Annotated in this window: 84 protein-coding genes, 2 tRNA genes and 1 rRNA gene (1 of these 87 running past the window's edge); 56 read left to right on the top strand and 31 right to left on the bottom strand. The window is 63.4% G+C overall.

The genetic code is table 11. The features are described from left to right. From CGZ88_RS04305 to CGZ88_RS04295, 3 genes are all read left to right on the top strand, one after another. On the top strand, window positions 1-742 hold the 3' portion of the coding sequence (locus CGZ88_RS04305; protein ID WP_026644322.1) for a carbohydrate ABC transporter permease. Its footprint begins 113 nt before the window's first position; 742 of the gene's 855 nt are visible here — the last part of the coding sequence; its start codon lies off the left edge, out of view; it ends in the stop codon at window positions 740-742. After that, on the top strand, window positions 739-1,578 hold the full coding sequence (locus CGZ88_RS04300) for a carbohydrate ABC transporter permease (protein WP_026644323.1): 840 nt from the start codon (window positions 739-741) through the stop codon (window positions 1,576-1,578). Before CGZ88_RS04305 ends, CGZ88_RS04300 begins: the two co-directional genes overlap by 4 nt. A gap of 359 nt (window positions 1,579-1,937) precedes the next feature. Beyond that, on the top strand, window positions 1,938-2,591 hold the full coding sequence (locus CGZ88_RS04295) for a YesL family protein (RefSeq protein ID WP_101671185.1): 654 nt from the start codon (window positions 1,938-1,940) through the stop codon (window positions 2,589-2,591). Between the two features lie 130 nt (window positions 2,592-2,721). Here CGZ88_RS04295 and malQ read toward each other — a convergent pair whose 3' ends face one another. Both malQ and CGZ88_RS04285 read right to left on the bottom strand, forming a co-directional pair. After that, window positions 2,722-4,914 carry a 4-alpha-glucanotransferase gene (gene malQ, locus CGZ88_RS04290; RefSeq protein ID WP_101671184.1) on the bottom strand — a complete coding sequence of 731 codons (2,193 nt, stop codon included), beginning with the start codon at window positions 4,912-4,914 and terminating at the stop codon, window positions 2,722-2,724. Between the two features lie 629 nt (window positions 4,915-5,543). Further along, entirely contained in the window at window positions 5,544-7,151 is a 1,608-nt protein-coding gene (locus CGZ88_RS04285) for an alpha-amylase family glycosyl hydrolase (RefSeq protein ID WP_101671183.1), read from the bottom strand. A gap of 266 nt (window positions 7,152-7,417) precedes the next feature. Here CGZ88_RS04285 and CGZ88_RS04280 point away from each other — a divergent pair, with 266 nt between their 5' ends. The 15 genes from CGZ88_RS04280 to CGZ88_RS04210 all read left to right on the top strand — a co-directional run bounded on the left by CGZ88_RS04280 (window position 7,418) and on the right by CGZ88_RS04210 (window position 25,739). Then, on the top strand, window positions 7,418-8,689 hold the full coding sequence (locus CGZ88_RS04280; protein WP_101671182.1) for an extracellular solute-binding protein: 1,272 nt from the start codon (window positions 7,418-7,420) through the stop codon (window positions 8,687-8,689). Between the two features lie 268 nt (window positions 8,690-8,957). Then, on the top strand, window positions 8,958-10,364 hold the full coding sequence (locus CGZ88_RS04275; protein ID WP_196799976.1) for a carbohydrate ABC transporter permease: 1,407 nt from the start codon (window positions 8,958-8,960) through the stop codon (window positions 10,362-10,364). Beyond that, complete coding sequence (locus tag CGZ88_RS04270; RefSeq protein ID WP_026644328.1) at window positions 10,361-11,257, top strand: sugar ABC transporter permease; 897 nt, start codon at window positions 10,361-10,363, stop codon at window positions 11,255-11,257. The genes CGZ88_RS04275 and CGZ88_RS04270 overlap by 4 nt, the downstream gene beginning before the upstream one ends. 2 nt (window positions 11,258-11,259) lie before the next feature. Beyond that, the gene (pulA, locus tag CGZ88_RS04265; protein ID WP_101671181.1) at window positions 11,260-13,308 is read left to right on the top strand and encodes a type I pullulanase; all 2,049 of its coding nucleotides are present in this window, start codon (window positions 11,260-11,262) and stop codon (window positions 13,306-13,308) included. Window positions 13,309-13,336: 28 nt separating this feature from the next. Beyond that, entirely contained in the window at window positions 13,337-14,158 is an 822-nt protein-coding gene (locus CGZ88_RS04260) for an HAD family hydrolase (protein WP_101671180.1), read from the top strand. Between the two features lie 33 nt (window positions 14,159-14,191). After that, window positions 14,192-14,956: a TraX family protein gene (locus CGZ88_RS04255; RefSeq protein ID WP_101671179.1), complete on the top strand. Its 765-nt coding sequence runs from the start codon at window positions 14,192-14,194 to the stop codon at window positions 14,954-14,956. A 91-nt stretch (window positions 14,957-15,047) separates the two neighbouring features. Next, window positions 15,048-16,088: a LacI family DNA-binding transcriptional regulator gene (locus CGZ88_RS04250; protein WP_101671178.1), complete on the top strand. Its 1,041-nt coding sequence runs from the start codon at window positions 15,048-15,050 to the stop codon at window positions 16,086-16,088. Between the two features lie 538 nt (window positions 16,089-16,626). Beyond that, entirely contained in the window at window positions 16,627-18,489 is a 1,863-nt protein-coding gene (gene dnaK, locus CGZ88_RS04245; RefSeq protein WP_101671177.1) for a molecular chaperone DnaK, read from the top strand. Further along, on the top strand, window positions 18,489-19,181 hold the full coding sequence (gene grpE, locus CGZ88_RS04240; RefSeq protein ID WP_026645517.1) for a nucleotide exchange factor GrpE: 693 nt from the start codon (window positions 18,489-18,491) through the stop codon (window positions 19,179-19,181). The genes dnaK and grpE overlap by 1 nt, the downstream gene beginning before the upstream one ends. 204 nt (window positions 19,182-19,385) lie before the next feature. Next, window positions 19,386-20,432, top strand: a complete 1,047-nt coding sequence (locus tag CGZ88_RS04235; protein ID WP_101671176.1) for a DnaJ C-terminal domain-containing protein — start codon at window positions 19,386-19,388, stop codon at window positions 20,430-20,432. 5 nt (window positions 20,433-20,437) lie between these two features. Further along, complete coding sequence (locus CGZ88_RS04230) at window positions 20,438-20,998, top strand: heat shock protein transcriptional repressor HspR (RefSeq protein WP_026645515.1); 561 nt, start codon at window positions 20,438-20,440, stop codon at window positions 20,996-20,998. Between the two features lie 220 nt (window positions 20,999-21,218). Then, the gene (locus tag CGZ88_RS04225) at window positions 21,219-21,851 is read left to right on the top strand and encodes a TetR/AcrR family transcriptional regulator (protein WP_423734408.1); all 633 of its coding nucleotides are present in this window, start codon (window positions 21,219-21,221) and stop codon (window positions 21,849-21,851) included. Between the two features lie 261 nt (window positions 21,852-22,112). Next, window positions 22,113-22,511 (top strand): hypothetical protein, encoded by a 399-nt coding sequence (locus CGZ88_RS09245; RefSeq protein WP_207761152.1) that lies wholly within the window; start codon window positions 22,113-22,115, stop codon window positions 22,509-22,511. A 72-nt stretch (window positions 22,512-22,583) separates the two neighbouring features. Beyond that, window positions 22,584-24,911, top strand: a complete 2,328-nt coding sequence (locus tag CGZ88_RS04215; protein ID WP_101671174.1) for a glycoside hydrolase family 3 N-terminal domain-containing protein — start codon at window positions 22,584-22,586, stop codon at window positions 24,909-24,911. A 93-nt stretch (window positions 24,912-25,004) separates the two neighbouring features. Beyond that, window positions 25,005-25,739: an HAD family hydrolase gene (locus CGZ88_RS04210; protein WP_101671173.1), complete on the top strand. Its 735-nt coding sequence runs from the start codon at window positions 25,005-25,007 to the stop codon at window positions 25,737-25,739. A 16-nt stretch (window positions 25,740-25,755) separates the two neighbouring features. Here CGZ88_RS04210 and CGZ88_RS04205 read toward each other — a convergent pair whose 3' ends face one another. From CGZ88_RS04205 to CGZ88_RS04180, 6 genes are all read right to left on the bottom strand, one after another. Then, the gene (locus CGZ88_RS04205) at window positions 25,756-26,547 is read right to left on the bottom strand and encodes a GntR family transcriptional regulator (RefSeq protein WP_101671172.1); all 792 of its coding nucleotides are present in this window, start codon (window positions 26,545-26,547) and stop codon (window positions 25,756-25,758) included. Between the two features lie 72 nt (window positions 26,548-26,619). Then, window positions 26,620-26,961 carry a P-II family nitrogen regulator gene (locus CGZ88_RS04200; RefSeq protein WP_026645509.1) on the bottom strand — a complete coding sequence of 114 codons (342 nt, stop codon included), beginning with the start codon at window positions 26,959-26,961 and terminating at the stop codon, window positions 26,620-26,622. Between the two features lie 142 nt (window positions 26,962-27,103). Next, complete coding sequence (locus CGZ88_RS04195; RefSeq protein ID WP_051198712.1) at window positions 27,104-28,570, bottom strand: APC family permease; 1,467 nt, start codon at window positions 28,568-28,570, stop codon at window positions 27,104-27,106. A gap of 128 nt (window positions 28,571-28,698) precedes the next feature. Further along, the gene (locus CGZ88_RS04190) at window positions 28,699-29,694 is read right to left on the bottom strand and encodes a phosphotransferase enzyme family protein (protein ID WP_101671171.1); all 996 of its coding nucleotides are present in this window, start codon (window positions 29,692-29,694) and stop codon (window positions 28,699-28,701) included. A 38-nt stretch (window positions 29,695-29,732) separates the two neighbouring features. Continuing rightward, window positions 29,733-30,524, bottom strand: coding sequence for an SDR family oxidoreductase UcpA (gene ucpA, locus CGZ88_RS04185; protein ID WP_101671170.1), 792 nt, complete (start codon window positions 30,522-30,524; stop codon window positions 29,733-29,735). 52 nt (window positions 30,525-30,576) lie between these two features. Then, window positions 30,577-31,911 (bottom strand): aspartate aminotransferase family protein, encoded by a 1,335-nt coding sequence (locus tag CGZ88_RS04180; RefSeq protein ID WP_026645505.1) that lies wholly within the window; start codon window positions 31,909-31,911, stop codon window positions 30,577-30,579. A 317-nt stretch (window positions 31,912-32,228) separates the two neighbouring features. Here CGZ88_RS04180 and CGZ88_RS04175 point away from each other — a divergent pair, with 317 nt between their 5' ends. From CGZ88_RS04175 to CGZ88_RS04135, 9 genes are all read left to right on the top strand, one after another. After that, complete coding sequence (locus CGZ88_RS04175; RefSeq protein WP_051198710.1) at window positions 32,229-33,185, top strand: FAD:protein FMN transferase; 957 nt, start codon at window positions 32,229-32,231, stop codon at window positions 33,183-33,185. 300 nt (window positions 33,186-33,485) lie between these two features. Next, on the top strand, window positions 33,486-35,354 hold the full coding sequence (locus CGZ88_RS04170) for an FTR1 family iron permease (protein WP_101671169.1): 1,869 nt from the start codon (window positions 33,486-33,488) through the stop codon (window positions 35,352-35,354). A gap of 58 nt (window positions 35,355-35,412) precedes the next feature. Continuing rightward, window positions 35,413-36,057 carry an iron transporter gene (locus CGZ88_RS04165; RefSeq protein WP_101671168.1) on the top strand — a complete coding sequence of 215 codons (645 nt, stop codon included), beginning with the start codon at window positions 35,413-35,415 and terminating at the stop codon, window positions 36,055-36,057. A gap of 110 nt (window positions 36,058-36,167) precedes the next feature. Next, on the top strand, window positions 36,168-37,448 hold the full coding sequence (locus CGZ88_RS04160) for a DUF2318 domain-containing protein (RefSeq protein ID WP_101671167.1): 1,281 nt from the start codon (window positions 36,168-36,170) through the stop codon (window positions 37,446-37,448). A 30-nt stretch (window positions 37,449-37,478) separates the two neighbouring features. Further along, window positions 37,479-38,786: an ABC transporter permease gene (locus tag CGZ88_RS04155; RefSeq protein WP_101671166.1), complete on the top strand. Its 1,308-nt coding sequence runs from the start codon at window positions 37,479-37,481 to the stop codon at window positions 38,784-38,786. Next, complete coding sequence (locus CGZ88_RS04150) at window positions 38,776-39,993, top strand: ABC transporter permease (RefSeq protein WP_101671165.1); 1,218 nt, start codon at window positions 38,776-38,778, stop codon at window positions 39,991-39,993. Before CGZ88_RS04155 ends, CGZ88_RS04150 begins: the two co-directional genes overlap by 11 nt. A gap of 42 nt (window positions 39,994-40,035) precedes the next feature. Continuing rightward, window positions 40,036-40,839, top strand: a complete 804-nt coding sequence (locus CGZ88_RS04145; RefSeq protein WP_026645499.1) for an ABC transporter ATP-binding protein — start codon at window positions 40,036-40,038, stop codon at window positions 40,837-40,839. Window positions 40,840-40,889: 50 nt separating this feature from the next. After that, window positions 40,890-41,396 carry an FMN-binding protein gene (locus CGZ88_RS04140; RefSeq protein ID WP_034524021.1) on the top strand — a complete coding sequence of 169 codons (507 nt, stop codon included), beginning with the start codon at window positions 40,890-40,892 and terminating at the stop codon, window positions 41,394-41,396. A 295-nt stretch (window positions 41,397-41,691) separates the two neighbouring features. Further along, the gene (locus CGZ88_RS04135) at window positions 41,692-41,946 is read left to right on the top strand and encodes a GlsB/YeaQ/YmgE family stress response membrane protein (protein ID WP_026645497.1); all 255 of its coding nucleotides are present in this window, start codon (window positions 41,692-41,694) and stop codon (window positions 41,944-41,946) included. A 184-nt stretch (window positions 41,947-42,130) separates the two neighbouring features. Here the strand turns inward: CGZ88_RS04135 and CGZ88_RS04130 are convergent, their stop codons facing one another. After that, window positions 42,131-42,751, bottom strand: coding sequence for a flavodoxin (locus tag CGZ88_RS04130; protein WP_101671164.1), 621 nt, complete (start codon window positions 42,749-42,751; stop codon window positions 42,131-42,133). Window positions 42,752-42,987: 236 nt separating this feature from the next. Continuing rightward, a tRNA-Ala gene (locus CGZ88_RS04125) sits at window positions 42,988-43,060 on the bottom strand. 213 nt (window positions 43,061-43,273) lie between these two features. On the opposite strand from CGZ88_RS04125, the gene CGZ88_RS04120 reads away from it, so the two are divergent. The 5 genes from CGZ88_RS04120 to yicI (CGZ88_RS04100) all read left to right on the top strand — a co-directional run bounded on the left by CGZ88_RS04120 (window position 43,274) and on the right by yicI (CGZ88_RS04100) (window position 50,142). Further along, window positions 43,274-44,278 carry a LacI family DNA-binding transcriptional regulator gene (locus CGZ88_RS04120; RefSeq protein ID WP_101671163.1) on the top strand — a complete coding sequence of 335 codons (1,005 nt, stop codon included), beginning with the start codon at window positions 43,274-43,276 and terminating at the stop codon, window positions 44,276-44,278. A 153-nt stretch (window positions 44,279-44,431) separates the two neighbouring features. Then, entirely contained in the window at window positions 44,432-45,742 is a 1,311-nt protein-coding gene (locus CGZ88_RS04115; protein WP_101671162.1) for an ABC transporter substrate-binding protein, read from the top strand. Between the two features lie 108 nt (window positions 45,743-45,850). Beyond that, window positions 45,851-46,819: a carbohydrate ABC transporter permease gene (locus CGZ88_RS04110; RefSeq protein WP_024541551.1), complete on the top strand. Its 969-nt coding sequence runs from the start codon at window positions 45,851-45,853 to the stop codon at window positions 46,817-46,819. 3 nt (window positions 46,820-46,822) lie between these two features. Beyond that, window positions 46,823-47,749 carry a carbohydrate ABC transporter permease gene (locus CGZ88_RS04105; RefSeq protein ID WP_101671161.1) on the top strand — a complete coding sequence of 309 codons (927 nt, stop codon included), beginning with the start codon at window positions 46,823-46,825 and terminating at the stop codon, window positions 47,747-47,749. Window positions 47,750-47,790: 41 nt separating this feature from the next. Beyond that, window positions 47,791-50,142, top strand: coding sequence for an alpha-xylosidase (gene yicI, locus CGZ88_RS04100; RefSeq protein ID WP_101671160.1), 2,352 nt, complete (start codon window positions 47,791-47,793; stop codon window positions 50,140-50,142). Between the two features lie 91 nt (window positions 50,143-50,233). Here the strand turns inward: yicI (CGZ88_RS04100) and CGZ88_RS04095 are convergent, their stop codons facing one another. Both CGZ88_RS04095 and CGZ88_RS04090 read right to left on the bottom strand, forming a co-directional pair. After that, a complete protein-coding gene (locus tag CGZ88_RS04095) occupies window positions 50,234-50,974 on the bottom strand; it encodes a DedA family protein (RefSeq protein WP_024541554.1) in 741 nt (246 codons plus the stop codon). 428 nt (window positions 50,975-51,402) lie between these two features. Beyond that, window positions 51,403-52,056 carry a YesL family protein gene (locus tag CGZ88_RS04090; RefSeq protein WP_024541555.1) on the bottom strand — a complete coding sequence of 218 codons (654 nt, stop codon included), beginning with the start codon at window positions 52,054-52,056 and terminating at the stop codon, window positions 51,403-51,405. 470 nt (window positions 52,057-52,526) lie between these two features. Here CGZ88_RS04090 and CGZ88_RS04085 point away from each other — a divergent pair, with 470 nt between their 5' ends. The 8 genes from CGZ88_RS04085 to CGZ88_RS04055 all read left to right on the top strand — a co-directional run bounded on the left by CGZ88_RS04085 (window position 52,527) and on the right by CGZ88_RS04055 (window position 63,121). After that, on the top strand, window positions 52,527-53,639 hold the full coding sequence (locus CGZ88_RS04085) for an ABC transporter permease (protein WP_243390065.1): 1,113 nt from the start codon (window positions 52,527-52,529) through the stop codon (window positions 53,637-53,639). Window positions 53,640-53,641: 2 nt separating this feature from the next. Continuing rightward, window positions 53,642-53,860 (top strand): hypothetical protein, encoded by a 219-nt coding sequence (locus CGZ88_RS09110; protein WP_243390064.1) that lies wholly within the window; start codon window positions 53,642-53,644, stop codon window positions 53,858-53,860. Between the two features lie 36 nt (window positions 53,861-53,896). Then, window positions 53,897-54,598, top strand: coding sequence for a carbohydrate ABC transporter permease (locus tag CGZ88_RS04080; RefSeq protein WP_243390063.1), 702 nt, complete (start codon window positions 53,897-53,899; stop codon window positions 54,596-54,598). Between the two features lie 117 nt (window positions 54,599-54,715). Beyond that, window positions 54,716-55,600, top strand: a complete 885-nt coding sequence (locus tag CGZ88_RS04075; protein ID WP_101671159.1) for a hypothetical protein — start codon at window positions 54,716-54,718, stop codon at window positions 55,598-55,600. 66 nt (window positions 55,601-55,666) lie between these two features. After that, window positions 55,667-57,796 carry a glycoside hydrolase family 3 C-terminal domain-containing protein gene (locus CGZ88_RS04070; protein WP_101671158.1) on the top strand — a complete coding sequence of 710 codons (2,130 nt, stop codon included), beginning with the start codon at window positions 55,667-55,669 and terminating at the stop codon, window positions 57,794-57,796. Between the two features lie 98 nt (window positions 57,797-57,894). Then, on the top strand, window positions 57,895-59,925 hold the full coding sequence (gene yicI / locus CGZ88_RS04065; protein ID WP_101671157.1) for an alpha-xylosidase: 2,031 nt from the start codon (window positions 57,895-57,897) through the stop codon (window positions 59,923-59,925). A 115-nt stretch (window positions 59,926-60,040) separates the two neighbouring features. Further along, window positions 60,041-62,068 carry a beta-galactosidase gene (locus tag CGZ88_RS04060; RefSeq protein ID WP_024541562.1) on the top strand — a complete coding sequence of 676 codons (2,028 nt, stop codon included), beginning with the start codon at window positions 60,041-60,043 and terminating at the stop codon, window positions 62,066-62,068. 114 nt (window positions 62,069-62,182) lie between these two features. Next, window positions 62,183-63,121, top strand: a complete 939-nt coding sequence (locus CGZ88_RS04055; protein ID WP_101671156.1) for an ROK family protein — start codon at window positions 62,183-62,185, stop codon at window positions 63,119-63,121. 12 nt (window positions 63,122-63,133) lie between these two features. Here the strand turns inward: CGZ88_RS04055 and CGZ88_RS04050 are convergent, their stop codons facing one another. The 3 genes from CGZ88_RS04050 to CGZ88_RS04040 all read right to left on the bottom strand — a co-directional run bounded on the left by CGZ88_RS04050 (window position 63,134) and on the right by CGZ88_RS04040 (window position 66,621). Continuing rightward, a complete protein-coding gene (locus CGZ88_RS04050) occupies window positions 63,134-63,940 on the bottom strand; it encodes a TetR/AcrR family transcriptional regulator (protein ID WP_243390062.1) in 807 nt (268 codons plus the stop codon). Between the two features lie 123 nt (window positions 63,941-64,063). Beyond that, window positions 64,064-64,885 carry an alpha/beta hydrolase gene (locus tag CGZ88_RS04045; protein ID WP_101671154.1) on the bottom strand — a complete coding sequence of 274 codons (822 nt, stop codon included), beginning with the start codon at window positions 64,883-64,885 and terminating at the stop codon, window positions 64,064-64,066. A 110-nt stretch (window positions 64,886-64,995) separates the two neighbouring features. Continuing rightward, complete coding sequence (locus CGZ88_RS04040; RefSeq protein ID WP_101671194.1) at window positions 64,996-66,621, bottom strand: dolichyl-phosphate-mannose--protein mannosyltransferase; 1,626 nt, start codon at window positions 66,619-66,621, stop codon at window positions 64,996-64,998. Window positions 66,622-66,816: 195 nt separating this feature from the next. Between CGZ88_RS04040 and rsmI the strand changes: the two genes are divergently transcribed. Next, the gene (gene rsmI, locus CGZ88_RS04035; RefSeq protein ID WP_101671153.1) at window positions 66,817-67,797 is read left to right on the top strand and encodes a 16S rRNA (cytidine(1402)-2'-O)-methyltransferase; all 981 of its coding nucleotides are present in this window, start codon (window positions 66,817-66,819) and stop codon (window positions 67,795-67,797) included. A gap of 105 nt (window positions 67,798-67,902) precedes the next feature. Here the strand turns inward: rsmI and CGZ88_RS04030 are convergent, their stop codons facing one another. Next, complete coding sequence (locus tag CGZ88_RS04030; RefSeq protein WP_026645486.1) at window positions 67,903-68,160, bottom strand: variant leucine-rich repeat-containing protein; 258 nt, start codon at window positions 68,158-68,160, stop codon at window positions 67,903-67,905. A 231-nt stretch (window positions 68,161-68,391) separates the two neighbouring features. Then, window positions 68,392-69,246, bottom strand: coding sequence for a hypothetical protein (locus tag CGZ88_RS04025; protein ID WP_051198702.1), 855 nt, complete (start codon window positions 69,244-69,246; stop codon window positions 68,392-68,394). 482 nt (window positions 69,247-69,728) lie between these two features. Here CGZ88_RS04025 and metG point away from each other — a divergent pair, with 482 nt between their 5' ends. Further along, complete coding sequence (gene metG / locus CGZ88_RS04020) at window positions 69,729-71,591, top strand: methionine--tRNA ligase (protein WP_101671193.1); 1,863 nt, start codon at window positions 69,729-69,731, stop codon at window positions 71,589-71,591. Window positions 71,592-72,242: 651 nt separating this feature from the next. Here the strand turns inward: metG and CGZ88_RS04015 are convergent. Further along, complete coding sequence (locus CGZ88_RS04015; RefSeq protein ID WP_026645484.1) at window positions 72,243-74,039, bottom strand: ABC transporter ATP-binding protein; 1,797 nt, start codon at window positions 74,037-74,039, stop codon at window positions 72,243-72,245. Window positions 74,040-74,070: 31 nt separating this feature from the next. Beyond that, window positions 74,071-75,978, bottom strand: a complete 1,908-nt coding sequence (locus CGZ88_RS04010) for an ABC transporter ATP-binding protein (RefSeq protein WP_026645483.1) — start codon at window positions 75,976-75,978, stop codon at window positions 74,071-74,073. 346 nt (window positions 75,979-76,324) lie between these two features. On the opposite strand from CGZ88_RS04010, the gene CGZ88_RS04005 reads away from it, so the two are divergent. The 5 genes from CGZ88_RS04005 to CGZ88_RS03985 all read left to right on the top strand — a co-directional run bounded on the left by CGZ88_RS04005 (window position 76,325) and on the right by CGZ88_RS03985 (window position 84,038). After that, on the top strand, window positions 76,325-78,697 hold the full coding sequence (locus CGZ88_RS04005; RefSeq protein WP_101671152.1) for a beta-L-arabinopyranosidase: 2,373 nt from the start codon (window positions 76,325-76,327) through the stop codon (window positions 78,695-78,697). After that, complete coding sequence (locus CGZ88_RS04000) at window positions 78,694-79,650, top strand: TatD family hydrolase (RefSeq protein WP_101671151.1); 957 nt, start codon at window positions 78,694-78,696, stop codon at window positions 79,648-79,650. The genes CGZ88_RS04005 and CGZ88_RS04000 overlap by 4 nt, the downstream gene beginning before the upstream one ends. 351 nt (window positions 79,651-80,001) lie before the next feature. Continuing rightward, the gene (locus CGZ88_RS03995; RefSeq protein WP_101671150.1) at window positions 80,002-82,188 is read left to right on the top strand and encodes a KUP/HAK/KT family potassium transporter; all 2,187 of its coding nucleotides are present in this window, start codon (window positions 80,002-80,004) and stop codon (window positions 82,186-82,188) included. A gap of 128 nt (window positions 82,189-82,316) precedes the next feature. Then, on the top strand, window positions 82,317-83,192 hold the full coding sequence (locus CGZ88_RS03990) for a class II glutamine amidotransferase (protein ID WP_026645480.1): 876 nt from the start codon (window positions 82,317-82,319) through the stop codon (window positions 83,190-83,192). A 132-nt stretch (window positions 83,193-83,324) separates the two neighbouring features. Continuing rightward, complete coding sequence (locus tag CGZ88_RS03985; protein WP_026645479.1) at window positions 83,325-84,038, top strand: HD domain-containing protein; 714 nt, start codon at window positions 83,325-83,327, stop codon at window positions 84,036-84,038. Window positions 84,039-84,149: 111 nt separating this feature from the next. Here the strand turns inward: CGZ88_RS03985 and CGZ88_RS03980 are convergent, their stop codons facing one another. Beyond that, window positions 84,150-85,220 carry an ATP-binding cassette domain-containing protein gene (locus tag CGZ88_RS03980; RefSeq protein ID WP_101671149.1) on the bottom strand — a complete coding sequence of 357 codons (1,071 nt, stop codon included), beginning with the start codon at window positions 85,218-85,220 and terminating at the stop codon, window positions 84,150-84,152. Next, window positions 85,217-86,617, bottom strand: coding sequence for an ABC transporter permease (locus CGZ88_RS03975; RefSeq protein WP_026645477.1), 1,401 nt, complete (start codon window positions 86,615-86,617; stop codon window positions 85,217-85,219). The genes CGZ88_RS03980 and CGZ88_RS03975 overlap by 4 nt, the downstream gene beginning before the upstream one ends. A gap of 312 nt (window positions 86,618-86,929) precedes the next feature. On the opposite strand from CGZ88_RS03975, the gene CGZ88_RS03970 reads away from it, so the two are divergent. After that, the gene (locus CGZ88_RS03970; protein ID WP_101671148.1) at window positions 86,930-88,639 is read left to right on the top strand and encodes a hypothetical protein; all 1,710 of its coding nucleotides are present in this window, start codon (window positions 86,930-86,932) and stop codon (window positions 88,637-88,639) included. 92 nt (window positions 88,640-88,731) lie between these two features. Here CGZ88_RS03970 and CGZ88_RS03965 read toward each other — a convergent pair whose 3' ends face one another. Beyond that, window positions 88,732-89,817 carry a GmrSD restriction endonuclease domain-containing protein gene (locus CGZ88_RS03965; RefSeq protein ID WP_243390059.1) on the bottom strand — a complete coding sequence of 362 codons (1,086 nt, stop codon included), beginning with the start codon at window positions 89,815-89,817 and terminating at the stop codon, window positions 88,732-88,734. 219 nt (window positions 89,818-90,036) lie between these two features. Between CGZ88_RS03965 and CGZ88_RS03960 the strand changes: the two genes are divergently transcribed. Beyond that, complete coding sequence (locus CGZ88_RS03960; protein WP_101671191.1) at window positions 90,037-90,855, top strand: ADP-ribosylglycohydrolase family protein; 819 nt, start codon at window positions 90,037-90,039, stop codon at window positions 90,853-90,855. Window positions 90,856-91,221: 366 nt separating this feature from the next. Here CGZ88_RS03960 and CGZ88_RS08865 read toward each other — a convergent pair whose 3' ends face one another. Continuing rightward, window positions 91,222-92,979, bottom strand: a complete 1,758-nt coding sequence (locus tag CGZ88_RS08865; RefSeq protein WP_165778706.1) for an S-layer homology domain-containing protein — start codon at window positions 92,977-92,979, stop codon at window positions 91,222-91,224. Between the two features lie 275 nt (window positions 92,980-93,254). Here CGZ88_RS08865 and CGZ88_RS09105 point away from each other — a divergent pair, with 275 nt between their 5' ends. Then, window positions 93,255-95,561, top strand: coding sequence for a leucine-rich repeat domain-containing protein (locus tag CGZ88_RS09105; protein WP_243390058.1), 2,307 nt, complete (start codon window positions 93,255-93,257; stop codon window positions 95,559-95,561). A 146-nt stretch (window positions 95,562-95,707) separates the two neighbouring features. On the opposite strand, the gene CGZ88_RS03935 is transcribed toward CGZ88_RS09105, so the two are convergent. From CGZ88_RS03935 to CGZ88_RS03920, 4 genes are read right to left on the bottom strand one after another with little or no spacing between them, the layout of a single operon-like run. Beyond that, window positions 95,708-96,409 (bottom strand): DUF4199 domain-containing protein, encoded by a 702-nt coding sequence (locus CGZ88_RS03935; RefSeq protein ID WP_101671145.1) that lies wholly within the window; start codon window positions 96,407-96,409, stop codon window positions 95,708-95,710. Between the two features lie 19 nt (window positions 96,410-96,428). Beyond that, window positions 96,429-97,754 carry a polysaccharide pyruvyl transferase family protein gene (locus CGZ88_RS03930; protein ID WP_101671144.1) on the bottom strand — a complete coding sequence of 442 codons (1,326 nt, stop codon included), beginning with the start codon at window positions 97,752-97,754 and terminating at the stop codon, window positions 96,429-96,431. A gap of 29 nt (window positions 97,755-97,783) precedes the next feature. Beyond that, complete coding sequence (locus CGZ88_RS03925; RefSeq protein WP_101671143.1) at window positions 97,784-99,160, bottom strand: ABC transporter ATP-binding protein; 1,377 nt, start codon at window positions 99,158-99,160, stop codon at window positions 97,784-97,786. Beyond that, entirely contained in the window at window positions 99,160-99,996 is an 837-nt protein-coding gene (locus CGZ88_RS03920; protein ID WP_026645470.1) for an ABC transporter permease, read from the bottom strand. The genes CGZ88_RS03925 and CGZ88_RS03920 overlap by 1 nt, the downstream gene beginning before the upstream one ends. A gap of 197 nt (window positions 99,997-100,193) precedes the next feature. On the opposite strand from CGZ88_RS03920, the gene CGZ88_RS03915 reads away from it, so the two are divergent. From CGZ88_RS03915 to CGZ88_RS03905, 3 genes are all read left to right on the top strand, one after another. Beyond that, window positions 100,194-102,113 (top strand): glycosyltransferase, encoded by a 1,920-nt coding sequence (locus tag CGZ88_RS03915; RefSeq protein WP_101671142.1) that lies wholly within the window; start codon window positions 100,194-100,196, stop codon window positions 102,111-102,113. A 210-nt stretch (window positions 102,114-102,323) separates the two neighbouring features. Beyond that, window positions 102,324-103,892 carry a GH25 family lysozyme gene (locus CGZ88_RS09030; RefSeq protein WP_207761151.1) on the top strand — a complete coding sequence of 523 codons (1,569 nt, stop codon included), beginning with the start codon at window positions 102,324-102,326 and terminating at the stop codon, window positions 103,890-103,892. A 101-nt stretch (window positions 103,893-103,993) separates the two neighbouring features. Continuing rightward, a tRNA-Ser gene (locus CGZ88_RS03905) sits at window positions 103,994-104,078 on the top strand. Between the two features lie 119 nt (window positions 104,079-104,197). Here the strand turns inward: CGZ88_RS03905 and CGZ88_RS03900 are convergent. Together CGZ88_RS03900 and CGZ88_RS03895 are read right to left on the bottom strand one after the other, a co-directional pair. Then, the gene (locus CGZ88_RS03900; protein ID WP_423734407.1) at window positions 104,198-106,243 is read right to left on the bottom strand and encodes a glycosyltransferase; all 2,046 of its coding nucleotides are present in this window, start codon (window positions 106,241-106,243) and stop codon (window positions 104,198-104,200) included. 34 nt (window positions 106,244-106,277) lie between these two features. Next, the gene (locus tag CGZ88_RS03895; protein WP_207761150.1) at window positions 106,278-108,764 is read right to left on the bottom strand and encodes a sulfatase-like hydrolase/transferase; all 2,487 of its coding nucleotides are present in this window, start codon (window positions 108,762-108,764) and stop codon (window positions 106,278-106,280) included. Window positions 108,765-108,999: 235 nt separating this feature from the next. Between CGZ88_RS03895 and CGZ88_RS03890 the strand changes: the two genes are divergently transcribed. Further along, window positions 109,000-109,998, top strand: a complete 999-nt coding sequence (locus CGZ88_RS03890; protein ID WP_026645467.1) for a glycosyltransferase — start codon at window positions 109,000-109,002, stop codon at window positions 109,996-109,998. A 9-nt stretch (window positions 109,999-110,007) separates the two neighbouring features. Here the strand turns inward: CGZ88_RS03890 and CGZ88_RS03885 are convergent, their stop codons facing one another. Next, window positions 110,008-111,084, bottom strand: coding sequence for a glycosyltransferase (locus CGZ88_RS03885; RefSeq protein WP_165778705.1), 1,077 nt, complete (start codon window positions 111,082-111,084; stop codon window positions 110,008-110,010). A 246-nt stretch (window positions 111,085-111,330) separates the two neighbouring features. On the opposite strand from CGZ88_RS03885, the gene glf reads away from it, so the two are divergent. Next, entirely contained in the window at window positions 111,331-112,518 is a 1,188-nt protein-coding gene (gene glf / locus CGZ88_RS03880) for a UDP-galactopyranose mutase (protein ID WP_101671140.1), read from the top strand. Between the two features lie 104 nt (window positions 112,519-112,622). Here glf and CGZ88_RS03875 read toward each other — a convergent pair whose 3' ends face one another. Then, window positions 112,623-114,395: a sialate O-acetylesterase gene (locus tag CGZ88_RS03875; protein WP_165778704.1), complete on the bottom strand. Its 1,773-nt coding sequence runs from the start codon at window positions 114,393-114,395 to the stop codon at window positions 112,623-112,625. A gap of 603 nt (window positions 114,396-114,998) precedes the next feature. Between CGZ88_RS03875 and CGZ88_RS03870 the strand changes: the two genes are divergently transcribed. Next, window positions 114,999-115,343 (top strand): 16S ribosomal RNA (locus CGZ88_RS03870); the annotation flags it as partial.

The following is a 115,343-nucleotide window of genomic DNA, read 5'->3' as shown; positions in this document are numbered from 1 at the left end:
GAGCTTCTGTGAGTTCACGACGGTCACCGATGCGCAGTTCGTCGGCTTCAAGAACTATGCGAAGGCGCTGCAGGACAAGACCTTCCTGCATTCGCTGCTGTTCTCCACACTGCTCACGATCGTCACGACGATTGTCATCAACGTCGTCGCCTTCGCGATCGCGTACATGCTGACGAAGTCGATCCGCGGCGCCAACCTGTTCCGTTCGGTCTTCTTCATGCCGAACCTCATCGGCGGCATCATCCTCGGCTACATCTGGATGCTGCTGCTCAACGGCGTGCTCGCGCATTGGTCGAAATCGTTGACTTTCGATCAGAAATACGGCTTCTGGGGCCTCGTCATCCTCGTGTGCTGGCAGCAGATCGGCTACATGATGATCATCTACATCGCCGGCATGCAGTCGCTGCCGACCGACGTGCTCGAAGCGGCATCAGTGGACGGCGCGAACGGCCGCCAGACGATGTTCAAGATCATCATCCCGCTGATGATGCCGTCGATTACCGTCTGCTCGTTCCTGACCGTCACCAACGGCTTCAAGCTCTTCGACCAGAACCTCGCGCTGACGAACGGCGCTCCGAGCCGCATGTCGGAAGGTCTGGCGCTCAACATCACGAACACGTTCTACGGACGTGTCGGCTTCGAAGGCGTCGGCCAGGCCAAGGCCGTGCTCTTCTTCATCCTCGTGGCGGTCGTCTCGCTGCTGCAGAACAAGCTCACCACGTCCAAGGAGGTCGAGGCATGAACGGCGAAAAGGCTAAGCACAGTGGTCTGTGGACCCTGTTCTTCTCGATGATCTCGATTGCGTGGGTCTTCCCGATCTTCTTGGTCATCATCAATTCCTTCAAGCAGAAGGCGTACATCAGCGACAACGCGTTCTCGTTCCCGGCGGGCGATACCTTCGCCGGATGGGACAACTACGTGCGTGGCATCGAACAGACGAACTTCTTCGCGAGCTTCGGCTGGACGGTCCTCGTGACCGTCGGCTCAGTGCTGCTGATCCTGCTGTGCACGTCGATGTGCGCGTGGTGGATCGTCCGCGTCAACAACTGGGTGGCGAAGACGCTATACATCCTGTTCCTGTTCAACATGATCGTGCCGTTCCAGATGCTGATGTTCACGCTGTCGTGGCTCGCCGACCGCCTCGGCCTGAACACGCCGTGGGGCCTGTGCATCATCTATCTCGGCTTCGGTGCCGGTCTCGCCGTGTTCATCTTCACCGGCGTCGTCAAGGGCATTCCGCAGTCGCTTGAGGAATCGGCGATGATCGACGGCGCTTCGGTGCCGCGCATCTTCTTCCAGGTCGTCGTGCCGATCATGAAGCCGTCGATCATCTCGGTGGCGATCCTCGAGGCGATGTGGGTGTGGAACGACTACCTGCTGCCGTACCTGACGCTCGACCTGAACAAGTACAAGACGATCTCCGTGTCGATCCAGTACCTCAAGGGCGGCTATGGCTCGGTGGACATGGGTGCGATGATGGCGTGCCTCGTGCTCGCGATCATCCCGATCATCCTCTTCTACATCCTGTGCCAGAAGTACATCGTTAAGGGTGTTATGGCTGGCGCCGTCAAGGGCTGACGTCAAGTCAGCCCTTGGGAAACAGCGCGGTGCGCTGTTTTCAGGCGTCAGCCCGAGCGGCTGTGCCGTGAGGGCAACGTTGGGTCCGGCCGTAGGCCGGTCGTTACGTGCAGGGCCGGAGGAGGCGCCGTCAAGGGCTGACGTCAAGGGCTGATCTTTCCGTCATCAATTAACAAGGAAGGCCGGGTGCCGCGGTTCCCCATGGGGACGCCGCGACGCCCGGCCTTTGCCATCCGCCGCGATGCTCGCGAGATCCACAATGTTCGACGACGCCGGCGAAATCAACTATCCGCGTGAGCTCGACTACACTTATGCTCGGCTACGCGCGGACGGAGCACTCGAGACAGGCAGGAGCGTACATGGGCTGGCTTTCCCCGGATTCGAAATTCATGCAGGCGTGGAACAACTTCACCGACGCAATCATCATCAATCTGCTGATGCTCGTCACGAGCATTCCGATCGTGACGATTGGCGCCGCATTGTCCGCGGGACAGACGGCGTCACGCAAGATGCTCATCGGGCAGGGGCACGTCGTGAAGAACTATTTCGCTGCGTTCAAGGAGAACCTCGCGCGCGCGACGATCCTGTGGATCGTCTATCTGCTCTTCGGCGCCGCGCTCGCGTACAGCTGGATCGTGCTGCAGATTACGCCGCTGCTCATTCCGAAGATCGCGTTGACGATTCTGTGGGTCATCGGTTTCGAATGGGTGTTCGCGCTGCAGGCGCGCTTCGAGAACCCGCCGACGCGCACGATGGCGAACGCCTACGTCTTCGGCGTCACCTATTTCCCGGCGACGCTTGCGCTCCTCGCGATCGACGCCGTCTACTTCGGCCTGTTCATCTATCTGTGGTTCAAGCTGCCGCAGATGCTGTTCCTCCTCGCTGTGCTCGGCTACGGCTCGCTGCTGTCATTGCATGTGCCGATTCAGGAGTATGTGCTGCGCAAATACACTGGACAGTCGTTCTCGACGCATGTGCCGGAGGACACGTGGAGCGTCAAGAAGCACCAGTGAACGGTAGTTCGTGGCGTGGGCAGTAGACGCGTGCAATGGCACAACGTGCGCAATGTGTGCAAAGCAATGAAGGGCCTCCCGTAATCGGGAGGCCCTTCATGTCTGAACCGTCAGAGAGAGGTCGAAAAAACTAACGGTTCATGATTTTGGACAGCGACATCACGCGCGGCGAGTCGAAGACCTTGCCCGTCGGAACGACGTGGCCTTCGGCATCAGCGAGCGGGATGCGCCAGTTGGGATACTCGGTCGACGTGCCCGGCTGGTTCTGCGTGCGCATCTCGCCGATGCCGTCGACGAGCGCGGCCTGCAGCAGCAGCGCCGGCGAATCCTTGAGCATCGCGTGCATCGCCTCGACGATCTGCTGGAGATGGCCCGGGACGTCGTCGGCGGCTTCCTGCGGCAGCCAGCCGCCCGAAACGAGCAGCTTGAGCATCGCCCGCTGCTCGGCTTCGGCGGCCTTCATGAACTCCTCGACCGGTTCGCTGAGCAGATGCAGCTGTTCGCGCAGCTTGACGTGCTCGTACATCAGATAGCCGGCGGTCGGCGGTAGATCATGCGTCGTGACCGAGGCGAGCGAATATTCACGGTAGGTGTCCGGCATCGCGTACGGGTCGCCGGCGTTCGGCGAGTTGTCGACGCGCGCGAACCATTCGACGGTTGTGCCGAGGACGCCGTGCTCGGCGAGGATGCGCGAGACGTAATCGGGGACGGTGCCGAGATCCTCGCCGATGACCATGCCGTCGACGCGCGACGCTTCGATCGTCAGGATCGCGAGCATCGCCTCGTAGTTGTAACGCACATAGGCGCCGCCGCGCGGGCCCTTGCCCTGCGGGATCCACCACAGGCGGAACATGCCGAGGACATGGTCGATGCGGATCGCGCCGGCGTGCGCGAACATGTTGTGCACCATGTCGCGGTAGACGTTGTAGCCGTCCGCCTCCATGAAGTTCGGGTCGAAAGGCGGCTGGCCCCAGTCCTGGCCCTGCTGGTTGTAGAAGTCCGGCGGGCAGCCGACCGTCACGGTGCCGACGGCGAAACGTTCGGGGCTCCACCACACGTCCGAGCCGTAGGTGTGCACGCCGACGGCCATGTCCTGCATCAGTCCGAGCGCCATGCCGGCGTCCTTCGCCGCGCGTTGCGCCGCCTCGACCTGCTCCGCCGCAATCCACTGCAGCCAGCACGCGAAGTCGTAGAGGTCGCCGTAGTCGTTCTCGAGCTGCGCGATCTGCGGGCTGTGACGGTCGTATTTCGCGAACCAGTCGTTCTCGGCGTCCCACGGCGCGCCCCACACCTGGAACGCGACCGACCACAGCGCGAAGGCGCGCAGATCCTCGCCGGCGTGCTGACGGAACTCATCGAAGGCGGCCTGACGCTCGGTCGAACGCTCCTGTTCGAAGACGATGTGCAGCGCCTCGCGCTTCGCATCCCACGCCGCGTTGATGTCGATAGGCGAGGGATCGGTGTTCGCGGCCGCGACGCGCGCGTGCAGCGTCTCGACCTTGTCGAAGTCCTCGCCTTCGAGGTGCTTGTATTCGGGGATGTCCTGCGGACGGATGTAGGTGACGTTGAGGAAGCGGCGCGACTCGGGCAGGTACGGCGACGGCTCGAGCGGCGTGACCGGCGCCGTCGCGTGGATCGGGTTGATGAGCATGAAATCGGCGTGCGACTTCTTGGCCGCGTCGGTGACGAGCTCCTTGAGATCGCCGTAGTCGCCGATACCCCACGATTCGGCCGAACGCACCGAGTACATCTGCGTCATCCAACCCCAGCGATGGCGGTCCTGTACGGCCTGCGGCACCGGGATGCGCGCCGGCGCGCAGATCACGTGGGCCGTCGCGCGGCGCTCGCCGTCCTCGACGGTGAGCGTGTGGTAGCCGACCGGCAGCGCATCGATCAGCGTCAGTTCGTAGACGGTCACGTCGGTGTCCGGCGCCGCTTCGGTCTCCTTGCGCGCGATAGCGAAGAAGTCACCGTCGGCGTGCACACCCTCCTCGAGCATCAACGTGACGGTCGGCTCGCCGTGCAGCGTACGCAGCTCGACCGGCGTGTCGGTGCCGATGAACTTGACGACGGTCGGCGGCACGAGTCGCTTGGCGTCCTCGCTCAGGCGCAGCTTGAGCGCTTCGTTGACTCGTTCTTCGGTCGATGCGTCGACGCCGAGCGCCTTGAGCACGGTGACAAGGACGTCGTCTTCGATTTCGACGTAGGTACCAAGCTGGTCGATGTATGACGTGGAGATGCCCCACATGTTCGCCAACCGGATGAGTGGACGTGCGAGGCGTTCAGCGCTTTCCTTGGGCTGCTGTGCGGACTGCTGCGGCATCGTTGCTCCTTAATTCTCTTCGTGGGCGCGCGGGCGGCGCTGCATGCGCCGGCCCCGTGTTCCCTTGTGCTTTCCTCGATTGCTGATGGTGGTTGCGGAACGTCATGCTTCGTTGGTGACGAACCATCGCCTGATGTCAAGTATAGCGCATGTTGAAAGCGTTTGCAAACACGGCGGTTTTGGCTGAATCAAGCCAAAAACGGCCAATGTGAGCGGAGTGAAGCAGCAGCGGTTTTGCGCCGCATACGCCTACGTTTGCAAACTGGAGGGTGGGGTTCCGGGCGGCCGGCGTGGCCGACGGAACGGGATTGGGCTAGATGGAGCGGGGACAAAGCGGGGTGAACCGCCGTCGATGTCGACGGTTCACCCCGCTACGAGCCCCATTTGCGTTCCACTTCGTCGAACCCGTCGACAGTTCGACCCGCTGGGAGGGCTGGTTGCGGGTCGAATCATTGAGTGGAGCGATGGATCGGGACGGAGCGGTCTGGTTCGTCGCCGGCGTCGAGGGGTCGGTCCGCTAGAGGGGCTGGTTGTGGGGCGGGCCGTCGAAGTGGGTGACGACTCGACCCGCAACCAGCCCCTCTAGCGGTCTGCAGAGGGGCTGGGGGACCTCTGGGACGGCTGACCGGCTACTGGAGGACGGCGAAGGACTGGGCTGGGAGCGTCAGCGTCGTGTAGTCGAGCGTCGGGGAGCCGTAGGACAGCGTCACGGTGCGCGCCTCGCTGCCTTCGCCGGCCGGCAGCTCGATCGTTTCGCTCTCGTGTCCCGGGTTGACGGCGACGACGGCGCTGATGCCATCCTTCGTGCGCTTGAAGACGAAGGAACGGCGCTCGTCGGACGAGAACAGCACGTCGAAATCGGCGTCGGCGCGGAAGGCCGGCGAATCGGCGCGCAGCGCGAGTGTGTCGTGGACAGCCGTCCACAGCGAGTCGTCGGCGTCGATCTGGTCGGCGACCGTCGGCGCGCCCTCGGATTCGTCGATCGGCAGGTAGAGTGCGTCGGCGCTCGCGCCGGAGAAGCCGTCGTTGGCCGAACGGTCCCACTGCATCGGCGTGCGACTGCCGGTGCGCGTGTAGCCGCCCTCCTTCGTCGGAAGATCGCGGTAGCGCATGCCAATCTCGTCACCGTAATAGATGAACGGGGTGCCCGGCATCAGCAGCATCGTCGCATAGGCGAGACGGATCTCCTGCGGGCTCAGTCGTGGCGCGACGCGCGCCGTGTCGTGGTTGCAGGTGATCAGGTCGAAGTAGCCGCCGCGCTTGCGTGCCTGCTTGAGTCGCGGCTCATATTCGTCGAGGAAGGCGCGGATGCCGACGCCACTGTCCGCGTTGAAGTAGCTCTTGTCGCCGTCGTGCAGCATCGGCGTATCGGTGTTGCGCAGCAGCATGTTGTAGCCGTTCGGCGCGCCGTCCCAACGCCAGTCGAGATAGAAGTCCATGTCGAAGCCGGCTTCGATTGCCTCATCCGGACGTCCCCATTCGGAGACGAAGGCCGCGTCCGGGAACTCCTCGCGGATCTGCTTGAACATGTACTGCCACGTCGCGATCGTGGCCGGCTTGCCGTCGTCGTCGCGCTTGACGAGGCTGTCGGCCATGTCGACGCGGAAGCCGTCGGCGCCGCGCGACAGCCAGAAGCGCATGACGTCGAGCGTCGCGCCGCAGGTGTCGAGCGCCGTGTCGCCGAGCGCCGGCTGCTGCCAGGACTTCGTCGGATGCGCGAAACCGTAGTTGAGCGCCGGCTGGAACGCGAAGAAGTTTGTGATCGCGGCGCCGTTGCGCGGGTAGACGCCGCCGATGAACGGCAGGCCGTCGCCGCCGGTGATCCACGAGTCGGTCCAGATATAGCGGTCAGTGTAAAAGCTTTGCCGTTCTTCGCTGCTGGCAATAAACCAAGGATGTTCGTCGCTCGTGTGCCCCGGCACCAGATCAAGCAGGACGTGCATGCCGCGGGCGTGCGCCGCGGCGAACAGATTGACGAGGTCGTCGTTGGTGCCGTAGCGCTCGGCGACCTTCGTGTAATCGCTTACATCGTATCCAGCATCGCGGAACGGCGAGTCGAAGCAGGGGTTGATCCACAAGGCGTTGCAGCCCAGCGTCCGGATGTAGTCGAGGCGCTCGGTGATGCCGGGGATGTCGCCGATGCCGTCGTTGTTGGAATCGTTGAAACTCTGCGGATACACCTCGTAGAAGACGGCCTGTTGCAGCCATGAAACAGGTGTGTTCATTGAGTTGGTCATATCGCTCCTTGCTTGTGGGGTAACGCTTACGGCGTTTCTGTGAAAACGACACTCACGATGCGGACAGTTTTGACAACGTTTGCAGATGTGGTATACAGTATAGACCACTGAAGCGTTACGCAGCGCTCCGCTGAAAACATAAGGTGGAGGCAGCTACGACGTGAGGGCCGGGCGGAGTCGATCCGTGAGGCTCGCGCGTGCGTGATGTTGAGGAAAACTGATGCAACTGCATTGATTTTGCATTGATTGATGGAAAGGAAAGGTCAATGATGATCAATTGGAAGAAGGCAATCGGTCTGACCGCGGCTGTTGCGATGCTCGTCCCGATGGCGGCTTGCGGCGGCAACGATTCGAACGCGAACGGCAACGCCAGCGCTTCGAACTCGAACGAGAAGCAGACCGCGACGCTCACCGTGTGGGCGCCGTCGGAGGACGCCGACTGGATGAAGGCCATGCAGGAGGCGTTCGAGAAGGCCCACACCAACTATGACATCACTTGGAAGAACGCGACCGTCTCCGAGGGCGACGCCGCCAAGACCGTGCAGACGGATCCGTCCGCCGCGGCCGACGTCTACATGTTCGCGAATGATCAGCTCGGCACGCTCATCAAGCTCAACGCCATCGGCGAAGTGAGCGATGAGGTCGCCAAGCAGGTCCAGGACCAGAACTCCGAGACGATGGTCCAGTCGGTCACCGGCGCCGACGGCAAGATCTACGGCGTTCCGTACACCTCGAACACGTACTTCATGTACTACAACAAGGACAAGTTCTCGGCCGATGACGTCAAGAACCTGAACACGATGCTCGAGAAGGGCAAGGTCTCCTACCCGCTGACGAACTCCTGGTACATCCCGGCGTTCTACCTCGGCGCCGGCATGCAGATGTTCGGCGACAACGGTCAGGACGGCGCTGCGGGCATCGACTTCGGTTCCAACGCCGATGCCGTGACCAAGTACCTCGTCGATATGGTCGCTAACCCGAACTTCGTCCTCGATGACGGCACCAACGGCGTCTCGAACCTCGTCGACGGCACGACCGACGCGATGTTCTCCGGCTCCTGGTCGGCAGCCGACGTCAAGAAGGGCCTCGGCGACAAGTACGGCGCCGTCGCGATGCCGTCCTTCACCGCTGATGGCAAGGACTATCAGATGAAGTCCTTCGCTGGCTCGAAGGCCGTCGCGTTCAACCCGAACACGAAGGCTCCGCAGGTCGCTTCTGAGTTCGCCGCCTATCTCGGCTCCGCCGACGCTCAGAAGAAGCACTGGGAGATGCGCGAGATCGTTCCGTCCGACAAGTCGCTGACCGACCTCGAAGGAATGAAGGACGCTCCGTACGTCCAGGCCCAGGTCGACACGATTGACAAGACCTCCGTGCTGCAGCCGACGATCGCCGCGATGAACGGCTGGTGGACCCCGGCAGAGAACTTCGGCAAGGCCATCTACAACAAGGACGTCACTGCTGACAACTACAAGGAGCAGACGCAGACCTGGATGGACACCGAGAACAAGGAAGTCAAGGCTCAGGCGACTGAGGAGTGATTTCGTGGGGCCACAACGCCCCGTCCCGCTGGCGCTGGCCGGCGGATATCGGTAGATAATCGAAAACAGTGTGCGGAAGGCCTCGGATCCTGAGCTTTCCGCACACCTCATGTTCAGGGTCAACCAGGCGGCGTCGCCTGAGGGTGCGTGGGGTCATTCTCGGACCATGCGCGCACCCGTTCCACGATCCATCGCGAGGTAGCGCGGTCGTGGGGACGGTCGCACGCCCCACACATCACACTTTTCAAAGAGAGGCGGTAGAGGGTTCATGAGTACGGTAACCCTTTCACAACGAGAACTGCGGCGCCGCCGGAAACTGGGCGCGGACTATGTGGCACCATCGCCATACACGCTGAAGAACGCCTTGGAGAAGGGCGACGTCTTCACCAAGCTGTCCATCCTGATTTTCGGCCTCGGCAACGTGGTGCGCAAGCAATACGTCAAGGGTCTCATTTATTTCGCCGGTGAGGTCCTGTTTATCGTTTACATGATCATGACCGGCGGCACGTGCGTCAAGAACCTGATCACGCTCGGCGGCAACAAGCCCAGCAGCGGCTGGGTCAACGGCCAGTATGTGAACATCCCGGGCGACAACACGGTCCTGCGCCTGCTCTACGGCGTGGCCACCGTCGTCTTCTGCGTCGTCTTCGTGCTGTGGTGGATCCTTGAGATCCGCTCCGCGTACAAGGCGCAGTGCCTGGCCGGCAAGAACGGCCACGCACCGTCCCTGATGGACGACATCCACACGCTCCTCGACGCCAAGGCGAACCAGCTGCTGCTGTTCCTGCCGATCGCCGGCATCCTGATCTTCACGGTTCTGCCGCTGATCTTCATGATCTCGATGGCGTTCACGAGCTATGACCACAACCATCTGACGCTGTTCAACTGGGTCGGACTTGAGAACTTCAAGACGGTGTTCTCGAACTCCGGCAGCAGCGCGGTCTCGGGCAGCATGTTCCTGTCCGTCCTCGGCTGGACGCTGATCTGGGCGTTCTTCGCGACGTTCCTGAACTTCTTCTTCGGCCTGTTCCTCGCGATGATCATCAACCGCAAGACGACCTACGGCAAGAACGTCTGGCGCGCGATCTTCTCGATGTCGATCGCCGTCCCGCAGTTCGTTTCGCTGCTCGTTATGCATCAGATGCTGCAGCCGACCGGCGCGGTCAACCGCCTGCTGCAGAACTGGGGTTGGATCAACGGCCCGCTGCCGTTCTTCACCGACGCCACATGGGCGCGTGTGACGGTCATCATCGTCAACCTGTGGATCGGCATTCCGTACACGATCATGCAGGTGACCGGCATCCTCCAGAACATCCCTGCCGACCTCTACGAGGCCGCGAAGATCGACGGCGCAAACTGGTGGCAGACCTTCACGAAGATCACGATGCCGTACATCATCTTCGTGCTCACGCCGTACCTGATCACGACGTTCACCGGCAACGTCAACAACTTCAACGTCATCTACCTGCTTACGCGTGGCGACCCGGCCGTCAACGGCGCATCCGCCGGCAAGACCGACCTGCTCATCACCTGGCTGTACAAGCTCACGGTGGATCGCAACGATTACAACCTCGGCGCGGTCATCGGCATCATGACGTTCATCGTCCTTGCCGCGGTCTCGCTGATCACCTACCGCAACAGCGGTTCCTATAAGAATGAGGAGGGCTTCCGGTGAGTAAGCATACTGAAGTCAAAGCACAGAGCCAAGGATTCCTGCACGATCAGAGGAAGCGCCGCATTGCGGCCGATGTGGGCACCTACATCCTCCTCGGCGTGCTCTCGGTCATCTGGCTCGTGCCGATCGTCTGGATCTTCCTCGAGAGCTTCAACAAGAACACCGCTCCGTACCAGAACACGTTCTTCCCAACCGAGTATTCGTTCGACAGCTACATCGGCCTGTTCACCGACCGCAGGGTCCTAGACTTCCCACGCATGTTCATGAACACGTTCATCATCTCGATCTTCACGTGCCTCATCTCCGTGTGGTTCGTGCTCTCGGTCGCATACTGCATGAGCCGCATGCGCTTCCGCGGACGCCGCTCGTTCATGAACCTCGTGCTGATCCTCGGCATGTTCCCGTCCATCATGTCCGTCGTCGCGATCTACTTCATCCTCAAGGCGATGGGTCTGACGAGCGATGGCATGACGATCCTCGCGCTCATCCTCGTCTACTCGGCGGGCACCGGCGCCGGCTTCTACGTCATGAAAGGCTTCATGGACACGATCCCGACCTCGCTCGACGAGGCCGCGATGCTCGACGGCTGCACGCGTTGGCAGGTCTTCGTCAAGATCATCATCCCGATGTCGAAGCCGATGATCGTCTATCAGGCCATCGTGGGCTTCCTGATTCCGTGGCTCGACTTCGTCATGGCGAAGGTCATCGCTCGCACGCAGGAGAACTACACGGCCTCGCTGGGTCTGTGGCTCATGCTTGAGAAGGAGTACATCAACACTTGGTTCGGTCGTTTCGCGGCGGCCGCTGTGATCATCTCCGTCCCGATTGCGATCCTGTTCATCGTGATGCAGCGCTTCTATCAGGAATCCATGTCGGGCGCAGTGAAAGGCTGATCATGATTCAGGCATTCGAGCCCCTTTCCGAAGGGTTGGAGCCGGGTGTCGCAGAACCGTTCCCGCTTTGCCTGGAACGCGCACTGGGTGCCGAGGTTTGCGAATCCGGCACCCAGTTCGCTCTCTGGGCACCATCGGCGCGTACTGTGACGCTGCGTTTGTTCACCTGCGGTTCCTCCGAGCAGTCTGATGACATGCTCATCGAAACCGTGACGATGACGAAGCAGTCCGATGGCGCATGGACCGCGAACTTCCCGCGGAACCTCGATGGCGTCTACTACGACTATCTGCTCGAATTCGACGACGGCGTCACGCGCCGTTCGGCCGACCCCTGGGCGCGTGCGGCTGGTGTCAACGGCCGGCGCAGCATGGTCATCGACCTTGCGCGCACCGATCCCGAGGGATGGAATGAAGACGAGCGGCCGAGCACGCCGACCTCGGAGACGATGGTCTGGGAGGCGCACGTTGGCAGCTTCAGCAACAACCCGCACAGCGGTGTTCCCAAGGAGCACCGGGGCAAGTATCTCGCGTTCACCGACGACGACACGACGCTCGACGGCGACGGCGAACACCCGACCTGCGTGAGCTATCTGCGCGACCTTGGCGTGACCGCCGTGCAGCTGCTGCCGTTCTACGACTACGGTTCCGTCGACGAGCGCGACGCGTCCCAGTTCAATTGGGGATACGATCCGCTCAACTACAACGTGCCGGAAGGATCGTTCTCGACCGACCCCTACGACGGCGCGAACCGCATCACCGAATGCAAGCGGATGATCCAGTCGCTGCACGCCAACGGCATCAAGGTCATCATGGACGTCGTCTACAACCACATGTACTCGGCCGACAACTGGTTCGAGCGCACGGTGCCGGGATACTACCTGCGCCGCAACGGCGACGGCACGTTGGCGAACGGCTCTGGATGCGGCGACGACATGCAGACCGAACGCGCGATGTTCCGCAGATTCATCGTCGAATCGGTCACGTACTGGGCACGCGAATACCATCTCGACGGCTTCCGCTTCGATCTGATGGGCCTCATTGACGTGCAGACGATGAACACGGTGCGCGCATCGCTCGACCGTCTGCCCGGAGGTGAATCGATCCTGATGTACGGCGAACCATGGGCGGCCGGCCCGACGAATACGCTGCCGGGCACTGAACTCGCCGACAAGGAGGGTCTGCGCTTCCTCAATACGCGCATCGGCCACTTCTGCGACCGCACGCGCGACGCGATCAAGGGCCACGTCTTCTACATGGAGCGCAAAGGCTACGTGAACGGCGACGCTAAGGCGAACAAGCCGCTCATCGAGCTGGGCGTGGACGCGTGGCGTGCGCCGGAGACGAACGAAGGCGAAGCTGGGCAGATCATCCAGTACGTGAGCGCCCACGACGACCTCACGCTGTGGGACAAGCTGACGATGAGCATGTTCGAAGGCGACGCACGAATCGACGCGATCTTCGACGCCGAGCCATGCGCGCCCACGACGGCCGTGCTCGAGGCGAACAAACTCGCCGCGGGCATCATCTACACGGCCGCCGGCATCCCGTTCATGCTCGCCGGCGAGGAGTTCGGCAAGACGAAGCACGGCAACGACAATTCCTTCGACTCCGGCAAGGAAGTCAACGAAGTGGATTGGCGGCGCGCCTGGGGCATGAGCGAACTGCGCGACTACTACCGTCGCCTCATCGCGCTGCGCCGTGCAAACCCCGACTGGTTCAACGCCGAGCACATCGCCGTCGACGCGCCGGGCAACGCCGTCGCCTACCGGATGCACGACACGGCCGTGACGATCAATCCGGATCACGACGACCACACGCTCGCAGCCGAGAAACTCACGCACGCCTACGCCGACGACGCCCACGACGAACTGCCGATGGTCGCCGGCACGGACGACGAAGCGTCGCAGCCACGGTGGGTCTGCGTGCTCGATTCGACGACGCGGGATGGCATGCCCGATCCGCGCCACAGCGAGTCGACCGACGGCCGCATGCCGATGCCGGCGCGCTCGCTGCGCGTCTGGCGACTCGAAACGGGTGGCGACACGCGCTGAACGACGCTGGAAAGGAAACGGAACATCGATGACAACGGCACTTAAGTATCAGGCAGTGTTCTTCGACCTGTACGGCACGCTCGTCGACATCCACACGGATGAGCAGGCCGAGGGGCCGTGGACGGCGCTGCGGTGCGCACTATACCGCGAAGGCGCCGAATTCACGACGAACAAGCAGCTGCGTGCACAGTTCGTCCGCGAACGTGCGCGGGCGAACGCGATGCGCGACCAGCGCGAATGGTTCGAACCGGATCTGCTGCCTGCATACCGCGGCCTGCTCGACGCATGCTGGATCGACGCCACGCCCGAGCAGGCACGTGCCGCCGCGTGGACCTTCCGCCGCGCGAGCACGACGAAGCTGCGGCTGTTCTCCGGCGCGACCGAACTGCTCGACCGGCTGCACGACGAAGGCCGCACCGTCATCCTCGTCAGCAACGCGCAGGCGTGCTACACGAGGCCGGAGCTCGCGTTGCTCGGACTCGACGAGATGTTCGACGACATCATCATCTCGAGCGACGAAGGCGTGCGCAAACCGTCGTTCGAGATCTTCCGCCGCGCGCTCATGCGTGCGGGCGTCGAGCCGGAACGTGCGCTCATGGTCGGCAACGACGAGAACAGTGATATTTTCGGTGCCGTCGCATGTGGTATCGACGCCGCCTATCTGCACACCGACGACAACACCGGCGGCGCCACCGTGCCGCAGGCGGCCATCTCGCTTAAGGGGGCCGACTACGACGGGCTGCTCGCCTTCATCCACGGCGCCGACGAGACGTGGGCCGCGTCGCACGCGCAGGACGCGGCGACCTCGCCCAGCGTCGGAACGGACGACGGCGGACAGGTGAAGGACTGAGCGTCGCACAGGCGACGGAACGGACGAAACACTATGGTGGACGAATACACACGGTATCTGGACGAAAAGAAACGCAAGCATCGGGGGCTGTCGAGGTTCAAGCTCAAGGTCATCGGTGACGTGCTGCTGTTCCTTTCGGCGGCGAGTGTCACGGTGATGCCGATGCTGCTCGGGGCGCCCACGGCTGAGAACATGGCATCCCTCACCGCGTCGGTGCTGTGCGAAGCCGTCTCCTGGGTCGCGATACCGATCTACGCATGGCTGCTGTACACCGGCTTCGACCATACGCACAGCTGGTTGCGTTACGGCGTGCAGCTGCTCGTGCTCGCGCTCGTCAGCGAGGTGCCCTACGACATGGTCACCTTCGGCACTTTCTTCGATATGCGTTCGCAGAACCCGGTGTTCGGCCTCGTCATCGCGCTGATCGTGCTCGTGCTGCTCGAAGTGCTGCAGGACTACGGCAAAGGATTGCGCATCACACTCAGCGTCGTCGTCGTCCTCGTCGGGCTGCTGTGGGACTGGCTGTTCAAAGTCGGCCAATCGCAGGTGACTCTCAACATCGGCATGGTCACGCTCGGCATGGCGCTCATCTTCTACTATCTGCACGCGCGTGAGAACACGATGATGTTCACGGCGGCGCTGCTCGGCGCCATGTGCTTCATCACGCCGGGCATCGGCGTCGCGTTCCTCCACTATCGCAACGATGAGATCGGTTATCGGCACACATGGACGAAGTGGGCGTTCTATGCGGTCTATCCGCTTATGCTGCTCGTGTGCGGACTGATCGTCGTGCACTGAGCAAGTCAATGGCAGACAGTTCATACTGGGCAGTCAATCTACAGAGAACAACAACGGAAAGTACAGTTCACGTCAAGTAAAGGGGCACATCGTGCAGAAGCAAGGAATCCGCGAAGTCGCGCAGCTTGCGGGAGTGTCTATCTCCACCGTCTCACGTGCGTTCACCAGACCCGAGCTCGTGTCCGAACGCACACGTGAGAAGGTCATGAGCGCCGCTGCGAAACTCGATTTCAACATCTCGCGTTCAGCTACGGCACTCAAGTCCGGACAGACCTTCCGCGTCGCGCTGCTGATGAATCAGGAGATCACCAGCTGGTTCAACGTCGAAGTCTTCGCTGGCGTCAACTCGGTGCTGCACAAAGAGGGATACGATATCTCGCTGTTCCAGCACATCGACGACGCGCGCACGCGCACGCAGTTCTTCCACGACATGCCGGTGCTGCGCAACGTCGACGCCGTGTTCGTCGCATCCTTCGCGATAGAGCCGGAAGAGGTCGAGCAGCTGCGGCGCACGCGCGTGCCGATCATCGGCATCAACACGCCGAACGTCGACACCTTCGACGCAACGATCAGCATCGACGACGAACAGGGCATGTACCGCGCGGCGCAGCACATGATCAACCTCGGGCATCGCCGCATCGTCTACACATGTTCGGCGGCCGAGGAATCGCTCGAATCGTCGATCGACGCGAGGGGACGCGGCTTCATCCGTGCATGCGAGGCCGCGCAGAAGACGCACGACATCGACTGGAAGGTGCTGTCGGTGCCGCGCGGGCACGACTTCGCCGACGCGGCGCTCGCGGCCGTGCTCTCCGAGGAGACGTTCCCGGACGCGATCTGCTGCCAGATGGACATGATGGCGATCCCGCTCGTGCTCAAGCTGCAGCGGCACGGCTACCGCACGCCGCGCGACTATTCGATCATCGGCTTCGACGACTCGTCCTACGCGGATACGATCGATCTGACGACGATGCGGCAGGACCCCTTCGCGATGGGCGCGGCGGCGGCACGCAAGTGCCTGCAGCTGCTTGCCGGCGAGGAATTGCTCGAACCGCATTCGACGATTGAGCCGAAGCTGATCCTGCGCGGCACCGACGCGCGGCTTGATCCGGAGGCGCCGCTCGAACGCTGAGCGGTGAGCTGTTGGCCGTTGCGGGTTGCGGGGAGTGCAGATACGCAGCTTGGCTGAGCTCAGGTGAGAGGGAGCGGAAGATCAGAAGTTCGTAGCGACTACGACAGAAGACTTCGCATCGTCCGATGGTGAGGACCAGGGGCGGAGGGAAGACGGGGCGGCCATGTCGGTGGGCATGGCCGCCCCGTCGTATGTGCGGTGGGGTTGGTTGCAGGCTGGTTGTGTCCCGTTGCGTCTCGTTCTGTTGGTGAACAGTGCTTGATCTTGCGGGGGGGGGGCGTTCACCCACTGCAAGCTGATGGTTTGCTGAAATACACCTTCCTGATGTCTGAAAACCGCCGGAAAACGGCGGTTTTCCGGCGTGTGCGAGAAATCTTCAGAAAAAACTTCCGCAGTGGGAATAACGGTTGACAGAAAATAGTTGAGTGATGTAGGCTCAAGTTTCGGATGGTTCAGGAAGGCCGGTCCACAGGACCGCCGCCGGACGGAACTCGAGCAAGAACGTAACAAGTAGCGAACCAAACAAAGGAGAATGAGTATGGGACGCGCAGTTGGTATTGATCTGGGTACCACCAATTCCTGCATCGCGACGCTGGAAGGTGGCGAGCCCACCGTCATCGTGAACGCCGAAGGTTCGCGCACGACCCCGTCGGTCGTCGCCTTCAGCAAGTCCGGCGAAATCCTCGTCGGCGAAGTCGCCAAGCGTCAGGCGGTCACCAACGTCGACCGCACGATCAGCTCGGTCAAGCGCCACATGGGCACCGACTGGACCGTCGACATCGACGGCAAGAAGTGGACGCCGCAGGAGATCTCCGCGCAGATCCTGATGAAGCTCAAGCGCGACGCCGAAGCCTATCTGGGCGAGCCGGTGACCGACGCGGTCATCACCTGCCCTGCGTACTTCAACGACGCACAGCGTCAGGCGACGAAGGACGCCGGCACGATCGCCGGACTCAACGTCCTGCGCATCATCAACGAGCCGACGGCGGCCGCGCTCGCGTACGGCCTTGAAAAGGGCAAGGAAGACGAACGCATCCTCGTCTTCGACCTCGGTGGCGGCACCTTCGATGTCTCGCTGCTCGAGATCGGCAAGGACGACGACGGCTTCTCGACGATTCAGGTCCAGGCGACCTCGGGCGACAACCACCTCGGTGGCGACGACTGGGATCAGCGCATCATCGACTGGCTCGTCAAGGGTGTCAAGGACAAGTACGGCGTCGACCTGAGCAAGGACAAGATCGCGCTGCAGCGTCTCAAGGAAGCCGCTGAGCAGGCGAAGAAGGAGCTGTCTTCGTCGATGTCCACGACGATCAACATGCAGTACCTCGCAATGACCCCTGACGGCACCCCGGTGCACCTCGACGAGACGCTCACCCGCGCCCACTTCGAGGAAATGACGAAGGATCTGCTCGATCGTTGCCGCACGCCGTTCAACAACGTGCTCGCCGACGCAGGCATCTCCGTCTCGCAGATCGACCACGTCGTGCTCGTCGGTGGTTCGACCCGTATGCCGGCTGTCAAGGAACTCGTCAAGGAGCTCGACGGCGGCAAGGAACCGAATCAGTCGGTCAACCCGGATGAGGTCGTCGCGATTGGCGCGGCCGTCCAGTCCGGCGTCATCAAGGGCGACCGCAAGGACGTCCTGCTCATCGACGTGACCCCGCTTTCGCTCGGCATCGAGACGAAGGGTGGCATCATGACGAAGCTCATTGAGCGCAACACCGCCATCCCGGCGAAGCGTTCCGAGATCTTCTCGACGGCCGAGGACAACCAGCCGTCCGTGTTGATTCAGGTCTATCAGGGCGAGCGTGAATTCGCTCGCGACAACAAGCCGCTCGGCACCTTCGAACTGACCGGCATCGCCCCGGCTCCGCGTGGCGTCCCGCAGATCGAAGTCACTTTCGACATCGACGCGAACGGCATCGTCCACGTCTCCGCGAAGGACAAGGGCACCGGCAAGGAACAGTCGATGACGATCACCGGCGGCTCCGCGCTGCCGAAGGACGAGATCGACCGCATGGTGCGCGACGCCGAAGCCCACGAGGCCGACGACAAGAAGCGCAAGGAAGAGGCCGAGACCCGCAACCAGGCCGAAGCCTTCGCCTATCAGACCGAGAAACTCGTCAACGACAACAAGGACAAGCTCTCCGACGATGTGGCCAAGGAAGTCACCGACGCGGTCAACGAACTCAAGGACGCGCTCAAGGGCGACGACATCGAGAAGATCAAGTCGGATCAGGAGAAGCTGATGACCGCCGCGCAGAAGATCGGTCAGGCGCTGTACGCGCAGCAGGGCGCCGAAGGCGCTCCGGCCGGCGAGCAGAGCGCGCCGAACTCCGGTGACGACGACGTCGTGGACGCCGAAGTCGTTGACGACGAAGGCGACAAGGACAACAAGTAATGTCCGAGTTCAACAAGGACGATTACCTCGATGACCTGCCCGACGCCGACGAACTGGCGAACGGGCAGGCCGACCCCGGCTCCCAGCTCATGGACGACATCGAGCGCGACGCTGCCGCCGAGCAGCAGCCCGCCGATGCGGACGTGAACGACGGAGCACAGGACGGCGCGGCGCAGTCCACGCCGTCCCCGGCGCAGGAAGCGGCCGAAGCGGCTCAGCAGGAGACGCCGCAGGCTGATTCCGAAGACGGCAAGCTCACTCCGCTTGGCCAGGCCAAGAAGGAGGCGGCTGAATATCTTGAAGCGCTCCAGCGTGAGCGCGCGGAGTTCATCAACTACCGCAACCGCACGCGCAAGGACATGGATCGGGCGCGCCAGCAGGGCATCATCGATGTGCTGACAGCCGAACTGCCCGCGCTTGACGATATCGATCGCATCCGCGAACACGGCGAGATGGACGATTCGTTCAAGGCGGTCGCCGCGAAGCTCGACAAGACCTTCGAGAAGTTCGGCGTGGAGAAGTTCGGCGTCAAAGGCGAGGACTTCGACCCGACGAAGCATGAGGCCGTGCTGCACAAGCCGGATCCGGATGCCGAAAAGGCGACCGTGGATACGGTCGTGGAGGCCGGCTACCGCATCGGCGATCGCGTGATTCGCGCGGCCCGCGTGGTCGTGGCATCGCCGCAGAACTGACACGGTGACGCATGAGGAGGCCGTGGACCACAATCGTGTGCGGTCCACGGCCTCCTGTGCGCTGTGCCGAAGGGCGGCGGCGTCAACGGACGTCGCTCGCGCTCGGTGAGAGATAAGACGTTATTTCAGGTGCGCGGCACGCGGCCGGCAGGAAGGGTCGCCCGCCGCGCACGGATTCAGCAACACCTCGAAAGGAGGCACAACATGGCTGAGAACGAATGGCTGAACAAGGATTTCTACAAAACCCTCGGTGTCTCCAAAGACGCCACGGAAAGCGAAATCACGAAGGCGTACCGCAAGCTCGCACGCAAATACCATCCGGACATCAACAAGACCAAGGAAGGCGAAGAGAAGTTCAAGGACATCTCCGAAGCCTACGATGTGCTCAAGGACAAGGAATCGCGTGAACGCTACGACGCGATTCGCCAGTTCGGCGCGGGCGGCGCGCGTTTCGCCGGCGGTGCCGGCGGCGCGGGTGGTTTCGACGCGTCGAACCTCAACGACATCTTCTCGATGTTCGGCGGCGGCGCGGGCGGCAACGGCGGCTCGCACATCCGCTTCTCGACGAACGGCGGCGGCGCTGGCTTCGACGACATCTTCTCGATGTTCGGCAACGGCGGTGCTGGCGGCTACGGCGGCTACGGCGGCCACGGCTATGAGGACTACGGTGACGGTGCCTACGCGGGCTACCGCCCGACGCCGGCTCCGGAGGACGGCGCCGACCTCAACTCGAAGATCACGCTGACCTTCCGCCAGGCCGTCAAGGGCGCGACCGTCTCGCTGAAGGCGGCCGGCAAGCAATTCAAGACGCGCATCCCGGCAGGCGTGAAGAACGGGCAGAAGATCAAGCTCGCCGGCAAGGGCAAGCCGGGCGTGCATGGCGGCAAGAACGGCGACATGTATCTGACGATCACTGTGACGCCGGACTCGAAGTTCACAATGGACGGAGTGGATCTCGTCATGGATCTGCCAATCACCGTCGGTCAGGCGGTCGACGGCGGCAAAATCGACGCGAAGGACTTCGACGGCGAGACGGTGACCTTCAAGCTGCACGCCGGCACCTCGAGCGGCGTCGAAGTGCGCGTCAAGGGCAAGGGCGTCAAGACGAAGCGCGAAACCGGCGATCTCGTCGGCCGCGTGCAGATCCGCGTCCCCGAACATCCGGGCGTCGGCGAAAAGCATGCCGCGAAGGAATTCGACAAGGCATGCGGAGACTTCGTCGATAAGCTCGCTGAAGAACGGGAGGCCTGAGCGCCATGACGCGGGTCTCCCAGCAGAAACGCCGGCTGTATGAGATGTGCGCGATGGCGATTGTTGCGCAGCGGGCGAATCTCGAGGGTGCGGCGCGCGTCGGATTCGACGTCGACCTGCCGGTCTTCAGCGTCGGACGCGCCGCCGAACTCGCGGGCATCCACCCGCAGACGCTGCGTCAATACGACCGTGCCGGCCTCATTGTGCCCCAACGCACCGAAGGGGGTGCACGCCGCTACTCGTTGCGCGACATTGACCGTCTCGTGCAGGCGCAGTCGATGAGTCAACGCGACGGCATCAACCTTACCGGCATCGCACGCATCCTCGAACTCGAGGAGGAGAATCGGCAGCTGCGGCGGCAGATTGCGCGGTTGAGCGACACGACAGTGAGCGTCTTCACCGCCGACATGGACGGCGACATCACCGAAGTGCGCCGTCCCTCGCGCGCACGGCACTGGCGGCGGCAGCTGCATCCACAGACGCGGCAGCTCGCGGCCGGCGCAAGCCACCGCTCGGCGCAGGCGGAATCGAAATCGGTCGTCCTGTGGCACACGATCTACCGGTGAGTCTTATATAGGCCCGGTAAGCGTCCGGAACCCGAATCTGGGTTCCGGACGCTTTTTGTGTGGTGGGACGTTATGCGTGTGCGTCCGGTGCCGCGTATGCGTGCGCTGTGCGGGTCGGGGGGATGTGGGGCGACGACTCGGACAGCGTATGTGTGCGCGGTGCGGGACCCGGCAGGCGACGGGGAAGCGGCCGAGGTGGGGTTGCGGACCGGTGATACACTTGGCGGTTGTGTCGGCGAAACGTGTGCGCAAAACCCCTGAAGAGCGTATCGGGGAGATCGAGCGTGCCTCGATCAAACTGATCGCCGAGCGGGGGTATAACGGCATCTCGCTCAAGGACGTCGCCGATGAGGTGGGGATGAGTCAGCCCGGATTGCTGCACTATGTCGGCACCAAGGAAGGGCTGTTGTCGCTGCTCATCACCGATGTCTACGACAGCAGCGGCACCCCCGCGGATTTCATGGGTTCGGGGCTGCCTGGAAGCGATCCCGATGCGTTGTTGTTCCCCGCCTACCTGCGGTTCCTCGTCCGGCACAACGCCGCGCAGAGGCAGATGGTGCAGCTGTTCCTGATGTTGTACATCGAGTCGGTGAACCCCTCGCATCCGCTGCATGAGTACTACCGCAACCGCCCGGAGAACATCTGGGAGCATTATTCGCGCTACCCATGGCGAATCCCGCCCGAGGTCGGTCCGTGGGATCCCAGCATGCGGCCGTATCTGCGCCGGGTCATCGAGGCGATGGACGGTGTGCAGATGCGGTGGCTGTGCATGCCGCCGGTGGATCTGTACGATGAATGGCTGGCGTTCGAACGCATGATCTTCCCGTCGCCGTTGTGGGACGGGTATCGCTGATTTCCCCAAAGCCCTTGGTGGGCCCTCCGTCGCGCCGGGGCTGACTTGCGTACGCGTCGCGACGGCCGCTGCATCCTAATCATATATAACATTTGTTAGATATAGACAATCGCGCTATAAGACAACCGTGACACGCCGGCGTTCCGCAACTTGACTTTGGCTGTGTTATGAACGATAATCTTTATATCTAACAGATGTTAGATATAAAGATTGTGCCGATGCGATGATGCACAGGTGTCGATGAGGACGAAAGGAGCGATCATGAGCGGTAGTGGTCGTGGGCAAGCGGAAGCGGTTGTCGGGGACGGGTCGGACGTCGCCGTGCGGACGCTTGCGAAAAGCGAACTTGACGAAGCCCTTGCGGGGGAGGGAGAGGCCCTGGGCGCCGCGGAAGACGGCGCGATGCCTACCGATCTGGGGCTGCGTCTGGCCATATACAACAGCAACCTCGAGGCGGCGCGTTCGAATCCCAAACTCTCCCCGGAGACGGGCAAGGACCTAGGCATCCTCAACCTCGCCACGACGCTCGGGCAGATGCTCGGTCCGGTGCTCATGTCCGCCATCACGCTTTCCCTGGGGTACGCCTTCGCCTTCCCGATCGCGATCGCCTTCGCCCTGCTCGGATGCGTGTTCATCATGCTCATCCGCGGCGTCCGCTGACGCCGCCGTCCCGCCATGGAACATCCGGACGGCGCATGGCGCCGTCCGGCGCGACAACAAAGGAGTCAGACGATGACTGAAACCACCCACCCCTATCTCGACGCGACGTTGACGATCCCGGAGCGCGTCCAGGACCTGCTTTCGCGTATGACGCTTGAGGAGAAAGTCGGCCAGATGATGCAGCTGGATGCGCGGTCCGGCGACCTCGAACACCTGATCGTGGACCGCCATGTCGGCTCGATCCTGCACACATCCCCCGATGATCTGGTGCGAGCCGACGGCATCGTGCGCGGGAAGACGCGTCTGGGCATCCCGTTGCTCGTCGGCGACGACTGCATCCATGGCTACTCGTTCTGGCCCGGCGCGACGATCTTTCCCTCCCAGCTCGGCATGGCGTGCAGCTGGGACGCCGAGAAGGTCGAGCGGGCCGCCCGGATGACGGCCGAGGAGGTCTCCTGCACCGGTGTGCATTGGACCTTCTCGCCGGTGCTGTGCATCGGACGCGACACACGCTGGGGCCGCATCGACGAGACCTTCGGCGAGGATCCGATGCTCATCGGCGAACTCGCATCGGCGATGGTGCAGGGGTATCAGAAGCACGCCCGGACGGGCGAGGCCTTCGACAGGGACGCCATCCTCGCCTGCGCCAAGCATTTCGCCGGCTATTCGTACACGCAGGGCGGCCGTGACGCCTCGGAGGCCGATCTGACGCGCCGGGCGCTCGCCAGCTGGTTCCTGCCTCCCTTCGAACGTGTGGCGAAGGAGGGCTGCGCCACCTTCATGCTCGGCTATGAGGCGATCGACGGCACGCCCGTCACCTTCAACGATTGGCTGCTGCAGACGAAACTGCGCGGCGATTGGGGCTATGGCGGCACGCTCGTGACCGATTGGGACAACGTCGGACGTGCGGTGTGGGAGCAGCGCATCAAGCCGGACTACCGCACCGCGGCCGCCGACGCCGTCAAGGCGGGCAACGATCTGATCATGACGACTCCGGGGTTCTATGAGGGCGCCATCGAGGCGGTCCATGACGGTCTGCTCGACGAACACGCGTTGGATGCGGCCGTCGGACGTCTGCTGACGCTGAAGTTCCAGCTCGGCTTGTTTGAGGACCCGCGCCTGCCCGATCCGGAACGCATCGAGGCCGTGGTCGGCAACGACGATCATATGGACGCGAACCTCGAATTGGCCCGCGAATCAATCGTCCTGCTGCGTAACAACGCGGCGCTGCCGCTGGCCGCCGAGAATGGCTCCCTGCACACGATAGCCGTCGTGGGGCCGCTTGCTGACGACGCGCAGAACCAGCTCGGCGACTGGGCCGGCAATTCCGGACAGGTGCCGTGGATGCCGCAGGGGCAGCCGCGCGACATGATCATGACCGTGCTGGACGGCGTGCGCGAGCTCGCTCCTGAAGACTGCGAGGTGACCTATGCGCGCGGCGCCGACGTCGTCGAACTCATCGACGATCCGGCGGGTCCGCTGTATCCGGATGGGCAGCCCCGACCGAAGCTCGCCGTGTCCGCGCGCGTCGACGACGCCCTGCTCGATGAAGCCGTCGAACAGGCGCGGCGTGCGGATGCGGTCATCGCCGTCGTCGGCGACGTCGTGCAGCTCACCGGCGAGACCTGCTCGACGGCGACGCTTGAGCTGCTCGGCAGCCAGAACCTGCTGCTCGAACGGCTGAGCGAGGTTGCACGTGAAACACATAAGCCGCTCATCGTCGTGCTCATGAGCTCGAAGCCACAGGTGCTGCCGGCGTGCGTGATCGGGGAAAATGGCGTGATCGTCGACGAGTCCGCCGCCGACGGGCTTGGCGCCTTCATCTGGGCGCCGAACCCCGGCATGCAGGGAGGCCGCGCGCTCGCCGAGATCATCTTCGGCATGACCGAGCCAAGCGGACGTCTGCCGATCACGTTCCCGCGTCATGCGGGGCAGCTGCCGGTCTTCTACAACCAGATCCGCGGGCAGCACGGCGATCGGTACGCCGATCTGACGCAGGACCCGGCGTTCGCGTTCGGCGAGGGGCTGGCGTATACGACCTTCGAATACGGCGAGCCCGCGATCGTGAACGGCTCCGAATTCAGCAGGGGCGATACCGTGCGCGTGGCGATCGACCTGACGAACACGGGGTCCCGCCGTGGCACCGAGATCGTGCAGCTGTACGTCAGCGACGTCGTCACGTCCTTCACCTGGGCGGCCAAGGAGCTCAAGCGGTTCCGGCGTGTGACGCTCGAGGCGGGCGAGACGCGTCGCGTCGTGTTCGAGCTGCCGGTCGACATGTGCACGATCGTGGACGGCGACGCCAGGCGCATCGTCGAACCCGGGGAGTTCAAGGTGCTCGTCGGCCATTCGAGCCGTGACGCGGACCTGCGTTTCACGACTTTCACCGTCGTGGAGTGAGCACGCCGCGATGGCCGCCCCGGTGATACCGGGGCGGCGGGTATGGTGGGAGGGACGATCGGCGATGGATGATGACGACGGAAAGAGGCGTGCATGGGCGTTCAGGAAAGCAGAGCCGCCAAGCTCGAGGCACTGCAGGGCGTGTTCTGGGACATGGACGGCACACTCATCGACTCCGAGCCGTTGTGGCACGAAAGCGAACTGCGGCTTGTGCGCGAATACGGCGGCCACTGGACGAAGCAGATGGCGATGGACGGCTCCGGACGACCGGTGCCGCAGATCGCGCAGGAGATGGCCGAACTCGGCTGTCCTCTGCCGCCCGAGGAGATCGGCCGTCGCATGATCCAATACGTGACCGACGAGGAGAAGGAACGACTGCCGTGGATTCCCGGCGTGCGCCGGCTGCTCGAACAGCTGCGCGACGCCGGCGTGCCGTCGATGCTCGTGACGACGTCGCCGCGGGAACTGGCCGAGAACCTCATCGCGCAGGCGCCGCCGAACACCTTCGCCGGCTACGTCTGCGGCGACGACGACGTGCCGAAGAAGCCTGATCCGGCGCCGTACGAGCTCGCCGCGCAACGGCTCGGCATCCCGGATGTGCTGTTGCCGTGCTGCGTCGCCTTCGAGGATTCGATGAGCGGCCGCACGTCGGCGGCCGCATCCGGCATGACGACGGTCGTCGTGACGGGGTATCTCGCCGGCGGGTATGTGCCGGGGCCGGGATACACGACGACTGAGAACTACGACGACATCACGCCGCAGTCACTCAACCGCATGGTGCAGCGCATGTACGACCGCCTCGCGCCGCTCGCCGGACAGCGCGGGTGAGCGGCGCCGCGCCGCGTCAGCCCAATGTACGCGACGTCGTGAGGCGCACATGCGCGGCCGGGTAGATGTCGTCGGAGACGACGACGGTGGCGCCGAGCGCGTCGGTCGCGCATGAGCACACGTACAGCAGCGGCGTGCCGCTCGGCAGCCGCAACGCGCGCGCCGGACGTCCGAAGCCGGGGATCGTCTCGATCGTCTCCTCGACGGCGTGGATGACAGTGCCGTGGTTAAACTGCAGCAGTTGGTAGATCGATCTCGTCAAATCGAAATCGAGGAAATCCGGATAGCCGCGCGGGTCGAGATACGTCTGCTCGTAGGAGATCGGCGTCCCGTCGACGACGCGGACGCGTTCGACGCGGATGAGCGGCTGCGACGTGGGGACGTGGAACAGCTGGCAGATGCGTTCGTCGCAATGCTGAATCTGCGCGTCGAGCACGTGCGTCACGCAGCTCATGCCCTGCGATGCGAGCATGTGCGGCAGTCCCGACGTGCTCGCCGACGTACGGTCGATGATGCGCGTCGATTTCGCGTTGACGGTGACGCGCGAGGGGAGTGCGGCATGCGCGATGTCGGCGACGATGACGGTGCCGCCGCGGCCGCGCCGCGTGCTGATTTCGCCGCGCGCACGCATGACGTCGAGCGCCGCGCGAATCGTCGAACGGGACACCTGCAGCCGTTCGGCGAGCGCGCGCTCAGGCGGCAGATGGTCGCCGACGGCGAGTTCGTCGACGTTCGCGAGCAGATGGATGTCGTGGATCGCGCGGCCGACGGTGGCGGTGGGTTCCTTCGTCATGCCTTCGGCTGCCATACCGTCCTCGTTTCCGCGCGCGTTATTCGCGGACTACGATAGCCGACCGATGTAACGGCGCCGGCGGGGCTCTCAGAGCGCGTCGTCGCCGCGTTCGTCGGTGCGGATGCGCACCGCCTGCTCGACCGCGCGCACGAAGATCTTGCCATCGCCGAAGCTGGAGGTGGAGAGTCGATTGACGACGGCGTCGATGATGCCGTCGACCTCATCGTCCGGAACGACGGTGCGCACGCTGATCTTCGGCAGCAGCGCGACGCCCTGCCGCTCGTCGCGCGTGTACACCTGCTTGAGGCCGTGCTGATGGCCGTAGCCCATCGCCGACGTCATCGTGATGCCGCGGTTGCTGAATTGGTCGAGCACGTGCTTGAGCGTCTCGAGTTTCTCGCCGTTGATGATGAATTCGATTTCCTTCATGATTGCTCCGTCGAACTGTGATGGGTGGTGTGATGGGTGGGGACTGTAATGAATCGATGACTGTGATGAATGAATCATTGATGAAAAGACGGGCGCCGCGAGAGGGAATGCGACGCCCGAGACTTCGAAGGAGCGGGGCGAATCAGTATTCGATCACACCCGCCGGAGTGCGCATCCAGACGGTCGAATCCTTGCCTTTGATGCGCCATTTGGCGAGCATCGTGCACCAGAGCACGAAACCGACGCCCATGTAGCCGGCGAAGCCGACCCAGGTCTGCACGCCGATGCCGATGCAGCAGAACACGGCGACGGTCAGCGAGATGATGAGCGAGGCGATCTTCATCGCCATGCCGCCCGGCGCGCGGTACGGGCGTTCCCATTCGGGGTGACGCACATCGAGCAGGATCGCCGAGATGCTGCTCATCGCGTAGCAGATTGCGCAGGCGAAGGCCATCAGATCGAAGAACGCGGTGATCGACTGCATCGCGAGGAAGCCGATGCTGATTGCGAGGATGAGCAGGTTCGGGATGATCGGCTGGCCGTAGCGGTTGCACTTCGCGAAGGCCTTTGGCAGGAAGTTCTGGCGGCCCATCGCGAAGAGCATGCGCACCGCCGAATACCAGAAGCCGAGCACCGACGTGCCGATCGGGAAGACGACGCCGAAGATGCCGAGGGCGATGACGAACCAGCTCATCCAGCTGGCACCCGGGAACACGAGCTTGAGCGTTTCGAAGGTGACGAAGGGCGCGCTGTCGAACGCGTAATCGTTCCAGTTGATGCAGCCGGCTTCGGCGAGGTAGAAGATCGCGTAGATGATGCCGCAGGTGAGCACGGAGCCGAGGATCGCCTTCTTCTGGTCCTTGATCGGGAACGTGCCTTCCTCAACCATCGCCGGCACCGTTTCAAAGCCGAAGTACGGCGTGATCAGGAACGCGCAGCCGATAATCCAGCCAAGGCCGATGCCGTAGTCGCCGGCGTTTGCGTTCGCGAAGAACGACGAGAAGTTCGACAGGCTCCAGTGGCCGGAGAAGAAGAACATGCCGGCCGTGATGAGCAGGCCGCCGATCGCGATGAACAGCATCGCCGTCTGCAGGCCGCCGGCGACGACGTTCTTGCACAGGCTCACGAGGCACCACAGGCACAGCAGCACGGCGCCGACGATGACCGCGTAGGATCCGTTCAATCCGTTGTCGAGGAACTGGTAGTTGAGCCATTCGAGGATGCCGAGTACACCCGCGGCGGGTACGGCGAGCCATGCGCACATGATGAGCCACGCGGACCAGAATCCCGCATGCTTGTTCATGCCGACTGTGTTGAACACGAGACATGAGCCGGTGCTCGGCAGCATCGTCGACAGCTCCGCATAGACGAAGCCAATCGGCAGCACCATCGCCGTCATCAACAGGAAGCCGAGCCATGTGCCCGGTCCGCAGTAGGACAGGAAGATGCCGTCCCAGTAACAGACGAAGGTGAAGATCGCGCCGGTGGCGAGCGTGTAGACGAACAGCAGGCGAAGGCTCTTCTTCAGGCCTCCTTCGGTGCGTTCGTCGACGTCATGGCCTCTTGATTGCTTTGCCTCGATCGAGGTGGATTTGGTGGTGGCAGACATGGCCTGTCTCCTCTCTGCTTCTTATCTCATGGTTCCTTGAGGTGGTCGATGGATGGGTTGATTGGACGGATATGGATGGATTGATTTGGTTGATTGGAAGTAGTCGAATCGGTCGGCGCACGCTCGCGTCAGCCGAACAGACGCAGATAGCGGTCGGCAAGCTCGACCGTGCCGTCGATGTAGCCGTCGGCGAGCTCCTTGACCGGATCGGAATCAAGATGGGAACCGATCCAGGCCATGAGCTGCAGCCTGCGCATCATGATGAAGGTGTCGATCTCCATGAAGTCGGTGTCGGTGAACGGCATGACCTCGCGGTAGCCGTCGAGCCACGCATTGACGAGATCGGGGACGATCGGCTTCGTCTCGATGAACGACAACGCGCTCGCAAGATCGTGCAGATACCAGCCGAAGCCGCAGTCGTCGAAATCGATCACCTTGATCTGCTCGCCTTCGACGAGCAGATTGGCGACGCGCAGATCCGCATGGATCAGGCCGTAGTTGTGCTCGTTGCGGCCGTAGCGTTCGAGGCGGCGGCGGATGACCTCGCAGCAGCGCGTGAACTGGTCGATGTTCGCCGCCGTCAGTCCCGGCATCGCGCGCCAGTCTCCCCAGATCGCGTCCTCGCCGATAATCGTCTCGTAGGTCCAGTGCCAGCGCGTCAGCTGCCGTGCGCCGTTCCAGATCTCCGTCTGCCGATGCAGATACGCGGTCGTCTCGCCGAGCGCGCGGAACTGGCGGATCGCGGCGGCCTCGTTGTTCTCGTCGGGCGCCTGCCCGGTGAGGAACTCGTACATGACGCAGCAGTAGGCGTCGCCGTCGTCCGCATGCACGATCTGGATGTCCGAACCGTCCGTCGCGCGCAGCGGATTGGCCACGACGAGCGGCGTGTAGTCGTTGATCTGCCGCAGCCACGCCATTTCGCTGCGGTATTCGTCGAGCGTGTGGTAGCCGGGGCGGCCGACGCGCAGGATGCCTTCGGGCGCGCCCTGCGCGTCCTCGACGAGATAGGTGGCGTTCTCCGAAAGCTGCAGCAGCCGCGCATGCGCGTCCGCACTCAGCGGGTAGGCGCGGATGGCGCGGTCGGCGACGTCGTCGAAGATCGCGGTGTTCTCGAATACAGACATGGGTACTCCTTTACGATTGATTGCGGCTGCGCGCGCCGTCACTGTCCCATCGACGTCGTCTCTGGAAGCGTCGAACCGCCGTCGATGACCACCTGCGTGCCGGTGATGTAGCTCGCCTCGTCGCTTGCGAGGAACGCGCACAGCTCGCCGCATTCCTGTGGTGTGCCGAGCCGTCCGAGCGGCACGGCGCTCGCGATCGCGTCGATCGCACGCTCCGGATCGTCCGGATCGGACTGCGCGGCCATGCCTTCGACGAGCGGCGTGCGGATGTAGCCGGGGCAGATGCAGTTGACGCGGATGCGTTGCTCGGCGAACTCGCGCGCGAGCGCCTTCGTCAATCCGACGAGCGCGGCCTTCGTCATCGCGTAGGCGGCTTCGCCGGGGTCGGCGACGAGATCGCCGGTGACGGACGACGTGATGACGACGGTGCCGCCGCCGGCGTCGATGATCGCCGGGATGGCGGCTTTGCACATGTTCCATACGCCGTTGATGTTGACGTCGATGTGCGCGTCGCGCCACGTGTCGTCGGCGTCGAGGAACGCGCCGAGTTTGCAGATGCCGGCGTTGCAGTCGAGGACGTCGACTTTGCCGTAGACGTCAATCGCCGTGCGCACGAGGCGCGCACAGTCCTGCGGATCGGTCACGTCGCAGCGCACGCCGGTCGTCTCGTAGCCGGCGGCGCGCAGTTCGTCGGCGAACGCGAGCACATCGTCGCCGCGCGCGGCGAGGACGACTTTCGCGCCCTGCTGTGCGAAGACCTGCGCGATGCCCGAGCCGATGCCTTTTGATGCGCCGGTGACGATGGCCACCTTGCCGTCTAGTTTTCCCATGATGACCTCCTGTGTGTCCTGTCTCGTGTGATGTGTGGGGCGCGTCGGCGTATCAGATGCCGATCGCGGCGAGTGAATCCTGCAATGCCGTCATGTAGCGGTCGACGTCGGCGGCGCTGAAGACGAGCGGCGTGCGGATCTTGAGGATGTTGCCGTACGATCCGCAGTTCGACGTGAGCACATGGCGGCGGCGCATCTGCTCGATGAGCTCGAGCGTTTCGACGCTCATCGGGTTGCCGGTGACCGGGTCGTCGAATTCGACGCCGATGTACAGGCCGGTGCCGCGCACGTCGGCGATCGCCGGATGGTCGACGGCGAGTCCTTCGAGTTGGGAGACGAACATCGAGCCGATGCGCTTCGCGTTGCCCATCAGATCTTCGCCGTCCATCACTTCGAGCGTCGCCTTCGCGGCGGCCATCGCGACCGGGTTGCCGGCGAAGGTGTTGAAATAGGGGATCTTCGCGGTGAAGGCGTCGAGGATCTCGTGGCGCACCGCCGTCGCCGAGCAGGCGATGCCGTTGGCCATCGGCTTGCCCATCGTCACGATGTCGGGGACGATGCCGTGGCGTGCGAAGCCCCAGAAGGCCTCGCCGGTGCGACCGAAGCCGGGCTGCACTTCGTCGGCGATGTAGAGGCCGCCTTCCTCGTGCACGGCGTCCGCAACCTTCTTGAGCCAGCCGGCCTTGCCGGGGAAGATGCCGTCGGAGGAGAAGATCGAGTCGACAAGCAGGCCGGCGAACTTGATGCCGTTCCCGCGCATCTGGGCGATGCGTGCCTTGAGCTGTGCGACCATGTAGTCGCCGATCGCCTCGTCGCCGTGAATGTGCGTGTCCGGCGTCGGCAGCAGTCCGCAGGCCGGCGAGAGTTCCTGTCCCATGCCGATCGACGGGGAGAAGCCGGAGACGAGGTCGGTGTTGCCGTGGTATGCCTCGTTCGTCACGATGATGCCTTGGCCGCCGGTGTAGTTGCGTGCGATGCGGATTGCCAGATCGTTGGCTTCCGAGCCGGTGCACTGGTAGGTGATGCGGTCGATCTGCGGCGGCAGCTTTGCGAGGAGCGCCTCCGAATAGTCGAGGATCGTCTCGTGCAGATAACGCGTATGCGTGTTGAGCTGCGCCGCCTGCCTGCTGATCGCGTCGACGACGTGCGGATGGCAGTGGCCGACCGAGACGACGTTGTTGTAGGCGTCGAGGTAATCGGTGCCGTGCTCGTCGAACACGTGCGAGCCGGAGCCGCGCACGATCTCGATCGGATCGCGGTAGAAGAGGCGGTAGCCGTTGCCGAGTGCGGCGCGGCGCTCGATGAGCGAGCGCTTATGGGCGTCGAGCGCGTCCAGATTCGCGCCGTCGAAGCGGTTCATGTCGAGAATCGTGGTTTTCGCGGACATCGTGCCCTCCATTCAGTTCGGAAACGTTGCCGGAAGGCCGCCGTACGCGGACGATGCTTTGGCCCGTGGTGCGGCATCCGGCGGGTATGGAGGGCAAGCTAGGTTCGCTGTGTTACCTGCGCATGACGGTCTAATTTCCGGCACCGTTTTCAGACCAAAAAACGGACCAAACAATGCTCCGTCGTGTCCGTAGATGCTGCGGATGGCGGCAGAGCCGGGTTCAATCATGCATGACGCGGCACGAGGACGTTATATGACTTGGCGGTGGGCCGGTCGTCTCTTGCCGTGCCGGTGAGCCCGTGCGATACTGGTGACCCATGATGACCGCTGTGATGCCGCACGTCGACGCGTTTCCGAACGCGCTCGGCGGCGGCATTCTTGTGCATACGGCGCTGCCGGTCGGTGATGCGCTGCATGCACGCCTGCGCGCGGTGATTGACGACGTGGACCGCGCGCTCTCCCGGTTCCGCACCGATTCCACGGTGGCGCGCATGGCTGTGGCCGAGCGTGGTGGCCGGTTCCGGTTCCCCGCGTGGGCTGCGCCGCTGTTCGATTGGGCCGATGTGCTCGCCGCTGTGACTGCCGGCCGCGTGGACCCGTGCGCGGGTGCCGATCTTGTGCGATTGGGATATGCGGCATCGTTCGAAATGATTGATTCCGGCGGCACGTCTGCGGCCGGCGGTGTGGGGCTGCGCCGTGCACACTGGGGTTTCGACGTACATCGTGACGGCGGATCCGTGCTCGTCACGGACCGCGCGGTGCAACTCGATTTCGGTGCATGCGGCAAGGGTCTGTGCGTGGATCTGCTGTGCACCCGACTCGAGGAAGAATTCGGCGCTGACTCACCGTTCGTGATTGACGCCGGCGGTGATCTGCGCGTGCACCGGCTGCCCGAACCACTGCGCATCGCACTCGAGGACCCTGCCGATACCGACCGCGCGATCGGCGTGGCGCAGCTTGCCGAGGGCGCGCTCTGCGCCAGCGCTCCGAGCCGCCGGTATTGGCGAGACGCGCTCGACCGGCAGGTGCATCACCTGCTCAATGCCGTCACTGGTGAGCCGGTGGATGACGTGGCGGCCAGCTGGGCCGCAGTGCCGATGCGCACGTTCGCAGCGCTGCCGACGATGGTGGCCGATGGGCTCGCCACCGCATTGTTCTGCGCCGAGCCGAACACACTCACGCGCGACGCCCGTGTGCCGCGGTTCGACTTCGCCGTGCTCGACTCACGGCGCCGCCTCGTGCACTCTCGGCACTTTCCGGCTGTATTTGACTGACTGTGCTGTTCCATGGATTGACTGGCTACGAATCATGGCTGCCGGTAGCAGAACAAGACCGATTACGCCATCTCACAATGCGGTCATAAGACCGCGAGTCTCGAAATATGGACTACCGGATTCGGTGCCGCCCGGAGCAGTAGTTGCGGAATAACGTCGGAATTCCGCCAATCTCATACGCGCCGCAGCGCTGTGCACATAACACAGCATGCCGGGAAAAACAAGACTGTTGCTCCAATTCTTCACACAGTAGCGTGAAGAGTGTCTGATTCACCCAGCACACTTCCCAAGAGAGTACGCATGTCTTTCCTTCGATCCTTCGGCGTTACGCTGGCCGGCGTGCTTGTGGCCGTCGCGCTCGCCGTGACGCCTGCCGCGGCGGCGCACGACTGCTGTGATGGTCCCACGCACGCCGTCACGATTGCGGAAAGCGCGGCGGCCGATCGGCAGTCGGCTGCGCAACAGGCCACCGATTACGATTCGTGGGCCGCGGTCACTGACGCCATCAATCAGGAACTTGCGGCAGGGGAACAGTCGTACGCGGACGGCAATCACGCAGCCGCGGCGTCGCACTTCAGCAAGGCGATGAACACCGGATACGTGGCGTCGAACTTCGCGAAGATCGTGGCCGATAAGTCCGGAAACGACGCGTACACTGAGCAGCTCGCGCAGCTGCGTGAACTCGGGCGTCTCGTCTACGCTGACGGCAATACCGCGCGCATCAACGAAATCGTTCAGCAACTGACCGCGCAGTTCACCGCCGCGGCACAGCAGTTCGATGCCGACTCCGCGTTCGCCAACCCGCGCGACTATGCGGCTGCGCGCGCCGAGCGCACCCAGCAGGAGCGTGAGCAGCTCGACGCGGCGAAGGTACACGTGAACGAAGGCCGCGGCGAACGCTCGTGGACGCAGGTGGCCGATGAGATGGATGCCGTGCTCACCGACGCCGTGGAGCAGGCCGAGGCCGGCAACGGCAAGGCAGGTGCGGATGGAGTCAACAACGCGTACTACCAGTACTACGAGAAGCTCGGCTTTGAGAAGAACGTGATGAACGCAATCGGCGGCTCGCGCGTCTCGAAGGTGGAGTCGACGTTCAAGGAGGCCCGCAAGGCCATGGTCGCCGGCGATGCAGCGCGTGCCGCAACGCTCGTCGACGAGCTGAAAGGCATGCTCGCCGAGGATGCGGCCGCACTCGACGGCGGCGCTTCCGGCAACATCAACGGCTTCACTGCGCTCGTCACGTCCGCAGCCGGCCAGTCGTTCCTCGTGCTGATCCGTGAGGGCCTGGAAGCGCTGCTCGTTGTGGCCGCTGTCATCGCGTATCTGCTGCGCTCGGGACTCAAGAAGTACGTCGGCTGGGTCTATGTGGGCGCGATCGTTGGTCTTGCCGCATCCGGTGGCGTCGCCGCCGTGTTCATGAGCCTCTTCGGCGGCTCCGGTCCGCAGCAGGAGATCATGGAGGGCGTCTGCGCGCTCATCGCGGCCGTCATGCTTGTCTGGTCCGGCAATTGGATGCTTTCGAAGCGTTCCGTCGACTCGTGGAACACGTACATCCGCACGAAGACCGAGGCGGCCGTGGGCACCGCGAAGTCCACGCTCGGCGCCGACACCGCCCAGCGCCGCGCTGTGCTCTCGCTTGCGCTGCTGAGTTTCCTCGCCGTGTTCCGCGAGGGTGCCGAGACGATCATCTTCTATGAATCGATTTATTCGATGACGACCGATGCGCGTGGTATGTGGATCGGCGCCGGTCTGGCCGCGCTCGTGCTCGCCATCGTGTTCGCCGTCATCCGTCTGACGTCCGTACACATTCCGCTCGGAGCGTTCTTCATGGTGACTTCGGTGCTAATGAGCGCGCTCGCCGTGGTGTTCGTGGGCGGCGGCGTGCACTCGCTAATCGAAGGCGACCTGATTGCCACCACGTACATCGAATCGCTGCCGACGAACGAATGGCTCGGGTTCTACCCGTATCTGCAGACGGTCGTGGCGCAGATTATTGCCGCACTGCTCGTCATCGGCATGTTCACCGTACTGCCGTGGCTCAAGCGCAGGCATATCGCTGACGATGATGCAGACACCACGGCCGGCAAGTCCGCGGGCGCGCCGGACACCACCCATACGTCGCTCGACGATTCGGAGCACCAGCCGGTCGCACTGCCGGTCGCCGAGTAGCCAATCCAACCCAGAACAGAGTAATCAAGAAATCAAGAGAAATCAGAGGAGAGAATCCATGAAGAAGTCCAGCAAGCTGAGCGCACTGCTCGCCGCATTCGTCGCCGCCATGATGAGCGTCTCGCTCGCCGCGTGCGGCAACTCGGACAACGCCAGCAAGGCCGCGGACAGCGCGGGCACGACGAGCGGTGAAGTCGAGGAGGCCACCGGCAAGGAAGAGGATGCTGGCGCAGGCTTCGAGGAGATCCCGATCGGCGAGGACCAGGAGGTAGGCCCGCTCAACGTGGCCGCCGTCTACTTCCAGCCGATCGATATGGAACCGGCCGGCATGGGCCTGTCCGCCGCCGAATCGAACCTCCATCTGGAGGCGGACATCCATGCGCTCAAGGACAACAAGCTCGGTTACGGCGAAGGCGACTTCATCCCGAAGCTGACCGTCGACTATGTCATCCAGGACAAGAACGACCCGAACAACAAGCAGGAAGGCACGTTCATGGAGATGAACGCCTCCGACGGCCCGCACTACGGCGGCAACGTCAAGCTTGACAAGGACGGCGAGTACACGCTCACGTTCAAGATCCATTCCCCAGCGGAGAACGGCTGGATGCTGCATGTGGACAAGGAGACCGGCGTCGAGGGACACTTCTGGGCCGAACCGCTTGAGGCGACCTTTGACTGGGACTACACCGTCCACCAGTGGTGAGTTCCCCGGATTTGCGCGGAAGAGGCAAACGCCGCATCCGCGGTCCGTATAGGTGATTTCAGGGCGCCCGCCGCGAGGAGAGCGTCCTCGACTCGTGAAAGGAGGGCGGCATGCTCGCGCAATACGTGCACGCGTTGCAGGGACTGCTCGGTCCATGCCTGCTCGTCGCGGGGCTCGATGTGCTGCTCGGCTCGACGAACCGACCATCCTGCCGCGCGCTGCGCATCGGCGACCGTTGGCGCCTCGCCGGCGTGCTGTTCGGTCTCTCCGGCGCCATCGTCTTCGCCGCGTTGCGTGCGACGGCCGTGATTAACCGCCGGTCGAACGTCAACCTGCCCACACTCATCTGCGCCGTGGCGCTCGACGTGGCCGTGCTCGCCGCCGCCCTGTGCGCGCAGCAGGCCGTGAAACGCGCCGACGCGCGGCCCGCCCCGGCGATCGCCGCCAACATCGTCGCCGCCGCCGCGCTCGCCGTGACGGTGTTCTATGCGACGCCCGACGTGATCCTGCAGCTGACGAATTTCGTGGAGCCCGGAGACTCTCCGTTCACATCGGCGATGCTTGTGCGTCTCATCGGCTTCCTGCTCGGCGTGGGCACGGCCATGGCGGTCGCCGCCGTCATCCGCACGCTGCGCCAGACGGCCGTGCGCACGTCCTTCACCGCGGCTGTGGCGTTGCTGATCGTCGTGCAGCTCGTGCGGCATGGACTCGACCTTGTGGCGCTGTGCACGAACATGCGGCTGTTCGCGTTGCACGGCGCGGCGTTCCGCATGTTCATAACGATGCGCAACCATGCGCTCGCGTTGGTGATCGCCCAAGCCGTCGTCTTCGTGATTCCGACCGCCGCCTCTTTCGTCGCCGGGCTGCGCAGACCCGTCGCGCCGGCGAACGCCGCGCTCGCGCGTGCCGCGAAGGCGACGCGCAGACGGGCATTCGTCACGGCCGTCAGCTCAACGCTCGCGATCGCGCTCGCATGGCTTTCGCTCGCATGGGGCGATGCGAAGCTCAGTGAAGTGCCCGAGCTTTCACCTCCCGAACAGTACGCGCTTGCGGACGGTCTGGCGAAGATCACGTTCGCGCAGGTGGCGGACGGTCATCTGCACCGTTTCGAATACAAGGCGCAGGATGGCACGATGATGCGGTTCATCATCATCAAGAAGAACGGCGGCGCCTACGGCGTGGGGCTCGACGCCTGCGAGACCTGCGGCGACGCCGGCTACTACGAGAAGGACGGCAAGATCATCTGCAAACGCTGCGATGTGGCGATCAACCTCGCCACAATCGGCTTCAAAGGCGGATGCAACCCGATTCCCGTCACCTACAAAGCCGGCAACGGCATCATCGAAATCGAGACCGGCGAACTCGACTCACTCAGCTCGCACTTCAGATAGACGACGGATGGATCAACGAAAGGAGCGCCGATGTTCTTCATGAAGACGGTGCTGCGCTCGGTGAGACGCCAATGGCGACGCCGGCTGCTCATCGCGCTTACGGTGGCGCTGTCCGCGACCGTCTCGGTGGCGATGCTCGGCATCGTCTTCGACGTGCAGGACAAGCTCAGCGCGGAACTCGCCGCCTACGGCTCGAACATCACGGTGCGCGCGAAGTCGGACGCCGTCGTGACGGACCTCTATGAGACGGTGGACAACGGTACCGGTGAGTCCTCTGCCGATGCGCTGCTCGACGAAGCGGACGCGAAGAACGTCAAGACGATCTTCTGGGCGTACAACATCACGAATTTCGCGCCGAGACTCGATACGAGCGGCAGCGTGCGCACAGAGGACGCGACGGTGCAGACAGCGCCGGTCGTGGGAACGTGGTTCGCAAAGCGTATGCAGTTGGAAACAGGAGAGACGACTGTGGCCGGCATGCGCGGCATGCGCTCATGGTGGAAACTCGACGGCCGCTGGCCGAAGGACGGCACGGACGAGGCGATCGTCGGCGCCGGGCTCGCCAAGCGGCTCGGCATCGCGCATGGCGACGCCGCGCAGGTCACGGTGACCCGCGACGGGCGCGACGTGCCGCTCACCGTCGTCGGTGTCTACACGGCGAAGGACAGTGACGACGACGCGATCTACACGTCGACCATGAACGTGCAGACGGTCGCGGACTCCCCGGGCAAGATCGGGCAGATCGAAATCAAGGCGCTGACGACGCCGGAGAACGAGCTGGCGCGGCGTGCCTCGAAGAACCCGGCGATGCTCAGCCAGGAGGAATGGGAGACCTGGTACTGCACGGCGTATGCGTCATCGATCGCCTATCAGCTCGAAGAGGCAATCCCCGGCTCCGTGGCGCGGCAGGTGCGGCAGGTGAGCGCGCTGCAGGGCGACGTCATGACGAAGACGCGCGCGGTCATGATCGTGATGACCGCGCTGTGTCTCATAGCGGCCGCAATCGCCGTGGCGAACCTCATGGCGGCCGCGATCGGGGAACGTTCCGGGGAACTCGCATTGCTCAAGGCGGTGGGCGCAAACGATGGCGCGGTGGCGCGCCTGCTGCTCGCCGAAACGCTGCTCGTGGCGTTCGCCGGTCTAATTGTGGGCGGTGCGATCGGCATCGGAGTGGCGCAGATCGTAGGCCACCTCGTGTTCGGCACCGGCATTACCGTGCGCCCGCTCGTGCTGCTGCTCGTGTTCGTGCTGATTACGGCGAGCGTACTCATTGCGTCCGTCGCCTCCATCCGTTCCGTCGTCCGACTTCAACCAGCGCAGGTGCTCCATGGCAGATAGACCGCATACCGCAGGCGCGGGCAACCGCGCAATGTTCTGGAAGATGATTCTGTTCGCCGGCGTGCGCCGCCGCGGACAGGCGGCGATGGCCGTGCTGTGCGCCACTCTCGGTGCGGCGACACTGCTGTGTCTGGCCACAATCTGCCTCGTCGTGCCCGCACAGATGAGCATCGAACTGCGCTCGTACGGCGCGAACCTGATCGTGACGGCCGACGGCGGTTTCGACGACGCGACCGTGGCCAGCGTGACGCGCACCGTGGAACAGGCGGCGCCGGCGAAGCACGCCTCGTACCGTTACGAATCGGTGCGCATCAATTCGGCGCCGTACACGCTCGCCGGCATCGACGCGCAGGACGTGCACGCGCTCAACCGACACTGGAACGTGGACGGCGACTGGCCGTCCGCCGGCAACGTGATGATGGGCCGCGATGTAGCCGACGGACTCGGCGTCAAGGTCGGCTCCAGCGTCACGATCGGCATGCGTGACGGTGACGAGGATACCGACTCCGGCGAGGAGCAGCTGCGCAACGGCCGGCGTTCCACGAGCATTCTCGACACCGACGGCGTGCGCATGCGCGTCGTTGGCATCGTGGACACCGGCGGTGCCGAAGACTCGTTCGTCTACATGAGCGACTCCGATCTCGGCTCGCTCGCCGGCGTGCGTGGTGCCGACGTGCTCGAATTCGCGTCCGAATGCACGGACGACGACCTCACCGCGCTGACCGGACGTCTGCAGCAGGCAGGGTCTGCGAACATGGTGAGCTATCGGGCGCATCAGGTGACGCGCATGACCGCGTCGAATGCACGCATCATCACGATGCTGCACATGCTGTTCGGCGTCGTCTCGATCGTGGCGCTCGCGCTCACGCTCGTGGGCGTCTCCACGACGATGTCGTCAATCGTTTCGCGCCGCCGCTCGGAAATCGGTCTGCGGCGCGCGCTCGGCGCCACTTCCCGCTCCATCGCCGGCGAATTCCTTGTGGAATCCGCGGTGTACGGCGTCGCGGGTGGCGTCATCGGCTGCGCCATCGGCTACGGCATCGCCTATGCGTTGTGCGCACAGGTCTTCGACCGGCGGGTAGGGTTCAGCTGGTGGCTTGCCGCGCTGTGCGTGCTGGTATCGGTCGCGCTTGCCGTCATCGCCTCGATCGGACCTGTCAGGCGCGCCACGCGCATCGACCCGGCGGTCGTGTTGCGCGAGGAGTGACGGATGCCGTCGGCAATACCAAAGAACTCGAAAGGAATGCGCATGCTGTTGGAACTCGACCATGTGAGCAAGATTTATGGTGAGCTGCACGCCGTGGACGACCTCAGTCTGACGGTGCCGCAAGGGCAGTGGCTCGCAATCGTGGGATCGTCGGGCTCCGGGAAGACGACGTTGATGAACATGATCGGATGCCTTGATACGCCATCGCATGGTTCGGTGACACTTGACGGCAGCCGTGTGGATGAGCTGCGCGCCCGCGAACTCGCGGACGTGCGCAAGAACCTCATCGGCCTCGTGTTCCAGAAATTCCATCTCGTGCCACATCTGACGGCGCTCGAGAACGTGATGATCGCGCAGTACTACCATTCGGTCGTGGACGAGCGGCAGGCGCGTGAGGCGCTTGCGCGCGTCGGTTTGGAAGCGCGTGCGCACCATCTGCCGGCGCAGCTTTCCGGCGGCGAGCAGCAGCGTGTGTGCATCGCGCGTGCGCTGATCAACTGCCCGAAGATCATCCTCGCCGACGAACCCACCGGCAATCTGGACGAGGCCAACGAACACGTCGTGCTCGATCTGCTGCGCGAACTGCATGTGCAGGGCACGACGATCATCGTCGTCACCCATGATGCGCTCGTGGCGAGCTGCGCGCAGCGGCAGATCATGCTCAACCACGGCGTACTCGTGGGCGAGCAATGGCATGACGAGAACGCGCGGGCGCAGTATGAGGCGGCGGGAGGCCGGCCGGCGTTCACAGGCGCCGCCGTCCACGGCGCGCAGCATGAGGGCGACGCGCCGATCGCGTTTGCCGATCCGACGAAAGCGGCCAAGACGGGCGGCGCCGAGGACTGAGCGCGTCCACGCACCCGGCATCCACAACCATCCAAGGAACAGGAGCGGCAATGAAAACCTCGAAGCAACTGATGGCGTTGACAGCACTGTCGGCGGTCGGTCTGATGATGCTCTCCGGATGCGGCGAACCCAGCGCGCGGCCGATGGACGACGAGTTCGCAGGTGATTCGGGAGAGACGATGTCCGATTCCGAAGGCAGGTCGTGTTGCGACGACAAGGAATCGGATGCGGCTGACGCCGGGGCAGATCCGGCCGCCACGTATGCGGACGGCGATTACGCGGCGATAGGACAGTATGGCCCTGTCGGCGAAGACACGATAGACGTGTACGTCGGCGTACGTGACGGACTCGTGCACGATGTGCGCGTCGTCGGGCATCCGTTCACGTCCATCTCGCGTGGTCATCAGGAGGCCTTCGCCAAAGAGGTGCCGGGGGCCGTTACCGGCAAACCGATCAAGGATCTGAAAATCGACAAGATCGCCGGCGCCAGTTGGACGAGTGACGCCTTCAACGCCGCCTTGGACGAGGTGCGGCGGCAGGCGGCGCAGCAGCACTGACGCATCCGTATCCGGCACCGCTGCGATCGGTGGGAGGCAGGACGCAATGAAGGTTCGTCATGTCCGTTTTTGCCGCGGTTGATGGGAAATGCGAACGGAATGGGGCCTGTCGCATCCGTGTTCTTGCGGCCACTACGAACGCAACAACATGTGTAGCAGCCCGACCTGAGCGTTACGTGATTTTGCCGCGGTAGCGGAAAACCGCATGATTGCGGGCGAAGCGCGCCCCGGCCCCGTACTGTGGAAGATAGTTCAAGGTTTTCGGGACTTTGGCAAGACGTAAAGGAAGCACATTATGTATTGGATTTGGACGCTCATCGTAGGCGCGATCATCGGCGCGATCGCCGGCGCGATCACCAACCGCAGCGGATCGATGGGTTGGATCGCCAACATCATCGCCGGTCTTGTGGGTTCATCGCTCGGTCAGGCGATCTTCGGCAGCTGGGGGCCGCAGCTCGGCGGCATGGCGGTCTTCCCATCGCTCATCGGCGCGGTCATCGTGGTGCTGGTCACCTCGTTCATCGTGATGCGGATCACCGCCAAGAACTGACGGTTCGCGCTTCGGCGCGAACCCGCATGACCAAGGCCTTGCAGGCAGCGTGACGGCTGCATGCAAGGCCTTGGTCACCATCGTCTGGTACTGGACGGTCATCGTGGACAGTATGCCGAGACCGCTCGATTCGGGGCAAAACGGCATGGTTTCCCACGGATGACGGTGGACCGAAATTTGCAACTCAGGACTGCTGCTTGACCCATGCCTCGACGTTCTGCGCGCTTTCCGATGAGCTGAAGCGCTGTCCGTCCTTCCAGTCGCCGCCGTTGGCGAGCTTCGCCAGTTCGCTCGCGCTCGAGTCGATCGACGAGCTCGCCGACGTGCAGAAGGGAATCACCGTTTTGCCGGAGAAATCGTTGGCGCGAACGAAGGTGCTCACCGGCCATGCGGCGGCGCCCCACCAAATCGGATAGCCGATGTAGATGGTCGTATAGTCGTCCCAATTGGGCACCTCGGTCGTCCTGAGCTTGACATCGCGCAGGCTTTCGTCGTCGTGCTCCCTGCTGATGCGGCTATCCGCATCGTTGTAGTCGAGGTCGGCGGCCGTATAGGGATCGGCCGGCTCGATCTCGAATAGCGCGCCGTCGGTCACTTTCGCGATCTCCTCGGCGACGTGCCTTGTGCTGCCGGTCGCCGAGAAATATGCGACAAGCGCCGACGTGTGCTCAGCAGCTCCGGTCGTCTGTGCGGCCTGCGGCGTGGACGTCGCGGCCGTGCCTGCGCCACCTCCGCATGCCGCCAGCGAGACGGCGGTCATCGCGCCGACGATGCATGCAATAAGACGCTTGTGCCAGTTCATCATGTCCTCTTTGTGCCATCGCGCGTCCTATCAGGCCGCAGTGCCGCTTCGATGCGGCCAGTATCGCATGCCTGCGCCACCTCAAGCACATGTCTGTGGAGCGTCGGAATGCATACGAAATCGTAATGCCGATGCTGCTGATATATTTGAGGACGCGCGGCGGCGGTGGCGTGTGCGACGAGACGAGGCGTCGGAAAAAGAAAAGAGCCGCTGCGGTGGAATGAATGCAGCGGCTCTAGTGGAGCTGATGGTAATCGAAACCACGACCTCTTCGATGCGAACGAAGCGCTCTACCAACTGAGCTACAGCCCCGTGGATGTTGCCGTGCTCCGCATGACAACTCGCCTAACGATACTCGGGGAGGCGAACAAATGCAAATCGCGTGTGTCGTGACGTGTGTCGCGGACGCTGTCGCCGTCGTTTCGATTGATTTCGATAATCACTGCGTAACGATGGAGCGGCGCGTCGAAACACGTTAGGATGGCATGCGAACATCATCGAACAACATCATCGAACGAGGTGCAGATGGCCGGTATCAAGGACGTGGCGGCGAAGGCCGGTGTATCGATCAGCACGGTTTCCTACGTCGTCAGCGGCAAACGCAAGATTGGCGAGGAAACGCGCGAACGCGTGCGTCAGGCCGCGCTCGAACTCGGCTACCGGCCGGTCGTCGAAGCGACCGAACCCGCCGACGCCACGCATGTGCTCGCCGTCAGCTCGCCGCTGCGCCCGTACACTGACGTGGCGAACTATGCGGCCTTCTTCTTTGCGCTCGCGACGGCGTCGAAACGGCACGGCTACGACATCCTGCTGCTCATGCACGAGGCGGGCGACCGAGAGCTCAAACGCGTCGCCGAACAGCATATGGCCGACGGTGTCTTCCTGCTCGACGTGCTGCTGAGCGATTCGCGTGCCGACATGGCCGGCGCGATCGATATTCCGGTCGTCAGCATCGGCTATACGAACGACACGTCGAACGTGTACACGGTGGATATGGACTTCGCGCGCATGGGGCGCGAGGCGATGGAGAAGGCGCATGTGCTCGGCCATCGTCATGTGATGCTGTACTGCCCGGACCGCCGCGCGTTCCTCGACGGCTCGAACTTCCTTGTGCGATTCCTCGACGCGGCGATGCAGCGCGGCGAGGAGCTCGGCATGGACGTCGTGCGCAAGTTCGCGTCCGGCCGCAGCGCCGACGACGTCAACCTCGCCGTCGACGAGGCCTTCGGCGAGGATCCGGACATCACGGCGATCATCTGTGAGGAGAACGCCGCGCAGATGGGGCTGCTCATGACCGCGCTCGGACATCGTGGGCTGCGCGTGCCGCAGGACGTCTCCGTCATGGCCGCGTGTGCGAACGGATCGTCGGCGCGGCTCGCCGACGAGCTGCCGATGAATCCGAACGCCGTGTGCGAACGCGCCGTCGACGTGATGATGGAAGTGCTGCGCGGTGAGCGGCACGACGTCGGCTACGTCGAACTGCTGCCGAGCGAATACTGTGCGCGCGGCACGATGCGTGCGCGGCAGTGACGGCGCGCAATCGTTCGAAGTGATTTCGACGGATGTCGAAACGACTTGGACGTCAGTTACTTCGATGATTTAATTAACCCACGAGATTCAACGGATGAATCCCACCTCTGCAATATCCATCCGTCAGTAATGGCGCTGAAGAAGGAAAGAGATATGAACGTTCGCAAGGCAATCGCGGCGGGACTGGCCGCAGTGACGGCGGTCGGCATGTGCACTCTCGCGGGATGCGGCTCAAGCGGCACCGCGCAGGAGGAGAACCCGACGTCAATCAAGGTCTGGCACTACGAGGAGGACAACGGCGCGATGGGCGTCGCCTGGAAGAAGGCGATGGAGATCTTCGAGAAGGAGACCGGCGTCAAGGTCGAATTCGAGAAGAAGTCCTTCGAGCAGATCCGCCAGAACGCGTCGCAGATCCTCAACTCGGACGAGGCCCCGGACGTCATGGAGTACAACAAGGGCAACGCGACCGCGGGACTCCTCGCCAGCCAGGGACTGCTGACGAATCTCGACGACTACGTCAAGCAGTACAAGTGGGACGAGAAGGTCACCGGATCGCTCGCCGACACCGGCAAGTACAACGACAAGGGCGTCATGGGATCCGGCAACTGGTACGGCATCACGAACTACGGCGAGGACGTGATCATGTACTACAACAAGGACATGTTCGACAAGAACGGCATCGAGATCCCGACGACGATGGACGAGCTGACCGACGCGATGCAGAAGTTCGTCGACAAGGGCATCACGCCGCTTGCCGAGGGCGCCGCCGAATACCCGGTGCAGCATCTGTGGTGGCAGCTCGCGCTGAGCAAGGCCGACGACCAGTTCGTCAAAGCGTACGAGATGTACGACGGCGACGTCGACTGGGATTCGGAGCCGATCGTCTACGCGACGCAGACAATCAAGGACTGGACCGACAAAGGCTACATCTCCAAGGACTGCACCGGCCTTAAGGCCGAGGACGTCGGCCAGGGCTTCATCAACGGCACCTATCCGATGTTCTTCTCCGGCACCTGGTGGTTCGGCCGCTTCCAGAACGACATGAAGGGCAAGAACATCACGTTCTCGACGTTCCCGCAGTCCAAGAAGGTCGTCGGTTCCTCCGGCAACCTGTGGGTCATCCCGGAGAACTCGAAGCGCAAGGATCTGGCCGCCAAGTTCATCAACATCACGCTGAGCCCCGAAGTGCAGGACCTGATGGGCAACTCCGGCGGTCTGCCGATCGCCGCCGATCCGGACAAGATCACCGATCCGTCGACGAAGGAGCTCATCGAATCCTTCAACACGGTGCTCAAGGACAACGCGCTCGGCTTCTACCCGGATTGGCCGACCGCCACGTTCTACGACGAGCTCAACGCCTCGCTGCAGGAGCTCATCAACGGCTCGACCGACGTCAAGGGCGCGATCGCCCAGATGAAGTCCGACTATGACAAGGGCGTCCAGGACGCCGGCGTCAAGGACTGACCGGTCCTCCGAACCCATTCCATTCGCGGCGGCCGGGCGGCGCAGCTCCGCGCTCGGCCGTCCGGCCGCCGCATACCTGCAGGTCAACACCGCTGAGGGAAGTGCATCATGTCTTCACCAACCAACCGTACCAAGCGCGAGCGCGACGCGGCCAAACGCGAGCGTGGAATGTCGCGCATCCCCGGAAGCCCGTCGCGGCGATTCTGGATCTATCTGATTCCGGGTCTGCTGATGCTGCTGTGGATCATCGTGATCCCGGCCGTCTGGAATATCTATCTGAGCTTCACCAACTACCGCGGCATCAAGCCGCCGGTATGGGCCGGCATGACGAACTGGGCCCGCCTCGTCAAGGACCATACGTTCTGGATCTCGTTCATGAATTCGATCTGGATGATTCTGGCGATGGTCATCATCCCGATTCTCGTCGGCCTCATATTGTCGTCGCTGCTGTTCGACGTCGTGCAGAAGAAGTTCGGCCCGCGCACCGCCTCGACGATGCGTGCGCTGTACTACTTCCCGCAGCTGTTGCCGATCGCCGTCGCGTCGCTCGTCATGGGCTGGATCCTGCGTCCGGAGAACGGCGCGCTCAATGCGTTGCTCAAGGCGATCGGGCTGGGCGACCTGCAGCACGACTGGCTCGGCAAGCCGGACACGGCGCTGATTTTCCTGATGCTCATCATGATCTGGATCCAGATCGGATACCCGCTCGTCATCTTCATGTCCGGTCTGCAGCGCGTCGATCCGGAGCTCTACGAGGCCGCAAACCTAGACGGCGCCAACTGGTGGCAGCGGTTCCGCGCGATCACGCTGCCGTCGATCAAGCCAGAGATCTTCGTCGTCGCGCTCACCTGCACGATCGCCGCACTCAAGGTGTTCGGCCCGGTGCAGATGCTCACGCGCGGCGGTCCGGGCACGAGCACGACGGTGCCGTCGTACTACTCGTACAAGCAGTTCTTCCAGTCGCAGCAGGTGGGATACGGTGCGGCGATCGCCACGGCGCTCACCATCGTCATCATCATCGTTTCGATCGCGTTCACGAACCTTCAGGAGAAGGTCGCCAAAGAGGATGAGGAGTAGGCCATGACTTCCACGCTCGTATCCGCCGAACAGGACTACGAATACAACTCGCCCGATCAGCACAAGCTCACGCCGAAGGAACTCAAGGAGATCGCGCATGTCAAGAAGAACCGCACGGCGGGCGACTGGGTGGCGCTCGCGCTGCTGATCATCGGTGCGCTCATCATGATGTTCCCGTTCATCGTGCTGCTGCTCAACGCCTTCAAGACGCCCGCCGACTACAATGCCTCCGGTCCGCTCGCGTGGCCGAAGGAGCTGAGCTTCGCAGGCCTGTCCACGTTCTGGCAGCGCGTCAACTTCCCCGAGAAGGTCTGGAACAGCATCTGGACCTCCGGACTTGTGGCCGTGCTCGCCGTCGTGCTGTCGATGTTCAACGCCTTCGCGCTCGGCATCGGCCGCGTCAAGGGCCGCAAATGGATCACACTGCTCATCATGCTCGCGAACATGCTGCCGCAGGAGGCGATGCTCTATCCGCTGTACACGATGTTCAAGGGCATGGGCCTGTACAACAACCCGTGGGCGATCGTCATCATCTTCACCGTCATCCAGAGCGCCTTCGGCACCTATCTGCTGTCGTCGGTCTTCGGCACCTTCCCGAAGTCGATCCTCGAGGCCGCCACGATCGACGGCGCGAGCCGCTGGCGCATCTTCAAGGACGTCGTCTTCCCGATCTCGAAGCCGACGCTGAGCGTGCTGCTCGTGTTCTTCTTCATCTGGACATGGAACGAGTACATGATCCCGCTCGCGTTCCTCGTCGACAACTCGTCGCAGACTGTGCCGATCGCGATCAGCTCGCTGACCGGCGACCGCCTGATGGACGTCACGACGACGGCTTCGGCATCGCTCATCAGCATCGTGCCGACGCTCATCTTCTTCCTGATCTTCCAGCGCACGCTGTCGCGCGGCATCACCGCCGGCGCCGTCAAGTGACGCGCGCACCATCCATCCACACCATCCACCAAGGAGACTCCATGAAATTCACCAACGGCTACTGGCTGATGCGTGACGGCGTCGACGCGCTGTTCGCGCGCGACGCCTACGAACTGCACGCCGATCCGGCGCGAGAGACAATCGACGTGCTCGCGCCGACGGGCGTCGTCCACGAGCGCGCGAACACGCTCAACCTGCCGGCGTTTCACGTGGAACTCAGCACGCCGATCGAAGGCGTCATCCGCGTGCGCGCCACCCACTGGCGCGGCGGCGCGCAGGGCATCGGCTTCCCGATCATGCACGACGAGGCCGGCGGACGCGACTACGTGAGCGTCGTCACGCATGGCGACGGCGACGGCGAGACCGGTGAGCGCGGCGCGACGGCCGCGCTGCGCTCCGGCGGCCTGACGGCGACCGTCGTCAAGGGACCCGAATGGAACCTCACGTTCAGCGACGAGGCCGGCCGCACGCTCACGAAATCGCAAGGCAAGTCGCTCGCGCGCTTCGCGCTCAACGATCTTGCGAACGTCAGCGCGGAGCCGGTTGGCGAGTTCGGCGTGACGCCGACGGGACTCGCGAAGGACGAATCGCGCACCTTCACGTCGATCCAGCTCTCGCTTGCCGTCGGCGAAACCGTCTACGGTCTGGGCGAACGCTTCACGTCCTTCGTGAAGAACGGGCAGAGCGTCGACACATGGAACGAGGACGGCGGCACCGCCTCCGAGCAGGGATACAAGGACATCCCGTTCTATATGACGAGCGGCGGCTACGGCGTCTTCGTCAACGACCGCGGCCACGTCTCCTTCGAAGTGGGCACTGTCAACACCGAAGCTGTGCAGTGCTCGGTGCCGGGCGAGACGATCGACTTCTGCGTCATCTACGGGCCGACGCCGAAGGAAATCCTCGACCGTTACACGCGGCTGACTGGACGTCCCGCCGAGGTGCCGGCGTGGAGCTACGGCCTGTGGCTGACGACGTCATTCACAACGAAGTACGACGAGGCGACGATCACGTCCTTCGTCGACGGCATGGCCGAACGAGGCATTCCGCTGAGCGCGTTCCACTACGACTGCTATTGGATGCGCGAGTTCCACTGGACCGATTTTGAATGGGATTCGCGATTCTTCCCGGACATCGAGGCAACGCTCAAGCGGCTGCACGCGGACAAGGGCCTGCATCTGTGCGCGTGGATCAACCCGTACATCGGTCAGAGCGGCGCGATGTTCGACGAAGGCATGCGCGAAGGCTACCTTGTGCGCAACCCGGACGGCACGATCTGGCAGACCGACAACTGGCAGGCCGGCATGGGTCTCGTCGATTTCACGAACCCGGACGCGCGCGCCTGGTTCAAAAGCAAGGTCGTCGCACTGCTCAGGCAGGGCATCGACGCGATCAAAACCGACTTCGGCGAGCGCATCCCACGCGACGTCGTCTGGCATGACGGTGCCCCGAAGCTCTCGATGCACAACTGGTACACCGAGCTGTACAACCAGACGGTGTTCGAGGCGATCGGGGAGGTGTACGGCGCCGGCAAGGCGTGCCTGTTCGCGCGTTCGGCGACGGCCGGCGGCCAGCAGTTCCCGGTGCATTGGGGCGGCGACTGCGAATCGACGTTCAACGGCATGGCGCAGTCGCTGCGAGGCGGCCTGTCGCTCACGTCCTCCGGATTTGGCTTCTGGAGCCACGACATCGGCGGATTCGAGGGCGCATTCCCCGACCCAGCCGTCTACAAGCGCTGGCTCGCCTTCGGTCTGTTGAGCTCGCATTCGCGTCTGCACGGCTCGACCGTCTACCGCGTGCCGTGGCTGTTCGACGAGGAGGACGAGAAGCAGGGACGGCGAATCGAGCCCGGCCAAAGCGCCGTCGACGTCTGCCGCGAGTTCACGCTACTCAAGCTCAGCCTGATGCCGTACCTCTATCAGCTGGGCGTCGAGGCGCATGAACACGGTACGCCGGTCATGCGTTCGATGTTCGTCGAATTCCCCGACGACCCCGCATGCCGCACGCTCGACCGCCAGTACATGCTCGGCCCCTCGCTGCTCGTCGCGCCGGTGTTCAGCTACAGCGGCGACGTGAGCTACTATCTGCCAGCCGGCGGGTGGACGAACTGGTTCACCGGCGAGCATGTGCACAGCGAGCACGGCATGTGGCGCACCGAGCATCACGATTTCGATTCGGTGCCGCTGTGGGTGCGCGACGGCTCGGTCATCGTCACCCATCCGGGTGCGATGACGCCGGACTACGACTACGCCGCCGACGCCGACGTGCGCGTCTTCCTCGGTGACGAAGCCGAGGCGAGCACGACGGTCACGTGCACTGACGGGCGTCGCGTCGTCTTCACGGCGAAGCGCGACGGCGACGGTGACGTCGTCGTCGATCGAACCGACTGCTGACAGGCGTCGAGGCTGTATCTAGATGAACGCGCCGGGGGCGAACGGTATTTCGTTCGCCCCCGGCGCGTTCATGCATGCAGTTGCGGGGTGATCAGGCGTTATCGGAATCGTCATCAAGGGACTCGACGAGCGGGGTTGTCTCGTCCTTGGCGAGTTCGGTCGCCGACGCGACCTTCTTTTTGCCGAACTTCGCCTTGAACAGGCCGACGAAGGTTGGAATCAGCGAAATGACGAGAATTGCGACGATGACGAGCTCGAAGTTCTCCTGGACGACCGGAATGCCGCCGAAGAAGTAGCCGAGCAACGTGAACAGCGACGACCACACGAGGCCGCCGAGCACCGAGAACGGCGTGAAACGACGCCACTGCATGCCGGTGATGCCGGAGATGAACGGCATGAAGGTGCGGATGAACGGGAAGAAACGGCCGAGGAAGACGGCGAGCGGACCCCAACGGTCGATCATCGTCTCGGTCTTGGCAAGACGTTCCGGCGTCATCGCCTTGACTTTGCCGGATTCGATGATGCGGCGGCCGAAGAAGTGGCCAATGAAGTAGTTGCATTGGTCGCCGAGGATCGGCGCGATCCAGACGACTGGCAGCAGCGCGGCGATCGGCAGCGCTGATTCACCGGTCGTGGCGTCGGGGGCGGCGAAGAAACCGGCGGCGAACAGCAGCGAGTCGCCGGGCAGGAACGGGAAGAAGACGACGCCGGTCTCGATGAAGACGATCAGGAAGATGAAGCCAAGCGTGGGGGCGACGCCCATCGCGATCCAGCCGGCGATCGCGCCGCGCGGATCCTTGAGCAGGTTGGCGATGAAATGAATGAATCCCATGGAAATCCTTGACGAGTGAGGACGCGGAAGCGCCGTGGCCATGCGTTACCTATTACCGGTTATCTTGTATAGCATGTCAGCCCTACGGCTCGGCGGCCGGAAAGGGTGCGGATGGTCGGGGGAGACGGTCGCGGAAGGGCTTAGCGAACGGAGTTGGGTGGCTGTGCGGCGGTTGCGGTCGCGGAGGTGCTGGTTAGCGAACGGAGTTGGGCGGAAGCGCGGCGGTCGTGTTCGCTGAGGTGGGGCTTAGTGAACGGAGTTGGGCGCGAGTGTGACAGTTGCGGTCGCGGAGAGGAGGGTGATGCCGCAAAAGAGAGCGGCCGCAGCCAAGGAAGCGCTGCGGCCGATTGTTGAGGAAAGGGGAAGGGTAAGTCTGGTTTGTTTACCGGATGTCCATCTCGGTATGCGGCGCGGGTGCCGCGAGCCGATCACAGTCCGGAGTTGGCGTTCACGTAGGTCGGGCGTTCGACCTCGCCGTAGCCGCCGTACTTCTTGAAGCCCCACAGCAGGATGAGCGACTTCGCGTAGGCGACCCAGCTCAGACCGAAGATGAGCATGAGCACGCGGATGAACGGGACGAAATACGCCAGGCCGAGCGCGACGACATCGATGCCGACGAGCGCGAACGAGCAGGCGAAGGCGCGCCACGGGAACAGCGCGGCGAGCTTCCAGGTGCGTCCGACCGAATTGGCGAAGCGCGCCTGCAGCGGGAACAGGTATTCGGCGAGGAACAGCACGGCGACCGATGCGGCGACGAGGATGATGAGCGGGACGTAGGCGGCGTTCGTGTCCCAGGCCACCCAGAACGCGAGGCCGAAGATGAGGACGGCAACGAGCGCGAGCAGCAGCAGTCCGGAGATGAGGCCCTGCTTGAACTCCCGCTTGAAGCGCTTGAGGTATTCGTGTACGAGCCGGATGTCGTCATGTTCGTCGTACTGGAACAGCGTGCTGTAGAGCGCCGCCTGCGCCGGACCGATCGTGACGATCGGCAGCAGCGTGACGAGGAAGACGAGATTGAGCGCGGTGAATCGCGCGAGCGTTCCCATGAACTGCCAGAACGGCGCTTCGGTGTTGAACCTCATGCTGCTTCCTTTCCGTGCCGTGGCGCCGCTGCGATGCGACGGCCGTGTGCGTCGTGCACCCGGCGACTCCGTATATATACGCACTGTATATATCTGTCGGACGATGGCTGGCGGCGTGCAGATCGTTCTGCGGTTCGCCGTGCAGGGTAACGTGGTGGAGTTGTTGTTGGATGCATGTCCACATCGACTGTTGTTGATAAGTATATAAATAAGTGGCGCGCTTGTCTACTGCAACAGCATCGCGCGTGTCGCGAAAACGTTGCCGTTTCAAGGTAGAGCGAGTTCAGCTTATGGTGAAACTTGCGTGTCGCCTTGTATTTCCGGCGAGTGGCGCGCCATCGTGGCACGGGACTTCGTTATCTGATTTGACAAAGATAGTCGTTGTTTATAATCTATTCAACAAGAAGTGAGAAAGCCTCGCGAGGTTGCGGGACTTGGAATCGCTGACATCAGTTTCCGAAGGAGGAGAGATGCAGACGTCGTCTAGTACCGAAACCGATGAGACCATCGGTTCGACCGGTGGCGCTGCGGCGGTCGTCGGCAGGGAAGTCGAAGCCGCCGAAGAATCCGAACTGAGCCGCCGCGACCGTCGCGCCGCGAAGAAGGCGGCGAAGATGGCTGCCGAATCGCGCACTGACAGGAAGCATGCGATGAAGCTGTGGCTCTACGTCGCGCCGCTGCTGATCCTGGTCTTCCTGTTCAGCTACATCCCGCTGTTCGGCTGGATCTACGCGTTCTATGACTACCAGCCGCCGATCCCGCTCTCCGAAAGCAAGTTCGTCGGCCTGCAGTGGTTCGAGATGATGGTGCAGAACCCGGCGCAGCTGCGCACGATCGGACAGGTCCTGCTCAACACCTTCGCGATGTCGGGTCTGAACATCCTCACCTCGTTCCTGCCGGTCATCTTCGCGATCGCGCTCAACGAGATCCGCGCCAAGTGGTTCAAGAACATCATCCAGACGCTCACGACGCTGCCGAACTTCATCTCGTGGGTCCTCGTCTACTCGATCGCCTTCGCGATGTTCTCGTCGACCGGCATGGTCAACGACCTGCTGATGAACCTGCACATCATCAGCGAACCGATCAAGTTCCTCGACTCGCCCGACCAGGTCTGGCTCAAGATGCTGCTGTGGAACCTGTGGAAGGGCCTCGGCTGGGGTTCGATCATGTACCTCGCGGGCATCGCCGGCATCGACCCGGAGCTTTACGAGGCCGCGCAGGTGGACGGCGCCAACCGCTTCCAGCAGATCATCCACGTGACGATCCCGCAGCTGATGCCGACCTACTTCGTGCTGCTCATGCTGTCGATCTCGAACTTCCTCAACAACGGCATGGACCAGTACTACGTCTTCCAGAACGCCTTCAACCAGAAGTGGATCCAGGTGCTCGACCTCTACGTCTACAACGTCGGCATGGGCCAGAACAGCCTGTCGCTCGGCACTGCGATCTCGATGCTCAAGTCTCTCGTCTCGGTCGGCCTGCTGCTGCTCGTCAACTGGCTGTCCAAGCAAGCGTACGCGCGGCGTCGGCATCGTCTGATTCGCATCCAGCAGTCACGAATCGTGTATTGGGTTAAGGAGTAACCATGTCAACCGCAACAGCACCCGCAAGCGCCAAGAGGCCGAAGAGGGCCAAGGCGAGCGTCTCGCCGGCCATGCGCCGCACGAAGGGCGAGAAGATCTACAACGTCGTGAACATCATCATCCTCACGTTGTTCGCGCTGATCTGCACCTACCCGTTCTACTATCTGATCATCAACTCGCTGTCGAACAACCAGGCGGCCGCCGCCGGCGACGTCACCTAGAAGATCGAAGGCCTGCACTGGGACAACTACAAGACCGTGCTCGGCCTCGACGGCCTTGCGCAGTCCGCGTGGATCTCGGTGGCCCGTACCGTCATCGGCACCGTGCTCACCGTCCTCGCCTCCGCCTACCTCGGCTTCATGTTCACGCAGCAGAAGATGTGGAAGCGTTCGTTCTGGTACCGCTTCGTCGTCATCACGATGTACTTCAACGCGGGCCTGATCCCGATGTTCATCACGATGAAGAACTACGGCCTGACGAACAACTTCTGGGTCTACATCCTGCCGGCGATTGTGCAGCCGTTCAACATCATCCTCGTCAAGACCTACATCGAGTCGATCCCGGCATCGTTGCAGGAGGCCGCCGAAGTGGACGGCGCGGGCACGATGACGGTGTTCTGGAAGATCGTGCTGCCGATGTGCACGCCGATCCTCGCGACCGTTGCGATCTTCTCCGCCGTCAACCAGTGGAACTCGTTCCAGGACACACTGATCTACATGACCGATTCGAAGCTGTGGAGCCTGCAGTACTTGCTCTACACCTACATCAACCAGGCGAGCTCGATCGCGAACTCGGTCAAGGCGAACGCCGCGAACGCCGCACTGCTGGCCACGGCGGCGACGCCTACGGCGATCCGCATGACCGTCTCCGTCATCGTCGTCCTGCCGATCATGTTTATCTACCCGTTCTTCCAGCGCTTCTTCGTCAAGGGCATGATGCTCGGCGCAGTCAAGGGCTGACCGTACGCGGGGAGCCGTGCGGCTCCCCGCCCCGATCCACGTTTCCGTACCAACCACCAACCAACCAGATGTGCTCAGTGATGAGCCGAAGTTAGAAGGATACAAGGAGGTTTCCTCATGGAAATCAGGAAGAAGATCGTCTCGGGAATCGCCGCGACGCTTTCGGCGGCGATGCTCGTCTCCGTCGCGGCCTGCGGCGGCAACGACTCCGCGAGCGACGGCCCCGACGACGGCAGCTTCATGAAGGTGGACGTGTTCTCGTCGACCGCGAACTACCAGGGCGTCCAGAAGGGCTGGTTCGCCAAGATCGTCAAGGACAAGTTCAACATGGAGCTCAACATCATCGCCCCGAACGTGGCCGGCGGCGGCGACACCTTGTTCGACACGCGTTCCACGGCGGGCAACCTCGGCGACCTCGTCATCGTCGGCATGCAGAACGGCCGTCTGCAGAAGCTCGTCAAGTCAAAGCTCATCACCGACATGACGCCGTACTACGGCAAGATGACGAACGTCAAGCGCTACCAGGCCGGCGTGGACTACGTGACGAAGCAGGCCGGCCAGGACGGCGTCTGGGGCGTGCCAGGCAACGTGTCCGACGAATCGCCGACGAAGTCCGCCGACGGCATCGAGCCGGCCGCCGCCCGTGGCGCATCAGCGGCGAGGGACCGACGACGCTGGTCTCCGGCATGTTCGCCGACCAGAAGCCGACGGCGTGGACCGCCGGCGATTGGCGCTTCACGGCGAAGGACGGCGACCTCTACTGCTACTGCTTCAACCCGGCCGGCGCCGATGAACTCGTCTGCTGCACCTTCGCCGCCTTCGACGGCGAGCATCGGCCGGCGTTCAACGGCGTCATTTCCGGCGTCGACCTGCTCGGCGTCGGTCCGACACCCTATGAGCGCCGCGTTGACGGGCTGCACCTGCCGATCCCCGAGACGCGAAGACGGCCGGCCGGCGAGATGGCTGTGCCGCTCGGCTTCCGCCTGCGGCTCGGCTAAGTAATCGGCCCGCAACGACTTCCAAAATCGCAACGACTTCCAATCCGCAACAAAGAGAAGGAGACCACCAATGACGATGATCAGCGAAGCGAATATGCGCAAGGCGCGCGAACTGACCGCGCAGCTCACGCTCGAGGAGAAGATCGGCATGATCCACGGCGCCGCGCTGTTCCATACGGCCGCCGTCGAACGCCTCGGCATCCCCGAGATGAAATTTGACGACGGCCCGATGGGCGTGCGCGCCGACACACACGACGACAACTGGGCGCCGCTCAACAACACGCGCGACATGGTGTCCTACCTGCCGAGCGGCTCGGCCGTCGCCTCCACATGGAACCCGCGACTGGCGCATCTGACCGGCCAGGTGCTCGGCCAGGAGGCGCGCGGCCGCGGCAAGGACGTGATCCTCGGCCCCTCGCTCAACATCAAGCGCTCGCCACTGTGCGGACGTAACTTCGAATACATGAGCGAGGATCCACTGCTCACGGCTGTGCAGGGCGACGCCTACATCGAAGGCGTCCAGGAATCGGACGTCGCCGCCTGCCCGAAGCACTTCGCCGCGAACAGCCAGGAAACCGACCGCCTCGAAGTCGACGAAAAGATTGGCGAACGCGCGCTGCGCGAACTGTATCTGCCGGCCTTCCGCGCGGCCGTGCAGCAGGCCGGCGCGCTGACGATCATGGGCGCCTACAACAAGATCAACGGCGCACAGTGCTGCGAATCGCATTGGCTGCTCGACGAAGTGCTGCGCGACGAATGGGGATTCGACGGCCTCGTCGTCTCCGACTGGGGCGGCATCAAGAACACCGAACGCAGCGCCGCCGTCAGCATCGACGTCGACATGAACGTCACCTACGACTTCGACGACTACTGCTTCGCGCGCCCGCTGCTCGAAGCGGTCAAGGACGGCCGCATCGCCGAATCGACGATCGACGCGAAAGTCGAGCATGTGCTCGCCGTCATGGACGCGCTCAACATGCTCGGCGACGCGCGCGCGCATCGCAAGGCCGGCTCCTACGCGACGCTCGCGCAGGCGCGCTCGGCGCTCGACATCGCGCGCGAATCGATCGTGCTGCTCAAGAACGACGCACAGGTGCTGCCGCTCGACGAACACGGCATCCGCCGCCTGCTCATCGTCGGCGCGAACGCCGACCGCATCCACTCGCTCGGCGGCGGTTCGGCCGTCATCAAGGCGGTGCACGAGATCTCGCCGCTGCTCGGCATCAACGGCATGCTCGGCGGCAACATCGAGATCACCTATGCCGAAGGGTATTACGCGCCGCAGGTCAATCAGGACGACACATGGCAGGAGGAAAGCCTCGAGAACTCGCAGGCGAAGGCGAACGAGGAAGCGGCGCGCGCACGCCGGCTGCGCGACGAGGCGCTCGCGCTCGCGCAGGACTTCGCGGCGAGCGGCGACCCGATCGTCTTCGTCGGCGGCCTCAACCACGACTACGACCTCGAGGCGCGCGACCGCAAGGACATGACGTTGCCGTACGAGCAGGACGCGCTCATCGACGCGCTGCTCGACATCGATCCGGACACGGTGCTCGTCTTCGTCGCCGGCTCGCCGGTCGCGATGCCGTGGGCGGACAAGGCCTCGACGATCGTCTGGAATTGGTACAACGGCATGGAAAGCGGCACCGCGCTCGCCGAAACGCTTTTCGGGCGCGTGAGCCCGAGCGGCCACCTGCCGGAGACCTTCCCGATGCGACTCGAGGACTGCCCGGCGCACGCGATCGGCACCTTCGGGCTCGTCGGGCACGTCGACTACGCCGAGGACATCTACGTCGGCTACCGCTACTACAGCACGAAGAAAGTGCCGGTGCGCTTCTGCTTCGGCCACGGCCTGACCTACACGAGCTTCGCATACTCGGACCTCGAAGTGCGCGAACTCGGCGACATGATCCGCCTTGATTTCCACGTCACGAACACCGGCGCGCGCGCGGGCAAGGCGGTGCCGCAGGTCTACGTCACGCTCGAAGACACCGGCGAAGACCGTCCGGCGTTCGAACTGCGCGGCTTCACGAAGGTCGCGCTCGAGCCGGGCGAACGGCGGCAGGTGACGATCGAGATCCCGCGCGACGAGGCGCTGCGCTACTGGAGCGAGCGGACGCACGCCTTCGCGCTCGCGCCGCGCGCGGCCGTGCACGTCGGCGAATCGGTCGGTGACCTGCGGCTCGTCGGCAGGATCGGCTGAGCGGACGGCAAATCAGTAATCAATCAATCACAAGTAATCAATCACAACAAACATCAACCAACAACATCAACCCACACACAACTAAGCAGGGAGACACCATGAAGTTCCTCAACGGCGGATGGCTCATCAAGGACGGCTTCGACGTCAAGTACGCGGCCAACATCTACACGGCGGACACCGAGGCGGACAAGCTCACGCTGTACTGCCCCTTCGGCTCGCCGATCTACAACCCCGGCATGACGCTCGACGGCGGCATCCTGACGATCGAAGTGACGAGCCCGCGCGAGAACATCATCACAACGCGCCTGATCAACTTCCGCGAGGACCGCTCGCACAAGCCGACCTTCGCGCTTAACGAGGACCACCCGCACGTCACGATCGACGAGACGGACGAGGCGTGGACCTTCACGTCCGGCAAGACGACGCTGCGCATCGCCAAAGGCGAGACGATCGATTTCCTCTACAGCTACGACGGCAAGCCGATCGCCCACTCCGGATGGCGCGCGAAGGCGCTCGTGACCGATCCGGACGGCGCACTGCACGTGAGCGAACAGCTCGACCTCGGCGTCGGCGAGAAGATCTACGGCCTCGGTGAACGCTTCACGAACTTCGTCAAGAACGGCCAGTCGGTCGAGATCTGGAACGAGGACGGCGGCACCGGCACCGAGCAGGCGTACAAGAACGTCCCGTTCTACATGTCCAACAGGAACTACGGCCTGTTCGTCGACAACCCCGGCAAGGTCGAGTTCGAAATCGGCTCGGAGAAGGTCTCGCGCGTGCAGTTCAGCGTGCCCGGTCAGGAGATGACGTACTCGGTCATCGGCGGTGCGAACCTGAAGGACGTGCTCGCCTCCTACACGGCGCTCACCGGCCGCGCGCCGCTCGTGCCCGACTGGAGCTACGGCCTGTGGCTGAGCACGAGCTTCACGACGGATTACGACGAGCAGACAGTGCTCGACTTCGTCGACGGCATGGCCGAACGTGGCATTCCGCTTTCGGTGTTCCACTTCGACTGCCGTTGGATGAAGGAACTCGAATGGTGCAACTTCGCGTGGGACGAGTCGAAGTTCCCCGATCCGGAAGGCCTGCTCAAGAAGCTGCATGACCGCGGCCTCAAGGTGTGCGTGTGGATCAACTCGTACATCGGCCAGAAATCGCCGCTGTTCGAGGAAGGCGCCCGCAACGGCTACTTCATCAGGCGCAAGGACGGCTCGGTGTGGCAGTGGGACAAGTGGCAGGCCGGCATGGCGATCGTCGACTTCACGAACCCGGCCGCCGTCGAATGGTATCAGGGCTATCTGAAGAAGCTCGTCGCGATGGGCGTCGATTGCTTCAAGACCGATTTCGGCGAGCGCATCCCGACCGAGGACGTGCAGTACTACGACGGCTCCGACCCCGAGCTCATGCACAACTACTACACGCTGCTGTACAACAAGGCCGTCTATGACGTCCTCGTGGAAACCAAAGGCGCCGACGAGGCGATCCTCTTCGCGCGTTCGGCGACCGTGGGCGGCCAGTGCTACCCGGTGCATTGGGGCGGCGACTGCTCGTCGAACTACCCGTCGATGGCCGAATCGCTGCGCGCGGGACTCTCCTTCGGCATGTCCGGCTTCGGCTACTGGAGCCACGACATCGCCGGCTTCGAGGATCAGGCGACGCCCGACCTGTACAAGCGCTGGACGCAGTTCGGCCTGCTCAGCTCGCATTCGCGCTACCACGGCTCGACCGCCTACAAGGTGCCGTGGCTGTACGGCGACGAGGCGGTCGACGTCTGCCGCGAATTCGTCGAGCTCAAGGATTCGCTGCGCCCGTATCTCGAGAAGAGCGCGCGCGAGACGCATGCGAGCGGCGTGCCGATGATGCGCTCGATGGTGCTCGAATTCCAGGACGACCCGACGTGCGAGGACATCGACACGCAGTACATGCTCGGCTCCGACATCCTCGTCGCGCCGATCTTCAACGAGGAGGGCATCGCCCGCTTCTACGTGCCCGACGCCGGCGACGGCACCCCGTGGCGCAACCTGATCACCGGCACCGAATATGAGCCGGGCCGCTGGTACGTCGAACAGTACGACTACCACACGCTGCCGGTGCTTGTGCGCCCCGGCACGGATCCGCGCAACGTGTGATCCCCCTCACGTCCGGGCGGTTTCGTCGGCCGCCCGGACGTGGCGCTTTCCCACGACGATAGACTGATGGCGATTCGGACGGCGACGGTGCCGTCCTATGCGAAGGAGCGATACGATGACGGCGATGTTCGACGATTTTCTCTTCGGCGGCGACTACAACCCCGAACAGTGGCCACAGGACAGCTGGGAGCATGACCTCGAACTGCTCGAGCATGCGCACATCAACGAGGCGACGATCAACGTGTTCTCGTGGGCGCTGCTCGAACCGAGCGAAGGCGACTACGACTTCTCGATGCTCGACGCGATCGTCGCATCGCTCGACCGCCACGATATCCGCATCGTCATGGCGACCGGCACGGCCGCCGTGCCGGCGTGGATGGCGCGCAAGTACCCGCATGTGATGCGCAAAGGCGTCGACGGCACGCAGCAGATCTTCGGCGGCCGCCACAACTTCTGCCCGAGCTCGCTGAAATACCGCGAGCGCGCGCAGGCGCTCGCCTCGGCCGTCGCGCGCCGCTACGCGGGCCATGACGGCCTCGTCGCCTGGCATGTCAACAACGAGTACGGCAACGGCGGCGGCTATTGCTACTGTGATACCTGCGCGGCTGCGTTCCGCGACTGGCTGCGCGCCCGCTACGGCACCGTCGAGGCGCTCAACCGCGCATGGTGCATGAACTTCTGGAGCCATACGATTTACGATTTCGACGAGGTCGCGCCGCCCGTCACCTACGGCGATGGCATCGGCACCGACAAATGCGTGATCTCCGGTCTGCAGATCGACTACCGCCGTTTCCAGAACGAGCAGATGCTCGACTGCTTCCGCCTCGAACGTGACGCGATCCGCGAATTCGATCAGGAGACGCCGATCACGACGAATCTGATGGGAACGTTCAAGGATCTCGACTACTTCGCGTGGGGTCGTGAGATGGACGTCGTCAGCTGGGACAACTATCCGGGCATGGATACGCAGCCGAGCTTCACGGCGATGTGCCACGATCTGATGCGCGGCGTCGGCGGCGGCAAGCCGTTCATGCTGATGGAGCAGACGCCGAACCAGCAGAACTGGTTCCCGTACTGCAAGGTCAAGCGTCCCGGCGAGGTCGGCAAGCTCAGCTGGCAGGCCGTCGCGCACGGCGCCGACACTGTACAGTTCTTCCAGCTCAAGCAGTCGATCGGCGGCTGCGAGCGCTTCCATGGCGCCGTCATCGGCCATGACGATTCCGACCGCTCCCGCACCTACCGCGAAGTCCGCGCGCTTGGCGCCGACGTCGCCGCACGTGCGAAGCGCATCATGGGCGCGCGCGTCGACGCGAAGGTTGCCGTTGTCTTCGATTGGGAGAACTACTGGTCGCTCGAAGGTTGCGTCGGCCCGACGCAGGGCCTGCACTATCCGGACGAAGTGCATCGCTTCTACCGTGCGCTGTGGAAGCGCAATGTTGCTGTCGACATCATCGAAAGCACGGCCGATCTGGAGACGCTGCGCCGCTACGATCTCGTCGTCGCACCGACGCTGATCATGGTCAAGCCGGGCGTCGCCGACAATCTCGAACGCTATGTCGCCGGCGGCGGCGTCCTCGTGACCGGATACATGTCCGGCATCCACGACGAGCACGATCTCGTCATCGAAGGCGGCTATCCGGGGCCGCTGCGCAGTCTGTGCGGCGTGTGGGTCGAGGAGATCGACGCGGTCGCGCCCGGCGCGAGCGTGCCGGTGCGCCTCAACGTCGGCGGCGCGGACGTCGATTGCTCGGGCACGATCGTCGCGAGCATCATCGAGCCGGAAGGTGCGCGCACGCTTGCGACCTACGGCGCCGACGACTTCTACGCGGGCACGCCGGCCGTCACCGCGCACGAGGTCGGCGAAGGCTGCGCCGTCTTCGTCGGCACCGCGCTCGACGAAGTCGGCATCGACGCGCTGTTCGACGACATGCTGCGCACGGCCGGCGTGGCGACGATCGACGCGCCCGAGGACGTCGAGGTCGCCAGTCGCGTCGGTGACGACGGCACCGTGTACACAATCGTGACGAACACCGGCGACGCCACGCGCGTGTGGGAGCGCGCGGACGGTGAACGAATCGTGCTCGACCCCTTCGCGGTGCTGCTGTTTGAGAACGACGTGCAAGTCGCGACGCCGCAACGATGAACGACGTGCAACGATGAGCTACGTACCGGGGCGGCGCCGCAATGGCGGACCGCCCCGGCCGATATGGGCACGTCGTCGGTACAATTGGCGAGGACGGACAAAGAGGAGCGAACGATGACGAAACGCAGCGGCGTGCATCAGGTGCTCGCGTTCGAGATCAACACGAACTTCACGCGGTACGCACTGTTCACCGACGGACGGATGGGCATTCCCGGCACTTTCGCGACGCCGAACACCGATCTCGACGAATTCTACGACGCGCTCGTGCAGGTCGTGCGCAAACTCGGCGTGCAGCTCGACGGCATCGCGATCAGCATGCCTGGATTCATCAATCCGCGCACGCAGACAGCGGAGACAGCCGGCGCGCTGCGCATCCTGTACAAACAGCGCATCGGCGCCGAACTGACGGCGCGCCTCGGCGTCGACATCCCCACATGGATGGAGAACGACGCGAACTGCGCGGCGATGGCCGAAAAAATGACCGGCAACGCGCGCAAATGCGACGATTTCGTGCTCATCACGCTCGACATGGGCATGGGCGGCGCGCTGTTCCTCGACGGCAAGCTGCGGCGCGGCAAGGATTGGCGGGCCGGCGAACTCGGCACGATGATCATCAATTACGATTCCGCAGGCTCGCTGCCGCTGCACGACTTCGTCTCGACGATGAAACTCTCGCAGTGGTACGCCGAGGAATTTGGCGTCAACGAGGGCGACGTGCTGCCGAGCACATTGTTCCACAAGCTCGACGATCCGCGCGTGCGCGCAATCGTCGAACGGTGGCTGCGCTACGTGGCGGTCGCCATCTTCAACACCGTCGTCGCCGTCGACCCGCAGATCGTGCTCGTTGGCGGCAGCATCAGCCGCGAGCCGGCGCTCGTGCCGATGCTCGAGGACGCGCTGAACACGATCCGTGACTGGAAGGCGTTCAAAACGCAGATCAAACGCTGCCGCCACAGTGGCAACGCCGGGCTGGTCGGCGCTTATTTCATGTTCGCCGAGGAAGTCGTCGAACATGGCGGCGCCAGCGACGTGCTCGCCGTCGGCGCGCGCTGAGCGGAAGGTCGCTCAGCCGAGCTCCTGTAGCGTGTACGGCAGCAGGCAGCGCGTGTCGTGCGCGTCGAGCTCCGACGGGTCCATGCAGCCCTCCCACAGCGCACGCGGGAAGATGACGTCGCTGAAGCGCACCCACTCTTCGAGCAGATCGATTGATTCGTCGGCGAGCCAACGCTGCTGCAGGCCGTCCATCGCCGACTGCGCGAGCGTGAACAGATCGAAGAAACGTTCCTCGGTCATGCCGCGCGGCAGCAGCCAATTCATCGAACCGACCATCTCCCACAGCCGCATATGGCGGCCGGTGAAGAAACGGTGAGCCGGATGGTCGGGGTTGAGCGCCTCGCCGCTGAGCACGCAGAACAGCTGAATCATCTCCGGACGCTGCATGTTGTACAGCACGGTGTTCAGGCAGTAACGCGGATAGCAGTAGATGCGGTGGCCGTCGCCGTCGACCGCCGACGCGCTCAACGCGGCGAACTCGTTCGATTCGGTCGTGTCGTAGCCTTCCGACAGGACCATGCGCAGCAGATCCTCTTTGGAATCGATGTAATGGTAGAGCGCGGCCTCGCTGATGCCGATCTCGTCTGAAATGTCCTGCAGCGACATGCCCCAGTAGCCTTTGACGGCGATTGTCTTCGACGCGGCGCGCAGGATCTGCAGATGCCGCTCCTCCTGACTCATGCGCTTGCGTTTGACGAAGCGTTTGCCCGAGGTTGTGTCGCGCACCGTGACCTCATGGGAGGCGAGCAGCGACTTGCGCGGCTCATGGGACACGCCATGCTGGTCGAGGATCTGCTGCCATGCGGCGACTGTCATCATAGGTCCTTTGCTCGGCGCACGACGCCGACGATACGGGGATGGAGGATCGGCGTCGCGGTTTGCGGCCGACGGAGTTGTGGATTATCTGTGCATAGAAGTGTAGCGCGGGCGGGGACAGCGGGCTCAGCGGGCGAAAACACGGTCGAGCCACGCGAGTGCGAGGGACATCCAGACGTCGACGCCCGGTTCGATGCCGTCGGTGCCGCCCCAGGCGGTCTCGGCCGTCGCGAGCGACAGACCATGGCCGCCGGTCGGGAACAGATGCGCCTCGACCGGGACGCCGGCGGCCTTGCAGGCGGCGATGAGCCGCAGCGTGTTCTCGACCGGCACGCAGTCGTCGGGCACCGTGTGCCAGACGAAGACCGGCGGCGTCTTCGCATCGATATGCTCCTCGATCGACACTTCACGCATCAGTTCGGGATCGGGGTAGCGTTCGCCGAGCAATGCGCGGAAGCTGCCGTCATGGCGGAACTCGCCGGAGGTGATCACCGGATAGGACAGCATCATCGCGGCCGGACGCAGCATATCCGGGTCGTAACCGTGGGCGAGCAGCACGTCGTCGGACGCGCTCGTGGTGAAATCGGCGGCGAGATGGCCTCCGGCAGAGAATCCGATGACGGCGATGTGCGACGTATCGATATGCCATTCGTCGGCGTGCTCGTGCATCTGCCGCACCGCCTCGGCCACCTCGAGCACGGCGGTCGGGTAGACGGAAGGTTTGCACGAGTAGTGCAGGACGAACGCGTCGCAGCCGTGCGCGAGGAAACGCAGCGCGATCGGCTCGCCCTCGCGGCCGGTCGTCATCTCGTAGCCGCCGCCGGGCAGCACAAGGACGGCCGGACGGCGACGCTCGAGATCGATGTCGGGATAATTGTCGGGGATGTAGCCGGCGAAACGCGCGTCGGTGCCGTCGATGCCGCTGATCGTCGTCTCGAAATACTGCATGACACTCCTTGGTTCGGGTCGGCGACGTCGCCGGCACGGAAAATGAATCGTTCGCGACCCATATTAGTTCGGTCGTCGAAATATCTTCGCCGGCGGAGCGACGCCAGCCGTCAGATCCACGAATCGAACCACATATGGCTCAGCCAGAACTCATACGGCACCGGCATCGCCGTCCAGATCGGGTAGAAGAAGATCGAGACGAGCGTCGTCACGGCGAGCACGGCGGTGAGCGTCGCGCGCCACAATGTCGGCGAGCAGGTCGTGCGGATCCAGTCGAGCACATAGCAGATCGCGAGGATGATCCACGGCAGCAGCACGATTGAATAGAACGTGAAGGTCGTGCGATGCAGATACTGCGCCCACGGCAGCCAGCCGGCGAAGAAACCGGCGAGGACCGCCCAGATGCGCCAGTCGCCGCGTTTGGCGATCGCGATGCCGATCGCCACGAGCGTACACAGCGAGCCGAGCCACCAGATGACCGGATTGCCCAACGACGTCACGGCGGCGACGCATTCGCTCTTTGGTGCGAGCGAACACAGGCCCGGATGGTCGCCGAGCTTCTGCCAGTAGAAACTCGTCGGACGGATCTGCAACGGCCACGTCAGCGGATTCGCCTTGTAGTCGTGCGGCGCGTCGAGCGTCGTATGGAATTGCCACATCTGCCGGTGGTACTCGACGAACGAGCGCGCCGTCGGCGGCAGCCACTGGACGCCCTGGCCGGGATGGGACAACGCCCAGTCATGCATGTAGGAATCGGGATGGATGAACCAGCCGATCCACGTCGCCAGATAGCTCAGCGCGTACAGCGGAATCATGACCAGCGCGGCGAGCAGCCCGGAGCCGAGGCCGGCATTGAGGAACCAGTGCCGGTAGCCGGCCTGATGGTACAGCCACGCATCCCACAGCACGCTGATGACGCAGAAGACGGCGAAGAAATAGGTGCCCGACCATTTGACGCCAGTCGTCAAGCCGAGCAGGATGGCCGCGCCGACGCGGTACCACGAGAACGCGATCTGCGGCGGACGGCCATCCGGGTCGGCTTCGTGCGCGGCGAACAAACGCCGGCGCGACCAATCGCGGTGCATGACGAGCAGCATGAACGCGCCGAGCGCGAGCACCATGATGAAGTTGTCGAGCAGGCCGGTGCGGCTCAGCACAATGCCGACGCCGTCGATCGCCATCAGATAGCCGGCGACGAGCGCGATCGGCATGTTGCGCCACAGACGCAAGGTCAGGCGAATCAGGATGACGATCGCCGCGACACCGGCGAGCGCAGTCGCGATGCGCCACGCGTAGACGTGCTGCGCGCCGCCGCACAGTTTGAGCCCCAACGCTATGAGCCACTTGCCGAAGGGCGGGTGCACGACGTATTCGGCCGAGCTCAACCAGCCGCCGACGTCGCCGTGCGCGAAGGGGATGTTCGGGCTCACGCTCGCGCCGTCGTAGACGACGCTGTCCGGCCAGTCGCGCGGCTCGCCGGTGTTGAGCATCGTCCACGCGTCCTTGACGTAATAGGTCTCGTCGAAGACGACGGCGCGCGGCTCTCCCAAACGCACGATGCGCAGCAGCGCGCCGAAGAATGCAACGATGAGCGTCAGACCCCACGAGACGGGGGCGGACAGCGGCGGAGTGGGCGCGGTAGTGGCTGCGGTGGTTGCGGTGGTTGTTGTGTGTGCGCCGTCGTTGGCGGTGTCGTGCGCGCGGCGGCCGTGCCGCGGGCGCGTGGCCGCATGCATGACGTTGGCGAAGGATCTGGCAATGGACAATATCAAACCTCCGGACATCGTGGCGTCGACCGTGCCTTCGTTCGGCGCGCGTGTCCCACGCTACCGGAGGTCGTGTATGGCGGGGTGGGGTTCTTGGGGCGGTGACGTTTTGGGGGACGCGCGCGGCATACTGAAGGCATGACGGCACACAGGATCGATGATGAAATGATCGGCGACGAAACAATCAATGACGATACGCGCGGCGGGTTCGCGGAGGACGGCGGTTCGGACGTCGATGTCGAGCTCGGCGGTACGTCGCTCGACGTCAATGTTCCACGTGGAACGGTCGTGCTCGCAGCGACGCCGATCGGCAATACGGCGGACGCGTCGGCGCGTCTCGTTGCGCTGCTCGAACGCGCCGACATCGTCGCCGCCGAGGACACGCGACGGCTGTACGCGCTCGCGAATCGCCTCGGCGTGCACGTGTCGGGACGCGTTGTCGCCAATCACGACCACAACGAGCGCGGCAAAGCCGACGGACTGCTCGACGAGGCGGCCGCCGGCGCGACGGTGCTCGTTGTCTCCGACGCGGGCATGCCGACGATCAACGATCCGGGACTGGCGATCGTGCGCCGCGCGATCGAACGCGGGCTGCCGGTGACGTGCGCGCCCGGGCCGTCCGCCGTGCTCGACGCGCTCGCGTTGTCCGGACTGCCGACCGACCGTTTCTGTTACGAAGGCTTCCTGCCGCGCAAACACGCCGAACGCGTGCAGCATCTGCGCGCACTCAAAGGCGAACGCCGCACGATCGTGTTCTATGAGACGCTGCATCGCATCGTCGACGCGATGGCCGACCTTGAGGAGGTGTTCGGCCCCGAACGCCCGATGGCGCTATGCCGCGAGCTGACGAAGGACTACGAACAGATCCGCCGCGGCACGATCGGCGAAATCAGGCACAGCGTCGAAACTGATCCGCCGCGCGGCGAGATGGTGCTTGTCATCGGCGGTGCGGCCGAGGGCGAAGGGCAGGCCGCCGAGACTCTGGACGTCGAGGCGCTCGCCGCGCTCGCGACACGCTATGCGCAGGAACACGACGTGCGCATCAAGGACGCGATCGCGAAGGTCGTCGCCGAACATCCGGGCGCGGACGGTGCGCTTGCGAACAAGAAACAGGTGTATGCGGCCGTGCTCGCTACGCGTGGCTGAACTGTCGGGCGCGGCTGAACCGTCGGGCGCGGCGGGACGGAATCGTCGGATGGTGGGAATCGTCGGGCGGAGGGAAGGTTGAACTGCCGCGTGCGCGGCGGAAACTCAAGCGCGCGAACGCTCGACGGAATCGAACAGCATCTGCAGCGTCTCGCGCACGCCGGGGCCGCCCTGCTGTGAGATGTATTCGAGCAGGTTCGCGTCGGCGGAACGGTTGACGATGACCCATTTGCGCAGCCGCGGCGCGTGGCGCGCGATGTGCCACAGGATTTCGAGCGGCGTGTCCGGGTCGCTTGCGACGGTCGGCGTCAGGCGCACCGGCGGTGCAGGTGGCGTCAGCGGCTCGGCACACTGTTCGCTCACGGCGCATTCCTCGGTTCGCATCGATTCGAGGCGGCGCTGGACGGAAAGCGCGCGTTTCGCGCACCCGCGGCGATGAAGCAAAGACATGGAACGTTCCCCCGATGGTCAAGGATAATTCGGTAACTGTAGGCGGCGGTGTCGAACAAGGTTGGTGGCGGTCGTGTCGGCAGCGGTTGCAGTGGTTGTCGTGTCGGTAGTGGTGGGTTGGCAGGCGTCGGTGGTGGGCGTCGGTCAGGCGATGCAGGCGAAATCGGCAATCACTTCGCGCGCCCGCTGCGCCGAGTGCAGGTAGGCGCAGCCTTCGAGGATGAGCAGGCAATCCTCGATGTCGATGCTGAAATGACGCAGCAGCTGCAGGATCAGCTCGTCGAGTGACTGCTCGTAGATGTCCTCCGGCGGGCACATCGCCAGGTCACAGACGGTGCGTTCGGGCGTCGTGATCGTCAGCGGGCCGACGACCTGCGTCTGTTTCGGCGGGACGCGGCGCTCGCGCACGTTGATCGGGCGCCCCATGAGCGGCGCGCGGTAATGCGTCGTCGACAGGACGTCGACGGCGCTCGGGAATTCGCCGCCGAGCCACACCCACGCCGCCGCGCGGCCGCAGGCGACGAGCTGCGGATTCGGTAGCATCGCCGCGACGATCGCGGCGCGGCCGTACAAGGTTTCGCCGTCGGCGCTGCGGTAGGCGTGGCTTTCGTCGAGCGCGACGAGCGCGCCGGCACGCACGAGCGTGCGCATCGCGAAAGGGCCGGGAAGGTTGTCATAGGTGTAGAGGACCGTTTGGCCGCTCGGATTGTCGGGAGAGTATTGGTTGTCGGGCGTGGCGGCGTCAGACGCGGCGGTGTCGTGTGGTGGATGGGTCGCGCTGTGGGCGGTATGGTCAGCGTGGCCGTTGGCGTCGTGGATCGGGAAGAGGCCATCGACGCTCGCCGACTCATAGGTGAAGCAGTCCGCCTTGCGCAGATCGATGCGCGGCGGCTGTCGTCTGTCGTCGCGCGTCGGGTCGGGCTGTAGGTCGTACTCTGCCGGCTGCCATAGCGGCAGCATCGGTTGGTAGGCCTCGGTATGTCGGTCATGAATGCCCATCGATTATGCCTCCTCTCGCCATTGATGGTTGTTGCTGTCGTTGTTTGGTTGTACTCGCTGGGCCGTCGTCGGCGCGGCGATGGGTAGGTGCGTGGCATGTCCGGTCGGGTGACGTAGCCCGTGGCATCGGTTGCCGTCGTATGATGACCGGACATGCCATGCGTGCGCCGTCGGCACCGCGGATGCGTCGTGACGCGTGGCACGAGCGTATGGGCGGTGCCCGTGGCCGCGCAAGTCAAAAGTCATCCGATGTGCATATGTGGATAATCGGCGTATTCCGCCCACCATCTGTGGATGAAAATGTGGAAGGAACATGACGTGTGGATAGTGCGTGCGCGCCATCCACACGTCATCCACAACAGGTTGATAATCAATCAGCTGAACACGGCGTCGACGATGCTCGAACGGTGAGTCGATATGCGGTGTTCGCGACGTGCGTCGCATACGTCGAAGGTGTCCGCGTGCTGCCGGATAATCGGCGCATGACTCATATTATGGTGAATGTCGCTTGGCCGTATGCGAACGGCCCCCGTCATATCGGTCACGTCGCGGGCTTCGGCGTGCCTTCGGACGTCTACGCGCGCTACCAGCGCATGAAGGGCAACGACGTGCTCATGGTCTCCGGCACCGATGAGCACGGAACGCCGATCCTCGTCGAAGCGGACAAGGAAGGCGTCACGCCGCAGGAACTCGCCGACCGTTACAACCGCGTCATCGCCTCCGACCTGTGCAATCTCGGCCTGAGCTACGATCTGTTCACGCGTACGACGACGAAGAACCATGAACTCGTCGTGCAGGAGATGTTCCGCCAGTGCCTGAAGAACGGATACATCTACAAGGGCACGCAGAAGGTCGCGATCTCGCCGTCGACCGGACGCACGCTGCCGGACCGCTACATCGAGGGCGAATGCCCGATCTGCCATGCGCCGGGCGCGCGCGGCGACCAGTGCGACAACTGCGGCAACGAACTCGACCCGGACGAGCTGATCAACCCGGTTTCGAAGATCAACGGCGAAACGCCGATCTTCCAGGAAAGCGAACACTACTTCCTCGATCTGCCGGCGCTCGCCGACGCGAACCTCGCGTGGCTCAAGACGCGTCAGGGCTGGCGTACGAACGTCCTCAACTTCTCGATTGGCCTGTTCCGTGAAGTCAAGCCGCGCGCGATCACGCGTGACATCGACTGGGGCATCCCGATTCCGGTCCCCGGCTGGGTCGACAACCCGAACAAGCGTCTGTACGTGTGGTTCGACGCCGTCATCGGCTATCTGTCGGCGTCGATCGAATGGGCGCGTCGCTCCGGCGACCCGGAGGCGTGGCGCAAGTGGTGGAACGACCCGTCGACGCCCGGCTACTACTTCATGGGCAAGGACAACATCACGTTCCATTCGCAGATCTGGCCTTCCGAGATGATCGCCTATAACGGCGGCGGCTCGAAAGGTGGCGAAGCCGGACAGCTCGGCCCGCTCAACCTGCCCGAGCAGGTCGTGGCCTCCGAGTTCATGACGATGGAAGGCAAGAAGTTCAGCTCGTCGCGCGGCATCGTCATCTATGTGAAGGACATCCTTGAACGTTATCCGGTGGACGCCGTCCGTTATTACATTTCGGTCGCCGGCCCGGAGAACTCCGATTCCGACTTCACGTGGTCCGAATTCGTCCGCCACAACAACGAGGAGCTCGCCGCGTCGTGGGGCAACCTCGTCAACCGTGTCGCGAACCTCATCGCGAAGAACTTCGGTGAGGTGCCGCCAATCGTTGAAGACAAGCTGACCGACGAGGATCGCGCGCTGCTCGCCGAGTCGGCGGCCGCCTTCGACGCGGTCGGCTCGCTCATTGAGACGCATCATCAGAAGAACGCGCTCAACGAGGCGATGCGTCTCGTCGGCGACATCAACAAGTACATCTCGGCGACTGAACCGTGGAAGATCAAGGACGATGCCGACCGTCTCGGCACCGTGCTCCATGTGGCCGCGCAGGCGGTGCTCGACGCGAACCATCTGCTCGCGCCGTTCCTGCCGCATTCGGCGCAGAAGGTGTGGGAGGCGCTTGGCGGCACCGGCACGTTCTCGCCGCTGCCGCACATCGAGGAGGTCACCGATCTGGATAACCCGGCCTTCCATTACCCGATCATCACCGGCGACTACGTGCTCGGCGAGACGTTGCGTCCGTGGAAGAGCGAACCGATCGAGGTCGGCGCAAAGGTTGCCAAGCCGACGCCGATCTTCGCGAAGATCCCGACCGAGGCCGTCGACGAGGAACTCGCCCGCTTCGAGACCGCGCTCAACGCGCGTCGCGAAGCCGAAGCGGCTCGCCTCGCCGCCGAGCAGGCGAAGCTCGCCGAATAGTCGACACCAGCGGATCCAAGCGGATCCACGAGGCCGGCGGGAACAAACTTGTCTCCGCCGGCCTTCGCCATGTGTCGGGCGGGTCCGTCTGGCCGGTTGTGAACGTCTGCGGTGCGGTTCGTGCCGGTGATGTTCACGGGGATGGCCGGTTGTGAACGTTCCGGGTGTGGTCTGCATCGATGACGTTCGCGGGCGAGGGCGGTTGTGAACGTTCCGGGTGTGATTGGCGTCGGTTACGTTCGCGGAGATGGATTTCCGCGGACGCGGCAGGTTGCAGGACGGATGCGGCGCGGAGGCACGCAACGGGTTTTGCTGGAGGCGAAGGGCGGTGTGATGGTGGCACGGCGATGGACGGAACTGCGGGTTGGCGTTGGCGGAAGTGGGGCAATCGTTGGAATGGTGCCGTTTTGGCGACGCTGAGATCGGTTGCGTACATGCGCGCCGCCGGCCGATTTTCCCGTTCCGCACCTGTTTTCAGGGAATTTTCAGAAAATCGTAGCGTCGCACTCAGCAACGGGCGGTTATATGAAACATGTCAGCGATCACAAGCTCGCCGGCGAGGTTCCTTCCAAGAACCCCATAACTGAACCCTTCTTCTCTCTTCTCTCTATGAAATGCCGGCGGCCTTCTCTCCGCCGGCTTTTTCTTTCCCTACTCCACCGCGTCCGTGATCATCGCGTACTGCGACTCGACGAGCCGCCAGTAGTGGCCGCGCTTGGCCATCAGCTCGTCGTGCGTGCCCTGTTCGACGATCTGCCCGTGGTCGATGAAGCAGATAACGTCGGCGTTCTCGATCGTGCTCAGCCGGTGCGCGATGATGAAACTCGTGCGTCCGACGAGCAGATGCTCGAGGCCGGCCTGCAGCGCCTCCTCGGTCTTCGTGTCGATGTTGCTCGTCGCCTCGTCGAGGATCAGGATGCGCGGATCGGCGAGCAGCACGCGCGCGAAGGCGATGAGCTGCCGCTGTCCCATCGACAACGTCGCGCCGCGCTCCTCGACGACCGTGTCGTAGCCGTTGGGCAGATGTTCGATGAATTCATGCGCATGCACGGCCTTCGCAGCGCGCTCGATCTCCTCGTCGGTCGCGTCGAGCCTGCCGTAGCGGATGTTGTCGCGGATCGTGCCGGAGAAGATGAACGTATCCTGCAGCATGACGCCCATCTGCCGCCGCAGCGACGCGAGCGTCACGTCGCGTACGTTGTATCCGTCGATCGTCACCGACCCTTCCGCCACGTCGTAGAACCGCGACAGCAGATTGATGATCGTCGTCTTGCCGGCGCCGGTCGGCCCGACGAGTGCGACCGTCTGTCCGGGGGAGACGTGCAGATCCACGAGATTGAGGATGTTCCTGCTGTCCGGTTCGTAGCGGAACACGACGTCGTTGAAATCGACTTTGCCGCGCACCGGCGGCAGTGCAACAGCGTCGTCCGCGTCGGTGATCTCCGGCTGCACATCCATCGTCTCGAAGATGCGTTCGAGATACGCGGAGCAGGTGATCAGCTGATTGTAGAAGTTGCCGATGTTGATGACCGGGTTCCAGAAGTTGTTCGCATAGCCGATGAACGCGATCAGTGTGCCGGTCGTCGCCGCGACGCCGCCGATGTTCATGATGCCGACGTAGTACAGCAGCGCCATCGTGCTCATCGAGATGATTTCGATGCTCGGCCACATCAGGAACTGCAGATGCACCGAACGCATCCACGCCGTGCGCACGGCGCCCTGCTGCTCCTGGAACGTGTGGTACTGTTCCTGCTCGCGCGCGAAGGTCTGCGTCGTCTTGACGCCGGCGATCGACTCGTGGATGAAGGCGTTGAGGTTGCTCTGCTTGTTGGAGAGGTTCTGGTACGCCTTGCGCTGGAAGTGCTGCAGCACGCGCACGGCGATGATGAGCAGCGGGAAGAGGACGAGGCTCCACAGCGCGAGCCGCCAGTCGATGACGAACATGATCACCAACGTGATGACAAACGTGAACACGTCCGAGATGACGTTGATCAGTCCCGAACTGAGCGTGTCCGACAGCGTGTTCACATAGTTGACGACGCGGATCAGGATTTTGCCGTGCGGCCGCGAATCGAAATAGCTGAACGGCAGCGTCTGGATGTGCGTGAACAGGTCGCGGCGCATGTCCTTGAGCATCATCTGCCCGACGCGCGTGATTTCCAACGTGCGGTAGCGCAGCGCGATCTCGTAGAGCACGATCAGCACGAGCATGATCGCCGATATCCATCCGAGCAGCCCGTAGTTGCCGTGCGGCAGCACGTCGTCGATGACGACCTTCGTCAGATACGGCACGCTCACGGCGATGCAGCTCATCGACATGACGACGGCCACGATTTTCGCGATGCGCGCGCGGTACGGCCTCATGTAGACGGTGATGCGTTTGAGGTCGCTGAGATTGATCTGTTCTTCGAGTTCCTCGTCTTCGCGGAAGGTGTTGCGTTTCGCCATTGCTGTCTCCTCCTTTCTGCGTGTGCCGCGCTCAGCGCGCGCCCGTCTCGTCGTCGATGGCGTATCCCTGCGCCTGCCCGGACTGTGCGCCGAGCTGCTTGTGGTAGATCGCCCAGTATCTGCCGTGTTTGGTGACGAGTTGCTCATGCGTGCCGCGTTCGACGATGCGTCCGTGCTCGAGCACGAGGATGAGGTCGCTGTCTTTGATCGACGAGATGCGGTGCGCGATCGTCACGATCGTCTTGTCGCCGTCGAGTTCGTTGAGGTGTCGCCTGATCTTCGCTTCCGTCTCCATGTCGACTGCGCTCGTCGTGTCGTCCATGATCAGGATCGACGGGTCGTCGGCGATTGCGCGCGCGAGCGACAGGCGCTGCTTCTGGCCGCCCGACAGGCCGACGCCGCGTTCGCCGACGACGGTGTCGTAGCCTTCGGGCATCCGTTCGATGAAGTCGTCGGCGCCGGCGATGAATGCGATGTGCCTGATGTATTCGGGTGTCGGGGCGTGCGCGCCGTCGACACCGAAGCTGATGTTGCCGCCGATCGTGTCCGAGAACAGGAACGTGTCCTGTGCGACGACGCTCACCTGCGAGCGCAGCGTGTGCAGCGGCCAGTCGCGCGCGTCGATGCCGTCGATGAGTACGCGTCCGCGCGTGGGGTCGTAGAAGCGCGCGATCATGTTGACGAGCGTCGATTTGCCGGCGCCGGTTTCGCCGAGGATGCCGAGGCGTGCGCCCGCCGGGATCGCGAAATCGATGTCCGTCAGGATTGGCGTGTCCGGATCGTCGGGGAACGAGAAGTCGACGTGTTCGAAGCGGATCGAGCCGTTGATGTGCGCGGGGGTCGCGGCGACCGTCGTGTGCGCGGCGGACGTCGAGGCAGAAGTCGAGTCGGCCGCCGATCCAGTCGTCGACTCAAATGTCGCAGCAGCCGCCGCGTCGGCGTGCGGCTCCTGGATGCGCGGCGTCGCCGTGAGCAGACGGCGGATCTTGACGCATGAGGCGTTGAAACGCTGCCAGTCGTTGACGAGCCATCCTGATTGGCGCACCGGCGAATCAATCATCCACAGATACGAGCTGAACGCGACGAGGCCGCCGAGCGTCATGTTGCCTTTCAGGACAAGGAAGCCGCCAAGCGCGATCGTGATGAGCTGCAGCGAGAAGCCGAGGCCGTCGAGCCATGGCATGTAGCGGCGCGTGTTACGTGCCATGTCCATGTTGCGTTCCATGTAGTCGTCGTTGCGTTCGTCGAATTTCTCCGTCTCGTAGTCTTCGCGCACGAAGGCCTTGACGACGCGGTTGCCTTCGATGTTCTCCTCGACCATCGAATTCATCGACGCGAGCGAATTGCGGATTGCGAGGAACAGCGGTTTCGCGTGCTGCGACAGCTTGCGCGTGAGCACGAAGAGGAACGGCGTGACGCAGGCGAGCGCGAGTGCGAGCCGCCAGTCGATCGACGTCATCATCGCGAGCGCGCCGACGAACATGACGACGCAGTTGATCGCCTGATAGCTCACCCAGCTGAGCAGATGGCGGATCGCGTCGGTGTCTGAGGTCATGCGGCTCATGATGTCGCCGGTGCGCGTGTGGTTGAAGTAGTTGAAGTCGAGCGTGTGCAGTTTCTCGTATTCGTCGCTGACGAGACGGAAGACGGTGTTCTGCCCGAAGCGTTCCATCCACATCGCGTTGCCGTAGTAGGCGGCATCGCGCACGATCGTGACGACGATCATCAGGATGCACAACGTGGCGAGCAGTTTGAGCTGCCGTTGTTCGATGACCTGATCGACGATGCGCGCCGAGATCAGCGGCGTGACGAGTGCCATCGCGGCGCTGACGAAGTAGAGGATGATCGCGCCGATCGCGCGCGGCAGGTCGGGTTTGCAATACGCCATGAGCCAGCGCAGGTTGCCGGCGTGTTCGTTGCGTTTCGGATTGACGTACATCGGTGGTCTCAGAGCTCCTGTGCGCTGCGGTTCACCGGAACGGATGGATAGTTCATCCGGCGAATGAAATGGTCGTCTTGCATTATGTGCACATGCCGCCGCCCATGCAAACCGGCGTCGGCGTCGGCGTGTCGGCGGTATATCGTGGTCGTTGCTGCCACACTCGGGCATCCGTCGGCGCGTTTCACCGCAGGGCACAGCGCGACCGGCGGCGGCAGGCTCGCGTGCATAATGGAATCAAAGGAAATGGACGAGGACGGATCACGATGCGGACGGCATCGGCGACCCGTGGGATTCCCACGGGCACGGAGCCGCATGCGGGCAGCATGGAGGAAAGGCGACGGCGATGACTGGCGTAGTGGAGCGAATGCTGGGTGGCGAGGAACGCATCGCGGGTCGGCTGATCCCCGACGCCGCCGGACGGTTCGTCTGGGGCAACGGCGTCATCACGATGGTGTTCGAGGCCTCGGACGCCGCACCAGTGCGGCTCGTCGGCCTGTCGGGACGCGGCATGTCGCCGGTCGACGCGAACATCCCCGGCGAACCCGACGCGCAACCGATCGTCGAACTGCGCTCGTCGATCGACGGCGGCGGCGACAACCGTCTGCAGCTCGCCGCCTCGGCCGCAGGACTCAAACTGCGTTTCGTCAAGGCGCTGCTCGTCTCGCCGCCGGCCGACGAAAGCATGGGCAGCGGCCCGAACGCCAAGCCGATGGACGCGCTCGCGATTGTGCAGCGTGACCCGAACGGCAACGGTCCGCTCGTCATCTCCGTGTTCAAGACGCGCACCGGCCTGAGCGCCGTGCGCACCTATACGATGCTGCACAACGACGACGAATACCCGGTCGAGGCTGTCTCGTCGATGAATGTGACGTTGCCGCTCGCGGCCGCGCGTCTCGACGATGCGCAGACGCTCATCTACTCCGGCGAAAGCTCATGGGATCTCGAGAACGCGTGGAGCTGCCAGCCGTTGCGCGCGACGCCGTTGCGCGACCGCGACCAGCACGTCAACCCGGGCATGTCGTCGGCGCGTTTCGCGCGCAGCTCGTCGTCGACGTGGTCGACCGGCGAATACCAGCCGGCGGGCATCGTCGAAGGCTTCAGCGAGGACGTCGCCGCGCGTCCCTTCTCGTTCATGTGGCAGATCGAGCACAACGGCGCGTGGGAGTGGGAGATCGGCGAGGACGATCCGGGTATCCGCGTGAGCGCCTACGGTCCTGAATACCGCGACCATCAGTGGTTCACGATGCTCGGCGAGGGCAACGATTTCATCTCCGTGCCTGTCGCCTTCGCGATCTGCGCCGGCGACTGGCAGCGCGTCGTCGCCGAGATGACGGTGCACCGCCGCGTGCTGCGCCGCCACCACGCGGCGGCGCAGGGCCGTTCCGGGGTCTTCGACGATACGCTGCTGCGCGTTGTCTACAACGATTACATGAACACGCTGTGGGGCGATCCGACGATTGAGAAGGAGCTGCCGCTCGTCGAAGGCGCCTCGAAGGTCGGCGCCGACGTCTTCTGCATCGACGCCGGCTGGTATGACGACGAGGGCGGCGGCTGGTGGGACATGGTCGGCGAATGGCAGCCGTCCTGCGACCGTTTCGGCACCGTGCGCCTCGCCGGACTCATCCACGACATTCAGGCGCACGGCATGATCGCGGGCCTGTGGCTCGAACCGGAGGTCGTCGGCGTGCGTTCGCCGATCGCCAAGGAGCTGCCTGACGACGCGTTCTTCTGCCGGCACGGGCGCCGCGTCGCCGACCAGGGTCGCTACCATCTCGATTTCCGTTCGCCGGTGGCGCGCGAACATGCGAACGCGACCGTCGACCGTCTCATCGACGAATTCGGCATCGGCTATTTCAAGTTCGACTACAACACGATGCCGGGCGTCGGCACCGACGTGCACGTCGACTCGGTCGGTGAGGGGCTGCTCGAACACTGCCGCGCCGTGCAGGACTGGATCGACGACGTGCGCCGCCGCCATCCCGAGGTCATTATCGAGAACTGCGGCTCGGGCGCGATGCGCGCCGACTATGCGATGCTCGGCCGACTCGATCTGCAGTCGACCTCCGACCAGGCCGATCCGCTCGTCTACGCGGCGATCGCCGCCGGCGCAGGCATGACGGTCCTGCCCGAACAGCAGGGCAACTGGGGCTACGCGCAGGAGGAGATGGACGACGAGAAGGCCGTCTTCACGCTGACCGCCGGCATCCTCGGGCGTCTGTACCTGTCCGGATTCATCAACCGCATGGATCCGATGCGCCTCGCGCTTGTACGCGACGCCGTCGCTCTGCACCGCAAGGTGCTCGACGAACAAGGCCATGTGATGCCGTGGTGGCCGTACGAACTGCCCGATTTTCGGGACACATGGCTCGCCTACGGCCTGCGGCACGACGAACGCATCTCGAAGGACCTGTACCCGGAGGTCGCCGGCATCATCGGCGAACACGGCCACCGCGAATACCTCGCTGTGTGGCGGCGCGGCGGCATCAGCTCGATGTACCTGAACCTCGGCGAAGGCGCGCACATCACGCAGGTCTTCCCCGACCCGGCGCATCCGGAACACGCGCCGAGCGCGAAACCATGGACGATCGAACAAGTCGATCCGCAGACGGTGTGCCTGACGGTTGCGAACGACGACGTGCCATCGGCGCGCATCTTCGCGGTGACCTACGACGACGCCGGCAAGGAATCGGAATCGGAAGGTGCGAGCAGGGCATGAGCAAAAAACACCGCGACCGCAACTGGGCGCCCGCGCCGCCGGCGTTGCCCGCCGATGCGCAGGTCATCGACAACCACACGCATGTCGCCTCCGTCGTGCCGTTCTCGCAGGCGATGAGCCATGAGGCGCAGGAACGCGGACAGGACCCGGTGCCCATCTACAGCGTCGATGAACTGCTCAAACAAGCGGCCGCCGTCGGCGTCGAAGGCGTCATCGATTCCGGCTGCGAACTGCCCGACCTGATGACGGCCGTCGACATGGCGAGGGAACACCCCGGCGTCGTGCACGCGGCCATCGCGATCCACCCGAACGAATCGGTCCTCCACGGCCATCGCGGCGCACCCGGCCCCGACGGACTGCCGGTGCGCTACAAGCCGTGGCACGACGTGAGCGTCGACGACGCGATCGCCGAAGTGCACCGCATCGCCGTCACCTACCCGAAGCAGGTCGTCGCGATCGGCGAAACCGGCATGGACCTGTTCCGCACCGGCGTAAGCGCGAAGGAGCTGCAGCGCGACGCGTTCCGCGCGCACATCGCGCTCGCGAAGGAACTCGACCTGCCGATGCAGATTCACGACCGCGACGCGCACCGCGACGTCATCGAAACGCTGCTCGCCGACGGCGCGCCGCGCAAAACCGTCTTCCACAGCTATTCGGGCGACGCTGAGATGGCGCAGATCGCGCGCGAGCACGGCTGGTATCTGTCGCTTTCGGGCACGTCGAGCTACAAAGGCAACGACGGCATCCGCGAATCGGCGAGGATCGTCGGCCTCGACCACGTCATGGTCGAGACGGACGCGCCGTATCTGACGCCGATGCCGTACCGCGGACGGACGAATGCGCCGTATATGATTCCATACACTTTGCAATCCCTTGCCCAATATCTTGAGATGCCGATCGAGGAGGTCGCGCGGGCGACGCGGGCGACGACACGCGAAGTGTACGGCGTGTGAGCGCGGCCGCGCAATCGGATGGATAATCGATTGCGCATAGCTGCGCAAACGGCGTCATGAAGCCGCGCGTCGGCTGTGTGATGGCACTGCGACAGTTGTGTGACACGCCGTGCGGCGGCCGTCTGGCGGCTGCGTGCGGCGGAGCGAATGACGCGGTGTAGGCGGTGGCCTCGACGATATGGGCGGCGGTATGCTGTAGGAAAACGTGGCATAAGTCGGCTTGCGTGACGCGATAGTGTTCCCTATTGCATATTTTGCAAGTGCGGATCCGCGCGGCCGAAGATAAGCGAACAACGACGGGGAGAACCCGATGATGCGGCCGGCCGGATCCTGCTCGTGAAAGGAACCGCGATGGCTGCAAAGCCGGAAGACAACGGCGAGGACACGCTGCTCAAGCGCGCCGCCCAATACACGAAAGCTCCGAAGGTCTCCCACAAGGTGCTGACCAAACAGGAGCGCGAGGAGATCCTCAAGGAGCACAAGCTCCGCCAGGCGCAGGCTGAACGCCTCGAATCGACGGGATCGTCGGGCCCTGTCGGACGCGCATGGCGTAGACTCCAATCAAGCCCCGACAAGGTGTCGCTCGCGATGGCGCTCGTCGCGCTCGGCGTCGTCTACGGCGACATCGGCACGTCGCCGCTGTACACGATGCAGACCTTCCTCTACGGGCGCGGTGGCATGGCAAACACGACCGACGAATCGGTCATCGGCATGCTTTCGCTCGTGTTCTGGTCGATGACGCTCATCACGACCGTCGAATACGTGCTCATCTGCATGCGAGCCGACAATCACGGCGAAGGCGGCATCCTCGCGCTCTATTCGCGTCTGCGCCGCTACGGCAAATGGCTCGCCGTGCCGGCGATGATCGGCGGCGCCGCGTTTCTGGCGGATTCGGTGCTCACGCCGGCGATGTCGATCAGCTCGGCCGTCGAAGGCCTGACGACGCTGCCGTGGCTCGAACGCGTCTTCGAGGAGAACTCGGGGCTCACCGAGATGATCGCCCTCGTCATCCTGCTGTGCGTGTTCGCGATCCAGTCGCGCGGCACCGAAAGCATCGGACGCGTCTTCGGCTCGATCGTGCTCGTCTGGTTCCTGTTCATCGGCGTCATCGGACTCGTGAACATGTCGGGCGACTGGAGCGTGCTGCGCGCACTCAACCCGGTGCACGGCATCACGTTCCTGTTCAGCGGACAGAACGTCGCCGGCATCGCACTGATGGGAACGGTGTTCTTGTCCATCACCGGCGCCGAGGCGCTGTATTCGGACATGGGCCATGTGGGACGCGGCAACATCTACCTGACGTGGCCTTTCGTCAACCTCGCGCTTGTGCTGTGCTATTTCGGGCAGGGCGCGTGGATCATGAACCATATCGGCGACGCCGCCTATCTGAAGTCGGTGCCGAATCCGTTCTTTGCGATGATGACGCCGAGTGTGCGCGGCGTGGCCGTCGTGCTGTCGGTGGCCGCCGGCATCATCGCCTCGCAGGCGCTCATCTCCGGCGCGTTCACAATCGTCTCGGAGGCGACCGGCCTCAACTGGATGCCGCATATGCAGGTGCGGTATCCGTCGCGCACGCGCGGACAGCTGTACATTCCGATGATCAACGCCGTGCTGTGCGTCTCGACGGTGTCCGTGCTGCTGATCTTCCATGATTCCGAGCACATCGCCGCCGCCTACGGCCTTGCGCTCACCGTCACGATGATCATGACGTCGGTGCTCGTGACCGTCTACCTGTGGCATCTGCGTTCGCGATTCGCCGCTGTGCTGTTCGCGATCGTGTTCCCGTCGATCATGGTCATGTTCTTCGTCGCGTCGATGGCGAAGTTCCTGCACGGCGGCTGGTTCACGATGCTGCTCATGCTCGCGATCCTCGGCGTCATGTACACGTGGGATCAGGGTACGATGCTCGAACGCGCGCAGCGGCGCCACATGAGCGCAAAGGAGTGCCTGCCGGTGCTGCAGCGGCTCCATGAGGATGCGGCGGTGCCGTATTATTCGGACAACATCGTCTACCTGACGAGCGATCAGGAGATGGGCCGATTCGACACGGACATCTTCTTCTCGATCTTCGCGAACCATCCGAAGCGTGCGCGCGCATGGTGGGCCGTCTCCGTCGAAACCGCCGACGAGCCGTTCACACGCGAATACTCGGTGGAGACTTTCGGCACCGATTACGTGTTCCGCGTGCGCATGCGCCTCGGCTTCAAGGTCTCGCAGTCGATTCCGGCGTATCTGCACCAGATCATGCATGATCTGCTGCGCTCGGGCGAACTGCCGAAGCAGACGACGCGCTACCCGAAGGTGGACGCCGATCCCGAGATCGGCCCGATCCGCTACGTGCTGATCCACAAGGAGCTCATGCCCGAATCGAAGGTGTCGTCGCGCGGAGCGATGGCGCTGCGCGTCAAATATACGATCCGCCATGTGGCGGGTTCGCCGATCAAATGGTTCGGTCTGGCGCCCTACGATCCGGTCACCGAAGTGCAGCCGCTCTTCCTGTCCACGGTGCGCCCGCCGCGCCTCAAGCGCATCATGTGACGGCGGCGGTGTCGGCGGCGGTGTCGGCGGCGCCATTCGGGCGCCTTTGAGGACGTCAGAACTAAAACCGATAGCGAAAATGCGAGAAACGCACGCGCGCGCAACAGGCAGCAGTTACAGTATCCACCATGTGCAGATTGCTTGGATACGCCACGAACGATGTCAACGCGAGCCTTCATCAGGTGCTTGGCATGCGCGCGTGCGCCGCGTTCCGCGATCTGAGCGTCATCCACAATGACGGCTGGGGCGCCGCGCTCATCACCGAACCGATGGCCGCCGCCCATGTGACCGACGGCGGCGCGCCGTCGCCGGAGACCGGTTCCGCGCTGTACCGCAACACAATCGCCGCCCACTACGACCCGATCTTCGACGAACTCGCGTCGGTCGGAGCGCGCAGCGCGCTGTTCCATCTGCGACTCGCCAGCTCCAACCTGCCGCTCATCCTCGAAAACCAGCATCCGTTCTTCGCGAACGGGCTAAGCTTCATCCACAACGGCGACATCTCCGACGAGCAGGGCCGCAACATCACGACGAACCGTTCATATCCGATCGACCACAGCCTCGTCCAGGAAACTGGCGGCCGTTCCGATTCCGCGATCTACTTCGCGACAGTGCTGCAGTATCTGGGCGTCGGCTACGAACTCGAGGAGGCGCTCGCGCAAGCCGTCAAGGAGCTGCGCGCCGCGTATCCGCTCAGCAGCTACAACTGCATGATCCAAAGCAAGGACACGTTCATCGCGCTGCGCGCCGAAAGCGGCGGCCCGACGCGTCAGGGCGTCGTCGACGTCTACGCGCGTTACGGCCGCGCCAACGAAGCCGGGGATTACGCGGTGCTGCGCTACCGTGACCTCGCCGGCGCGACGGACGACACGTCGCTGCGCGGCGTCGTCGTGACGAGCTCCGGTTACGCGCAGCCGGAAACGGAAGGCTGGCGTGAGCTCGGCAACAACCAGATGATCGTCGCGTCCAACCGCACCGGCGACTACCGCATCCGCGCGATCTGATCAATCTCATCAATCTGGGTAGACGTCTCATCAATCTGGGTAGGTTGGTTGATGAGGGCATGCCGCTGCCACCGCCTTTGCCTGCCGGAATACCCTGAGGGAGTGTACGGCGGGCGGCGTTACGATGACGGTATGACCGGAACGATTCCCACACTTGAGCAGATCGACGCGGTGCACCGCAAGGTTGCGCCGTCGCAGGCCGCATACGACCTCATCCACACCCACTGCGTCATCGTCGCCGACATCACGCGGCGGCTCGCGCATCGTCAGAACGCGTTGTTCATGCGACGCTGCACATTGACCGATGTGCACGCCGAGCAGGTCGACGTGCCGCCGACCGACGGTGTCGCAGGCGGACTCGTGCCGCCGCGTTACATCGACGTCGATACGGCGGTGCGCGGCGCGATGGTGCACGACATCGGCACGTATCTCGTGCTTCGGGAGAACGGTGCCAACGGCGGTCCGCTCAAATTCGGCGACAACTACATCGAACATGGACTGCTCGGCTACCGGCTGTTGCTCGACGAGGGCATCGACGAGTCGATTGCGCAGTTCGCGCGCAACCACACCGGCGTCGGACTCACCAAGGAGGCGGTCGCGCGGCAGCATCTGCCGCTGCCGCCGGACGACTACGTGCCGCTCAACCTCGAGCAGGAGATCGTCATGGTCGCCGATAAATACAACAGCAAATCGGTGCCGCCGCGCTTCCTGACGTCCGCGACCTATGCGCGCAAGGCGGCGCGCTTCGGCGAGGCCAACCGCGACGAATGGCTCGAACTCGTGCGCAAATACGGCGAGCCGCCGGTCGCCGCGCTCGCCGAGCACTACCACCAGAAGCTGACCTGAGCGCGCCAGCTGATCTGGGCATGGCACGATACACGAACCGCCCGAACGATCATCGAAGATCGTTCGGGCGGTTCCGCGTGATGCCGCTGTTGTCAGAGTCGGCGGGGCTGCTCAGCGCAGATCGATTGTCTCGTCGAGCTGAGCGGCGACCTGCGGGTCGGCGGTGACGACGATGACGGTGCGCGCCTTCGTGTCGGTGTGCAGTTGCGCGCACAGCAGATCGAGGATCGTCGTCGCGTCGTCGCCGTCGAGCGCGGCCGTCGGTTCGTCGGCGACGATGATGTCCGGATCGGTCGCGATCGCGCGGGCGACGGCCACGCGCGACGCGTCGACGGCGTCGAGATCGCGCACGCGGGTGCGCGCGTGATCGGCAGTCGCAATCGCGGCGGAATCATCGGCGGAATCGGCGGTGTCGGAATCGGCGGAATCAGTGAAGCCGACGGCACGCAGCAGGTCCTGCGCGACGACCGGGATCGGCTTGAGGAAGTTGCGGCCGGACGCGTCCATCGTATAGATGAGGTTGTCGGCGGCGCTCAGCTCGCGGCGCAGCGGCCACATCGCGAGGATCGCGCCGATGCGGTGGCCGCGCAGCTCGAGCGGGCTGAGATCGGCGAAGGACGTCGTCTTCGTCAGCACGCGGCCGCGCGTCGGCATCAGGAAACCGGTCAGCAGCGCGACGAGCGTGTTGTGCCGGCGGTCGTCGTCACTGTCGACGAGGATGCCGTAGCTGCGGCTGGCTTCGCAGCGCAATGTCAGATCGTCCCAGATGTGTTCGTGGGTCTTGCGGTCGTCGACGCCGACGCCGTCGAAGGCGAGCATCGGATAGGCGCGGAACACGGCGTCGTCGGCGTCGCTGTGACGGCTCTCCTTGTCGAGCGTCGCCGACACGGACGCCGATACCGACGCCGCGTCATCGGCGGTGGGGGAGGTAGTTGCGGCGGTCGCGTTTCCGGCGTCATCGGTCGTGTCGGTCGTATCGCCATCAGTCGCGGCAGTGGTGTCATCGGCAGTAGTGTCGGCGGAGTCGTCGAGTTCCTCGGCGAGCTCTTCGATGCCGCTCGTGCCGTCGATCGAGATTGCCGGCGCATCGTCATAATCGATTGTGTAAGCGATGCTCGTCGTGCCGCCGTCGGTCGTTTCGTCGGCGTCCTTCGCGGGCGTCGTCGTCTGTTCGTCGGTCATGCCTGCTCCTTTTCCGTCGTCGATGCCGTGTCGTCGTGATCATCCGCGTCATCATCCGTGCGATCATCCGCGCTGTCCTCGTCGTCGCGCGTCAGATACGGCGACGCGAACAGTTGCGCGGTCGGGAACGCGGCGACGCGGATGCCGGCGATCGCCGCGAGCACAAGGCAGCCGATGACGCTGATCCAGATGAGGTTCCACACGAGCGCGCCCGGCAACGTGAAGCTGTGGCCGTCGACGAAGTTGCCGGCGAGCGGATTCGCCGTGCAGCAGCCGACGATCAGACCGATCGCGGCGCCGAGCAGCGTCGGCCACAGGATTTCGTTCATGAACTGCCATGCAAGGCGCCCCTTCGTGACGCCCACCTGCAGCGCGAAGCCAATTTCCTCGCGACGCGGCAGCACCTGCAGCAGCGTGAGCGCAAGCAGCAGCGCGCCGCCGATCGACCACAGCGCAATCAGCATGAGTCGGGTGTTCGCTGCGAGCGAGTCGAGCGGCTTGAGCGAACGCTCGTACTGGTCGATCGTCGGCGAGGACAGTCGGTAGCCGCTCGGCAGTTTGACGTCCTTGACCGCCTGCTTGAAGGCGTTGTACTGGGCGATGCCCTGGAACATGAACACGACGTTGACGTCGGGGCGCTGCCAGCCGGAGGCATCGAGCGGGTCAAGATCGTCGGCGGCGAAGGAATAGTAGGTCGTGTAGAGCACGTTGTCGCGCACGTATTTCGCGAACTGCGCACTGCCGGAGGCCGGATCGGTGTATTCGTACAGGCCGCACACCGTGTAGTTGTAGGTCGTTTTCGCGTCCTTCGCGTTGCCGAGCGTGACCTTGTCGCCGACCTTGATGCCGTTCTTGTCGGCGAGCGACTTCGACATGATGAGATCGTGGCGGGTGACGTCCTCGTAGCCGAGTCCCTTGCCGTCGACGATCCGGTAGCTGCCGTAGCTGTTCGCGGCGACGGCCTGCTCGCTCAGGTAGGACTGCAAGGTGAAGTCGCCGCCGGTTTCGTCGGCGTCGACGTCCGCCTGCTGCGCTCCGGCGACCGGCTTGAGTTTGCCGTCGCCGCGCACCGGCACCGAATCGATGAGCGTGTAGCCGAAGGTCGCGTTCTTCTCGTTGGCTGCGGCGCCGATGCCGTTGTAGGCGTCCCACGTCATGTAGTTCTTCGTCGAATCGGCGTTGTCGCCCTGCGCCTGCACCTTGCTCAGGTCGCTTGGCGTGAAGACGCCGAGCGGTGCCAGCTGGTCGTAGCGTGCGCCATGCGCCTCGTTGTACTCGTGCAGCACGGCCACGCCGAAGGCCGACCAGAGGGTGACCAGCAGGCTGACGATGAGCGTCAGCAGGTTCCTCCAGGGGTGACGGCGCAACGCGGACCATGCGTTCTTCGCAACGAACATCCGTTGTCTCCCGTTGATTGTTCCCGATGTGCGCGCGCCCGCTGGGGCCGTGCACGTTCACTACCGTGATTGTATCTAGCAAGGCGGTCTGAACAATGCCTGAATGGCCGCGGCTTCGCGCACGGTGAGCGTCGCGATGTGCGTATCCACATTCGCCGTCGCATTGTGGATGACACGCCCGCTGTCCACATATCCACAATCGTTTGTGCGGCGGTGGCGGCGCAGCCCGGCGGCATGCGAGGGTGGACGTGGGACGTCGGCGATGGCCGCCGACGGTGTGGTAGCCGCATCCCGCGGCGGTAAGGAGCACCCATGCGCGATACCTACACCTTCGATTCCGAGGCGTTTCTAGCGACGCTCGCCGCGCTGACCTCGCGTTTCGAACAGGTCGTCGCATCGTCAGCGCTGTCGTTCGACGGCATCGACGACGACGCCAACCCGATCCAGCATCCGGAACGCCGCGACGACGGCGTCGCGCCCGCCCGTGTCCTCTTCGACGATGGAAGTTCGGCTGACGGAAGTTCGGCTGACGATATCAACGTCGTCGACGATGGTCAGTCGTGCGACGAACGCGGCGTCGTGCGCGAACGGATGCGCAACAGCGAAGGGAAGGTGGACGCGCGCATTCTCGAACTCGCGACGGAATTGTTCGGCGGCACCTGCTGGGCGTCGCTCATCGGCGTCGCGTCCCTTGGTTTCGACGATGCCATCGTCGACGTGGCGCGCGCATTCATGCTGCACACGGCGCGCTGCGTGCGGCGCAATGGTTTGGCTGTCTGGCTGCACGGCCTCATCGCCGACGCGTCGACGGCGAAACTGCTCGGCAAACCAAGCCCGATGATGCCGATGACGATCCGCCCGATGAGCCGCATCCAGATGCACCGCTGGGTCAGCTCCGACGCCGCACACCGCTACGGTACGAACAAGCAGCGCCGCGAGGACATCGACGAATACCGCAAGCAGGCGTATCGGCTCACCGCATACAGTCTGCTGCGCTGGGGCTCGCCGATCGACGAATGCAACCATATCGCGTCGCTGATGCTGTCCGATCCGAAATTCGGCGTCAGTCTGCTGCGGCAGGACCCGAATCTGCTGCTGCAGGGCGTTGCACCCGACTGCCGAGTCAGCCGCGCGCTCGCGTATCTGCGGCATCTGCATGTGCAGGCCGATCTCTACTACGCACGCGCCGTGCAGCGCCATTGGGATCTGCCGCAGCTCGACCCGGCCAACCATACCGAGGCGACGGCGGCAATGGATCGGCGATATCTCTACGACGCGCATCGACTCGTCATTTCCTACCGCGCATTATGGGACCGCGCCGTGCCGAAAGCCGACGCCGTACTCTCGGAGGTCATGCAGACGCAGGAGTATCCGCGCATGAAGCTGTGGGAGAACCCGGTGTATCTGCGTGACGTGGCGCGTTCGCTCGTCGGCGCGTCGCTCGCCGCCGACCTCGTCGAAGGTTTCGAGGCGCGCGACGTGCAGCGTTTTGAAGTGGGCGTCGCGAGGCTGCGCACCGTGACGAAGATGGTCGACACAATGACATTGCTGCTGATGCCGATCGCACTGTCCGACTCGCATGAGCCGAAATGGGCGCAGATGAACCGTGGCGGCTACCGTTCGCGCACGCAGGCGTGGCGGCTGTACTGCGACGTCGGTGCCGATCTCGCGCTCATCGTGCTCGGCCGGATCGACCGCGGCGACGACCGCTACCGCGCCGAGGCCGCCGCCGCGCTGATGCAGCTCGACGTGCAGGCCTACTGCGAGATGACGATTCCGCTGTTCCAGCCGCAGCAGGTCGACGCGGAGAGAGGGAAGGCGGGGAAGAAGATGGGCGAGGCTGCGGCGGCGGTTGACGGTGCGGCGGCGGAATCGGCACGTCGTGGCATCTCGGACGGTGAGGATACGGCGGCTGGCGCAGTCAGGGAGATTGGTGAGGTCGCGGTCGGTGAGGTCGGGGTCGGTGAGGTCGCGGCTGACGCTGACGAGACGCTCATCGCGGCACTGAGACGAATGCGATGAGGTGGACGTCGTCGCCTGACGTCCACCTCATCGATCATCAATCATCAGTCATCGTGCGCATCGTCGTGCCGCCGCTGCCAGCGGCGCGACGATCACTCGCAGGCGATGCCGTCGCCGTCGCGGTCGAGCTTCGGCGCATAGCCGGGGTCGCCGCGGTGCAGCGGCGCCTTGCCAGCGGCGCGCACGGCCGCGCAGTTCTTGTAATAGACGTTTGCGTCCGACTCCGTGGCAGGTTCGTACGTCTGTTCCTGAGTCTGCGCGGGCGCGGGAGCCGGCGTGGCGGTCTGCGCGGGTTCCGGAGTCGCCGTCGGCTCCGGGGACTGCGCTTCGATCGGCGTGATGACGCCGCCGTCGGTCGGCACCTGCTGTGTCGGGCAGCTCGACAGCACGTTCTTCATCGCGTCATGTTCGCCCTGCGTCACCCACAGCTCGTACTTCTTTTTGACACCGATCTGACGGGCGACGTATTCGCAGCGGAACGACTTGTTCGCCGGCAGCCACGTCGCCGCATCGCCATCGCTCTTCTGCTGATTGGCGGGGCCATACACGGCGAGCAGGTTGTACGGGTCGTTTGCGAACTGCGTGCGCGTCGCCTCGCTCAGCTGTTGCGCGCCGGTCTGCCACGCATTGCTCAACGCCACCACGTGATCGATTTGCACGGCCGTGCTCGTGTCCTGGCCGCGCGTGAAATCGATGCGCTTGCCGGTGTACGGGTCCTTGAGCACGCCGGTCGCGACGACGCAGTCATGCGTATTCGCCTTGTACGTCTTGTCGGACATGTCACGGTTGAGGATGTCGTTGCGCGTGTCGCAACCGTTGTGATCGACGTCGCTCCACGCAGGGCCGAACTGGTCACGCGAATAGCCGGTCTTCGGCGCGCGGCCCTTGACCGGCAGCTGTTCGAGCACGTCGAGCGCGCTGCCTTCCGGCACCTTCAGGTCGGCGTCGGCGTCGGCATTGGCGGAGGCGGACGGTGATGGCTTCTCATCGGACGAGCCGTCATCGGCGACCGACTGGTTGCGCTTCGTCTCGCTCGACGATGCCGAACTCGGCGCATCGGATGCGGACGGCGTCGAAGTCGAACACGCGCCGAGCGACAGCAGCAGGCCCGCGCTCGCGAGCAGCGCGATGGATTTACGGAACACGTCGGCGGACATGATCATTCCCTTCTGAATCATCTGATTGAACGTATGCTGGTGCGGATTCGGGCGCGCGGCGGTGGAATCCGCGAATATGCTACCGGTGCCAGTGTAGAAGATATATCAGTATATGAGTCGCGGACGTCCACGTTCTCCATCGATCGTTCACAGCGGGAGCGGCGATGTGCCGCGGGATTGGCCGTCGAGATTGTAGAATCGTCGCAACGGATCAGCGGGGAAACGGTGAAAGGGGAGATGATGTTCGAACATCAGGCATTGCTGCGGCCGGCGATCTATGGTGTCGCGGTCGGCGACGCGCTGGGTGTGCCGTACGAGTTCATGGCGCGCGGCAGCTTCCGCTGCACGGATATGGTCGGCTATGGCTCGCATCGGCAGCCGGCGGGCACATGGTCGGACGACACGAGCATGACGTTGGCGACCGTCGATTCGCTGCGGCGGGGCGGCGGCCGGATTGACGTGGATGACATGCGCCATCGCTTCGTCATGTGGCTGCGTGACGGCATGTACGCAATCGACGGCAACGTGTTCGACTGCGGCATCACCGTGCGCGAGGCGCTGCGGCGGGGCGTCGGGCGTGACGGCGAACGCAGCAACGGCAACGGTTCGCTGATGTGCATCCTGCCACTCGCGTTCACCGATGCCACCGACGACGAGGTGCGCGCCGTCTCCGCGATCACGCATGCGCATGCGACGAGCATGGACGCGTGCGTCGCCTATGTGTATGCCGCGCGCGCCCTGCTCAACGGCGCCGATCCGCGCGAGGCGGCGTCGACGGCCGGATATGCGGATATTTGGGAACAGCCGGTTTCGGCGATTGAATCGACCGGCTATGTGCTGCACACGCTGCCGGCGGCGTTGTGGTGCCTGACGACGACCGGCAGCTACGCCGACTGTGTGCGTGCGGCCGTCAATCTGGGTGAAGACACCGATACGACAGCCGCTGTCGCAGGAGGGCTGGCCGCGATACAGTATCATGGCGGCTCTGGCGACGTACCGCGGGATTGGCTTGAGCGGCTGCGCGGCAGGGAGATCATCGAATCCGTGCTGCCGGCGTGAGAGGTGCGGGTGCCGCGGGTCGGTTCGTCGACACCGTCGGCGTTTCGGCCCGGAATCTGGCTGTTTTGCGGGTCGGATCGTCGAGCATGGCGACAGGTCGCCCCGTAGCGGGTCAGTTTGTCGGGCCAGTCGACGATTCGCCCCGGAATCCGGCTGTTCCACGGGGCGGATTGTCGGCCGTGTCGACGGAACGACCCGGAAATGGGCTGTTTTGCGGGTGGGGTTGTCGACGCAGTCGACGGAACGAGACGGGATGCGTTCCGGAAATGGGGGTTGAAACGACTGAGGGGCGCAGTTCGGGTTGAACTGCGCCCCTCAGTCATGCAACCTGGTCGTCGGGCCGGAACCACATGGATCCGGGCTGCCTTACTTGGCGAGCTGGTTGTCCAGGCGGTGCAGGAAGGCGGCCATGTCCTGGCGGACGACCGGGCTCATGCCACGGAACTCGCGTGCGTTGCCGACCTTCCAGCCCTCGGAGATGCCCGAGCCGGCCAGCCATGCGATGTCGTCGGCATGTGGCGTCTTGCCCGGATCGGTGAACTTCACGTCACGGAAGTCATACTTCGGCGTCACGCCGCCGTCTTTGCCGCCCAGCTTGGCGAGCCGGCGCAGGAACGCGGCCATGTCCTGGCGTACGACCGGGCTCATGCCACGGAACGTGGACGATCCGTCCTTCTCCTTCCAGCCGGTGGAGATGCCGGCGTGGGCGAGCCACAGGATGTCCTCGGCGTGCGGCGTGCCACGGTTGACGTCGCGGAACGTGTTCCAATCAGCCGCCGATGGCTTCCACGTCTTGGCGTCGCCGATGCCGCGCTTGACCGCCTCACGACGCAGGAACGCCGCCATATCCTGACGGTAGACGCGCGTCATGCCTTCGAAGCGCGTCGTGCCGTCGCTGTTGGCATATCCTTTGGTGATGCCTGAATCGGACAGCCAGTTGATATCGGCCTCATGCGGCGTCGACGCCGAGACATCGGTGAAACGGTAGACGGTGAGGTCGCCGGACCAGCTGCGGCCGGTACCGGAATCGAACACGACATGAGCGGTGCCCGGGCCGACGGCCGTGAGTTCATAGCCGTTCGCCGTAATCGCATTGGTGTTCTCGGAGGTCCACTCGCCCATGATGAAGGGGTCAATCGGGGCATAATACGCGCCCTGTGGGTTCCATGCGTCCCGGCTCGCCCACAGCGTCACCGGAGTCGTCTTGCCCACGGCGAAGTGGCTCGGCAGGCCATCGAACTGCGCGGTCCGTGCGACGTCGTCGCTCACGCCCATCGGCAGCATGTAGGATCCCCTGAGCTTGAGCGGCGTCGTATCGCCGTTGCCTCCGTTGATTTCGCCGGCGGCCACGCCGTTGATCATCGCGAAGCTCATGTTGGCGGAGCCCGGATCGATGATGCTCATGTAGTGGCCGTAGTCGTTCTCGGTGACGCTTTCGCCGTTGGTATGGCGGATGTAGTTTGATTTCTCGCCCATCCACAGGTCGAAGGCTGCGGAGAAGTTCGTGTTCCACTGGAACGCGAGCACTTCGCCGTAGGAGCTCTTGCCGTCGACGGTCGCGGTCCAGATGTTGGAATCGTTGCCGGTGCGCAGATGATTCAGCGTGTACGTCGATTCCAATGCGCGCTGGATGGCGATGCGCTCCAACGTGTTGTCCCACTTCGGGGAGAGATAGGTCTCCTTGCTCATGTTCTTCTCACGCAGCCACTGCTGTACGGTCACGTAGTTGCCGCTGCTGTTGCGGAACTTGACGCGCGAATCGTTGTAGGCGTCCTCGCGCCACTTGCGTAGACTCTGCTTGGCCTGCGTGTACACGGCGTCTTGCTGCAGCTGCACAAGAGCGACGCCGATGACGCCTTCGCCGAGCTCGACGTTCAGATCGTAATAAGCGGCGTCCTGACTGCGCGACTGCTGCGGCTCGTCGGATTGCTCGAGCAGCAGGTCGGCATCCAGCTGCGCCTGCTGCGAGCGTGCGCGCATCGGCCCCTGCCCGGTGATTTCGAATTGCGGCTCCCAATTTTCGACGTCGGTCGCCTGAGCCGTGACGGGCATCATCGTGCACAGCATTGCCGCGGCCAATGGCGCGCTGATCCAGAGCAGTCCCTTCCTTGTTCCATCGGACATGATGGTGCTCCTCTCTTCTCCTTCTTGTATTGTTCCCATGATTCGTCCCCATTGAAGAATCATGATATTGATTGTATCGATAGTCGCCATTCGTCCGCAACCGCATGTCGCGCACTAGCATGGCATCGCCATGCCGGCAATATTATTTTACTTTGCCGGTGCAGCTATGCTACGCTGAGCGAGGGGAACAAAGACATTCCCCATTGGAATTTCGACGTGTGAAATTCCGTTCTGCAACAACAAAGAGCAGTAAGAGAAGAAGAAGGGAGAGCAGTATGAAAACCGCTGCAATAACTCGCGCCACACGACGCGCCCTCGGCATCGCATTGGCGTCGGCGCTGATGATGATCCCCTGCACGACCGGCATCGCCGCCGAAACCAGCGTCCCAATCGACGCGGCGCATTTCCCGGACCCGGAGTTTCGTGCTGTAATTCAGCAGAACGATTCAGATGCCGATGGAAAGCTCAGCTCATCCGAGTTAGAAAACACGTGGGATATCGATGCTGGTTGCTATGGCGATGACTCCTGCGGGAATATCACATCCGCTGCCGGCATCGAGTATTTCCCTAACCTTGCCTATCTGGACCTCAGTGGCAATCAACTGAAATCCATCGACCTGAGCCACAACACCGCACTCAGATCTCTGGATCTCAACAGCAATCAGCTCTCTTCGCTGGACCTGAGCCAGAATACCGAGCTCACAAGCCTGCGGCTCTACAGTAATCAGCTGCGTTCGGTGGATTTGAGCCATAACACCGCACTCTCAGACCTGGTTCTCTACAGCAATCAGCTATCCTCGCTAGATCTGAGCCGCAACACAGAACTCACGTATCTAGATCTCAACAGCAATCAGCTGTCCTCGCTGGATGTGAGCCGCAACCCTGAGCTCACAGACCTGGTTCTCTACGACAATCAGCTGTCCTCCCTGAACCTGAGCCGCAACACCAAGCTCAGGAGCCTCCCTGCCAGTGGCAATCAACTGAAATCCATCGATCTCAGCCACGCTCCCGCGCTCTACGAGTTGTCGCTTTCGGATAATCAACTCACCTCCATCGATCTCAGCCACAATCCCGCGCTTTACGAGTTGTTCGCCAGCGGCAACCGACTCACTACCGTGGATGTGAGTCACAATGCGGCGCTCAAAACATTGGCTCTCCAGGACAATCTGCTTACTCATTTGAATCTGGAAGGCGCTTCCAAGCTTGATTATCTGGACCTTGGAAATAACTCCATATCGACCATAGACCTCAGTCACAATCCCGCACTCACATCACTGAACTCGGAAAACAATCTGTTGACATCCATTGACCTCAGCTGCAACACTGCACTTGAATCGTTGAACGCGGCGGACAACCGACTGACTTCCATCGATCTCAGCCATAACACCGCACTTGATTATCTGAAGCTCAGCAATAATCAACTAACATCTGTGAATCTGCTTCCTAACACTAAACTTGTTGATTTGTACCTCGATAACAATCGGTTGTTGTATCTTAGTGATATCGCGGAATCCGTTCAATTCTGGGATTTCGCTGATCAGCAGTTTGGCCCCGTGACTGACGTTTCGCTGGATCTGGCGAAGGCGGCACCCGGAATCGATGTGTCGCGCATCTCGAATGTGCAGGATGGCGCTTTGCAGGGCAGTGCCCTGACGCCGACGAACCCCGAAGGCATTGTTTTCTACGACTACCAGTTCAGTGATGCATATGATCCGATGACGGTGGAGATTGATTTCGAGGTTCCCTCGCATACCGTTGTCTTCGATACGAACGGCGGTATCGGTGATACGACGGTTTCGGTCATCTCCGGCGATACAGTCGATGAGCCTGATACGCCGACGCGCGACGGCTACACCTTCGACGGCTGGTATACGGCGAAGGCCGGCGGCAGCAAATACGATTTCAGCAAGCCCGTCACCGGTGACCTGACGTTGTATGCGCATTGGACCGTGAAGACCGCTCCCACGACGATCACGTTCCGTGATGTGTCGTCGTCGACGCCGCATCATGAGGATATCCAGTGGCTGGCGGACAACGGCATCTCGACCGGTTGGAAGATGGCCGACGGCAAGTACGAGTTCCGTGGCATGAGCGCGGTCGTGCGTCAGGACATGGCCGCGTTCCTGCGCCGCGAGGCGGTCAAGCGCGGCATCTCGGATGCGAAGACGTGGAAGCCGTCGGCGGCTGATTGGAACACGTTCAAGGATGTCAACCGTGGCACGCCGCATGCCGAGGACATCCTGTGGCTTGCGCATGCGGGCATCTCGACCGGTTGGAAGGAGTCGGACGGCACGAGCACGTTCCGTGGCATGAGCCCGGTCGTGCGTCAGGACATGGCCGCGTTCCTGCGTCGCTTGGCCAAGCTGGGCAAGAAGGACGGCGGCGTGACTCCGAAGACGGACTTCACTGACGTGTCGAACGCCACACCGCACGCCGACGACGTGCGCTGGCTGGGAGGCTCTGGCATCTCCACCGGCTACCGCAATGCGAACGGTACGTGGAGGTTCGAAGGCATGACGAGCGTCTACCGCCAGGACATGGCCGCCTTCCTGCATCGTCTGGACAACCAGCTCGCCAAGTGATGCATCGTCGCCACTGGGTCACTGCCAGCTGTGGCCACCAGCGCGGCATATGAAATGTCCGCACGGCTCCGAGTTCAATAACACTCGAAGCCGTGCGGACATTCTGTGTCAGCGTATTGCTTACTCTGACCTATGCGGAGTGGCACTCATGCATTGTCGCGCACGAGCACAATCACATCGTGATTGATGCGATCTGTTTCTTCGTCTGCGAGCATCTCATCAATGGTCATCCACTTGCAACGATGGTCGCCGACGTCGAATGGCCCGTCAACAGACCAAGAATCCGGCAGCGCGGAGACGACTCCACGGTAGATGCGGTAATCATAATGCCGCATCTCATCGTGTTCCGTCGAATACTTGGTGCTCTCCCCGTTCGTCTTGTACTCAATCATGCAATCATCTTGCGGAACCTTGAACTCGGCATGAAGATAGTTGCGAAGGTCACGTTCGTCATCCGGAACGCTCGGAGTGGAGCGACGGTTCGGGAAGAACCAGCACTTCCATTTCGTGTCCCAATACACCAGATACTTGTTAGAATCGGAGATGCCGGGCTGTGTGATTGCGATTATTGAGCTGGCGATGACATTCATTCCGGCAATCTCCTTGAATAACTGCTTCGTGGTGTAAGGCTTGCGAATGACTCCTGCAATGCCATATATAGTAACAATGGCCCCCAGCACGTACATTGGAATCTTCCACCAGAGATAGTTCATGACCACTGCAGATGCCACATAGAACACACCCGTGATGATCGTGAGCGCGCTCTCCAAACGTGGGGCGATGCCGATAAAGTTGCGGCGCTTGGCCAGCACCGTCTCCAAATCGTTCTCGCGAATCATCAGCATCATGCGTCACCATCTTACAGAGTTACAGACTTACAAACGAATGTGGCGCGCCATACAGCGGTGCGACCTGCTGGCGGATCTCGTTGCGGTACATGAACCGCACGTCGGGGTCGGTGAAACCAGGCCCCGGCGCGGGGATGTCCCGCTGACCGATGTACGTCTGCGTCCAACGCGAGCCCATGCGCAGCACCGCCTCGTGCTTGACGTCGTAGTAGCCTTCCTGCACGGCGATGAACGAACCCGAGCATCCGCGCGCCGCCGCGAGCAGATGCGGATGGTAGCGCGTCGACAGCCATCGCTGTCCGGCCTGCGCCGGGAATCCGCGTTCGAGCAGATCCTGCATCGGATACAGCCACGGCTGCCATCCGTGTTCGGCGAGCATATGCATCGCGTCCTGCGAATCGTAGGGGATGCATTCGACGACGCCGATGCGTTCGCCCCGCGGGACGTCCCACGCTTCGAGCACGGCGACCATATGTTCGAGCAGCGCCTTCGGGTCACTGACCAGATCGAGCTGCATGCATACCATCGTTTGCGGCAGCGGCGCGTCGTCGGGCAGATAAACGCCTTCCAACGCGTTGACGAAGCAGTCGTCGGGTGCGAGCGTCGTCGTCCGGTGTTCCGGGTCAATCGCGTCACGGCTCGGCACGTCACGGCATGAGAACGCCGTGATATCGCGTGCAATCGCCGCCACATAGGCGCGGTCGCGCTCCTCGAGCGGTTCGAGTCCGACGCCGCTGACGACTGCGGGTATGTTGTGCTGCTGCGCCCACTGCGCTGCGCTCAACCGTGCGAGATTCGCGTTCCAGAAGCTGCGCATGTAGCCACCGCCGATGATGTGCAGATCCTGCGTGCGCTCGTTGAGCAGCCGTATGCCGGCGGCGTAACGTGCCGCGTAGCCTTCGTCGTCGAGCGCCCGCGTCATCTCTGCACCGATTGCCGTGACCGGAATCGACTCGATCGGCGTCGATGCGCGTTCGTCGTCGGGCAGCGCTTTGAACAGCCGTTCGCGGTCGACGATGCATAGCTGCGCGATCGTGTCGACGACGGTGAGCTTCGGGTGCAGTCCATAGAGGATCGCGGCCGCCGGTCCCGCGCACAGGCAATCGAAGATCACCGGGACCTCCGGATCGACCTGCGCGAGGTATTTCACCCATTCGCGCGCGATGAGCTCGTCACCGTAGTTCGGGAAGCCGGCTTCGCCGATCAGATAGTGCGCGCGCGACCGCCGCGCGAGTTCCGCCTCCGACGGCGGCGTGATGCCGTTGTGCCGGTTGTACATGCGCGTGACGCCGTTCCAGAACGTGCGTTTCGCATCCGCCCATAGGTGCAAGCCGGTGCCGCTCATGTCGACTCCTTATTTAGTCTATTGTTGACTTATTGTTCGGTGCGTTCCTGCGCATGCTCGTGCGCGCGCTGTTCGGCGGCCGCGGTTTCGGCCTCCTGCTCGCTGATCGGCGTGATCGACAGCGCACGGTTGTTGATCAGCGCGTAGTTCGTGTTGCGTGGGTCGCGGATCACGAAAGTGCACGCGTTGTCGTCCAACGCAACGGCGACGGCGTCGGTCATCGCGTCGTCGCCGGGGATCGGCGTGCGTAGTGACGTGATAAGCCTGAACTCGCCGTTGTTGAACAGGTCGAGCGGCATCTCGAAGTACACGGTGTGGTGGCCGGGCTCCGTCAGATGCATCTGCGGATTGCGCGCGCCGGTGTCGAAGGTGATGCCGCCGCGGCGGATGTCGTGCAACGCAATCGCCAGATAGAAGTCGTCGGTTTCGTCGAAATCGTATTCGACGGCGAAACGGAAGACGTCGTCGCTCGTCAGCATCAGCGGGGAGACGCCGTAGGTGCGCAGCAGCGGGCAGCGTTCGTTGAGCCCGTTCGGATACTCCTCACGTCCATGTGCGCGCGCCTCCTGTTGCTTGCGCTTGTTCTCCTCCTGCGCGGCTTCGAGATTCGCGAGCGTGTAGCTTTCCGACACCGTTTCGCGATCGCCGATCGCGGCGACCTCGCCGTTCTGAATGAACATCGCGCGCGTGCAGTAGCGTTTGACGGCGCTCATGTCATGCGTGACGAGGATGACGGTTTTCGTCGGATCCTGCCGCACCTTCGTGAAGTAGTCGTCGCATTTACGCTGGAATGCCTCGTCGCCAACGGCGAGCACCTCGTCGAGCACGAGGATGTCGCCCTGCGCCTTGATCGCCACCGAGAATGCGAGACGCACCTGCATGCCGCTCGAATAGTTCTTGAGCTTCTGATCCATGAAGTCCTCGAGCTCGGCGAATTCGACGATGTCGTCGTACATCGCGTCGACCTCCTCGGGCGTGAAGCCGAGCAACGCGCCATTGAGATAGACGTTCTCGCGGCCGGTGAGCTCCGGGTTGAAACCGACGCCGAGTTCGATGAACGGCACGAGCTTGCCTTCGACATGCACCGAGCCGCTGTTCGGATAGTAGATCTGCGAAATGATCTTGAGCAGCGTCGACTTGCCACCGCCGTTGCGGCCGACGATGCCGAAGAACTCGCCGCGGTGCACCTGGAACGTCACGTCCTTGAGCACCTGCTGCTTCTTGTAGCCCTTGATGCCTTTCGTCCAGTTGATGAAGGCCTGCTTGAGACCGCTCGCCTGTTCGGTCGGCAGCTTGAACCATTTCTCGACATGATTGACGTCGAGCACGACCGGCTGGTCCATGTAGTTGTCGATTGTGACGACGTCGTTGTTTTCCACAGTGTTCTCCACGTTCTTGTCGCTCATCACATCACCTCCGCGAATCGACGGCTATTCTTGCGGAAGACCCACACGCCGAACCACAGCAGCAGCGCGGTGATCGCGAGCGGAATCAGCTTGACCCACCATGAGCCGAAGGTGTTCCAGACCGTCGGCTGCGTCGCCGGCGCGATGAAGTTGTGGCGGATGTCCTGGATCGTCTGCGCGATTGGGTTCATCAGCTCGAGATTGGCGATTGTGCTGTACTCCGGATGGTTCTTCGTGATGAAGCTCAGCGGGTAGATGATTGGCATCGCGTAGAAGATGATCTGCTGCAGCACTTCCCAGATGTGCAGCACGTCACGGTAGAACACGTAGAACGTGGCGAGCATCAGCGCAAGCGCGAGCGCGATGATGTACAGTTCGAGCACGTTGAGCGGCAGCCACAGCACCCGCCATGTGAATTGCACTCGCATGAAGATCGCGAAGATGAGCACGACGACGTAGTTGATAGCGAGTGAGATCAATGAGCCGATCGATGCGGAGACGACGACGATGTAGTTCGGGAAGTGCACTTTGCGCAGCAGGTCGCCACGGTCGACGATCGAGCGCAGGCCGATGCCGACCGTCTCGGTGACGAACTGCCATGAGCTGATGCCGAGCAGCAGCACGACCGGGAAGGTCGGCGTGCCGTCGGTCATGCGCATGAACTTCGCGAATACCACATACATGACGGCGAACAGCATCAGCGGCTTGAGCACCGACCATGCCACGCCGAGGAACGATCCCTGATAGCGCATCTTGAAATCGGTCTTCACCAGGCCGCGCAACACGGTCATGGCGTATCCGTAGCGGTTCTTCAACCGTTGACTCAGCGTATTCACTCGCACCTTCTTTGTTCGGGTCCAGTCGCTTCATTGTAGCCGTGCCACCGTGCCATCATATGCGACCATCATATGCGGGCGTCTCGGCAGTGCGCGGGGCCCGCTCGGTCGCCCGCCGCCTTTTTCGCTGCACGGACTATGCTGAAGCGTGATTGAAGGCTGCAAACGACCAAGTGACGACTAGCAAGTGAGGACCCATGTCATCGATTCGATTCGCGAACGTGCTGCTGGAGACGAAGCCGCGTGCGCTGAGCTATCCCACGATGTATTACCACACCGACCAGCTGCTGACGCCGGATCCGCGCACCGGCGACTGGACGATCGCGGGCGCCGGCACCGTCGATTTCACGACGTATTTCAACGCGCTGTCCGTGCTCAAGCTGCTCAAGTACACGCGAGCGACGGCGTTCCGCCTGCATATCGACGTCAAGAGCGCGAAGCCGGTCACGTTGACGCAGACGCGCGCCGAGCGTCTGTCGATGCAGCCGCAGCTCGTCGAATCGGTCACGGCCAACGTGCCCGGTGACAACAAGTGGCATGAGGTGACGCTCGACATCACGACCGACCCGACGACCGTCATCGCCGGATTCCAGATCGCCACGCAGGCGAAGACGACGATCCGCAACGGCTGGTACGAGGTCGAGTTCGACGGCGATCCGCGCGACGTCGAACTGGCGATCGTGACGACGACGTTCCGCAAGGAGAAGTTCATCGAACGCAACATCGCACTCGTGAAGACCGAGCTGCTCGGCTCCGACTACGACATCGCCAAGCATCTGACGATGCATGTCATCGACAACGGCAGCACGCTCGACGCGGCCGCGCTGAGCGACGAACATGTGACGGTCACGCCGAACGAGAACGTCGGTGGCGCCGGCGGCTTCGCGCGCGGCATGATCGAGTCGCTTGAGCAGTCGACGCCGGCGACGCATGTGCTGCTGATGGACGACGACGTCGAGGTCTCGCCGGAAAGCATCCTGCGCACCTACAACCTGCTGCGCATCGTCAACGACGAATACGCCGAGGCCTTCGTCTCCGGCGCGATGCTCAACATCGAGGACACGCAGGACCAGAAGGAGGACACCGGCTTCATCTCGACGTACGACGGCTCGTGCGTGCCGGCGAAGCCGCCGCTGCAGGTGACGAAGTTCGTCGACGTCGTGTACAACGAGTGCTACGACGAGCAGCTGAGCGTGCCCGCGGACGCGCACCGCTACGCCGCCTGGTGGTACTGCGTGATCCCGACGGCTGTCATCGAGCGCAACGGCCTGCCGCTGCCGGTCTTCGTGCGCTTCGACGACGTCGAGTACGGCATCCGCTGCAATCCGAAGTTCATGACGATGAACGGCATCTGCGTGTGGCATGCGAAGTTCGACATCCGCTACAACGCCGGCGTCGAACGCTACCAGACGATCCGCAACCAGATGATCGGGCAGATGACGACCGGCCTCGTGCCCGATACGAAGACGATGTTGCACAGCCTGCACCATATGGTCGATCTCGAGTGCCGCAAGTTCAACTACACCGACGCCGAACTCGCGCTGCAGGGCTTCGAGGACTTCCTCAAGGGGCCGAAGTTCATCATGCAGCCGGTCGCACAGGAATGCTTCATGCGCGCCAACCGCGAGAAGGAGCAGCTTGTGTCCTTCGACGAGCTGCGCGAGCAGGCGCGTCAGCTCGGCATCGATGATTTTGATCCGGACATGCTCACGCGTCAGGTCATCGACTTCGACGAGCCGCGCACGCTCAAGCAGCGCGCCTTCGATTTCCTGACGCGCAACGGTCAGCGTTTCGGCGCCGACAAGTTCGCCGCGAAGAAGATCGACGGCGATGCGGCGGCCGACCATGTCGAATACACGATCATCCCGAGCGCCGGCTGGCTGTATCCGGCGGGCATGATCCACAACGAGAACATCATCATCGCGATCGACTGGGCGACGCGCAAGGGCGTCATCCGCGTCAAGGACGTCAAGCGCTACCAGGAGGTGCAGAAGCGCTACAAGCGCGATCTGGCCTACTACAAGAAGCACGCCGACCGCCTGTCGCGTGAATATCTGGCGGCGGCCCCGCGGATGGAATCGGTCGAGTTCTGGAAGGCCTATCTGCAGATGGACTGAGGTGCTCAGTCAGCGCGGATGACAGTGCCAGCCGCGGACATAGATATGGACATGGGCGTCGACTGTCTGCTTAGACAATGATGTGGTGCCGATTCTGACGAATCGGCACCACATCGCGTTTTCGAGGGGTGCGCTGCACTGTTGCCATGTTCTCTGACGATGAACGACGGATCGGCGGAATATCCACGTCGTCTTTCTACAATGAGTCGCATGACGCAGCGCAAACGATTTTCGACGCGGGCCATCGTCGGTCTGCTCGTCACTTCATTGACCTTCACAATGTGCACGGTGCAGTCGGCGTTCGCCGACGAGACGGCGCTGGCGGTTCCCGACACCGTACAGACGACGGACACGACCACCGACGCACAGGCAGATGCTTCGGATGCCACGGATACCGCGGCGGATGCTGCGGCGGAAGCGGTGGCAGACGGCTCAACGAAGGACGCCGTTGCCGATCCGCAGCATATGTGGAACCAGAACGACGACGCGTCACAGGCGCGTCCACGCGCACGCTCGGCCATGCGAACGCAGTGGACGACGCGTGACGGCGTCAAGACCTTCCTGCACGGCAACAACGAGGTCTTCGCATCGCCGGCCGCGCAGGTCATCGACGTCTCCGCATGGCAAGGTTCAATCGACTGGGACAAGGTCAAGCAGTCGGGGATCGACGGCGTTATCCTGCGTCTCGGCTACTGCAACAATCTTGATTCGTACTTCGAGCGCAATCTGCGCGAAGTGCGCCGCCTGAAGATTCCCTACGGCATTTATCTGTACAGCTATGCGGACAACGCGAAATGGGGCGCAATCGAAGGCGACTTCGTCGCAAGGCAGATGAACCGGTACAAGCTCGACGACATGATCTACCCGATGTTCTACGATCTCGAGGAATGGTCGACATGGGATTGGGAGGACGGACAACACAGCGTACCGACGACGACGGCGCAGTACAACACCGTCGTCAACGCCTTCCTCAATGCGATGGCGAAGAACGGCCGAAGCAACGTGCGCATCTACAGCTACCTCTACTACTTCAACACGCGGCTCAACCATCCGAACATCATGTCGCGCGCCGGATGGGTCGCACAGTACAACAGTCGCTGCGATTACATGTTCCCCGGCTATGGGGGCGCTCGCGGATGGCAGTACACGCAGTCAGGCGACGTGAATGGCATTGATGGAGCCGTAGATATGAACGCCTTCGATATGACGGTGTTCAAGGACGTGAACCGTTCGACGCCGCATTACGCGGATATCGTCTGGGTTTGGAACAAGCAGATTGCGCGGGGATTCGCCGACGGCACTTACCGCGGCATGAACACCGTCGTGCGTCAGGACATGGCCGCGTTCCTCAGGCGTCTCGCCGCGCAGTACAACGTCGGTGACGCGAAAACATGGAAGCCGTCGGACGCCGACTGGAAGCGCTTCTGCGATGTGAACCGTGGCACGCCGCATGCCGAAGACATTCTGTGGCTTACCCATGCGCGCATCGCCGACGGCTATGCGGACGGCACGTTCCGCGGCACCGTGCCGGTATATCGTCAGGATATGGCTGCGTTCCTCAAGCGGCTTGCCGATCAAGCGCACAAAAGCGCCGGCGTGACGGCGAAGGGATTCAAGGACGTGAACGGATCCACGCCGCATGCCGCCGAAATCGGCTGGCTCGCCGGTGCCGGCATTGCGCAGGGCTATGCGGATGGCACGTTCCGCGGCATGACCGTCGTCTACCGTCAGGACATGGCGGCGTTCCTGCATCGGCTCGGTAACCGGTTGGGCGTCTGACGCCGGCCGCCGCGGCGTCATCGACGCGACACGCCGAAGTTGCGTGTGTCACCGGAAGTGGTATATCCTTTTCAAGTTGCGTGTCTTAGGGCATCGCAGTTGGAGGATTCGCCTAGTGGCCTATGGCGCACGCTTGGAAAGCGTGTTGGTGTAACAGCCTCGCGAGTTCGAATCTCGCATCCTCCGCCCAATTGAAAGCGGGAACCTGTTCGACAGGTTCCCGCTTTCGCGTTCCAGCCCTCTTGCGATCATCCCGAAGCGGCGGTGTGCACAGGATGATCGCAGGACATGGTCAAAGACCGTGCTCAGCCGCGGAAGATCCGCTCCCACATCGCGACGCTGCCGAGATCGGCGGCCTTATAGTCGGCGGCGAGACGGTCCCAACGCTTGAAGAACTCCTTCGAGAGGAACAGTCCGCGCGTGAACTGCGTACGGAACAACGCATTGTCGCGGCGGCACCAGGCGGCCGAATTGCCGTCCGCCGACGTCACGAGCACCGACGTCGCGCCGCGGAACGCACGCCACGTGGCGTCCTTGGCCGCGATGGCGCGCTGCGGACGCTTGTCCGCTGTGCCGTCACGATGCGTCGTCAGCGATTCGAAGACGGCGCCGAAGCATTCCCGCTGCACGCGCTTGCGGCTCTTCGGACGCCCCTGCGGCTCGTATTCGCTTTCCGCCTGCGGGAAATCGGTGAGATTCGCGCGCGTATCGGAGTCGGAGAATCCCTGACGCTCCCGGCGTGCGGTGGCGAGCGCCGTCGGCAGCGCGTCGACCATGTACTGCGGGCCGCGCATGACGTCACGCAGCGCCAGATGCCGCAGCTTCACGCCGGAATACACGAGCCGCAACCCCAGATTCGCGTCGCCGTAGGCCATCTGGTAGAACATCTGCCACTTCGGACGGTCGATGTGCAGCAGCGCGCACACCCAACGGTTGCGGTTGTTGAAATACTCCTCCCACGAGCGTCCCGGATCCTTGTCATGCCACGCCTGATGCCAGACGGCGACGCCCGGCAGACTCACGGTCGCATAGCCGTGCTCCTTCGCGCGCAGTCCGTATTCGATGTCGTCGAATTTGATGAAGGCCGGCAGCGACAGGCCGATCTCCTCCATGACGGCCGTCGGGATCAGACACAGCCACCAGCCGTTGAAATCGGCGTCGAAACGGCGGTGCAGCTTCGGGCAGTCGCGCAGTGGGAACTGCGCGTAGTCATGGTTGTATTCGGCACCAACGCACGGGAACATGCGCACTTCGGTCTTGTCGAAACGCTCGCCCTGCGCATACATGACGGTGCGGTTGTCGAGGTGCAGCATGCCGCCGCCGACGATCGTCGGCGTTGTGCAGTAGTCGGCGAACTGCACGGCGCGGATGATCGATTCGGGTTCGCTGATCGCGTCGTCGTCGAGCAGCATCGTGTAGGCGCTGCGTGACGCCTTGAGCGTTTCGAACATGCCGCGCGAGAAGCCGCCGGAGCCGCCGAGGTTCGCCTGCTGGATGTAGGTGAGCTGTTCGCCGAGCTCGGTACTCACGTCGGCGAATCCCGGCTGGTCGCAGACATGGTCGGTGCCCTGATCGGTGCAGTAGATCGTGTCGAGGCGCGCGCGCACGTTCGCATCGGCGGCGATTGCGCGCAGCTGACGCAGGCAGTAGGGGGCGCGGTTGAAGGTCGCGATCGCGATCGAGAACGGCCGTACCTCGGCTTCGCGGCGCGCCGATTGCGGCACCGCCCATTGCGCGTGCGCGACGTGCAGTTCGGCGTCGATATCCGCCTTCGCGTCGAACCAGAAGAAGCCACCGTCGAGCAGACCGTCCATCGTGATGTCGACGCTCACCGTCGAGGGAGCGTCGGTCGCGTCGACGCGCACTTCGCGCACCGGGTGGATCAGGCCGCGGCCGGTCGAACGCATCAGCTGCAGCACGCCGGCGCCGCGCACATCCGCCGTGAAACGGACAGCGGCCACGCGCGTCCAGCGACGCCAGTAGCTCGCCGGGAACGCGTTGAAATACGTGCAGAACGAGGCGTGACGACCGGCGTGCACGGTGACGGCGTCGCGGCCGTCGACGGTGAACACGGCGGACGATGTGTTCGCGGGCGTGCGTCGGTTCGCGTTGAGCAGCCGACGTAGCTCCGCCTCGTTCATCGCGTCGAAATCAAGCGAATAGAAATCGGCGAACGCGTTGACGACGTCGTCGCTGAGTACCGGACGCGTCCACTCGATCGCGTACAGCGGCATCGTCATATCCGCATCGGTCGTCGGGAACACGACGCGGCTGACGGTCTGCCAGGAGGCGGCCTCCTGCGTGCGCTCGTCGTGCCGTTCGTCATGCTGTGGGGAAGAAGTCACTGCCATACCCGCCCATAGTAGTAGGGGAGGCGGCCGGCGCTCACTGCTTCGGCAGATCCATGAATCCCATGCCGTGCAGATAGTTCTTGCCCATCATCATGTCGTACTGCACTATCTTGTAGTCGGCGAGCAGCTGCTTCGCCTTCTTCGAGAACCGCTTGGGATCCATCTCCTTGCCTTCGGCGTCGAGATAGGTGACCGATGAATCGGCCGACCAGGTGCCGCCGTTCGTCACGGCGCGCGACAGCGCCGGGATCTCCTGATGCAGCTCGGTGAGCAGTGCGAGGTACGGCGAGACGCGCGCGTTGAGCTGCTGCGCCGTCTGCGCCATGAAATAGTTCGACGACGAATACGCCGCGTCGGACGCCGGCAGTTTCGTGCCGTGCGTCGCCGACGCCTTGTTCGACCAGATGAAGTAGTCCGTCTCGTGCAGCGCGAGGCTGTTCTTCGGATCGTTGACGGCCGTCGAATAGATGCCGGGCAGATGGTCACCATAGAAGACGACGGTGATCGGCTTGTCGATCGCGTCGAGTTCGTCGAGGAACTGCTGCGTCGCCTCATCGGTGCGCTGCAGGCCCTTCGCGTAGTTGGCGATGACGCCCTTCTCGCCGTCCGGCACCGACGATTCGTTTGCGGCGAAGAACTCGTTCTCGTCGCCGTAGATGCCCGGATATGGCGCATGGTTCTGCATCGTGACGAGTTCGATGAACTGCGCCGGCTTGTTCGCGTCCGCGTTCGCCTTCACCTCGTCGATGACGTTGCGGTACGCCTGCTCGTCGGTGACGGTGTCCGACTTGCCGCTCTTGCCCTGATAGGTGCCGGCGTACTTGATCTTCGGGTCGCTGTCGAGCGTGTACAGATGCGAGAAACCGAACTTCCTGTAGTTCGCGTTGCGCAGATAGAAGCGCTGCAGGAACGGGTGGAAGCCGACCGAGCAGGCGTCGGAGCCGCAAGCCTTGTTCCACATCTGGTTGAAGGCGAAGACCTCCGGACGCGTCGGCAGCAGCTGCTGGTACGGCGAGAGCAGCGAACCATTGAAGTTCGCCATCGACAGGCCGGTCATCTGCTGGAATTCGATGTTCGCGGTGCCACCGCCGTAGCCGGGGGACAGCATCAGGCCGCTCGTCGTCGTCTCGCCGAGGGCGTGCACGTTCGGTATCGGGTCGACGTTGAAATGGACGCCGGGGACACGGTTCGGGTCGGAGAAGGTCTCCGACAACACGTTGATGACGGTCGTGTCGGTGAGCGTCGCATTGCGTTCTGCGTTGATTGTCGCCGCCTGCTTCGCATAGCGGTCGTTGATCTTCTGCATCATCGCCTCGTCGTAATCAGGTTCTTCCTCCATCGCCTTGACTCGCGTGAGCGACAGGAAGGTCGTCGCGGCACCGTTCGCGCGTGCGTCGTCGCCGACGTTCCAGATGATCGGGGAGTAGCCGATCTCGTTGACGAATTCACGGATCGACGAATGCGCCGACGACAGTCCGCTCGCGTAGCTGACGATCAGCCAGATGCTCAGCACGGGCGCGAGGATGCGGCAGATGTTGCCGAAGATGTTCTTCACGCTCCTGATTGGGTGGAGCCACGAACAGTGGATGAACGCGCGGCGGCGATCGAGGAACTGCAGCACGATGCAGATGACGACGAACCAGATGATCAACGGCACGCCATGGTCGATGATCGGCCGGTACTCGTCGGTGACGAAGCCCGCGACGCTTTCGCCGTCGCCGCCGCCGCTGAGGAAGCCGAGATCGGAGGGGAGGATCGGCTCGGTGCGCATCGCGTATTTGATCTTGCACGCGAAGGCGTAGACGCCGGCGAGCGCGCCGAAGATGGCCGTACCGACCCAGAAACGGTTGATGACGGTTACGCACACGAGATAGATCATCGCGAGCGCGAAGAAGTTGAGGATGCCGGCGACCGACGACAGACTGTGATACGAGCTGTCGAGGATCTGCCGGAAGAACGAATGCTCGAGTTCGGGATCGTACATGTGCTTTGTGTCGATGCTCCACAGCAGCATCATGTCCGCGACGAGCACAAGCGCGAAGGCGACGCACAGATACGCGCCGTACGAGTATTTCGGCCGCTTGTTCCAGATCCGGTAGAACTTCGTGTCGGTGAACCGTTTCCACTGCCGCTTGACCGTCGCGATTGGATGGAAGCCGGGTTTCGCGGGGGCGGTGTCCGTGGATTCGGTGGATTCGGTGGATTCTTTGGATTCGGCGGCTGCGGATTCGTCAGCAGTTGCAGATCCGTCGCTCGTCGTGCCGGCATCTGCGGCATCGCCTTCGTTAGCTGCGGCGACGTCCACGTCTGCGTCCCCGTCACTCGCATCGACACCCGCGTCCGCATCCTGAGTCGTCTTCTCGCCGACGGTCGTCGCGTTGTTGTTCCCGTCGTCGTTCACATCGTCGTTCGCGTCGTCGGCGTCCAGATCGATGATCTCGACGTCCTCGATGTCGACGGCGGCTTCGTCCGCGTCGTCGGAACGTCGATTCGTCGACTGCGGCAGCTCGGAATCACGCATCGTGCTGGGCCTTTCTGCATGGGATCGCAACAGCGCGGACACTGCATTGCGGTGAAACGGTAACGGAAACGTGATTCGGCGGACACGGCGTGGCGGACCGTGCGGCATCGCGTGCGACGCCGCGTTTCCGACTCATGACAGGCCATTGTAACGTCGCCACCTGATTACGTCCCGTCGCCGCGCATATGTCGGGTGCCGGCGGCTATCGCCCATATACGCCCATATAATGGCGGCTATGCAATACTCAGTGACCGCCGTCGTCGTCTCCTACAACCGCAAGCAGCTGCTTGAAGAATGCCTCGACGGCATCCTCGGACAGACGCGCCGCCCCGACCGCATCATCATCGTCGACAACGCGAGCACCGACGGCGCACGTCAGGTCGCCCACGACTTCGCCGAGCGTTCGCCGATCGTCACGAAAGTCATCGGACTTCCGCAGAACGTCGGCGGCGCCGGTGGCTTCTGCGCCGGCATCGCCTACGCGGTGGGCAGAGGCATGGGCAACAAGAAGAACCTGCCGAAGCCGGGAGCCGTCGACTATCTGTGGTTGATGGACGACGACACGGTGCCGACGCCCGACGCGCTCGCCGCGCTGCTGCGCGCCTGTGACCTGTGCGTCGAGACGAACGGCTGCCTGCCGACGGTCCTCGGCTCGAAGGCCGTGTGGGTCGACGGCCGCGAACATCGGATGAACAGGCCGCGTCCGCGCGCCGCGCTCGCGAAGGGCGCGCGCACGATGCGCGACGGCGCGTTCCAGGTGCGCTCGCTGTCCTTCGTCTCCTGCCTGATTAACGCCGGCGCCGTCCGCGGGCTGCATCGGCTGCCGATCAGCGCGTTCTTCCTGTGGAACGACGATTTCGAATACACGAGCAGACTGCTGCGCGACGGCATCGGCTACTACGTGCCGACGAGCGAAGTCGTCCATAAAACGAAGCGTTTTGGCTCTTCCGACGCTGATCCCGGCGAGCGTTTCTACAACGAGGTGCGCAACAAGATCTGGATGTTCCGATTCTGCGGCGACGACTTCACGTTCGGCGGCAGGATCACATTGCTGCTCAAGACGCTGCGCCGCTGGGTCTTCACATGGCTGCGCGCCGGCGACCGCGCGCAGATCACGCAGTGCCTGCGCGATGGATGGCGTGACGGCTGGCACACGCGACCGGAATCGAACAGCACGATCTTCGCCGACGTCTACCCGCCGATCGCGACCTACGTCGACTGGATCGAAGTCTGAACGATGATGTCACTGCAGCGGCGGCGCGTGCGGCTCGGACGTCGCTGATGACGCGGGCATTGTTGATGACGTGGACGTCGCTCTCGCGTCTTCGCGCGGCGCCGCGCTGTGACGGCCGTGCTGCGGCGGCAGTGGCGGCTGCGGCGACGTAGCGATCTCGGTGTTGTGCCGCGACGTCATCGAACGGTACGCGCGCTTGCGCAGCGACGTCGGAATCACGCGGTAGGCGGCGCGGACGAACACGTTGCGCAGGAATTGCCACGGCGTCGTGAAACCATCACGCAGGAAACGCCACTGCAGCTTCAGTTCGTCGCGGAACATCTCGCTGCCGCCGCGGCGCTCGTACGCGGCCTCGCTCGTACGGTACAGCACGAGCGGCTGCGGCACGTTGAGGAATCGCGCATGGGCGAGCATCAGCCGCTCCCACAGCATGTAATCCTCGAATCTGCCGGAATGCTCGGGATAGCCGCCGGCGTCGAGCACCGTCGACTTGCGGAAGACGACGCTCGGATGATGCACCGGCGACTGCAGGCGCGCATACCGCTCAAGGTCGGCGCCTTCGGCCGGCAGCATGCGGATCTGACCGGGGTCGTCCTCGTCGTCGCTGAACTCGCGGATCGCGCTGCCCATCACATCGACCGGGCGACGCGACTGTTCATCGGTATGCGCGGCGTTCGAACGGCGCACGAACAGCGGTATGAGCGTCGCGAAACGGTTCGGCAGCGACACGTCGTCGCTGTCGGCGCGCGCGACGATATCGTATTGGCAATGTTGCAGCCCGACGTTGAGCGCATGCGCAAGTCCACGGTTCTCGTCGAGCGGCACGATCGTCACTTCGGGCACCGGCTCGTCGGGATGCTCAGCCGTGAACCACACGGACATCGTCGACTGCAACGTGTCGAGATAACGCTGCACCGGCTCCTGCACGGCGCCGTCGCGCACGATGACGATCTGCGACGGCGGCAGCGTCTGCTCGATCGTGCTCGACTGGACGGAACGCTCCACCTCACGCAACGAATTGCCCCCGTACACCGCCATCAGCAGCGTGAAGGGGGGCGTCGTCTCCCGGCGTTCCGTTTGGTTCATGCAACCTATCGTAAACCACGGCCGTGGCCGCTTGCGGCGCCGCAAGCGCGCGGACGGCGGCCACGGCCGGCGGAATCGGCGGTCCGATGCGGAATGCGCGCGACCTCGTCCCGTCGTGTGCATACCGCGTTTTAAGCTGGTGCCGAATGCGCGCCGCGTCTTGCCACGCCGGCGCGGCAACGTGAACGTCCATGCGGTAACGCTTTGCGGACGTCATCGATTCGTATGTTTTTCGGAAGGACATCTATGACCTCGAACGAGCGCAATGCCATGCCCGATCTGGTGATCGTCGGCGCCGGTATCTTTGGTCTGACCATCGCGCAGCAGGCCGTTGAGAAGCTCGGCGCGCATGTGACGATCATCGACGTGCGTGACCATATCGGCGGTAACGCCTATTCGTATATGGATCCGCAGACGGGTGCCGAGATCCACAAGTACGGCGCGCACCTGTTCCATACGTCGAACGAGCGCGTGTGGGATTATGTGAATCGTTTCACCGATTTCACCGATTACGTGCATCGTGTGTACGCGACGCATGACGGCGAGGTGTTCCCGTTGCCGATCAATCTGGGCACGATCAACCAGTTCTTCCGCGCGAACTACACGCCGGCGCAGGCGAAGGCGCTCATCGAGGAGCAGGCGGGCGAGCTGGCGGGCACCGATCCGGCGAATCTCAACGATCAGGGCATTTCGCTGATCGGCCGTCCTCTGTACGAGGCGTTCATCAAGAACTACACGGCCAAGCAGTGGCAGACGGACGCGAGCGAGCTGCCGGCGAGCATCATCAAGCGTCTGCCGGTGCGTTTCAACTACAACAACCGTTACTTCAAGGACACGTGGGAGGGTCTGCCGAAGGACGGCTATACGGCGTGGCTTGAGCGGATGATCGACGATCCGCGCATCACTGTGCAGCTGGAGACCGATTTCTTCGATGAGACGCAGCCGCTGAACAAGAAGGCGCTGCTCGAGGCGGCCGTGCCGGTCGTCTACACCGGTCCGGTCGACCGTTATTTCGACTATGATCTGGGCGAGCTCAAGTGGCGCACCGTCGATTTCAAGGAGGTGCGCTATGACGAGGGCGATCATTTCGGCTGCCCGGTCATGAACTTCTCGGACGCCGATGTGCCGTATACGCGTGCGATCGAGTTCAAGAATTTCAATCCGGAGCGCGCGGCCGAGCAGAATCCGGACAAGACGGTGGTGTGGGAAGAGTATTCGCGTTTCGCCGATCGCGACGATGAGCCGTACTATCCGATCAACACCGACGAGGACAAGGCGTTGTACGCGCGGTACAAGGCGAAGGCCGCCGCCGAGCCGAAGGTCGTGTTCGGCGGACGTCTCGGCACGTACGCGTACTACGACATGGATCAGGTCTTCGATCAGGCGCTCACGTCCTTCGAAGAAGAAGTCGCGCCGCTGCTTGAGCAGCGCTGAGCGGCGTAATCTCAGTCGTATCTGTCGTCATCATCGGCGAGGCCGGGCGTGATTCCGCGGAATCACGCCCGGCCTTTGTTGTTGTCACATTGTTGTCGCCGTTGTCATGAGACGTCAATGATGAACGGACTCGCCGGCAGTGCGTCGTTGTACAACAGCCGCCGCGCCTGCGGATCGTTCGCGTAGAGGTAGCGCACGGCGCGGATCTCGTCGACGGTATCCGACCGCAGCACGACGCCGTCGCCGTCGATCGCCGCGCGCGCCGGCACGAACACGCCATCGGATCCGGCGACTTCGAATCCTTCAATGGTGCCCGTCGTCGGCGTCGCGATGTCGTCGACGCCCGCCCTGACGTCGCGACGGGGCACGCGCACGTTGAGCGCGTCGGCGGTGCCATCGACGAAACGCAGGCGCACCGTGCCCGGTTTCGTCGCGCCCGTTGTCGCTTTTTCGATGATCGGGCCGTTGGGCACCGCCTCGCCGCGCGTCATCGCAAGCCACTGTGCGGCCATGCGCGCGCCGAGCACGTCCTTGCCGAGCGGGTGAATGACAGCGTCGGTGCCTTTGTCGGTGTCGATTGCGACGGTCATTGCAACGTTGTCAAGATTCGCAAGCCGCGCATCGCCGAGCGTGTCGAGCTGCCGCTGACGGATGCCACGGAAATCCTGATCCGTGGCGTAGCGCGCGAGCTGCACGTAGAGGAACGGCAGGTCGGCATCGTCGAAATCGTCACGGTACTGGTTGATGAGCGCGACCATCCGCTGTGTGTAGGCGTCGACGTCGGCTGCACGCGACGCGTCGGCGCAACCCTGATACCACAGGACGCCGGCGAAACGCATGCCGCGCAACGGCTTGATATGGCTCGCATAGATGTCGCCGCCCGCCTCATGACGCGCGATCGGCGTGCCGCCCCACGCCGTCTGCACGACGCCGACCGGAATCAGCGGCTGCGCCTGACGCACATGCGCGGCGAACTGCTGCGCGAGCAGACTCATCGGCCGCACCTGCTGCGCGTCGGACGCCGGCAGCCAACGGCCGCTCGTGACGGCACGCGCCGGGAAACCGACGTCGCCAGCTACGCGGTCGGCGGCGACGAAGCGCACATCGGCGTCCACGAGCGGCTTCGGCAGGTCGTTCATCGTGAACTGGCCGCCGAGGTTGGCCTGCTGTTTGCTCGCATCGCCGTAGTACTGGTCGACGTTGAGCTCCATGTTCGACTGTCCGGACGCGAGGAAGACGTCGCCGAAGACAACGTTCGCGAGCACATGCACCGGCGTCGCGCCGTCGCGGAACTCGATGACGTACGGCGTCTGCGAGCCGGCGGTCGGCGTGAACTCGGCGGTGAAGGTGCCGTCGTCGTTCACATGGGTGACCGCCTCCTTCGTGCCGTCGGCGCTGACGGCGCGTACGTTGAAGGCGTTGAAGGCGGCGGGCTCGGCGGATTCGGTGGACTCGGTGGATTCGGGGGAGGTGGCCGCGTGGACGGTGCCGCGTATGGTGAACGGTTCGTCGCGTTGGACGACCATGTTGTCGCCGTAGAAGGAGGGCAGCGTGACGGTTGTGCCGCTGCCGTGCTGCGTGGCGACGACGGACGTTTCGCCGCTGCCGTTCCGCTCGTCCGCGCCGCTGCGCATGAGGCCGCCGATGACGATACCGACGATGACGCACACGACCACAAGCGCGCCCCAGACAATCGCCCAGAAGGTCGCGGTGTGGCGGTGGGCGCGTGTGGTGAGCGGTGTGGCGGGGTTCGCGGTGCTGGCAGAGGCCTGCGGGCCCTCGGCGGCGGCGGGGTTGGCGGGCATGGTGTCCGCGGAGGCGGTGTCTGCCGTCTCGTTACGTGGTTCGTGGTGTTCCTCTGGCTGCTGTCTGCTCATGTCATCCATAGTGACCTGCCGAGTTGACGACGCCAGCCCGTTTGCGACCTTTTCCAGCGGGGTGGGTGCCGGTCGCGTTCGCTGGGCGGCGCTGAGTGATCACGGTTGGCGTGGTTTGCGTCGGTGACGTTCGCTAAGACCTCTTTGCGCGAACGCGGTTGGCATGTTCCTTGCCGGTGGCGTTCGCTGGGGTGGGGCGTAGCGTGGGTGGACTGGACGGGTTGGGGTGTGGTTGTGGTGGTTTGTGACACGCCGTGGAGGGGTTGTGTTTGTTGGGTTTTGGTGGTGTGGGTTTGTGTTTTGGTTTGGGGTGGTGTAAATTTTCTTCTTGCTGCCGCTCACGGCTTGCTGGTCTGGTTGACTGGTCGGGTTGTGGGTGTGTGTGGTGGTTTGAGAACTCAATAGTGTGTACTGTACTACTTCATCATGCGACTGACTTCGTGTTGGTTGTGTGGTGGTCTTTGATTGCCAGTCCGATGCCCGCCCGTGTGGTACCCGAGGGGGTTTGATGGGTGTCGGGGTTTTTGTGTGATCGTCCTTCCTTATTGGATGGTCCGTCTTTTTCTTTTGTGAGTCATCTGTTGGATGTCTCCATGAATGTTTTTTGTGGAGGGTTCGATTCTGGCTCAGGATGAACGCTGGCGGCGTGCTTAACACATGCAAGTCGAACGGGATCCCTGGCAGCTTGCTGCCGGGGTGAGAGTGGCGAACGGGTGAGTAATGCGTGACCAACCTGCCCCATGCACCGGAATAGCTCCTGGAAACGGGTGGTAATGCCGGATGCTCCGCGCCCCTGCATGGGGGTGTGGGAAAGGCTTTTGCGGCATGGGATGGGGTCGCGTCCTATCAGCTTGTTGGCGGGGTGACGGCCCACCAAGGCGTTGACGGGTAGCCGGCCTGAGAGGGTGACCGGCCACATTGGGACTGAGATACGGCCCAGACTCCTAC

Source organism: Bifidobacterium anseris (assembly GCF_002860345.1).
GTDB lineage: Bacteria > Actinomycetota > Actinomycetes > Actinomycetales > Bifidobacteriaceae > Bifidobacterium > Bifidobacterium anseris.
The sequence above is the reverse complement of the archived record's forward strand: the minus strand, read 5'-3'. Positions and strand labels throughout refer to the sequence as shown.

Coding starts and splice junctions, on each gene's coding strand:
- CGZ88_RS04155 (WP_101671166.1), top strand. CDS start 37,479: ATGTTCTTCATGAAGACGGTGCTGCGCTCGGTGAGACGCCAATGGCGA.
- CGZ88_RS04000 (WP_101671151.1), top strand. CDS start 78,694: ATGAGCAAAAAACACCGCGACCGCAACTGGGCGCCCGCGCCGCCGGCG.
- CGZ88_RS04105 (WP_101671161.1), top strand. CDS start 46,823: ATGACTTCCACGCTCGTATCCGCCGAACAGGACTACGAATACAACTCG.
- CGZ88_RS04040 (WP_101671194.1), bottom strand. CDS start 66,621: ATGCATGCGGCCACGCGCCCGCGGCACGGCCGCCGCGCGCACGACACC.
- CGZ88_RS04010 (WP_026645483.1), bottom strand. CDS start 75,978: ATGTACGTCAATCCGAAACGCAACGAACACGCCGGCAACCTGCGCTGG.
- CGZ88_RS04070 (WP_101671158.1), top strand. CDS start 55,667: ATGACGATGATCAGCGAAGCGAATATGCGCAAGGCGCGCGAACTGACC.
- CGZ88_RS04145 (WP_026645499.1), top strand. CDS start 40,036: ATGCTGTTGGAACTCGACCATGTGAGCAAGATTTATGGTGAGCTGCAC.
- CGZ88_RS04120 (WP_101671163.1), top strand. CDS start 43,274: ATGGCCGGTATCAAGGACGTGGCGGCGAAGGCCGGTGTATCGATCAGC.
- metG (WP_101671193.1), top strand. CDS start 69,729: ATGACTCATATTATGGTGAATGTCGCTTGGCCGTATGCGAACGGCCCC.
- CGZ88_RS04150 (WP_101671165.1), top strand. CDS start 38,776: ATGGCAGATAGACCGCATACCGCAGGCGCGGGCAACCGCGCAATGTTC.
- CGZ88_RS03935 (WP_101671145.1), bottom strand. CDS start 96,409: ATGATGCTGATGATTCGCGAGAACGATTTGGAGACGGTGCTGGCCAAG.
- CGZ88_RS03930 (WP_101671144.1), bottom strand. CDS start 97,754: ATGAGCGGCACCGGCTTGCACCTATGGGCGGATGCGAAACGCACGTTC.
- CGZ88_RS04110 (WP_024541551.1), top strand. CDS start 45,851: ATGTCTTCACCAACCAACCGTACCAAGCGCGAGCGCGACGCGGCCAAA.
- ucpA (WP_101671170.1), bottom strand. CDS start 30,524: ATGGGAAAACTAGACGGCAAGGTGGCCATCGTCACCGGCGCATCAAAA.
- CGZ88_RS03895 (WP_207761150.1), bottom strand. CDS start 108,764: ATGCGTGATTCCGAGCTGCCGCAGTCGACGAATCGACGTTCCGACGAC.
- pulA (WP_101671181.1), top strand. CDS start 11,260: ATGATTCAGGCATTCGAGCCCCTTTCCGAAGGGTTGGAGCCGGGTGTC.
- CGZ88_RS03985 (WP_026645479.1), top strand. CDS start 83,325: ATGACCGGAACGATTCCCACACTTGAGCAGATCGACGCGGTGCACCGC.
- CGZ88_RS04235 (WP_101671176.1), top strand. CDS start 19,386: ATGGCTGAGAACGAATGGCTGAACAAGGATTTCTACAAAACCCTCGGT.
- CGZ88_RS04275 (WP_196799976.1), top strand. CDS start 8,958: ATGAGTACGGTAACCCTTTCACAACGAGAACTGCGGCGCCGCCGGAAA.
- CGZ88_RS04205 (WP_101671172.1), bottom strand. CDS start 26,547: ATGGCAGCCGAAGGCATGACGAAGGAACCCACCGCCACCGTCGGCCGC.
- CGZ88_RS04115 (WP_101671162.1), top strand. CDS start 44,432: ATGAACGTTCGCAAGGCAATCGCGGCGGGACTGGCCGCAGTGACGGCG.
- CGZ88_RS04280 (WP_101671182.1), top strand. CDS start 7,418: ATGATGATCAATTGGAAGAAGGCAATCGGTCTGACCGCGGCTGTTGCG.
- CGZ88_RS04170 (WP_101671169.1), top strand. CDS start 33,486: ATGTCTTTCCTTCGATCCTTCGGCGTTACGCTGGCCGGCGTGCTTGTG.
- CGZ88_RS03915 (WP_101671142.1), top strand. CDS start 100,194: ATGTCATCGATTCGATTCGCGAACGTGCTGCTGGAGACGAAGCCGCGT.
- CGZ88_RS04005 (WP_101671152.1), top strand. CDS start 76,325: ATGACTGGCGTAGTGGAGCGAATGCTGGGTGGCGAGGAACGCATCGCG.
- CGZ88_RS04055 (WP_101671156.1), top strand. CDS start 62,183: ATGACGAAACGCAGCGGCGTGCATCAGGTGCTCGCGTTCGAGATCAAC.
- CGZ88_RS04260 (WP_101671180.1), top strand. CDS start 13,337: ATGACAACGGCACTTAAGTATCAGGCAGTGTTCTTCGACCTGTACGGC.
- CGZ88_RS04190 (WP_101671171.1), bottom strand. CDS start 29,694: ATGTCTGTATTCGAGAACACCGCGATCTTCGACGACGTCGCCGACCGC.
- CGZ88_RS03965 (WP_243390059.1), bottom strand. CDS start 89,817: ATGATTCAGAAGGGAATGATCATGTCCGCCGACGTGTTCCGTAAATCC.
- CGZ88_RS04210 (WP_101671173.1), top strand. CDS start 25,005: ATGGGCGTTCAGGAAAGCAGAGCCGCCAAGCTCGAGGCACTGCAGGGC.
- CGZ88_RS04130 (WP_101671164.1), bottom strand. CDS start 42,751: ATGATGAACTGGCACAAGCGTCTTATTGCATGCATCGTCGGCGCGATG.
- CGZ88_RS03990 (WP_026645480.1), top strand. CDS start 82,317: ATGTGCAGATTGCTTGGATACGCCACGAACGATGTCAACGCGAGCCTT.
- CGZ88_RS04060 (WP_024541562.1), top strand. CDS start 60,041: ATGACGGCGATGTTCGACGATTTTCTCTTCGGCGGCGACTACAACCCC.
- CGZ88_RS03960 (WP_101671191.1), top strand. CDS start 90,037: ATGTTCGAACATCAGGCATTGCTGCGGCCGGCGATCTATGGTGTCGCG.
- CGZ88_RS03970 (WP_101671148.1), top strand. CDS start 86,930: ATGCGCGATACCTACACCTTCGATTCCGAGGCGTTTCTAGCGACGCTC.
- CGZ88_RS04200 (WP_026645509.1), bottom strand. CDS start 26,961: ATGAAGGAAATCGAATTCATCATCAACGGCGAGAAACTCGAGACGCTC.
- CGZ88_RS09245 (WP_207761152.1), top strand. CDS start 22,113: ATGAGCGGTAGTGGTCGTGGGCAAGCGGAAGCGGTTGTCGGGGACGGG.
- CGZ88_RS03900 (WP_423734407.1), bottom strand. CDS start 106,243: ATGGCAGTGACTTCTTCCCCACAGCATGACGAACGGCACGACGAGCGC.
- CGZ88_RS03975 (WP_026645477.1), bottom strand. CDS start 86,617: ATGTTCGTTGCGAAGAACGCATGGTCCGCGTTGCGCCGTCACCCCTGG.
- CGZ88_RS04165 (WP_101671168.1), top strand. CDS start 35,413: ATGAAGAAGTCCAGCAAGCTGAGCGCACTGCTCGCCGCATTCGTCGCC.
- CGZ88_RS04255 (WP_101671179.1), top strand. CDS start 14,192: ATGGTGGACGAATACACACGGTATCTGGACGAAAAGAAACGCAAGCAT.
- CGZ88_RS04135 (WP_026645497.1), top strand. CDS start 41,692: ATGTATTGGATTTGGACGCTCATCGTAGGCGCGATCATCGGCGCGATC.
- CGZ88_RS04180 (WP_026645505.1), bottom strand. CDS start 31,911: ATGTCCGCGAAAACCACGATTCTCGACATGAACCGCTTCGACGGCGCG.
- yicI (WP_101671160.1), top strand. CDS start 47,791: ATGAAATTCACCAACGGCTACTGGCTGATGCGTGACGGCGTCGACGCG.
- CGZ88_RS04175 (WP_051198710.1), top strand. CDS start 32,229: ATGATGACCGCTGTGATGCCGCACGTCGACGCGTTTCCGAACGCGCTC.
- grpE (WP_026645517.1), top strand. CDS start 18,489: ATGTCCGAGTTCAACAAGGACGATTACCTCGATGACCTGCCCGACGCC.
- CGZ88_RS04075 (WP_101671159.1), top strand. CDS start 54,716: ATGGAAATCAGGAAGAAGATCGTCTCGGGAATCGCCGCGACGCTTTCG.
- CGZ88_RS04195 (WP_051198712.1), bottom strand. CDS start 28,570: ATGTCTGCCACCACCAAATCCACCTCGATCGAGGCAAAGCAATCAAGA.
- CGZ88_RS04050 (WP_243390062.1), bottom strand. CDS start 63,940: ATGATGACAGTCGCCGCATGGCAGCAGATCCTCGACCAGCATGGCGTG.
- CGZ88_RS04090 (WP_024541555.1), bottom strand. CDS start 52,056: ATGAGGTTCAACACCGAAGCGCCGTTCTGGCAGTTCATGGGAACGCTC.
- CGZ88_RS04015 (WP_026645484.1), bottom strand. CDS start 74,039: ATGGCGAAACGCAACACCTTCCGCGAAGACGAGGAACTCGAAGAACAG.
- CGZ88_RS04095 (WP_024541554.1), bottom strand. CDS start 50,974: ATGGGATTCATTCATTTCATCGCCAACCTGCTCAAGGATCCGCGCGGC.
- CGZ88_RS03885 (WP_165778705.1), bottom strand. CDS start 111,084: ATGAACCAAACGGAACGCCGGGAGACGACGCCCCCCTTCACGCTGCTG.
- CGZ88_RS03925 (WP_101671143.1), bottom strand. CDS start 99,160: ATGAGCGACAAGAACGTGGAGAACACTGTGGAAAACAACGACGTCGTC.
- malQ (WP_101671184.1), bottom strand. CDS start 4,914: ATGCCGCAGCAGTCCGCACAGCAGCCCAAGGAAAGCGCTGAACGCCTC.
- CGZ88_RS03890 (WP_026645467.1), top strand. CDS start 109,000: ATGCAATACTCAGTGACCGCCGTCGTCGTCTCCTACAACCGCAAGCAG.
- CGZ88_RS04140 (WP_034524021.1), top strand. CDS start 40,890: ATGAAAACCTCGAAGCAACTGATGGCGTTGACAGCACTGTCGGCGGTC.
- CGZ88_RS04085 (WP_243390065.1), top strand. CDS start 52,527: ATGCAGACGTCGTCTAGTACCGAAACCGATGAGACCATCGGTTCGACC.
- CGZ88_RS04230 (WP_026645515.1), top strand. CDS start 20,438: ATGACGCGGGTCTCCCAGCAGAAACGCCGGCTGTATGAGATGTGCGCG.
- CGZ88_RS03875 (WP_165778704.1), bottom strand. CDS start 114,395: ATGAGCAGACAGCAGCCAGAGGAACACCACGAACCACGTAACGAGACG.
- yicI (WP_101671157.1), top strand. CDS start 57,895: ATGAAGTTCCTCAACGGCGGATGGCTCATCAAGGACGGCTTCGACGTC.
- CGZ88_RS04285 (WP_101671183.1), bottom strand. CDS start 7,151: ATGACCAACTCAATGAACACACCTGTTTCATGGCTGCAACAGGCCGTC.
- CGZ88_RS08865 (WP_165778706.1), bottom strand. CDS start 92,979: ATGTCCGATGGAACAAGGAAGGGACTGCTCTGGATCAGCGCGCCATTG.
- CGZ88_RS09110 (WP_243390064.1), top strand. CDS start 53,642: ATGTCAACCGCAACAGCACCCGCAAGCGCCAAGAGGCCGAAGAGGGCC.
- CGZ88_RS04215 (WP_101671174.1), top strand. CDS start 22,584: ATGACTGAAACCACCCACCCCTATCTCGACGCGACGTTGACGATCCCG.
- CGZ88_RS03995 (WP_101671150.1), top strand. CDS start 80,002: ATGGCTGCAAAGCCGGAAGACAACGGCGAGGACACGCTGCTCAAGCGC.
- CGZ88_RS04295 (WP_101671185.1), top strand. CDS start 1,938: ATGGGCTGGCTTTCCCCGGATTCGAAATTCATGCAGGCGTGGAACAAC.
- CGZ88_RS09030 (WP_207761151.1), top strand. CDS start 102,324: ATGACGCAGCGCAAACGATTTTCGACGCGGGCCATCGTCGGTCTGCTC.
- CGZ88_RS04300 (WP_026644323.1), top strand. CDS start 739: ATGAACGGCGAAAAGGCTAAGCACAGTGGTCTGTGGACCCTGTTCTTC.
- CGZ88_RS03980 (WP_101671149.1), bottom strand. CDS start 85,220: ATGACCGACGAACAGACGACGACGCCCGCGAAGGACGCCGACGAAACG.
- glf (WP_101671140.1), top strand. CDS start 111,331: ATGACCTCGAACGAGCGCAATGCCATGCCCGATCTGGTGATCGTCGGC.
- CGZ88_RS04160 (WP_101671167.1), top strand. CDS start 36,168: ATGCTCGCGCAATACGTGCACGCGTTGCAGGGACTGCTCGGTCCATGC.
- CGZ88_RS04045 (WP_101671154.1), bottom strand. CDS start 64,885: ATGCAGTATTTCGAGACGACGATCAGCGGCATCGACGGCACCGACGCG.
- CGZ88_RS04025 (WP_051198702.1), bottom strand. CDS start 69,246: ATGGGCATTCATGACCGACATACCGAGGCCTACCAACCGATGCTGCCG.
- rsmI (WP_101671153.1), top strand. CDS start 66,817: ATGATCGGCGACGAAACAATCAATGACGATACGCGCGGCGGGTTCGCG.
- CGZ88_RS09105 (WP_243390058.1), top strand. CDS start 93,255: ATGAAAACCGCTGCAATAACTCGCGCCACACGACGCGCCCTCGGCATC.
- dnaK (WP_101671177.1), top strand. CDS start 16,627: ATGGGACGCGCAGTTGGTATTGATCTGGGTACCACCAATTCCTGCATC.